The organism is Escherichia sp. WS1368 (assembly GCF_046487485.1).
GTDB classification, from domain to species: domain Bacteria; phylum Pseudomonadota; class Gammaproteobacteria; order Enterobacterales; family Enterobacteriaceae; genus Escherichia; species Escherichia coli.
The window spans coordinates 804307-919649 of record NZ_JBJQJI010000001.1; the positions used below are offsets into that span (position 1 = coordinate 804307).

115 protein-coding genes, 3 tRNA genes and 1 pseudogene (1 of these 119 running past the window's edge) are annotated in these 115343 nt (G+C 50.3%); 76 read left to right on the forward strand and 43 right to left on the reverse strand.

All coding sequences use genetic code 11. From position 1 onward, the window contains the following. From uvrC to ACJHYD_RS03895, 5 genes are all read left to right on the forward strand, one after another. Positions 1-1056: the 3' portion of an excinuclease ABC subunit UvrC gene (gene uvrC / locus ACJHYD_RS03875; RefSeq protein ID WP_001283421.1), read on the forward strand. Its footprint begins 777 nt before the window's first position; the window shows 1056 of its 1833 coding nt (coding positions 778-1833); its start codon lies off the left edge, out of view; its stop codon occupies positions 1054-1056. A gap of 56 nt (positions 1057-1112) precedes the next feature. After that, positions 1113-1661 (forward strand): CDP-diacylglycerol--glycerol-3-phosphate 3-phosphatidyltransferase, encoded by a 549-nt coding sequence (gene pgsA, locus ACJHYD_RS03880; protein ID WP_001160187.1) that lies wholly within the window; start codon positions 1113-1115, stop codon positions 1659-1661. Positions 1662-1812: 151 nt separating this feature from the next. After that, positions 1813-1888 (forward strand) — tRNA-Gly (locus tag ACJHYD_RS03885). Between the two features lie 54 nt (positions 1889-1942). After that, positions 1943-2016 (forward strand) — tRNA-Cys (locus ACJHYD_RS03890). A gap of 12 nt (positions 2017-2028) precedes the next feature. Further along, positions 2029-2115 (forward strand) — tRNA-Leu (locus ACJHYD_RS03895). A gap of 252 nt (positions 2116-2367) precedes the next feature. Here the strand turns inward: ACJHYD_RS03895 and ACJHYD_RS03900 are convergent. Then, positions 2368-3099, reverse strand: a complete 732-nt coding sequence (locus ACJHYD_RS03900) for a hypothetical protein (protein ID WP_001595862.1) — start codon at positions 3097-3099, stop codon at positions 2368-2370. An 80-nt stretch (positions 3100-3179) separates the two neighbouring features. Here ACJHYD_RS03900 and ACJHYD_RS03905 point away from each other — a divergent pair. The 4 genes and pseudogenes from ACJHYD_RS03905 to yecA all read left to right on the forward strand — a co-directional run. Beyond that, a pseudogene (locus ACJHYD_RS03905) lies at positions 3180-3863 on the forward strand (integrase arm-type DNA-binding domain-containing protein); the annotation flags it as partial. 218 nt (positions 3864-4081) lie between these two features. Next, positions 4082-5410: an AAA family ATPase gene (locus tag ACJHYD_RS03910; protein WP_001595859.1), complete on the forward strand. Its 1329-nt coding sequence runs from the start codon at positions 4082-4084 to the stop codon at positions 5408-5410. Beyond that, on the forward strand, positions 5407-6018 hold the full coding sequence (locus ACJHYD_RS03915) for an HNH endonuclease (RefSeq protein WP_001595858.1): 612 nt from the start codon (positions 5407-5409) through the stop codon (positions 6016-6018). The genes ACJHYD_RS03910 and ACJHYD_RS03915 overlap by 4 nt, the downstream gene beginning before the upstream one ends. Positions 6019-6443: 425 nt before the next feature. Further along, positions 6444-7109, forward strand: a complete 666-nt coding sequence (yecA, locus tag ACJHYD_RS03920) for a UPF0149 family protein YecA (protein ID WP_000847881.1) — start codon at positions 6444-6446, stop codon at positions 7107-7109. A 61-nt stretch (positions 7110-7170) separates the two neighbouring features. On the opposite strand, the gene tyrP is transcribed toward yecA, so the two are convergent. Then, positions 7171-8382: a tyrosine transporter TyrP gene (gene tyrP, locus ACJHYD_RS03925; protein WP_000797561.1), complete on the reverse strand. Its 1212-nt coding sequence runs from the start codon at positions 8380-8382 to the stop codon at positions 7171-7173. A gap of 189 nt (positions 8383-8571) precedes the next feature. Here tyrP and ACJHYD_RS03930 point away from each other — a divergent pair, with 189 nt between their 5' ends. Continuing rightward, positions 8572-8811: a YecH family metal-binding protein gene (locus ACJHYD_RS03930; RefSeq protein WP_001595857.1), complete on the forward strand. Its 240-nt coding sequence runs from the start codon at positions 8572-8574 to the stop codon at positions 8809-8811. Positions 8812-8848: 37 nt separating this feature from the next. Here ACJHYD_RS03930 and ftnA read toward each other — a convergent pair whose 3' ends face one another. Both ftnA and ACJHYD_RS03940 read right to left on the reverse strand, forming a co-directional pair. Then, complete coding sequence (gene ftnA, locus ACJHYD_RS03935; RefSeq protein WP_000917208.1) at positions 8849-9346, reverse strand: non-heme ferritin; 498 nt, start codon at positions 9344-9346, stop codon at positions 8849-8851. A gap of 170 nt (positions 9347-9516) precedes the next feature. Next, entirely contained in the window at positions 9517-9840 is a 324-nt protein-coding gene (locus tag ACJHYD_RS03940; protein WP_001595854.1) for a YecR-like lipofamily protein, read from the reverse strand. A 262-nt stretch (positions 9841-10102) separates the two neighbouring features. On the opposite strand from ACJHYD_RS03940, the gene azuC reads away from it, so the two are divergent. Both azuC and yecJ read left to right on the forward strand, forming a co-directional pair. Then, complete coding sequence (gene azuC, locus ACJHYD_RS03945; RefSeq protein WP_010723106.1) at positions 10103-10189, forward strand: stress response protein AzuC; 87 nt, start codon at positions 10103-10105, stop codon at positions 10187-10189. 114 nt (positions 10190-10303) lie between these two features. Continuing rightward, positions 10304-10555 (forward strand): DUF2766 family protein YecJ, encoded by a 252-nt coding sequence (gene yecJ, locus ACJHYD_RS03950; RefSeq protein WP_000082120.1) that lies wholly within the window; start codon positions 10304-10306, stop codon positions 10553-10555. 79 nt (positions 10556-10634) lie between these two features. On the opposite strand, the gene ACJHYD_RS03955 is transcribed toward yecJ, so the two are convergent. After that, a complete protein-coding gene (locus tag ACJHYD_RS03955; RefSeq protein WP_001595852.1) occupies positions 10635-11138 on the reverse strand; it encodes a non-heme ferritin-like protein in 504 nt (167 codons plus the stop codon). 795 nt (positions 11139-11933) lie between these two features. On the opposite strand from ACJHYD_RS03955, the gene araF reads away from it, so the two are divergent. From araF to otsA, 5 genes are all read left to right on the forward strand, one after another. Continuing rightward, on the forward strand, positions 11934-12923 hold the full coding sequence (araF, locus tag ACJHYD_RS03960; RefSeq protein WP_000548675.1) for an arabinose ABC transporter substrate-binding protein AraF: 990 nt from the start codon (positions 11934-11936) through the stop codon (positions 12921-12923). Positions 12924-12992: 69 nt separating this feature from the next. Further along, the gene (gene araG / locus ACJHYD_RS03965; RefSeq protein WP_001187822.1) at positions 12993-14507 is read left to right on the forward strand and encodes an arabinose ABC transporter ATP-binding protein AraG; all 1515 of its coding nucleotides are present in this window, start codon (positions 12993-12995) and stop codon (positions 14505-14507) included. A gap of 14 nt (positions 14508-14521) precedes the next feature. Beyond that, complete coding sequence (gene araH, locus ACJHYD_RS03970) at positions 14522-15508, forward strand: arabinose ABC transporter permease AraH (RefSeq protein ID WP_001314829.1); 987 nt, start codon at positions 14522-14524, stop codon at positions 15506-15508. A gap of 166 nt (positions 15509-15674) precedes the next feature. Then, on the forward strand, positions 15675-16475 hold the full coding sequence (gene otsB / locus ACJHYD_RS03975) for a trehalose-phosphatase (RefSeq protein ID WP_001309561.1): 801 nt from the start codon (positions 15675-15677) through the stop codon (positions 16473-16475). Next, the gene (gene otsA / locus ACJHYD_RS03980; protein ID WP_001295646.1) at positions 16450-17874 is read left to right on the forward strand and encodes an alpha,alpha-trehalose-phosphate synthase; all 1425 of its coding nucleotides are present in this window, start codon (positions 16450-16452) and stop codon (positions 17872-17874) included. Before otsB ends, otsA begins: the two co-directional genes overlap by 26 nt. Positions 17875-17880: 6 nt before the next feature. Here otsA and uspC read toward each other — a convergent pair whose 3' ends face one another. Next, the gene (uspC, locus tag ACJHYD_RS03985; protein ID WP_000122432.1) at positions 17881-18309 is read right to left on the reverse strand and encodes a universal stress protein UspC; all 429 of its coding nucleotides are present in this window, start codon (positions 18307-18309) and stop codon (positions 17881-17883) included. A gap of 780 nt (positions 18310-19089) precedes the next feature. Here uspC and flhD point away from each other — a divergent pair. The 15 genes from flhD to flhe all read left to right on the forward strand — a co-directional run bounded on the left by flhD (position 19090) and on the right by flhe (position 34707). Continuing rightward, entirely contained in the window at positions 19090-19440 is a 351-nt protein-coding gene (gene flhD / locus ACJHYD_RS03990) for a flagellar transcriptional regulator FlhD (RefSeq protein ID WP_001295647.1), read from the forward strand. Between the two features lie 2 nt (positions 19441-19442). Further along, entirely contained in the window at positions 19443-20021 is a 579-nt protein-coding gene (flhC, locus tag ACJHYD_RS03995) for a flagellar transcriptional regulator FlhC (protein ID WP_001291591.1), read from the forward strand. Between the two features lie 126 nt (positions 20022-20147). Then, positions 20148-21035 (forward strand): flagellar motor stator protein MotA, encoded by an 888-nt coding sequence (gene motA, locus ACJHYD_RS04000; RefSeq protein WP_000906336.1) that lies wholly within the window; start codon positions 20148-20150, stop codon positions 21033-21035. Next, positions 21032-21958 (forward strand): flagellar motor protein MotB, encoded by a 927-nt coding sequence (gene motB / locus ACJHYD_RS04005; RefSeq protein ID WP_001551271.1) that lies wholly within the window; start codon positions 21032-21034, stop codon positions 21956-21958. Before motA ends, motB begins: the two co-directional genes overlap by 4 nt. Before the next feature lie 4 nt (positions 21959-21962). Further along, positions 21963-23927, forward strand: a complete 1965-nt coding sequence (gene cheA, locus ACJHYD_RS04010) for a chemotaxis protein CheA (RefSeq protein WP_001551270.1) — start codon at positions 21963-21965, stop codon at positions 23925-23927. 20 nt (positions 23928-23947) lie between these two features. After that, positions 23948-24451 (forward strand): chemotaxis protein CheW, encoded by a 504-nt coding sequence (cheW, locus tag ACJHYD_RS04015; protein ID WP_000147302.1) that lies wholly within the window; start codon positions 23948-23950, stop codon positions 24449-24451. Between the two features lie 144 nt (positions 24452-24595). Beyond that, a complete protein-coding gene (gene tar / locus ACJHYD_RS04020; protein WP_001551269.1) occupies positions 24596-26257 on the forward strand; it encodes a methyl-accepting chemotaxis protein II in 1662 nt (553 codons plus the stop codon). A gap of 45 nt (positions 26258-26302) precedes the next feature. Then, positions 26303-27904 (forward strand): methyl-accepting chemotaxis protein IV, encoded by a 1602-nt coding sequence (gene tap / locus ACJHYD_RS04025; RefSeq protein ID WP_001551268.1) that lies wholly within the window; start codon positions 26303-26305, stop codon positions 27902-27904. A gap of 18 nt (positions 27905-27922) precedes the next feature. Continuing rightward, positions 27923-28783: a protein-glutamate O-methyltransferase CheR gene (gene cheR / locus ACJHYD_RS04030; protein ID WP_000204341.1), complete on the forward strand. Its 861-nt coding sequence runs from the start codon at positions 27923-27925 to the stop codon at positions 28781-28783. Positions 28784-28785: 2 nt separating this feature from the next. Continuing rightward, complete coding sequence (gene cheB / locus ACJHYD_RS04035) at positions 28786-29835, forward strand: protein-glutamate methylesterase/protein glutamine deamidase (protein WP_000036371.1); 1050 nt, start codon at positions 28786-28788, stop codon at positions 29833-29835. 14 nt (positions 29836-29849) lie between these two features. Continuing rightward, the gene (cheY, locus tag ACJHYD_RS04040; RefSeq protein WP_000763867.1) at positions 29850-30239 is read left to right on the forward strand and encodes a chemotaxis response regulator CheY; all 390 of its coding nucleotides are present in this window, start codon (positions 29850-29852) and stop codon (positions 30237-30239) included. A gap of 10 nt (positions 30240-30249) precedes the next feature. After that, complete coding sequence (cheZ, locus tag ACJHYD_RS04045; RefSeq protein ID WP_000983609.1) at positions 30250-30894, forward strand: protein phosphatase CheZ; 645 nt, start codon at positions 30250-30252, stop codon at positions 30892-30894. Between the two features lie 201 nt (positions 30895-31095). Continuing rightward, on the forward strand, positions 31096-32244 hold the full coding sequence (gene flhB, locus ACJHYD_RS04050) for a flagellar biosynthesis protein FlhB (protein WP_001551267.1): 1149 nt from the start codon (positions 31096-31098) through the stop codon (positions 32242-32244). Then, positions 32237-34315, forward strand: a complete 2079-nt coding sequence (gene flhA / locus ACJHYD_RS04055; RefSeq protein WP_001551266.1) for a flagellar biosynthesis protein FlhA — start codon at positions 32237-32239, stop codon at positions 34313-34315. Before flhB ends, flhA begins: the two co-directional genes overlap by 8 nt. Further along, positions 34315-34707: a flagellar protein FlhE gene (flhe, locus tag ACJHYD_RS04060; RefSeq protein WP_001259590.1), complete on the forward strand. Its 393-nt coding sequence runs from the start codon at positions 34315-34317 to the stop codon at positions 34705-34707. The genes flhA and flhe overlap by 1 nt, the downstream gene beginning before the upstream one ends. 52 nt (positions 34708-34759) lie before the next feature. Here the strand turns inward: flhe and argS are convergent, their stop codons facing one another. After that, positions 34760-36493, reverse strand: a complete 1734-nt coding sequence (argS, locus tag ACJHYD_RS04065; protein WP_001025308.1) for an arginine--tRNA ligase — start codon at positions 36491-36493, stop codon at positions 34760-34762. 215 nt (positions 36494-36708) lie between these two features. On the opposite strand from argS, the gene ACJHYD_RS04070 reads away from it, so the two are divergent. From ACJHYD_RS04070 to torZ, 4 genes are all read left to right on the forward strand, one after another. Then, positions 36709-37275 (forward strand): VOC family protein, encoded by a 567-nt coding sequence (locus ACJHYD_RS04070; protein ID WP_001551265.1) that lies wholly within the window; start codon positions 36709-36711, stop codon positions 37273-37275. Positions 37276-37288: 13 nt separating this feature from the next. After that, positions 37289-38035: a copper homeostasis protein CutC gene (cutC, locus tag ACJHYD_RS04075; protein WP_001185732.1), complete on the forward strand. Its 747-nt coding sequence runs from the start codon at positions 37289-37291 to the stop codon at positions 38033-38035. Positions 38036-38420: 385 nt separating this feature from the next. After that, positions 38421-39521: a NapC/NirT family cytochrome c gene (locus ACJHYD_RS04080; protein ID WP_001551264.1), complete on the forward strand. Its 1101-nt coding sequence runs from the start codon at positions 38421-38423 to the stop codon at positions 39519-39521. A gap of 24 nt (positions 39522-39545) precedes the next feature. Then, positions 39546-41975, forward strand: coding sequence for a trimethylamine N-oxide reductase TorZ (torZ, locus tag ACJHYD_RS04085; RefSeq protein ID WP_001551263.1), 2430 nt, complete (start codon positions 39546-39548; stop codon positions 41973-41975). A gap of 34 nt (positions 41976-42009) precedes the next feature. On the opposite strand, the gene cmoB is transcribed toward torZ, so the two are convergent. From cmoB to ACJHYD_RS04110, 5 genes are read right to left on the reverse strand one after another with little or no spacing between them, the layout of a single operon-like run. After that, positions 42010-42981 (reverse strand): tRNA 5-methoxyuridine(34)/uridine 5-oxyacetic acid(34) synthase CmoB, encoded by a 972-nt coding sequence (gene cmoB / locus ACJHYD_RS04090; RefSeq protein ID WP_000564730.1) that lies wholly within the window; start codon positions 42979-42981, stop codon positions 42010-42012. Continuing rightward, positions 42978-43721 (reverse strand): carboxy-S-adenosyl-L-methionine synthase CmoA, encoded by a 744-nt coding sequence (cmoA, locus tag ACJHYD_RS04095; protein WP_000019591.1) that lies wholly within the window; start codon positions 43719-43721, stop codon positions 42978-42980. The genes cmoB and cmoA overlap by 4 nt, the downstream gene beginning before the upstream one ends. Positions 43722-43761: 40 nt before the next feature. Beyond that, positions 43762-44157 carry an MAPEG family protein gene (locus ACJHYD_RS04100; RefSeq protein WP_000252980.1) on the reverse strand — a complete coding sequence of 132 codons (396 nt, stop codon included), beginning with the start codon at positions 44155-44157 and terminating at the stop codon, positions 43762-43764. Positions 44158-44209: 52 nt separating this feature from the next. Further along, complete coding sequence (locus ACJHYD_RS04105; protein ID WP_001563891.1) at positions 44210-45028, reverse strand: DUF72 domain-containing protein; 819 nt, start codon at positions 45026-45028, stop codon at positions 44210-44212. Further along, positions 45025-45591, reverse strand: a complete 567-nt coding sequence (locus tag ACJHYD_RS04110) for a hydrolase (protein WP_001551241.1) — start codon at positions 45589-45591, stop codon at positions 45025-45027. Before ACJHYD_RS04110 ends, ACJHYD_RS04105 begins: the two co-directional genes overlap by 4 nt. Before the next feature lie 309 nt (positions 45592-45900). On the opposite strand from ACJHYD_RS04110, the gene aspS reads away from it, so the two are divergent. The 4 genes from aspS to ruvC all read left to right on the forward strand — a co-directional run bounded on the left by aspS (position 45901) and on the right by ruvC (position 49568). After that, positions 45901-47673, forward strand: a complete 1773-nt coding sequence (gene aspS / locus ACJHYD_RS04115) for an aspartate--tRNA ligase (RefSeq protein ID WP_001551240.1) — start codon at positions 45901-45903, stop codon at positions 47671-47673. A 117-nt stretch (positions 47674-47790) separates the two neighbouring features. Beyond that, positions 47791-48243, forward strand: coding sequence for a dihydroneopterin triphosphate diphosphatase (gene nudB, locus ACJHYD_RS04120; RefSeq protein WP_001308712.1), 453 nt, complete (start codon positions 47791-47793; stop codon positions 48241-48243). 28 nt (positions 48244-48271) lie between these two features. Beyond that, positions 48272-49012, forward strand: coding sequence for a YebC/PmpR family DNA-binding transcriptional regulator (locus ACJHYD_RS04125; protein WP_000907234.1), 741 nt, complete (start codon positions 48272-48274; stop codon positions 49010-49012). 34 nt (positions 49013-49046) lie between these two features. Beyond that, positions 49047-49568 carry a crossover junction endodeoxyribonuclease RuvC gene (gene ruvC, locus ACJHYD_RS04130; RefSeq protein ID WP_001551239.1) on the forward strand — a complete coding sequence of 174 codons (522 nt, stop codon included), beginning with the start codon at positions 49047-49049 and terminating at the stop codon, positions 49566-49568. Between the two features lies 1 nt (position 49569). On the opposite strand, the gene ACJHYD_RS04135 is transcribed toward ruvC, so the two are convergent. Further along, positions 49570-50172, reverse strand: a complete 603-nt coding sequence (locus ACJHYD_RS04135; protein ID WP_001024929.1) for a YebB family permuted papain-like enzyme — start codon at positions 50170-50172, stop codon at positions 49570-49572. 70 nt (positions 50173-50242) lie between these two features. Here ACJHYD_RS04135 and yobI point away from each other — a divergent pair, with 70 nt between their 5' ends. The 3 genes from yobI to ruvB all read left to right on the forward strand — a co-directional run bounded on the left by yobI (position 50243) and on the right by ruvB (position 52077). Beyond that, a complete protein-coding gene (gene yobI, locus ACJHYD_RS04140; RefSeq protein WP_010723105.1) occupies positions 50243-50308 on the forward strand; it encodes a stress response small protein YobI in 66 nt (21 codons plus the stop codon). Positions 50309-50446: 138 nt separating this feature from the next. Continuing rightward, positions 50447-51058 carry a Holliday junction branch migration protein RuvA gene (ruvA, locus tag ACJHYD_RS04145; RefSeq protein WP_000580323.1) on the forward strand — a complete coding sequence of 204 codons (612 nt, stop codon included), beginning with the start codon at positions 50447-50449 and terminating at the stop codon, positions 51056-51058. 8 nt (positions 51059-51066) lie between these two features. After that, positions 51067-52077 (forward strand): Holliday junction branch migration DNA helicase RuvB, encoded by a 1011-nt coding sequence (gene ruvB, locus ACJHYD_RS04150; RefSeq protein ID WP_000568522.1) that lies wholly within the window; start codon positions 51067-51069, stop codon positions 52075-52077. 149 nt (positions 52078-52226) lie between these two features. Here the strand turns inward: ruvB and znuB are convergent, their stop codons facing one another. After that, entirely contained in the window at positions 52227-53012 is a 786-nt protein-coding gene (gene znuB / locus ACJHYD_RS04155) for a zinc ABC transporter permease subunit ZnuB (protein WP_000571479.1), read from the reverse strand. Beyond that, positions 53009-53764, reverse strand: coding sequence for a zinc ABC transporter ATP-binding protein ZnuC (znuC, locus tag ACJHYD_RS04160; RefSeq protein ID WP_000202996.1), 756 nt, complete (start codon positions 53762-53764; stop codon positions 53009-53011). Before znuC ends, znuB begins: the two co-directional genes overlap by 4 nt. 78 nt (positions 53765-53842) lie before the next feature. On the opposite strand from znuC, the gene znuA reads away from it, so the two are divergent. The 3 genes from znuA to lpxM all read left to right on the forward strand — a co-directional run bounded on the left by znuA (position 53843) and on the right by lpxM (position 57204). After that, positions 53843-54775, forward strand: coding sequence for a zinc ABC transporter substrate-binding protein ZnuA (znuA, locus tag ACJHYD_RS04165; RefSeq protein ID WP_011076428.1), 933 nt, complete (start codon positions 53843-53845; stop codon positions 54773-54775). Positions 54776-54790: 15 nt separating this feature from the next. Then, complete coding sequence (gene mepM, locus ACJHYD_RS04170) at positions 54791-56113, forward strand: murein DD-endopeptidase MepM (RefSeq protein WP_001184045.1); 1323 nt, start codon at positions 54791-54793, stop codon at positions 56111-56113. A 119-nt stretch (positions 56114-56232) separates the two neighbouring features. Continuing rightward, positions 56233-57204 (forward strand): lauroyl-Kdo(2)-lipid IV(A) myristoyltransferase, encoded by a 972-nt coding sequence (gene lpxM / locus ACJHYD_RS04175; RefSeq protein WP_000448381.1) that lies wholly within the window; start codon positions 56233-56235, stop codon positions 57202-57204. Between the two features lie 131 nt (positions 57205-57335). On the opposite strand, the gene pyk is transcribed toward lpxM, so the two are convergent. Further along, entirely contained in the window at positions 57336-58778 is a 1443-nt protein-coding gene (gene pyk / locus ACJHYD_RS04180) for a pyruvate kinase (RefSeq protein ID WP_000091148.1), read from the reverse strand. A gap of 127 nt (positions 58779-58905) precedes the next feature. Then, a complete protein-coding gene (gene hexR / locus ACJHYD_RS04185) occupies positions 58906-59775 on the reverse strand; it encodes a DNA-binding transcriptional regulator HexR (RefSeq protein WP_001056694.1) in 870 nt (289 codons plus the stop codon). A 337-nt stretch (positions 59776-60112) separates the two neighbouring features. On the opposite strand from hexR, the gene zwf reads away from it, so the two are divergent. The 3 genes from zwf to kdgA all read left to right on the forward strand — a co-directional run bounded on the left by zwf (position 60113) and on the right by kdgA (position 64312). Beyond that, positions 60113-61588 carry a glucose-6-phosphate dehydrogenase gene (gene zwf, locus ACJHYD_RS04190; protein ID WP_000301727.1) on the forward strand — a complete coding sequence of 492 codons (1476 nt, stop codon included), beginning with the start codon at positions 60113-60115 and terminating at the stop codon, positions 61586-61588. A gap of 234 nt (positions 61589-61822) precedes the next feature. After that, complete coding sequence (edd, locus tag ACJHYD_RS04195) at positions 61823-63634, forward strand: phosphogluconate dehydratase (RefSeq protein WP_001069467.1); 1812 nt, start codon at positions 61823-61825, stop codon at positions 63632-63634. 36 nt (positions 63635-63670) lie between these two features. Beyond that, complete coding sequence (gene kdgA / locus ACJHYD_RS04200) at positions 63671-64312, forward strand: bifunctional 4-hydroxy-2-oxoglutarate aldolase/2-dehydro-3-deoxy-phosphogluconate aldolase (protein WP_000800512.1); 642 nt, start codon at positions 63671-63673, stop codon at positions 64310-64312. 54 nt (positions 64313-64366) lie between these two features. Here the strand turns inward: kdgA and purT are convergent, their stop codons facing one another. Further along, positions 64367-65545, reverse strand: coding sequence for a formate-dependent phosphoribosylglycinamide formyltransferase (gene purT, locus ACJHYD_RS04205; protein WP_001551236.1), 1179 nt, complete (start codon positions 65543-65545; stop codon positions 64367-64369). A gap of 133 nt (positions 65546-65678) precedes the next feature. Here purT and yebG point away from each other — a divergent pair, with 133 nt between their 5' ends. The 3 genes from yebG (at position 65679) to ACJHYD_RS04220 (ending at position 67378) form a co-directional block, all read left to right on the forward strand. Continuing rightward, positions 65679-65969 carry a DNA damage-inducible protein YebG gene (gene yebG, locus ACJHYD_RS04210; RefSeq protein ID WP_000257738.1) on the forward strand — a complete coding sequence of 97 codons (291 nt, stop codon included), beginning with the start codon at positions 65679-65681 and terminating at the stop codon, positions 65967-65969. Between the two features lie 66 nt (positions 65970-66035). Further along, on the forward strand, positions 66036-66392 hold the full coding sequence (gene yebF, locus ACJHYD_RS04215; RefSeq protein ID WP_001295500.1) for a protein YebF: 357 nt from the start codon (positions 66036-66038) through the stop codon (positions 66390-66392). A gap of 326 nt (positions 66393-66718) precedes the next feature. Continuing rightward, positions 66719-67378, forward strand: coding sequence for a tellurite resistance TerB family protein (locus tag ACJHYD_RS04220; protein ID WP_000024733.1), 660 nt, complete (start codon positions 66719-66721; stop codon positions 67376-67378). A 163-nt stretch (positions 67379-67541) separates the two neighbouring features. On the opposite strand, the gene ACJHYD_RS04225 is transcribed toward ACJHYD_RS04220, so the two are convergent. Beyond that, positions 67542-68711, reverse strand: a complete 1170-nt coding sequence (locus ACJHYD_RS04225; RefSeq protein WP_001551234.1) for an RNA-guided endonuclease InsQ/TnpB family protein — start codon at positions 68709-68711, stop codon at positions 67542-67544. Between the two features lie 56 nt (positions 68712-68767). On the opposite strand from ACJHYD_RS04225, the gene tnpA reads away from it, so the two are divergent. Then, positions 68768-69193, forward strand: a complete 426-nt coding sequence (gene tnpA / locus ACJHYD_RS04230) for an IS200/IS605-like element ISEc46 family transposase (protein ID WP_000064873.1) — start codon at positions 68768-68770, stop codon at positions 69191-69193. A gap of 156 nt (positions 69194-69349) precedes the next feature. Beyond that, complete coding sequence (gene ptrB, locus ACJHYD_RS04235; protein WP_001551233.1) at positions 69350-71410, forward strand: oligopeptidase B; 2061 nt, start codon at positions 69350-69352, stop codon at positions 71408-71410. Here ptrB and exoX read toward each other — a convergent pair. The 3 genes from exoX to holE all read right to left on the reverse strand — a co-directional run bounded on the left by exoX (position 71407) and on the right by holE (position 73081). Beyond that, a complete protein-coding gene (gene exoX, locus ACJHYD_RS04240) occupies positions 71407-72069 on the reverse strand; it encodes an exodeoxyribonuclease X (RefSeq protein ID WP_000944256.1) in 663 nt (220 codons plus the stop codon). The genes ptrB and exoX overlap by 4 nt on opposite strands. 23 nt (positions 72070-72092) lie before the next feature. Then, positions 72093-72749, reverse strand: a complete 657-nt coding sequence (gene yobB, locus ACJHYD_RS04245) for a carbon-nitrogen hydrolase family protein YobB (protein WP_000011653.1) — start codon at positions 72747-72749, stop codon at positions 72093-72095. A 101-nt stretch (positions 72750-72850) separates the two neighbouring features. After that, positions 72851-73081 (reverse strand): DNA polymerase III subunit theta, encoded by a 231-nt coding sequence (gene holE, locus ACJHYD_RS04250; protein WP_000916763.1) that lies wholly within the window; start codon positions 73079-73081, stop codon positions 72851-72853. Positions 73082-73219: 138 nt separating this feature from the next. Here holE and yobA point away from each other — a divergent pair, with 138 nt between their 5' ends. The 4 genes from yobA to pphA all read left to right on the forward strand — a co-directional run bounded on the left by yobA (position 73220) and on the right by pphA (position 75876). Next, entirely contained in the window at positions 73220-73594 is a 375-nt protein-coding gene (gene yobA / locus ACJHYD_RS04255; protein WP_000168747.1) for a CopC domain-containing protein YobA, read from the forward strand. A gap of 3 nt (positions 73595-73597) precedes the next feature. After that, on the forward strand, positions 73598-74470 hold the full coding sequence (gene copD / locus ACJHYD_RS04260; RefSeq protein WP_001551232.1) for a copper homeostasis membrane protein CopD: 873 nt from the start codon (positions 73598-73600) through the stop codon (positions 74468-74470). 12 nt (positions 74471-74482) lie between these two features. After that, a complete protein-coding gene (locus ACJHYD_RS04265; protein ID WP_000976472.1) occupies positions 74483-74824 on the forward strand; it encodes a YebY family protein in 342 nt (113 codons plus the stop codon). Between the two features lie 395 nt (positions 74825-75219). Next, complete coding sequence (gene pphA, locus ACJHYD_RS04270; protein WP_001551231.1) at positions 75220-75876, forward strand: protein-serine/threonine phosphatase; 657 nt, start codon at positions 75220-75222, stop codon at positions 75874-75876. Here the strand turns inward: pphA and ACJHYD_RS04275 are convergent, their stop codons facing one another. The 5 genes from ACJHYD_RS04275 to yebS all read right to left on the reverse strand — a co-directional run bounded on the left by ACJHYD_RS04275 (position 75877) and on the right by yebS (position 81931). Then, entirely contained in the window at positions 75877-76068 is a 192-nt protein-coding gene (locus tag ACJHYD_RS04275; protein WP_001296140.1) for a YebW family protein, read from the reverse strand. It lies immediately after the preceding gene. A gap of 104 nt (positions 76069-76172) precedes the next feature. Next, positions 76173-76409: a YebV family protein gene (locus ACJHYD_RS04280; protein ID WP_001295499.1), complete on the reverse strand. Its 237-nt coding sequence runs from the start codon at positions 76407-76409 to the stop codon at positions 76173-76175. A gap of 117 nt (positions 76410-76526) precedes the next feature. Further along, a complete protein-coding gene (gene rsmF, locus ACJHYD_RS04285; protein WP_024186439.1) occupies positions 76527-77966 on the reverse strand; it encodes a 16S rRNA (cytosine(1407)-C(5))-methyltransferase RsmF in 1440 nt (479 codons plus the stop codon). A 79-nt stretch (positions 77967-78045) separates the two neighbouring features. Then, complete coding sequence (gene yebT / locus ACJHYD_RS04290) at positions 78046-80679, reverse strand: lipid-binding membrane homeostasis protein YebT (RefSeq protein ID WP_001306757.1); 2634 nt, start codon at positions 80677-80679, stop codon at positions 78046-78048. Further along, on the reverse strand, positions 80648-81931 hold the full coding sequence (gene yebS, locus ACJHYD_RS04295) for a membrane integrity lipid transport subunit YebS (protein ID WP_001316436.1): 1284 nt from the start codon (positions 81929-81931) through the stop codon (positions 80648-80650). Before yebS ends, yebT begins: the two co-directional genes overlap by 32 nt. Before the next feature lie 129 nt (positions 81932-82060). On the opposite strand from yebS, the gene msrC reads away from it, so the two are divergent. The 4 genes from msrC to htpX all read left to right on the forward strand — a co-directional run bounded on the left by msrC (position 82061) and on the right by htpX (position 86494). Further along, complete coding sequence (msrC, locus tag ACJHYD_RS04300; RefSeq protein WP_001043876.1) at positions 82061-82558, forward strand: L-methionine (R)-S-oxide reductase; 498 nt, start codon at positions 82061-82063, stop codon at positions 82556-82558. A gap of 96 nt (positions 82559-82654) precedes the next feature. Beyond that, complete coding sequence (gene proQ, locus ACJHYD_RS04305) at positions 82655-83353, forward strand: RNA chaperone ProQ (protein ID WP_000431370.1); 699 nt, start codon at positions 82655-82657, stop codon at positions 83351-83353. A 19-nt stretch (positions 83354-83372) separates the two neighbouring features. Continuing rightward, positions 83373-85421: a carboxy terminal-processing peptidase gene (prc, locus tag ACJHYD_RS04310; protein WP_001055785.1), complete on the forward strand. Its 2049-nt coding sequence runs from the start codon at positions 83373-83375 to the stop codon at positions 85419-85421. A gap of 191 nt (positions 85422-85612) precedes the next feature. Beyond that, positions 85613-86494 carry a protease HtpX gene (gene htpX / locus ACJHYD_RS04315; RefSeq protein WP_000984517.1) on the forward strand — a complete coding sequence of 294 codons (882 nt, stop codon included), beginning with the start codon at positions 85613-85615 and terminating at the stop codon, positions 86492-86494. A 45-nt stretch (positions 86495-86539) separates the two neighbouring features. Here the strand turns inward: htpX and ACJHYD_RS04320 are convergent, their stop codons facing one another. Beyond that, positions 86540-87913, reverse strand: coding sequence for an MFS transporter (locus ACJHYD_RS04320; protein ID WP_001551227.1), 1374 nt, complete (start codon positions 87911-87913; stop codon positions 86540-86542). Between the two features lie 176 nt (positions 87914-88089). Between ACJHYD_RS04320 and kdgR the strand changes: the two genes are divergently transcribed. Continuing rightward, complete coding sequence (gene kdgR, locus ACJHYD_RS04325; RefSeq protein WP_001262179.1) at positions 88090-88881, forward strand: DNA-binding transcriptional regulator KdgR; 792 nt, start codon at positions 88090-88092, stop codon at positions 88879-88881. A 143-nt stretch (positions 88882-89024) separates the two neighbouring features. Here kdgR and ACJHYD_RS04330 read toward each other — a convergent pair whose 3' ends face one another. After that, the gene (locus ACJHYD_RS04330) at positions 89025-89264 is read right to left on the reverse strand and encodes a YobH family protein (protein ID WP_001211011.1); all 240 of its coding nucleotides are present in this window, start codon (positions 89262-89264) and stop codon (positions 89025-89027) included. Between the two features lie 158 nt (positions 89265-89422). Between ACJHYD_RS04330 and mgrB the strand changes: the two genes are divergently transcribed. The 5 genes from mgrB to rlmA all read left to right on the forward strand — a co-directional run bounded on the left by mgrB (position 89423) and on the right by rlmA (position 91938). Further along, entirely contained in the window at positions 89423-89566 is a 144-nt protein-coding gene (mgrB, locus tag ACJHYD_RS04335; protein WP_000714550.1) for a PhoP/PhoQ regulator MgrB, read from the forward strand. Between the two features lie 74 nt (positions 89567-89640). After that, complete coding sequence (locus tag ACJHYD_RS04340; RefSeq protein ID WP_001006855.1) at positions 89641-89928, forward strand: YebO family protein; 288 nt, start codon at positions 89641-89643, stop codon at positions 89926-89928. Between the two features lie 669 nt (positions 89929-90597). Next, complete coding sequence (locus ACJHYD_RS04345; RefSeq protein WP_001295496.1) at positions 90598-90741, forward strand: DUF2627 domain-containing protein; 144 nt, start codon at positions 90598-90600, stop codon at positions 90739-90741. Positions 90742-90753: 12 nt separating this feature from the next. After that, positions 90754-90963 carry a transcription antiterminator/RNA stability regulator CspE gene (cspE, locus tag ACJHYD_RS04350; RefSeq protein WP_001062678.1) on the forward strand — a complete coding sequence of 70 codons (210 nt, stop codon included), beginning with the start codon at positions 90754-90756 and terminating at the stop codon, positions 90961-90963. 165 nt (positions 90964-91128) lie between these two features. Further along, entirely contained in the window at positions 91129-91938 is an 810-nt protein-coding gene (rlmA, locus tag ACJHYD_RS04355) for a 23S rRNA (guanine(745)-N(1))-methyltransferase (protein WP_000010109.1), read from the forward strand. On the opposite strand, the gene mntP is transcribed toward rlmA, so the two are convergent. The 5 genes from mntP to manX form a co-directional block, all read right to left on the reverse strand. Further along, positions 91935-92501, reverse strand: a complete 567-nt coding sequence (mntP, locus tag ACJHYD_RS04360) for a manganese efflux pump MntP (RefSeq protein WP_001296134.1) — start codon at positions 92499-92501, stop codon at positions 91935-91937. The two genes, rlmA and mntP, sit on opposite strands and share 4 nt — an antisense overlap. Positions 92502-92929: 428 nt before the next feature. Further along, on the reverse strand, positions 92930-93388 hold the full coding sequence (locus ACJHYD_RS04365) for a DUF986 family protein (RefSeq protein WP_000156255.1): 459 nt from the start codon (positions 93386-93388) through the stop codon (positions 92930-92932). Positions 93389-93442: 54 nt separating this feature from the next. Continuing rightward, the gene (gene manZ, locus ACJHYD_RS04370) at positions 93443-94294 is read right to left on the reverse strand and encodes a PTS mannose transporter subunit IID (RefSeq protein WP_000228655.1); all 852 of its coding nucleotides are present in this window, start codon (positions 94292-94294) and stop codon (positions 93443-93445) included. A 12-nt stretch (positions 94295-94306) separates the two neighbouring features. Continuing rightward, the gene (gene manY / locus ACJHYD_RS04375) at positions 94307-95107 is read right to left on the reverse strand and encodes a PTS mannose transporter subunit IIC (RefSeq protein WP_000406928.1); all 801 of its coding nucleotides are present in this window, start codon (positions 95105-95107) and stop codon (positions 94307-94309) included. A 62-nt stretch (positions 95108-95169) separates the two neighbouring features. After that, the gene (gene manX, locus ACJHYD_RS04380; RefSeq protein ID WP_000150543.1) at positions 95170-96141 is read right to left on the reverse strand and encodes a PTS mannose transporter subunit IIAB; all 972 of its coding nucleotides are present in this window, start codon (positions 96139-96141) and stop codon (positions 95170-95172) included. 316 nt (positions 96142-96457) lie between these two features. Between manX and ACJHYD_RS04385 the strand changes: the two genes are divergently transcribed. Continuing rightward, entirely contained in the window at positions 96458-96616 is a 159-nt protein-coding gene (locus ACJHYD_RS04385; RefSeq protein ID WP_269447291.1) for a protein YoaL, read from the forward strand. Beyond that, a complete protein-coding gene (gene yoaE, locus ACJHYD_RS04390) occupies positions 96604-98160 on the forward strand; it encodes a CNNM family cation transport protein YoaE (RefSeq protein WP_000394985.1) in 1557 nt (518 codons plus the stop codon). The genes ACJHYD_RS04385 and yoaE overlap by 13 nt, the downstream gene beginning before the upstream one ends. Positions 98161-98163: 3 nt before the next feature. Here yoaE and ACJHYD_RS04395 read toward each other — a convergent pair whose 3' ends face one another. The 4 genes from ACJHYD_RS04395 to pabB form a co-directional block, all read right to left on the reverse strand. After that, entirely contained in the window at positions 98164-99762 is a 1599-nt protein-coding gene (locus ACJHYD_RS04395; protein ID WP_001306764.1) for an EAL domain-containing protein, read from the reverse strand. A 130-nt stretch (positions 99763-99892) separates the two neighbouring features. Next, complete coding sequence (sdaA, locus tag ACJHYD_RS04400; RefSeq protein WP_000624298.1) at positions 99893-101257, reverse strand: L-serine ammonia-lyase; 1365 nt, start codon at positions 101255-101257, stop codon at positions 99893-99895. A 183-nt stretch (positions 101258-101440) separates the two neighbouring features. Continuing rightward, positions 101441-102019, reverse strand: coding sequence for a CoA pyrophosphatase (locus ACJHYD_RS04405; RefSeq protein WP_000456725.1), 579 nt, complete (start codon positions 102017-102019; stop codon positions 101441-101443). Between the two features lie 3 nt (positions 102020-102022). Further along, entirely contained in the window at positions 102023-103384 is a 1362-nt protein-coding gene (pabB, locus tag ACJHYD_RS04410; protein WP_001551226.1) for an aminodeoxychorismate synthase component 1, read from the reverse strand. Positions 103385-103457: 73 nt separating this feature from the next. Between pabB and ACJHYD_RS04415 the strand changes: the two genes are divergently transcribed. Further along, positions 103458-103637, forward strand: a complete 180-nt coding sequence (locus tag ACJHYD_RS04415; RefSeq protein ID WP_000457334.1) for a YoaH family protein — start codon at positions 103458-103460, stop codon at positions 103635-103637. Between the two features lie 119 nt (positions 103638-103756). Here ACJHYD_RS04415 and ACJHYD_RS04420 read toward each other — a convergent pair whose 3' ends face one another. Beyond that, on the reverse strand, positions 103757-104056 hold the full coding sequence (locus ACJHYD_RS04420) for a DUF1889 family protein (protein ID WP_001111989.1): 300 nt from the start codon (positions 104054-104056) through the stop codon (positions 103757-103759). 421 nt (positions 104057-104477) lie between these two features. Continuing rightward, positions 104478-104822: a RidA family protein gene (locus ACJHYD_RS04425; RefSeq protein ID WP_001295493.1), complete on the reverse strand. Its 345-nt coding sequence runs from the start codon at positions 104820-104822 to the stop codon at positions 104478-104480. Positions 104823-104953: 131 nt separating this feature from the next. Here ACJHYD_RS04425 and ACJHYD_RS04430 point away from each other — a divergent pair, with 131 nt between their 5' ends. The 5 genes from ACJHYD_RS04430 (at position 104954) to rnd (ending at position 111324) form a co-directional block, all read left to right on the forward strand. Then, positions 104954-106864: an ATP-dependent DNA helicase gene (locus ACJHYD_RS04430; protein ID WP_000128845.1), complete on the forward strand. Its 1911-nt coding sequence runs from the start codon at positions 104954-104956 to the stop codon at positions 106862-106864. A gap of 57 nt (positions 106865-106921) precedes the next feature. After that, positions 106922-107617, forward strand: a complete 696-nt coding sequence (gene tsaB / locus ACJHYD_RS04435; RefSeq protein ID WP_001220981.1) for a tRNA (adenosine(37)-N6)-threonylcarbamoyltransferase complex dimerization subunit type 1 TsaB — start codon at positions 106922-106924, stop codon at positions 107615-107617. 38 nt (positions 107618-107655) lie between these two features. Next, the gene (yeaY, locus tag ACJHYD_RS04440) at positions 107656-108237 is read left to right on the forward strand and encodes a Slp family lipoprotein YeaY (protein WP_000290576.1); all 582 of its coding nucleotides are present in this window, start codon (positions 107656-107658) and stop codon (positions 108235-108237) included. 204 nt (positions 108238-108441) lie between these two features. Further along, entirely contained in the window at positions 108442-110127 is a 1686-nt protein-coding gene (gene fadD / locus ACJHYD_RS04445) for a long-chain-fatty-acid--CoA ligase FadD (RefSeq protein WP_000758422.1), read from the forward strand. 81 nt (positions 110128-110208) lie between these two features. Beyond that, positions 110209-111324 carry a ribonuclease D gene (gene rnd / locus ACJHYD_RS04450; protein ID WP_001328839.1) on the forward strand — a complete coding sequence of 372 codons (1116 nt, stop codon included), beginning with the start codon at positions 110209-110211 and terminating at the stop codon, positions 111322-111324. A gap of 53 nt (positions 111325-111377) precedes the next feature. Here the strand turns inward: rnd and yeaX are convergent, their stop codons facing one another. The 3 genes from yeaX to yeaV form a co-directional block, all read right to left on the reverse strand. Continuing rightward, the gene (gene yeaX, locus ACJHYD_RS04455) at positions 111378-112343 is read right to left on the reverse strand and encodes a carnitine monooxygenase reductase subunit YeaX (protein ID WP_001286993.1); all 966 of its coding nucleotides are present in this window, start codon (positions 112341-112343) and stop codon (positions 111378-111380) included. Between the two features lie 55 nt (positions 112344-112398). Further along, positions 112399-113523 carry a carnitine monooxygenase, oxygenase subunit YeaW gene (gene yeaW, locus ACJHYD_RS04460; protein WP_000067822.1) on the reverse strand — a complete coding sequence of 375 codons (1125 nt, stop codon included), beginning with the start codon at positions 113521-113523 and terminating at the stop codon, positions 112399-112401. 88 nt (positions 113524-113611) lie between these two features. Next, positions 113612-115165, reverse strand: coding sequence for a BCCT family transporter YeaV (yeaV, locus tag ACJHYD_RS04465; protein WP_410228810.1), 1554 nt, complete (start codon positions 115163-115165; stop codon positions 113612-113614). Between the last annotated feature and the right edge of the window lie 178 nt (positions 115166-115343).

Below are 115343 nucleotides of genomic sequence, written 5' to 3' on the forward strand. Positions count from 1 at the left end.
GATGCGGGCATGGCTTGTGTCCACGTATTGTTCATTCGTCAGGGTAAAGTGCTCGGCAGCCGCAGCTATTTCCCGAAAGTGCCTGGCGGTACGGAACTGAGCGAGGTGGTGGAAACCTTCGTAGGTCAGTTCTATTTACAAGGCAGCCAGATGCGCACCTTACCGGGTGAGATCCTGCTCGATTTTAATCTTAGCGATAAAACGCTGCTCGCCGATTCCCTTTCAGAACTGGCGGGACGCAAGATTAATGTTCAAACCAAACCTCGCGGCGATCGGGCGCGTTATCTGAAACTCGCGCGCACCAATGCGGCGACGGCCTTAACCAGCAAACTTTCGCAGCAATCTACCGTTCACCAGCGACTGACCGCGCTTGCCAGCGTGTTGAAATTACCGGAAGTGAAGCGGATGGAGTGCTTTGACATCAGCCATACCATGGGTGAACAAACCGTCGCTTCCTGTGTGGTGTTTGATGCTAACGGCCCGCTGCGTGCGGAGTATCGGCGCTATAACATTACTGGCATCACGCCGGGCGATGATTATGCGGCGATGAATCAGGTGCTGCGTCGGCGTTATGGTAAAGCCATTGACGACAGTAAGATCCCGGATGTGATCCTTATCGACGGCGGCAAAGGCCAGCTTGCGCAGGCGAAAAATGTCTTCGCCGAACTGGATGTCTCATGGGATAAAAATCATCCGCTGCTACTTGGCGTTGCCAAAGGTGCAGATAGGAAGGCTGGGCTGGAAACGCTGTTCTTTGAGCCGGAAGGTGAGGGATTCAGTTTGCCGCCAGATTCTCCCGCGCTGCATGTTATCCAGCATATTCGCGATGAATCACACGATCACGCGATTGGCGGGCACCGTAAAAAACGGGCGAAGGTCAAAAATACCAGTTCCCTGGAAACCATTGAAGGCGTCGGGCCAAAACGTCGGCAAATGTTGTTAAAATATATGGGCGGTTTGCAAGGTTTACGTAACGCCAGCGTCGAGGAAATTGCAAAAGTGCCGGGTATTTCGCAAGGTCTGGCAGAAAAGATCTTCTGGTCGTTGAAACATTGATGTCTCTGTAGCAACATAGGGGTAATCTTACTGACAACAGATAGTTACCCGTCATTATGCAATTTAATATCCCTACGTTGCTTACACTGTTCCGTGTCATCCTTATCCCATTCTTTGTATTGGTCTTTTATTTGCCTGTCACCTGGTCGCCGTTTGCCGCCGCGCTCATTTTCTGCGTCGCGGCGGTGACTGACTGGTTCGATGGTTTTCTGGCACGCCGCTGGAACCAGAGTACCCGGTTTGGTGCTTTCCTTGACCCAGTAGCAGATAAAGTTCTCGTGGCTATCGCCATGGTGCTGGTAACCGAGCATTACCACAGCTGGTGGGTGACCTTACCGGCAGCAACGATGATCGCCCGTGAAATTATTATTTCTGCGCTACGCGAATGGATGGCGGAGTTGGGTAAACGCAGTAGCGTGGCTGTCTCCTGGATTGGGAAAGTGAAAACCACTGCCCAGATGGTAGCGCTGGCCTGGCTGCTGTGGCGTCCGAACATTTGGGTTGAGTACGCCGGTATTGCACTTTTCTTTGTGGCTGCGGTACTGACTCTGTGGTCAATGTTGCAATATTTGAGCGCTGCGCGTGCAGATTTGCTTGATCAGTGATCGTTTCGGCGTAATTTTCAGCAAACGATCAAAAGTGGTGAAAAATATCGTTGACTCATCGCGCCAGGTAAGTAGAATGCAACGCATCGAACGGCGGCACTGATTGCCAGACGATAATAAAATCAAGTGATTAACTGATTGCTTGATGAATGCGGGAATAGCTCAGTTGGTAGAGCACGACCTTGCCAAGGTCGGGGTCGCGAGTTCGAGTCTCGTTTCCCGCTCCAGTTTAAAAGACATCGGCGTCAAGCGGATGTCTGGCTGAAAGGCCTGAAGAATTTGGCGCGTTAACAAAGCGGTTATGTAGCGGATTGCAAATCCGTCTAGTCCGGTTCGACTCCGGAACGCGCCTCCACTTTCTTCCCGAGCCCGGATGGTGGAATCGGTAGACACAAGGGATTTAAAATCCCTCGGCGTTCGCGCTGTGCGGGTTCAAGTCCCGCTCCGGGTACCATGGGAAAGATAAGAATAAAATCAAAGCAATAAGCAGTGTCGTGAAACCACCTTCGGGTGGTTTTTTTGTGCCTGAAATTCACGCCCTGTGCATATCCTGTGCTCACGGGGGGCAATGAGCTGCAATCTCAAGCCCGGCAATGCCGAATCGAACGTGTCGCCTCCAGCATAGAGAACCAGGCCGCTTTGCCTGTTTTCCGGTACTCTTCCGGGAAGGGGGGCCAGCTGAGCAAGCTATAATGCTCTGGCCACCCTAAGCACAAAGTTGCTTAATTCGTGCAATCACCTCATCTCTGTATTTCTGGTGTCCGCGCATAGCCCTTGGATGGGCTATCCTGAAACAGATTGTATGACCTGTTTTGAACTCCCATAGCTTCCCCGGAATGACTGAAGAAGTCTCATAGCCGCCTAGCTCAGTAAGCACCTGTTTTATGATGTAGTCTGTTCTCCGGGCTCCGGATGCAAAGATGGTGAAATCAGGCTCAAGGTGTTTAATTTGTACCGCCAGCAGTTTCAGCGAGGCTAATATGACTTCCTGCACTTCATTTTGAGGGCGATTGAGAGGGGGCAGTCCGTCGTAATCCCACGCCAGTAGATTGGCATACACGATAGCCTGAGGAGGAATATTAAGCTCCCGGGCCAGCCGGAAGTGATACTGCGTGAAGCGGCTACGTGATTTGTGGTTCGTGGTGCCATCATTTTGTGCCGGAAGATGTTTCCTGTAACGATCTACAGCCTCTTCAACCACCTGCCCGATGGTGACGTCAGGTATAAGTCCCAGAACCCGTGATATCGTATTCTTACCATTCAGCGTATTCCAGCCAGCGGTTTCACGCCCAACCAGCATGATTTTTACCGGTGAGTGCCAGTATTCTTCAAAGGGCACGGGTAAAAAGACGCCTGAGTATTTATCCTCATTCAGGTTAAATGACTGGGCGTCAACTTCCTGTAATATCCGTTTGTATGCGTCTAATAGTCTTTCCATTCTTCAATCCTGCCCCGTAATAAAAATACCTTCAGATATATATTATTTTCATGATATCAATCAGATACATGAGGATAAATATGCAAAAATCCTTCCGATTCACCAATTCATCCATCAAAGCCCTTCCGGCAAACACAGATACCCGATCTACAGAGCTTGAGGTATCTGATACCGAAGTCATTGGCCTCAAATGCCTCTCAGGTCGAACGGGCAACAAACGTTTCCTCCTGCGCTACACATTCCACGGTACCAAAAAAAGTATCAGTATTGGCAGATTCCCTGAAATCGATGTGGGAACAGCCCGTCAGATAGCTCGTCGTCACAAGGAGGCGATTGCACTGGGAAATGACCCTAAGGCAGAGCGCGATAATTATCGGGCGATGCCAACGCTTAGTGAGTTTTTTCACCAGACCTATGTTCCGTTCATCAAGCGCCATAAAAAGTCCTGGGATAAGGATGTTCAGCGTTTCACGCAATACATTGAACCTCGTCTGGGGAAGATACGTTACTGCGACCTTCAGGCCCGGGAAATCCAGCAGGTGCTTTTTGACATGCTTGAGGGCCGTATTCACGGCCAGCAGTATGCACCGTCTACCTGTAACAGGGCACTGGCTATTCTGAAAACCATGGGCCGTTATGCGCTACGACAGGATGTCCTGGAGAAGAATGAAGCCGATAAGATCCCTTTGCTGAAGGAGAATAATCACCGGACGCGCTTTTTTGACGCTGATGAGATCAGGAGAATCCTTGATGCTGCGTCTCGATAACCCAATAAAGCTGCCGGAGGGCTGACGCCGGAAGAGTCAGAGAACAGATACCATTTTTACTGTAAAACCGTGGCCAGTATTACTTGACCACTACATTCTAAGGCTTGCTTTAATGCTAAGGCTAAATGATTTTGATATAGTAAGTTCATACTTAGCGGGCAGATGCCCACAGACATAGTACCGAAAATAAATCAGGTATTCTGCGAGATTTCAGTATGAAAATAGCCAATATTAGACTTACGAATTTTAGATGTTTTGACGAGTTTAGTGTTGATTTTGACCCAAGACTTACAGTTCTCATTGCTCGTAATGGTAGAGGGAAATCTACTCTGCTTGACGCGGTAGCATTAGCTTTAGGACCATTTTTAACTCGTTTGCCAGGGATCAAAGGGCTAAGTTTCAAGAAAACCGATTTCCGGATCGACGAAAATGGAGACCAGCCGTCCTATATGCGAGTAAGTTGTACTAGTACAACGGGTATAACTTGGGATAGAACTGAGCGAAGAGATCTGACAAAAAAAACGTTAGGTAGCATCCCCCAAGGGGCAGCCCTTAAAGCCTTGAATGATTACGTCGATACGTTCATTGATTCTCACAATGAGAATAAACACTATACATTGCCAATTTTTGTTTATTACGGAACTGGGCGTGGAGTGTTTGATATACCACTCAGAAAACGTGCATTTAACAAGCATTTTTCTCGATTTGAGGCCCTTGACGGTGCTCTTGAAAGCAAAACAAATTTCAAAAGATTTGTGCAATATTTTTATTTTCTTGAAGAAAAAGAAAATAGATTACAGAAAGAGCAACGATCATTTGAAGTAGAAATCCCTGAATTAAGGGCAATACGCTTGGCTGTGGAAAAATTACTGCCAGAGTTTAGCAATATTCGCTCGGCAGTACCTGCTGGAATTATGGTCGATTGGTGTAAGCCTATTGGAAATGGTGAAACAACCATACAAAAGCTAAGGATTGAACAACTTAGTGATGGCTATAGAACAACTTTAGCTATGGTTATGGATATTGCAGCAAGAATGGCAGAAGCTAACCCCTATTCGAGTGATCCTCTAAGTTCTGAGGGGATAATTCTCATTGATGAGGTAGATCTGCATCTGCATCCGGAATGGCAACGTGAGTTTCTCCCTAGATTAATCAACGTTTTCCCTCATCTTCAGTTCATAGTATCGACGCATTCACCATTTATCATCCAGTCTGTCAAAGAGGGGATGTTGGTCGATCTTGATAAAGATGACATTTCGGATAGCCCCTCTTTGAATAAAGAACTCAGCATCGAAGATATTGCTGAGGGTGTAATGGGAATGGAAAAAGTTCAACGAAGTGAATTGTTTAACAAACAAGTCGCAGTTTCAGATAGATATTATCAGTTACTGAATGAAGGAAGAAGTGAAAGCGACCCAGAGGTAAGGAAGCTCTCCGCTGAGCTTGATAAATTGGAAGAGTTTTTTGGAGATAACCCAGCTTATGTAGCCTTACTTCGTGCTGAGCGCCGAAAAATAATGGGGACACAAGGAAGTAAACAATGAGACCTGTAAATCGACCTCCATATAATGGAACTGTTTATGCAGATTATAAATCATTTTTACCTTCGCTATTAACTGCATATGGCGGATATTGTTCTTATTGTGAGCGGCCGGATAAGGTTGATGTGGAGCATGTTGTCCCAAAAACGCATGCACCACTTTTGATTACTGATTGGAACAATTTTTTACTGGGTTGCCCTCGCTGTAACCGAGATTTTAAAAAAAGTAAGAATACTCAACGTATAGGCTATGTTTGGCCAGATGTTGAGAATACATTTAATTTATTGACATACCATCCAGATGGTAGAGTAGAGCCTAAGCAGGGGCTGTCTGCCGGACTAACTGCGCAGGTACAGGCTACTATTGATTTGGTATGTCTTGATGATGGTAACCAAGTACAAAAAACTTTAAATCTTGGTAGAAGGAGATATTTTGGACTCGCGAATAAGGCCAAGACTCTTTATCTGAGTAATTTATTGAGTATTGATGAGGTCATGGATATGGCTCAGTTAGGATATTGGTCGATCTGGTATAATGTGTTTCAAGGTGTACCTGCTGTCCTTTCAGCTTTGGAGAATTCCTATCCTAATACCGCTATAAACCGCCCATGACATAGGTGAAATGAATTGGCTCAGGTGCGTACAAGGGGAAGACTTACCTGTGCAGCTTCTGTGTTCAACGTTATCCATGTCTATCTATTTACTGCCAATTACAGTAAAGTTGGTGGATAATTACAGCAAAGTGTTGCAATGGGTTGCTATGTAAATCATTGATCCTGCGTAGAATTTAAAATCCCTCGGCGTTCGCGCTGTGCGGGTTCAAGTACCCGCTCCGGGTACCATGGGAAAGATAAGAATAAAATCAAAGCAATAAGCAGTGTCGTGAAACCACCTTCGGGTGGTTTTTTTGTGCCTGCAACTTGTCGTTACACCCTCCTTAATTTTTAATCACCGGCAAAGCCACTCAAAAAGTATCTCTGTTACGGACCGACATGTAAGATAGGTGCTGGCGAGTTGAGATCCACAAGGAAAAGCGTATGAAAACGGGACCGTTAAACGAAAGTGAGTTGGAATGGCTGGACGATATTCTGACCAAATACAACACTGACCACGCCATTCTTGATGTGGCGGAGCTGGACGGTTTATTGACGGCGGTGTTGAGTTCTCCGCAAGAGATTGAACCGGCACAGTGGCTGGTTGCCGTGTGGGGTGGGGCTGACTATGTGCCACGCTGGGCGTCAGAGAAAGAGATGACGCGCTTTATGAACCTGGCTTTTCAGCATATGGCTGATACCGCAGAGCGTCTGAACGAATTCCCGGAGCAGTTTGAGCCGTTATTCGGCTTGCGAGAAGTCGATGGCAGCGAGCTGACGATTGTTGAGGAGTGGTGCTTTGGCTATATGCGGGGCGTGGCACTTTCTGACTGGTCAACGTTGCCCGATTCGTTAAAACCAGCGCTGGAGGCGATTGCGCTGCACGGTACTGAGGAAAACTTCGAGCGGTTAGAGAAGATGTCGCCAGAAGCGTTTGAAGAGAGCGTAGATGCCATTCGACTGGCGGCGCTTGATCTACATGCGTACTGGATGGCGCATCCGCAGGAAAAAGCTGTTCAGCAACCGATCAAAGCAGAAGAGAAACCGGGGCGTAATGATCCTTGCCCGTGCGGTAGTGGTAAGAAATTTAAGCAGTGCTGCCTGCATTAAGAGATCAAATTGGGTGTCAGCGTTAATTCTGGCACCCAATAAGGAATTTGAGGCTATCTGATCACCCCACTTCTGGTAACAAGCCTGCTGCAATCAAAAATTGCACGCTAATCACAGCAATACCACAGAGAAACACCACCACCAGCGCCGGACGACCACCTTTCACCCGGTAACCCGCCTGAGGATTGTGCTTTCTGCTTTGCCAGGTCAACAGCGAAGGGATAATCAATGCCAGTACCGCCAGCGCCACACCGGCGTAACCCAGCGCCATCACAAATCCTCGTGGATAAAACAGTGCAAACGCCAACGGCGGCAGAAAGGTAATTGCACCAGTTTGCAATCGTCCACCAACGGTATTTGAACGCTGAAACAAATCTGCCAGATAATCAAATAAACCTAACGCAACGCCGAGAAATGACGTGGCGAGGGCTAAATCAGCAAATAAATGCACCGCCAGCTCAACATGCGGAGAGGCCACCATTTCGCGTAATGCCTGTAACAGCCCGTTTAATCCGGCATGATTAGCCAGCAATCCCATAAAGGTTGTTGAATCAATGCTGCCAAGCGTCGCCACCTGCCAGAAAATATATGCCACCAGGGGGATCGCACTACCGATTATAAACACCCAGCGTAGCTTACGAATGTTGCCATCCATATAGCTGACAATACTCGGCACGCTACCGTGAAAACCAAACGACGTAAAAATCACCGGGATTGCAGATAGTGCGAGCCCCTGTTGCAACGGCAGGGTTAAAAGATTCACCTTATGAATATGCGGAAGTAGCAGTACCAGCATCACCACCAGAAAAATAATTTTGGCGCTGAACAGAAAACGGTTAAATAAATCGACCAGCGAAGTTCCGACACAAACCACGCCACCGGCAACAAAAGTGAACAACAGCACGCCAGCGGTTGCCGACATTGAAATACCTGTCCAGTCGCTGATGCTGGAAGCCAACAATTCACCAGCACCGCTGATGTATGCCGCAGTCAGAGCATACATTAAGAACATCATACTGAAGCCCGTCAGCCACTGACCGTAGCGTCCCAGATAGCGTTTTGCCAGCGTGCCAAGACCGGTATCTGCCGGAACATGCTGGTACACCTCCAGCAGTAATAGCGCCGTGTAGCACATCAACGCCCAAAGCCCAATTAACAAGATTAACGTGACGCTAAAACCAACACCTGCCGCAGCCAGCGGCATTGCCAGCATGCCTGCGCCAATTGTGGTTCCCGCCACGATAAAAACACTTCCCAGAGTTCTGTTTTTCACGCTTTCTTCTGTCCTGACAATCTTTATGAGTGATATCTGCGGCGCAGGTTAAGGCATAACGGCTGCTTCGTCAAACCGACGTTACATATAGTGTAAATATAAATGTACAATAAAAGCGTTTAGTTCTGCGCTGGCGCAAAGTCTTCATAAGCGGCAATCGCTACGCTAGCCTTTTTTTGAGGAGGAACGATGGACTCTATTCACGGTCATGAAGTGTTAAATATGATGATTGAATCAGGTGAGCAATATACGCATGCCAGTCTGGAAGCTGCGATTAAAGCGCGTTTTGGTGAACAGGCACGTTTTCACACTTGCTCGGCAGACGGGATGACAGCGGGAGAGCTGGTAGCGTTTCTGGCAGCAAAAGGCAAATTTATACCTTCGGAAGACGGTTTTTCGACCGATCAGAGTAAGATTTGCCGTCACTGATTTGAAACGGCGGCAGAAAACCTGCCGCCTGAGAGCATTAGTTTTGTGTGTCGAGGGTAGAGAGTTCTTTGTCGATAAAATACAGACCTTCGCCGCTTTTGCCTGCCAGGCTTAATTTATCAATAATCGATTTGAACAGTTTCTCTTCTTCATGCTGCTCAGAAACATACCATTGCAGGAAATTAAATGTTGGGTAGTCCTGATTGGTCATTGCAGCATGAGCCAGTTCGTTAATTTTCTGCGTGATTAATTGTTCGTGTTTATAGGTTTCCTGGAATAATTCATCAAGTGAGGAATATTCAGCAAACGGAGATTCAACGGTATTAATACGCGGTAAGTTGCCGGTATCAGTCAGATAATCAAACAGACGCTGCATATGCGTCATCTCTTCCTGGGCGTGGCGGCGCAGGAACGCGGCAGCACCTTCGAAGGTATGATAGCTGCACCAGGCGCTCATTTGCTGATAAAGCAGTGAAGAGTACAGTTCCAGGTTCATCTGCTCATTAAGTTTTTCAATCATTTCTGGTTTCAGCATGATAGTGCTCCACAAAGGTTATATTTGTTGCTGTGGCGTCACTATAATTTGTTATTTTATTATTTGCAAAAGGTAAAATATAAACTTCATTTATTAAAAATACGAATGGGAATGAAACGCATTACCGCTATTTATTTAATCAGCGAAGATCCCCTCGCTGATTAAAACATTTAGAGAAAGACAGGGAAGGCGGAATGATGGCACTGATATGACAAAGTGAATTCCATATTCAAACATAAGGAACCCGCAAAAAGGCTACAGTTTCCTACTGGCTGACCAAAGGGGATCGCGTGGGTATAGCCTTCCTGCTGGCATGCGCGATCGGCGATCCCGCGACTGACATAACGATCGGTATGGGCATGCTGCAAAAAAGCCTGATCATAAACCAACCGAACAATACCTGTTGCCGCGTCAACTTCGCCCACATGAGCCTGGCGAGTAACTGTGCACCCCGCCAGCGTTATTAATGAAAGAGTCAGAATCAGAAGTCTCATGGTCCAGCCAGAAGAGTAAAAGAAAGCACTATTTTACGCGTTACAGCGCTGCGACAATGGCCGGAAAAGACGCCTGGCAGGCGCTATTTCTCGCCATCTGTATGTGTCAGAAATGGGGGGGCTGCTTTTTGATTATCATTTTTATAACATTAAAGGGGTATTTATGTGATTTGCATCACATAAAGATTGATTTTTGTGATGGTTGTCATATTATAAGTGCAAAGACAATAACACCTGCATAACAAATAATCGGAGTGCCGCGATGAAACTGCGCAAGATCCTGAAAAGTATGTTCAATAACTATTGCAAAACGTTCAAAGACGTACCACCAGGCAATATGTTCCGATAGCAAAAAACCTGCTCCGGCAGGTTTTTTTGTGTCCTGATGACGGTGGATGTGACTATCGCTGAAGATGTGAAGCCGCTACTATAACGGCTTTCAAAATGCTATCAGGAGTTTACGATGTCCCAGCCGCTGAATGCCGATCAGGAACTGGTTTCTGATGTGGTTGCTTGCCAGTTGGTTATCAAACAAATTCTGGATGTTCTCGATGTAATCGCGCCCGTTGAAGTTCGTGAAAAAATGTCCAGCCAGCTGAAGAATATCGACTTTACGCACCATCCCGCCGCCGCAGACCCGGTCACCATGCGGGCAATCCAAAAAGCCATCGCGCTGATTGAACTCAAGTTTACCCCACAGGGCGAATCCCATTAAAAAAACCGCTGCTTCAAAAAGATGAGGCAGCGGTTTCTCAAAAACTTCATCGGCGCAATGCATTAGCGCCGATGTATGATCAATGCAGCTGATGCGACACGACATTCAGAACATGTTGATCGGTCTGCACAGGGCACATACCCGCAAGTTTCGCACTGCGCACTTCATCAAGAATGGTTTGCAGCAACAGGCCATCATGCTGCTGTTCTTTTTCCAGATCGCGCAGGAAATTGGCGGTTGAATCATCATTCAGTTCTTTCGCTTCATCGGCTAACTGTGCCAACGTACTAGAACGTTGCTCGTATTCTTCCATCGTTTTTTGGAAAAGTTCTTCCAGTGAGTTCAGTTTTTCACCGGGAACATCAATGGCTTTAACGATGGGGGTAGCGCCGACACTCTTCATAAAGTTAAACATGCGCATCATTTGGGTCACATTACTCTGTGCCTGGGCGCGAAGGAAAGTGGCGGTGCCGTTCAGACTCTGTTCAGAACACCAGTTACTCAGGTGAAGGTAGAGATTGGATGCGTAAAACTCGCGGTTCATTTGAGAGTTGAGTTTGAGAAGCATTCCAGCGGTTGCCATACCTAATATCCTTATATCCAGAAGTGGAGAGGTGCAAGATAAATCAAAACACCATAATTACTGTTTGCAGAATAATTCCTTTCTGCCGGTCCGAAATGTGATCGTGGAGTCAATTCTGACGATGATCTGAAATAAGAATAACGTCTGAATGGGTATAAGAAAATGCTTAAATCATCAAGTTTATATATTTTTACATTTCATTGATGAAATCAATGTAACTGCAATGAATTTTAATGATAGTGCTTTTTGTATCTTGTTGATATTAATCGGTGAATTTGAATTCATGATGAAGCAATGATTTTTTAAAACGTTTTTTCATTTTTGCGATATGGCTCTCGGTATACGTGTTCTGTTAATTAATGAGCACGGTGATAATTAATGGCGAAATGAATGACGCGCTTTTTCCACATCTTTGAGTTGCGGTTATTACACCCTTTCAAAAACTCAACGCCAGGTAATGTGGCCTATTGACTGGTTAAAAAAAAGACATCCCGCTGGGTACCAAAGACAACAAGGATTTCCAGGCTAATCTTATGGATTAATCTGCTGTGCACTAGACAATTTGTCAGACAAATTGGCTTTTCCTTATGTCTTTTCCCGCTAAATTTATGCACGTTCTCACTGTAATTCTGCGATGTGATATTGCTCTCCTATGGAGAATTAATTTCTCGCTAAAACTATGTCAACACAGTCACTTATCTTTTAGTTAAAAGGTAATGCTTTGTTTTCCGATTAATTTAACGAATGTCATTCGTTTTTGCCCTACACAAAACGACACTAAAGCTGGAGAGAACCATGCACAAATTTACTAAAGCCCTGGCAGCCATTGGTCTGGCAGCCGTTATGTCACAATCCGCTATGGCGGAGAACCTGAAGCTCGGTTTCCTGGTGAAGCAACCGGAAGAGCCGTGGTTCCAGACCGAATGGAAGTTTGCCGATAAAGCTGGGAAGGATTTAGGGTTTGAAGTTATTAAGATTGCCGTGCCGGATGGCGAAAAAACATTGAACGCGATCGACAGCCTGGCTGCCAGTGGCGCAAAAGGTTTCGTTATTTGTACTCCGGACCCGAAACTCGGCTCTGCCATCGTGGCGAAAGCGCGTGGCTACGATATGAAAGTCATTGCCGTGGATGACCAGTTTGTTAACGCCAAAGGCAAGCCAATGGATACCGTTCCGCTGGTGATGATGGCAGCGACCAAAATTGGCGAACGTCAGGGCCAGGAACTGTATAAAGAGATGCAGAAACGTGGCTGGGATGTCAAAGAAAGCGCGGTGATGGCGATTACCGCCAACGAACTGGATACGGCTCGTCGCCGTACTACGGGGTCTATGGATGCGCTGAAAGCTGCAGGATTCCCGGAAAAACAAATTTATCAGGTACCTACCAAATCTAACGACATCCCGGGGGCATTTGACGCTGCCAACTCAATGCTGGTTCAACATCCGGAAGTTAAACATTGGCTGATCGTCGGTATGAACGACAGCACCGTACTTGGCGGCGTACGCGCGACGGAAGGTCAGGGCTTTAAAGCGGCCGATATCATCGGTATCGGTATTAACGGTGTGGATGCGGTGAGCGAACTGTCTAAGGCACAGGCAACCGGCTTCTACGGTTCCCTGCTGCCAAGCCCGGACGTACATGGCTATAAATCCAGCGAAATGCTTTACAACTGGGTAGCAAAAGACGTTGAACCGCCAAAATTTACCGAAGTTACCGACGTGGTATTGATCACGCGTGACAACTTTAAAGAAGAACTGGAGAAAAAAGGTTTAGGCGGTAAGTAATTTGCCAGAAAAATTCCCCTCTGCATGATGCAGAGGGGGTGTGAACGACCAGTGATTCACGGAGACGTTATGCAACAGTCTACCCCGTATCTCTCATTTCGCGGCATCGGTAAAACGTTTCCCGGCGTTAAGGCGCTGACGGATATTAGTTTTGATTGCTATGCCGGTCAGGTTCATGCGTTGATGGGTGAAAATGGCGCAGGAAAATCAACTCTCTTAAAAATCCTCAGCGGCAACTATGCGCCAACCACGGGTTCTGTAGTGATTAATGGGCAGGAAATGTCCTTTTCCGACACGACCGCAGCACTTAACGCGGGTGTGGCGATTATTTACCAGGAACTGCATCTCGTGCCGGAAATGACCGTCGCGGAAAACATCTATCTCGGCCAGCTGCCGCATAAAGGCGGCATTGTGAATCGCTCATTGCTGAATTATGAGGCGGGTTTACAACTTAAACATCTTGGTATGGATATTGACCCGGACACGCCGCTGAAATATCTCTCCATTGGTCAGTGGCAGATGGTTGAAATCGCCAAAGCGCTGGCGCGTAACGCCAAAATTATCGCCTTTGATGAGCCAACCAGCTCCCTCTCTGCCCGTGAAATCGACAATCTTTTCCGCGTTATTCGTGAACTGCGAAAAGAGGGGCGGGTGATCTTATACGTTTCTCACCGTATGGAAGAAATATTTGCCCTCAGCGATGCCATCACCGTCTTTAAAGATGGGCGTTATGTCAAAACCTTTACTGATATGCAGCAGGTTGACCACGACGCCCTGGTGCAGGCGATGGTCGGGCGCGACATCGGTGATATCTACGGCTGGCAACCGCGTAGTTATGGCGAGGAGCGCCTGCGTCTTGATGCTGTGAAAGCACCAGGCGTGCGTACGCCAATAAGTCTGGCGGTTCGCAGTGGAGAAATTGTCGGTCTGTTTGGTCTGGTCGGGGCAGGGCGTAGCGAATTAATGAAAGGCATGTTTGGCGGTACGCAAATCACCGCCGGTCAGGTTTATATCGACCAACAGCCGATCGATATTCGTAAACCGAGCCACGCTATTACCGCAGGCATGATGCTCTGCCCGGAAGATCGCAAAGCGGAAGGCATTATTCCTGTGCACTCCGTTCGCGACAATATCAACATCAGTGCCAGACGCAAACATGTGCTCGGCGGTTGTGTAATCAACAACGGTTGGGAAGAAAACAATGCCGATCACCACATTCGTTCGCTCAACATCAAAACGCCGGGCGCTGAGCAACTGATTATGAATCTCTCAGGCGGAAATCAGCAAAAAGCCATTCTGGGCCGCTGGTTATCGGAAGAGATGAAGGTCATTTTGCTGGATGAACCTACGCGCGGCATTGATGTTGGCGCTAAGCACGAAATATATAACGTAATTTATGCGCTGGCGGCGCAGGGTGTGGCGGTGCTGTTTGCCTCCAGCGACTTACCTGAAGTCCTCGGCGTTGCCGACCGGATTGTGGTGATGCGGGAAGGTGAAATCGCCGGTGAATTGTTACACGAGCAGGCAGATGAGCGTCAGGCACTGAGCCTTGCGATGCCTAAAGTCAGCCAGGCTGTTGCCTGAGTAAGGAGAGTATGATGTCTTCTGTTTCTACATCGGGGTCTGGCGCACCTAAGTCGTCATTCAGCTTCGGGCGTATCTGGGATCAGTACGGCATGCTGGTGGTGTTTGCGGTGCTCTTTATCGCCTGTGCCATTTTTGTCCCAAATTTTGCCACCTTCATTAATATGAAAGGGTTGGGCCTGGCAATTTCCATGTCGGGGATGGTGGCTTGTGGCATGTTGTTCTGCCTTGCTTCCGGTGACTTTGACCTTTCTGTCGCCTCCGTAATTGCCTGTGCGGGTGTCACCACGGCGGTGGTTATCAACCTGACTGAAAGCCTGTGGATTGGCGTGGCAGCGGGTTTGTTGCTGGGTGTTCTCTGTGGCCTGGTCAATGGCTTTGTTATCGCCAAACTGAAAATAAATGCTCTGATCACGACACTGGCAACGATGCAGATTGTTCGAGGTCTGGCGTACATCATTTCAGACGGTAAAGCGGTCGGTATCGAAGATGAAAGCTTCTTTGCCCTTGGTTACGCCAACTGGTTCGGTCTGCCTGCGCCAATCTGGCTCACCGTCGCGTGTCTGGTTATCTTTGGTTTGCTGCTGAATAAAACCACCTTTGGGCGTAACACCCTGGCGATTGGCGGGAACGAAGAGGCTGCGCGTCTGGCGGGTGTACCGGTTGTTCGCACCAAAATTATTATCTTTGTTCTCTCTGGTCTGGTATCAGCGATAGCCGGAATTATTCTGGCTTCACGTATGACCAGTGGGCAGCCAATGACGTCGATTGGTTATGAGCTGATTGTTATCTCCGCCTGCGTTTTAGGTGGCGTTTCTCTGAAAGGTGGCATCGGAAAAATCTCATATGTGGTGGCGGGTATCTTAATTTTAGGCACCGTGGAAAACGCCATGAACCTGCTTAATATTTCTCCTTTCGCGCAATACGTGGTTCGCGGCTTAATCCTGCTGGCAGCGGTGATCTTCGACCGTTACAAGCAAAAAGCGAAACGCACTGTCTGATGCTTTTTTCCACAACAATTTAACGTTTTTTCCCACCACAGCCAGCCGCCACAACGGTTGGCTGTTCTTCGTTACAAATGGCGACCCCCGTCACACTGTCTATACTTACATGTCTGTAAAGCGCGTTCTGCGCAACACAATAAGAAAAGAGAAGGAGGAGAACCGGGTGACAGAACCGTTAACCGAAACCCCTGAACTATCCGCGAAATATGCCTGGTTTTTTGATCTCGATGGAACGCTGGCGGAAATCAAACCGCATCCCGATCAGGTCGTCGTGCCTGACAATATTCTGCAAGGACTTCAGCTACTGGCAACCGCAAGTGATGGTGCATTGGCATTGATATCAGGGCGCTCAATGGTGGAGCTTGACGCACTGGCAAAACCTTATCGCTTCCCATTAGCGGGCGTGCATGGGGCGGAGCGCCGTGACATCAATGGTAAAACGCATATCGTTCATCTGCCGGATGCGATTGCGCGTGATATTAGCGTGCAACTGCATACGGCTATCGCCCAGTTTCCCGGTGCGGAGCTGGAGACGAAAGGGATGGCCTTTGCGCTGCATTATCGTCAGGCTCCGCAGCATGAAGACGCATTAATGACATTAGCGCAACGTATTACTCAGATCTGGCCACAAATGGCGTTACAGCAGGGAAAGTGTGTTGTCGAGATCAAACCGCGAGGCACCAGTAAAGGTGAGGCGATTGCTGCCTTTATGCAGGAAGCTCCCTTTATCGGGCGAACGCCTGTATTTCTGGGCGATGATTTAACCGATGAATCTGGCTTCGCAGTCGTTAACAGGCTGGGCGGAATGTCAGTAAAAATTGGCACAGGCGCAACTCAGGCATCATGGCGACTGGCGGGCGTACCGGATGTCTGGAGCTGGCTTGAAATGATAACCACCGCATTACAACAAAAAAGAGAAAATAACAGGAGTGATGACTATGAGTCGTTTAGTCGTAGTATCTAACCGGATTGCACCACCAGATGAGCACGCCGCCAGTGCCGGTGGCCTTGCCGTTGGCATTCTGGGGGCACTGAAAGCCGCTGGTGGACTGTGGTTTGGCTGGAGTGGCGAAACAGGGAATGAGGATCAGCCGCTAAAAAAGGTGAAAAAGGGTAACATTACGTGGGCCTCTTTTAACCTCAGCGAACAGGACCTTGACGAATACTACAACCAATTCTCCAATGCCGTTCTCTGGCCTGCTTTTCATTATCGCCTCGATCTGGTGCAATTTCAGCGTCCTGCCTGGGACGGCTATCTACGCGTAAATGCGTTGCTGGCAGATAAATTATTGCCGCTGTTGCAAGATGATGACATTATCTGGATCCACGATTATCACCTGTTGCCATTTGCGCATGAATTACGCAAACGGGGAGTGAATAATCGCATTGGTTTCTTTCTGCATATTCCTTTCCCGACACCGGAAATCTTCAACGCGCTGCCGACATATGACACCTTGCTTGAACAGCTTTGTGATTATGATTTGCTGGGTTTCCAGACAGAAAACGATCGTCTGGCGTTCCTGGATTGCCTTTCTAACCTGACCCGCGTCACGACGCGTAGCGCAAAAAGCCATACGGCGTGGGGCAAAGCGTTTCGAACGGAAGTTTACCCGATCGGCATTGAGCCGAAAGAAATAGCCAAACAGGCTGCCGGGCCACTGCCGCCAAAACTGGCGCAACTCAAAGCGGAACTGAAAAACGTACAAAATATCTTTTCTGTCGAACGGCTGGATTATTCCAAAGGTTTGCCGGAGCGTTTTCTCGCCTATGAAGCGTTACTGGAAAAATATCCGCAACATCACGGTAAAATTCGTTATACCCAGATCGCGCCAACGTCGCGTGGTGATGTGCAAGCCTATCAGGATATTCGTCATCAGCTCGAAAATGAAGCCGGACGAATTAATGGTAAATATGGGCAATTAGGCTGGACGCCGCTTTATTATTTGAATCAGCATTTTGACCGTAAATTACTGATGAAAATATTCCGCTACTCTGACGTGGGCTTAGTGACGCCACTGCGTGACGGGATGAACCTGGTAGCAAAAGAGTATGTTGCCGCTCAGGACCCAGCCAACCCGGGCGTTCTTGTTCTTTCGCAATTTGCGGGAGCAGCAAACGAGTTAACGTCGGCGTTAATTGTTAATCCCTACGATCGTGACGAAGTTGCAGCTGCGCTGGATCGTGCCTTGACTATGTCGCTGGCGGAACGTATTTCCCGTCATGCAGAGATGCTGGACGTTATCGTGAAAAACGATATTAACCACTGGCAGGAGTGCTTCATTAGCGACCTAAAGCAGATAGTTCCGCGCAGCGCGGAAAGCCAGCAGCGCGATAAAGTTGCTACCTTTCCTAAGCTTGCGTAAGTGCGGTTAATCTCCCGTAAGTGGAACTAACAGCACATCGACCTCACTTGAGGCAATCACTCTTTTCGCCGAGCAGGATGCTCGCGAAAAGAAACTGTGATTGTGATTACCGCAAATCACCAAATCGAAATGATATTTGCGACAAACTTCCAGAATATGTTCGCTTAACTCACCGTAGGCAATAAACGTCTTGTCAACGGGATACCCCGCATCCTGAATTAACTTATCAAGAAAGCTTTGCGTTTCTTCCTGCATCACGCTGCGTAAATCTTCAAGCATCGGCGCAGCTAATTGATTGTACATTTCCGGGTCGGAAGCGAGAGTAATTAAACTGATGTGTCCCTTTACTGGCCTGGCGATAGATACCGCTTTTGCCAGCAGTTGCTGACTTTCCGGTGTAACCGCAACGGCGACAAGAATATTGCTATAGCTCATAACCTGTTCCTTATTCTGTGAACTTCAGGTGACATTAAAGCTTTACTCCTAATGGAGAAACGACGCAATCCCAACTCAGTCAAACAGGTAAATATTAGTCTGATTATTAGTAAAGACAATTAATCAATCACTCTCGGTGATCATATGATTTCAACTGTAATTATAAGAAAATAATGTACTGATTCTCCATATTAAACAAGTGGTTAATATATGTAAAACATTTTATTAACATTAAGTTGATTGTTGCCTTTCTTTGTATTTAATTAGTTTGTTGTGCGGTAAGTGTCTGTTTAAAAATAGCTTATCTGGTATTGCATTAAAGCAATTATTTATAGCAGATGATTATTTACGGTGAGTTATTTTAACTGTGCGCAACATCCCATTTCGATTATTCCTGTTTCATTTTTGCTTGCTAGCGTCGCGAAAAACTTTTTAACAGATTGAAATACACCCAAAACAAAAGTATGACTTATACATTTATGTTAAGTAATTGAGCGTTTTGTGTGATCTGCATCACACATTATTGAAAATCGCAGCCCCCCTCCGTTGTATGTGAGTGTAGTGACGAGTAAAGTTGCGTCGATTTAGGAAAAATCTTAGATAAGTGTAAAGAACCCCTTCTATTTGTAAGGACTTATTAAATCCCAAAAAGGGGCTCTGCCTATTGCAGCTTATCGCAACTATTCTAATGCTAATTATTTTTTACCGGGGCTTCCCGGCGACATCACGGGGTGCGGTGAGACCGCATAAAAATAAAGTTGGTTATTCTGGGTGGGAATAATGCATACCTCCGAGTTGCTGAAACACATTTATGACATCAACTTGTCATATTTACTACTTGCACAGCGTCTGATTGTTCAGGACAAAGCGTCCGCAATGTTTCGTCTCGGCATAAATGAAGAAATGGCGACAACGTTAGCGGCACTGACTCTTCCGCAAATGGTTAAGCTGGCAGAAACCAATCAACTGGTTTGTCACTTTCGTTTTGACAGCCACCAGACGATTACTCAGTTGACGCAAGATTCCCGCGTTGACGATCTCCAGCAAATTCATACCGGCATCATGCTCTCAACACGCTTGCTGAATGATGTTAATCAGCCTGAAGAAGCGCTGCGCAAGAAAAGGGCCTGATCATGAGTGAAAAAAGCATTGTTCAGGAAGCGCGGGATATTCAGCTGGCAATGGAATTGATCACCCTTGGCGCTCGTTTGCAGATGCTGGAAAGCGAAACACAGTTAAGTCGCGGACGCCTGATAAAACTCTATAAAGAACTGCGCGGAAGCCCACCGCCGAAAGGCATGCTGCCATTCTCAACCGACTGGTTTATGACCTGGGAACAAAACGTTCATGCTTCGATGTTCTGTAACGCATGGCAGTTTTTACTGAAAACCGGTTTGTGTAATGGCGTCGATGCGGTGATCAAAGCCTACCGTTTATACCTTGAACAGTGCCCGCAAGCAGAAGACGGACCGCTGCTGGCATTAACCCGTGCCTGGACATTGGTGCGGTTTGTTGAAAGTGGATTACTGCAACTTTCCAGCTGCAACTGCTGCGGCGGCAATTTTATTACCCACGCTCACCAGCCTGTTGGCAGCTTTGCCTGCAGCTTATGTCAGCCGCCATCCCGGGCAGTAAAAAGACGTAAACTTTCCCAGAATCCTGCCGATATTATCCCACAACTGCTGGATGAACAGAGAGTACAGGCTGTTTAACTTATACGGTGTGGCGCAACATTCCAGCAGCGGTAACGACGTACCGCTGCTTTTTTTTGCCCCAATCGCGCGTTAACGCCTGACGACTGAACATCCTGTCATGGTCAACAGTGGAAGGATGATGTCGTGCTTATCTTATTAGGTTACCTGGTTGTTCTCGGTACAGTTTTCGGCGGTTATTTGATGACCGGTGGAAGCCTTGGAGCACTCTATCAACCCGCTGAACTGGTGATTATTGCCGGTGCAGGGATTGGGTCGTTTATCGTCGGCAATAATGGCAAAGCGATTAAAGGCACGCTGAAGGCGCTGCCGTTGCTGTTTCGTCGCTCCAAATACACCAAAGCAATGTATATGGATCTGCTGGCTCTGCTTTATCGGTTGATGGCGAAATCGCGGCAGATGGGGATGTTTTCGCTGGAACGTGATATTGAAAATCCCCGTGAGAGCGAGATCTTCGCCAGCTACCCACGCATCCTTGCGGATAGCGTCATGCTTGATTTTATCGTCGATTATCTGCGTCTGATTATCAGCGGTCACATGAACACCTTCGAAATCGAAGCCCTGATGGATGAAGAGATTGAGACGCACGAAAGCGAGGCAGAAGTCCCGGCGAACAGTCTGGCGCTGGTCGGGGACTCACTTCCGGCGTTTGGTATTGTCGCTGCTGTGATGGGGGTCGTTCACGCGTTAGGTTCAGCCGATCGTCCTGCCGCCGAGCTGGGGGCGCTTATCGCACATGCGATGGTGGGGACTTTCCTCGGTATTTTATTGGCTTACGGATTTATTTCCCCATTAGCGAGTGTTTTACGTCAGAAAAGCGCCGAAACCAGCAAAATGATGCAGTGCGTCAAAGTCACACTGCTTTCTAATCTGAACGGTTACGCACCGCCTATCGCCGTTGAGTTTGGTCGCAAAACGCTCTATTCCAGCGAACGTCCGTCGTTTATTGAACTGGAAGAGCATGTGCGTGCGGTGAAAAATCCGCAACAACAGACGACAACCGAGGAAGCATGAAGAATCAAGCGCATCCGATTATTGTCGTCAAACGACGCAAAGCCAAAGGCCACGGGGCAGCACATGGATCGTGGAAGATTGCTTATGCCGACTTTATGACCGCGATGATGGCTTTTTTTCTGGTGATGTGGCTGATCTCCATCTCCAGCCCAAAAGAGTTGATTCAGATTGCGGAGTACTTCCGGACTCCACTGGCGACTGCGGTTACGGGCGGCGATCGCATTTCTAATAGTGAAAGCCCAATTCCCGGTGGGGGTGATGATTACACCCAAAGCCAGGGGGAAGTGAATAAGCAGCCGAACATCGAAGAGCTGAAAAAACGCATGGAGCAAAGTCGATTGCGGAAATTGCGGGGTGATCTCGACCAGTTGATTGAATCCGATCCGAAACTGCGGGCGTTACGCCCACATCTCAAAATCGATCTGGTTCAGGAAGGTCTACGTATTCAGATCATCGATAGCCAGAATCGCCCGATGTTCAGAACCGGCAGTGCCGATGTGGAACCCTATATGCGCGACATTCTGCGCGCCATCGCGCCCGTTCTGAATGGTATTCCCAACCGTATTAGCCTTTCGGGTCATACCGATGATTTCCCTTACGCCAGTGGTGAGAAAGGATATAGCAACTGGGAGCTTTCTGCCGATCGGGCCAATGCATCCCGCCGCGAACTGATGGTTGGCGGGTTGAATGGCGGCAAAGTGTTACGTGTCGTCGGCATGGCGGCAACGATGCGCTTAAGCGATCGCGGTCCTGATGATGCTGTCAACCGTCGCATCAGCCTGCTGGTACTGAACAAACAAGCCGAACAGGCCATTTTGCATGAAAACGCCGAAAGCCAGAATGAGCCAGTAAGCGCCCTGGAAGAACCTGAGGTTGCACCACAGGTCAGTGTTCCCACAATGCCATCAGCCGAACCGAGGTGACAGCGTGAGCATGGATATAAGCGATTTTTATCAGACATTTTTTGATGAAGCGGACGAACTGTTGGCTGACATGGAGCAGCATCTGCTGGTTTTGCAGCCGGAAGCGCCAGATGCCGAACAATTGAATGCCATCTTTCGGGCTGCCCACTCGATCAAAGGAGGGGCAGGAACCTTTGGCTTCAGCGTTTTGCAGGAAACCACGCATCTGATGGAAAACCTGCTCGACGAAGCCAGACGAGGTGAGATGCAACTCAACACCGACATTATCAATCTGTTTTTGGAAACGAAGGACATCATGCAAGAACAGCTCGACGCTTATAAACAGTCGCAAGAGCCGGATGCTGCCAGCTTCGATTATATCTGCCAGGCCTTGCGTCAACTGGCATTAGAAGCGAAAGGCGAAACGCCATCCGCAGTGACCCGATTAAGTGTGGTTGCCAAAAGTGAACCGCAAGATGAGCAGAGCCGCAATCAGTTGCCGCGACGAATTATCCTTTCGCGCCTGAAGGCCGGGGAAGTCGACCTGCTGGAAGAAGAGCTGGGGCATCTGACAACGTTAACTGACGTGGTGAAAGGGACGGATTCTCTCTCGGCAATATTACCGGGCGACATCGCCGAAGATGACATCACAGCGGTACTCTGTTTTGTGATTGAAGCCGATCAGATTACCTTTGAAACAGTAGAAGTCTCGCCCAAAATATCCCCCCCACCAGTGCTTAAACTGGCAGCCGAACAAGCGCCAACCGGTCGCGTGGAGCGGGAAAAAACGACGCGCAGTAGTGAATCCACCAGCATCCGTGTAGCGGTAGAAAAGGTTGATCAATTAATTAACCTCGTCGGCGAGCTGGTCATCACCCAGTCCATGCTTGCCCAGCGCTCCAGTGAACTGGACCCGGTTAATCATGGTGATTTGATTACCAGCATGGGGCAGTTACAACGTAACGCTCGTGATTTGCAGGAATCAGTGATGTCGATTCGCATGATGCCGATGGAATATGTCTTTAGTCGCTATCCCCGGCTGGTGCGTGATCTGGCGGGAAAACTCGGCAAGCAGGTAGAACTGACGCTGGTGGGCAGTTCCACTGAACTCGACAAGAGCCTGATAGAACGCATTATCGACCCGCTGACCCACCTGGTACGCAATAGCCTCGATCACGGTATTGAACTGCCAGAAAAACGGCTCGCCGCAGGTAAAAATAGCGTCGGAAATTTAATTCTTTCTGCCGAACATCAGGGCGGCAACATTTGCATTGAAGTGACCGACGATGGCGCGGGGCTAAACCGTGAGCGAATTCTGGCAAAAGCGGCCTCGCAAGGTCTGACCGTCAGCGAAAACATGAGCGACGACGAAGTCGCAATGCTGATATTTGCACCTGGCTTCTCCACGGCAGAGCAGGTCACCGACGTCTCCGGGCGCGGCGTCGGCATGGACGTCGTTAAACGTAATATCCAGGAGATGGGCGGTCATGTCGAAATCCAGTCGAAGCAGGGTACTGGCACTACGATCCGCATTTTACTGCCGCTGACGCTGGCCATCCTCGACGGCATGTCCGTACGCGTTGCGGATGAAGTTTTCATTCTGCCGCTGAATGCTGTCATGGAATCACTGCAACCCTGTGAAGCCGATCTGCATCCACTGGCTGGCGGCGAGCGGGTGCTGGAAGTGCGGGGTGAATATCTGCCTATCGTCGAACTGTGGAAAGTGTTCAACGTCGCGGGCGCGAAAACCGAAGCCACCCAGGGAATTGTGGTGATCTTACAAAGTGGCGGTCGCCGCTACGCCTTGCTGGTGGATCAATTAATTGGTCAACACCAGGTTGTGGTTAAAAACCTGGAAAGTAACTATCGCAAAGTCCCCGGCATTTCTGCTGCGACCATTCTTGGCGACGGCAGCGTGGCACTGATTGTTGATGTCTCCGCCTTGCAGGCGATAAACCGCGAACAACGTATGGCGAACACCGCCGCCTGAATGAGTAAAAAGGTAACAATATGACCGGTATGACGAATGTAACAAAGCTGGCCAGCGAGCCGTCAGGCCAGGAATTTCTGGTATTTACCCTTGGTGATGAAGAGTACGGTATTGATATCCTGAAAGTGCAGGAGATCCGTGGCTATGATCAGGTAACACGGATTGCGAACACGCCAGCGTTTATCAAAGGCGTCACGAATCTGCGCGGTGTTATTGTGCCGATTGTGGACTTACGAATTAAGTTCAGCCAGGTGGATGTGGACTATAACGACAACACGGTAGTTATCGTCCTGAATCTCGGACAGCGGGTGGTCGGCATCGTGGTTGACGGCGTTTCAGACGTGCTTTCATTGACGGCGGAGCAAATTCGTCCGGCACCGGAATTTGCCGTGACGCTTTCAACAGAATATCTCACTGGACTGGGCGCACTGGGCGACCGGATGTTGATTCTGGTGAACATCGAAAAACTGCTGAACAGCGAAGAGATGGCGCTGTTAGATAGCGCGGCGTCAGAAGTGGCGTAATTCTCCCGATTTCCTCAATTGCAATGAACCCGATGACCTGCGCATCGGGTTTTTTATTTCAGTTTCGCGGCGGGTGGCATCAGCAATAAAGTTTCCCCCTTCCTTGCCGATAACGAGATCAACTTGTTTTCAGGAAGGTGCCTTATGATTAACCGTATCCGCGTAGTCACGCTGTTGGTAATGGTGCTGGGGGTATTCGCACTGTTACAGCTTATTTCCGGCAGTCTGTTTTTTTCTTCCCTTCACCATAGCCAGAAGAGCTTTGTGGTTTCCAATCAATTACGGGAACAGCAGGGCGAGCTGACGTCAACCTGGGATTTAATGCTGCAAACGCGCATTAACCTGAGTCGTTCAGCGGTGCGGATGATGATGGATTCCTCCAATCAACAAAGTAACGCCAAAGTTGAATTGCTCGATAGCGCCAGGAAAACATTGGCCCAGGCAGCGACGCATTATAAAAAATTCAAAAGCATGGCACCGTTACCTGAAATGGTCGCTACCAGTCGTAATATTGATGAAAAATATAAAAACTATCACACAGCGTTAACTGAACTGATTGATTATCTTGATTATGGCAATACTGGAGCTTATTTCGCTCAGCCAACCCAGGGAATGCAAAATGCAATGGGCGAAGCGTTTGCTCAGTACGCCCTCAGCAGTGAAAAAATGTATCGCGATATCATCACTGACAACGCAGATGATTACCGATTTGCCCAATGGCAACTGGCGGTTATTGCGCTGGTGGTGGTATTGATTCTGCTGGTGGCGTGGTACGGCATTCGCCGTATGTTGCTTACACCGCTGGCAAAAATTATTGCTCACATTCGCGAAATCGCCAGTGGTAACCTGGCGAATACCCTGACCATTGACGGGCGCAGTGAAATGGGCGACCTGGCGCAGAGCGTTTCACATATGCAACGCTCTTTGACTGACACCGTCACTCATGTGCGTGAAGGTTCAGATGCCATCTATGCCGGTACCCGTGAAATTGCGGCAGGCAACACCGATCTTTCCTCCCGTACTGAACAGCAGGCATCTGCGCTGGAAGAAACTGCCGCCAGCATGGAGCAGCTCACCGCGACAGTGAAGCAAAACGCCGATAACGCCCGCCAGGCCTCACAACTGGCGCAAAGTGCCTCTGACACTGCCCAGCACGGCGGCAAAGTAGTGGATGGCGTAGTGAAAACGATGCATGAGATCGCCGATAGTTCGAAGAAAATTGCCGACATTATCAGCGTTATCGATGGTATTGCCTTCCAGACTAATATCCTCGCGCTGAATGCCGCTGTTGAAGCAGCACGAGCGGGTGAACAAGGCCGTGGTTTTGCCGTGGTGGCGGGCGAAGTGCGTAATCTTGCCAGCCGCAGCGCCCAGGCGGCAAAAGAGATCAAAGCCCTCATTGAAGACTCCGTCTCGCGCGTTGATACCGGTTCGGTGCTGGTCGAAAGCGCCGGGGAAACAATGAACAATATCGTCAATGCTGTCACTCGCGTGACTGACATTATGGGCGAGATTGCATCGGCATCGGATGAACAGAGCCGTGGCATCGATCAAGTCGCATTGGCGGTTTCGGAAATGGATCGCGTCACGCAACAGAACGCATCGCTGGTGCAGGAATCAGCTGCCGCCGCAGCTGCGCTGGAAGAACAGGCCAGTCGTTTAACGCAAGCGGTTTCCGCGTTTCGTCTGGCAGCCAGCCCACTCACCAATAAACCGCAAACACCATCCCGTCCTGCCAGTGAGCAACCACCGGCACAGCCACGACTGCGAATTGCTGAACAAGATCCAAACTGGGAAACATTTTGACGAGTATTTACTAACGCGGTCATTGCCGCCTGATGGGGAGCGTTGATGTTTAATCGTATTCGAATTTCGACCACGCTGTTTTTAATTTTGATTCTCTGCGGGATCTTGCAGATTGGCAGTAACGGCATGTCTTTTTGGGCATTTCGCGACGATTTGCAACGACTGAATCAGGTCGAACAGAGCAATCAGCAACGTGCGGCTTTAGCGCAAACTCGGGCGGTAATGTTACAGGCCAGTACCGCGCTGAACAAAGCGGGCACTCTGACGGCGCTTAGCTATCCGGCGGATGACATTAAAACGTTGATGACGACGGCGCGCGCCAGTCTGACGCAATCCACCACGCTGTTTAAAAGTTTTATGGCGATGACTGCGGGCAACGAGCACGTCAGGGCGTTGCAAAAAGAGACGGAGAAAAGTTTTGCCCGCTGGCACAACGATCTCGAACATCAGGCGACCTGGCTTGAAAGTAATCAACTTTCGGATTTCCTCACTGCGCCGGTGCAGGAATCACAGAATGCGTTTGACGTTAACTTTGAGGCCTGGCAGCTGGAGATCAACCATGTGCTGGAAGCTGCCAGTGCGCAAAGCCAGCGTAACTATCACATTTCGGCGCTGGTGTTTATCAGCATGATTATTGTTGCAGCGCTCTACATCAGCAGTGCGCTGTGGTGGACGCGCAAGATGATTGTTCAACCACTGGCCATCATCGGTAGCCATTTTGACAGCATTGCTGCGGGTAATCTGGCGCGTCCGATTGCAGTGTATGGTCGCAATGAGATCACCGCCATTTTTGCCAGTCTGAAGACCATGCAGCAGGCTTTGCGTGGGACGGTAAGTGATGTGCGTAAGGGAAGCCAGGAGATGCACATTGGTATCGCGGAGATTGTCGCAGGCAATAACGATCTCTCAAGTCGTACCGAACAGCAGGCGGCATCGCTGGCACAAACGGCCGCCAGTATGGAGCAATTAACCGCCACGGTAGGGCAAAACGCCGATAACGCACGACAGGCGTCGGAACTGGCAAAAAATGCCGCGACAACGGCGCAGGCGGGCGGTGTTCAGGTCAGTACCATGACTCACACCATGCAGGAGATCGCCACCAGCTCGCAAAAAATTGGCGACATTATCAGCGTTATCGACGGCATTGCTTTCCAGACCAATATTCTGGCCCTGAATGCGGCAGTGGAAGCGGCTCGCGCCGGAGAGCAGGGTCGTGGTTTTGCGGTAGTGGCAGGTGAAGTGCGCAATCTTGCCAGCCGTAGCGCCCAGGCAGCAAAAGAGATCAAAGGGCTGATCGAAGAGTCAGTCAATCGTGTCCAGCAGGGTTCGAAACTGGTGAATAACGCCGCCGCGACCATGACTGATATTGTCAGTTCGGTGACCCGCGTGAACGACATTATGGGAGAAATTGCTTCGGCCTCGGAAGAACAACGGCGGGGGATTGAGCAGGTTGCGCAGGCTGTCAGCCAGATGGATCAGGTGACACAGCAGAACGCCTCGCTGGTAGAAGAAGCGGCGGCGGCAACGGAACAACTGGCGAACCAGGCTGACCATCTTTCGTCGCGTGTGGCGGTATTTACCCTTGAAGAACATGAAGTAGCACGACATGAGTCGGCGCAGTTACATATTGCGCCAGTGGTATCCTGAAGTGATTGAGAAGGCGCTATGACTTCATCTCTGCCCTGTGGGCAAACGTCTTTATTGTTACAGATGACCGAGCGCCTGGCGCTTTCCGACGCGCATTTTCGGCGGATAAGTCAATTGATCTATCAACGAGCCGGGATCGTCCTGGCCGACCATAAACGCGACATGGTTTACAACCGACTGGTTCGTCGTTTGCGTTCGCTGGGACTGACGGATTTCGGCCATTACCTGAACTTGCTGGAATCTAATCAGCACAGCGGTGAGTGGCAGGCGTTTATCAATTCGCTGACCACGAATCTGACGGCATTTTTCCGTGAGGCGCATCATTTTCCTCTGCTCGCGGATCACGCCCGGCGTCGTTCTGGCGAGTATCGCGTATGGAGCGCGGCGGCTTCGACCGGCGAAGAGCCGTACAGCATTGCGATGACACTGGCTGACACATTGGGCACCGCGCCCGGACGCTGGAAAGTGTTTGCCAGCGACATTGACACCGAAGTGCTGGAAAAAGCCAGAAGCGGTATTTATCGCCATGAAGAGTTGAAAAATCTGACGCCGCAGCAACTGCAGCGGTACTTCATGCGAGGGACGGGACCGCATCAAGGGCTGGTACGCGTGCGTCAGGAATTGGCGAATTATGTTGATTTTGCCCCGCTGAATTTACTGGCGAAACAGTACACCGTGCCGGGGCCGTTTGATGCGATCTTCTGTCGTAACGTCATGATCTACTTCGATCAAACTACCCAGCAGGAGATTTTGCGCCGCTTTGTTCCGCTCCTTAAACCCGACGGATTGCTGTTTGCGGGTCACTCTGAAAACTTTAGCCACCTTGAGCGCCGCTTCACGCTGCGTGGTCAGACGGTGTATGCGCTAAGTAAGGATTAACGATGAGCAAAATCAGGGTGTTATCTGTCGATGATTCGGCACTGATGCGCCAGATCATGACAGAAATCATCAACAGCCATAGCGACATGGAAATGGTGGCGACCGCCCCTGATCCGCTGGTTGCGCGTGATTTGATTAAGAAATTCAATCCCGATGTATTGACGCTGGATGTTGAAATGCCGCGGATGGACGGACTGGATTTCCTCGAAAAATTAATGCGTTTGCGTCCAATGCCCGTAGTGATGGTTTCTTCCCTGACCGGCAAAGGGTCAGAAGTCACGCTGCGCGCGCTGGAGCTGGGGGCGATAGATTTTGTCACCAAACCGCAACTGGGTATTCGCGAAGGAATGCTGGCGTATAGCGAAATGATTGCTGAAAAGGTGCGTACAGCAGCAAAGGCGAGCCTTGCAGCACATAAGCCATTGTCGGCACCGACAACGCTGAAGGCAGGGCCGTTGTTGAGTTCTGAAAAACTGATTGCGATTGGTGCTTCAACGGGTGGAACTGAGGCAATTCGTCACGTACTGCAACCGTTGCCGCTTTCCAGCCCGGCACTGTTAATTACCCAGCATATGCCGCCCGGTTTCACCCGCTCTTTTGCCGACAGACTTAATAAGCTTTGCCAGATCGGGGTTAAAGAAGCCGAAGACGGAGAACGTGTTTTGCCGGGGCATGCCTATATTGCGCCGGGCGATCGGCATATGGAGCTGGCGCGTAGTGGCGCAAATTATCAAATCAAAATTCACGACGGCCCGGCGGTTAACCGTCATCGGCCTTCGGTAGATGTGTTGTTCCATTCTGTCGCCAAACAGGCGGGGCGTAATGCGGTTGGGGTGATCCTGACCGGTATGGGCAACGACGGCGCGGCGGGAATGTTGGCGATGCGTCAGGCGGGGGCATGGACCCTTGCGCAAAACGAAGCAAGTTGCGTGGTGTTCGGCATGCCGCGCGAGGCCATCAATATGGGTGGTGTCTGCGAAGTGGTCGATCTTAGCCAGGTAAGCCAGCAAATGTTGGCAAAAATTAGTGCCGGACAGGCGATACGTATTTAAATCAGGAGTGTGAAATGGCGGATAAAGAACTTAAATTTTTGGTTGTGGATGACTTTTCCACCATGCGACGCATAGTGCGTAACCTGCTGAAAGAGCTAGGATTCAATAATGTTGAGGAAGCGGAAGATGGTGTCGACGCTCTCAATAAGTTGCAGGCAGGCGGTTATGGATTTGTTATCTCCGACTGGAACATGCCCAACATGGATGGCCTGGAATTGCTGAAAACGATTCGTGCGGATGGTGCGATGTCAGCATTGCCAGTGTTAATGGTGACTGCAGAAGCGAAGAAAGAGAACATTATTGCTGCGGCGCAAGCGGGGGCCAGTGGCTATGTGGTGAAGCCATTTACCGCCGCGACGCTGGAGGAAAAACTCAACAAAATCTTTGAGAAACTGGGCATGTGAGGATGCGACTATGATGCAACCATCAATCAAACCTGCTGACGAGCATTCAGCTGGCGATATCATTGCGCGCATCGGCAGCCTGACGCGTATGCTGCGCGACAGTTTGCGGGAGCTGGGGCTGGATCAGGCCATTGCCGAAGCGGCGGAAGCCATCCCCGATGCGCGCGATCGTTTGTACTATGTTGTGCAGATGACCGCCCAGGCTGCGGAGCGGGCGCTGAACAGTGTTGAGGCGTCACAACCGCATCAGGATCAAATGGAGAAATCAGCAAAAGCGTTAACCCAACGTTGGGATGACTGGTTTGCCGATCCGATTGACCTTGCCGACGCCCGAGAACTGGTAACAGATACGCGGCAATTTCTGGCAGATGTCCCCGCGCATACCAGCTTTACTAACGCGCAGCTGCTGGAAATCATGATGGCGCAGGATTTTCAGGATCTCACCGGACAGGTCATTAAGCGGATGATGGATGTCATTCAGGAGATCGAACGTCAGTTGCTGATGGTGCTGTTGGAAAACATCCCCGAACAGGAGTCGCGTCCAAAACGTGAAAACCAGAGTTTGCTTAATGGACCTCAGGTCGATACCAGCAAAGCCGGTGTGGTAGCCAGTCAGGATCAGGTGGACGATTTGTTGGATAGTCTTGGATTTTGATTTGTATTGCCTGATGTGGCGTGACTACGTCATATCAGGCGGTCGTATAACGCGATGACGCCGCATCCGACAAACGCATACTATGCTTGATGTGTGGCAGTAAAAGCCCTAAATCCCGCCTGTTTTGCCCCTTACTCAAACCATTGAACGCTTTGCGCTCTGGCATCATTTACGCTTAATACTCTTTCCAGGATTGGCGACGTGTCTGACGAGAGCGACGACAAAACAGAAGCCCCCACACCTCACCGACTAGAAAAAGCGCGGGAAGAGGGGCAAATCCCGCGTTCCCGTGAACTGACTTCACTGCTGATTTTGTTAGTGGGCGTTAGTGTTATCTGGTTTGGCGGTGTGTCGCTGGCCCGTCGATTGTCGGGCATGCTCTCCGCTGGGCTGCATTTTGATCACAGTATTATCAATGACCCGAATCTGATCCTCGGGCAAATTATTCTGCTGATCAGAGAAGCCATGCTGGCGCTGCTGCCGCTGATTAGCGGCGTGGTGCTGGTGGCGCTCATTTCTCCGGTCATGCTGGGAGGGCTGGTATTTAGCGGAAAATCCTTGCAGCCGAAGTTTTCCAAACTCAACCCGCTACCGGGCATTAAACGGATATTCTCGGCTCAGACTGGCGCGGAGTTGCTTAAGGCAATTTTGAAAACCATCCTGGTTGGCAGCGTGACGGGATTTTTTCTCTGGCATCACTGGCCGCAGATGATGCGCTTAATGGCCGAGTCTCCGATTACCGCCATGGGTAATGCGATGGATCTGGTAGGGCTATGCGCGCTGCTGGTGGTACTTGGTGTTATTCCGATGGTGGGATTTGACGTCTTTTTCCAAATCTTCAGCCACCTGAAAAAGCTGCGAATGTCGCGGCAGGATATTCGTGATGAGTTCAAACAAAGCGAAGGCGACCCCCAAGTTAAAGGGCGGATCCGTCAGATGCAGCGAGCGGCCGCACGGCGTCGGATGATGGCCGATGTGCCGAAAGCGGACGTTATCGTCAATAACCCAACTCACTACTCAGTGGCTTTGCAGTACGACGAAAACAAAATGAGTGCGCCAAAAGTCGTTGCCAAGGGCGCGGGGCTGGTGGCATTACGCATTCGTGAAATTGGCGCTGAAAATAACGTCCCTACGCTTGAAGCGCCGCCGCTGGCGCGAGCGCTGTATCGACATGCGGAGATCGGTCAACAAATCCCGGGTCAACTGTACGCCGCGGTGGCGGAAGTGCTGGCCTGGGTCTGGCAACTGAAACGCTGGCGTCTGGCTGGTGGACAGCGCCCTGTACAACCTACTCATCTTCCGGTGCCGGAAGCCCTGGATTTTATTAACGAGAAACCGACCCATGAGTAATCTGGCCGCGATGCTGCGCCTGCCTGCAAACCTGAAATCGACACAATGGCAGATCCTTGCCGGACCGATTTTGATCCTGTTGATCTTGTCGATGATGGTGCTGCCACTGCCCGCATTCATACTCGACCTGTTGTTTACCTTCAATATTGCCTTGTCGATCATGGTGTTGCTGGTGGCGATGTTTACCCAGCGCACGCTTGAGTTTGCTGCGTTTCCGACCATTCTATTGTTTACTACGTTGTTGCGTCTGGCACTTAACGTAGCTTCAACCCGCATCATTTTGATGGAAGGGCATACCGGCGCGGCGGCGGCTGGGAAGGTGGTCGAAGCGTTCGGTCACTTCCTCGTTGGTGGCAATTTCGCTATCGGTATCGTGGTGTTCGTCATTCTCGTGATCATCAACTTTATGGTCATTACCAAAGGTGCCGGGCGTATCGCAGAAGTGGGGGCGCGCTTTGTTCTCGATGGTATGCCGGGTAAGCAGATGGCGATTGACGCCGACCTTAACGCCGGATTGATTGGTGAAGATGAGGCGAAAAAACGCCGCTCCGAAGTGACTCAGGAAGCCGATTTTTACGGCTCAATGGACGGGGCAAGTAAGTTTGTTCGCGGCGATGCCATCGCCGGGATCCTCATCATGGTCATTAACGTTGTCGGCGGGTTGCTGGTCGGCGTGCTGCAACATGGCATGAGCATGGGACACGCCGCGGAAAGTTATACGCTATTGACCATTGGCGACGGTCTGGTGGCACAAATCCCGGCGCTGGTGATTTCTACCGCCGCGGGGGTCATCGTTACGCGTGTCAGCACCGATCAGGATGTTGGCGAGCAGATGGTGAATCAGCTTTTCAGTAACCCGAGCGTTATGTTGTTAAGCGCCGCCGTGCTCGGTTTACTCGGCCTGGTGCCTGGAATGCCGAACCTGGTATTTTTGCTGTTCACTGCCGGATTGCTTGGGCTGGCCTGGTGGATCCGCGGACGTGAACAAAAAGCGCCTGCCGAACCAAAACCGGTAAAAATGGCAGAGAATAATACCGTTGTCGAAGCGACGTGGAACGATGTACAACTGGAAGATTCCTTGGGAATGGAAGTGGGTTATCGACTGATCCCGATGGTTGATTTCCAACAAGATGGCGAGTTGCTGGGCCGTATTCGTAGTATTCGTAAGAAATTTGCTCAGGAGATGGGGTTTCTGCCGCCGGTGGTGCACATTCGCGACAATATGGATCTGCAACCTGCACGTTATCGCATTTTGATGAAAGGCGTAGAGATTGGCACTGGCGATGCCTATCCGGGGCGCTGGCTGGCAATTAACCCAGGTACCGCTGCCGGGACGTTACCTGGTGAGGCGACCGTCGATCCGGCATTTGGCCTGAATGCTATCTGGATTGAAAGTGCGCTTAAAGAACAGGCGCAGATTCAGGGGTACACCGTGGTTGAGGCCAGCACGGTGGTGGCAACGCATCTTAACCACCTCATTAGCCAGCATGCCGCAGAGCTGTTTGGTCGTCAGGAGGCGCAACAGCTGTTGGATCGCGTCGCCCAGGAGATGCCAAAGCTGACGGAAGATCTCGTTCCTGGCGTCGTCACGCTCACCACACTGCATAAAGTGCTGCAAAATCTGCTCGATGAAAAAGTGCCGATTCGCGATATGCGCACTATTCTCGAAACGCTGGCGGAACATGCGCCCATCCAAAGCGATCCACATGAATTAACCGCCGTCGTGCGCGTGGCGTTGGGACGGGCGATTACCCAGCAGTGGTTTCCTGGCAAAGATGAAGTTCATGTTATTGGCCTCGATACACCGCTGGAACGTTTGTTGCTACAGGCGTTGCAGGGCGGGGGCGGACTGGAGCCAGGGCTGGCGGATCGTTTACTGGCGCAAACTCAGGAAGCTCTATCCCGTCAGGAGATGTTGGGTGCGCCGCCAGTTTTATTGGTGAACCACGCGCTGCGACCATTATTGTCTCGCTTCCTGCGCCGCAGCTTGCCGCAGTTAGTGGTGCTGTCGAATCTGGAACTATCTGATAACCGACATATCCGCATGACGGCGACAATTGGCGGTAAATGATGAGAACCTTATTAGCAATATTATTGTTTCCGCTGCTGGTGCAAGCCGCCGGGGAGGGGATGTGGCAGGCGAGTAGTGTGGGCGTTACGCTGAATCACCGTGGTGAGTCGATGTCGTCAGCGCCTCTTTCTACTCGACAACCTGCTGCAGGATTGATGACGCTGGTGGCGTGGCGTTATCAGCTTATCGGCCCGACACCTGCAGGACTGCGGGTTCGCTTGTGTTCACAATCTCGTTGTGTCGAATTAGAAGGGCAGAGTGGAACCACCGTGGCCTTTTCCGGTATACCGGCGATAGAACCGTTGCGATTTATCTGGGAAGTGCCTGGCGGTGGGCGGTTAATTCCGCCGCTAAAGGTACAACGGAATGAAGTGATTGTGAATTATCGTTAATGATAAAAAAGCCGATGTCTGCCATGACATCGGCTTTTGCCGTATAACGCGATTACATACGCTCTACTGTCTCAATACCCAGCGTATCCAGACCCAGTTTCAGCGTCTTCGCCGTCAGTTGTGCCAGTTTCAGACGGCTGTTACGCACTTCTTCGTTTTCTGCGCTGAGGATCGGGCAGTGCTCGTAGAAGCCAGAGAACAGACCAGCCAGATCGTACAGGTAAGCACACATCACATGCGGCGTGCCTTCACGGGCAACCACGGTGAGGGTTTCTTCAAACTGCAGCAGGCGAGCTGCCAGTTGCGCTTCACGATCTTCACGGATGATAACCGGAGCTGCAGCCAGTTGCTCTTCGTCAATTTCTGCTTTACGGAACACGGACAATACACGCGTGTATGCATACTGCATGTATGGCGCGGTATTACCCTCAAACGCCAGCATGTTGTCCCAGTCGAAGATGTAGTCCGTGGTGCGGTTTTTGGAGAGATCCGCATATTTCACCGCACCAATACCAACTGCGTTAGCCAGTTTTTCCAGCTCGTCGGCTGGCATATCCGGGTTCTTTTCTGCCACCAGACGACGTGCACGCTCCAGGGCTTCATCCAGCAGATCCGCCAGTTTCACTGTACCACCCGCGCGGGTTTTGAACGGTTTGCCGTCTTTGCCCAGCATCATGCCGAACATGTGGTGTTCCAGCGGTACGGATTCCGGTACATAGCCTGCTTTACGGACGATAGCCCACGCCTGCATCAGGTGTTGATGCTGACGGGAGTCGATGTAATACAGCACGCGATCGGCATGCAGTGTTTCATAACGATATTTCGCACAGGCGATATCAGTGGTGGTGTAGAGATAGCCACCATCTTTCTTCTGAATGATCACGCCCATCGGTTCGCCTTCCTTGTTTTTGAACTCATCAAGGAATACGACGGTCGCGCCTTCACTTTCTACTGCCAGACCTTTGGCTTTCAGGTCCGCCACGATACCCGGCAGCATTGGGTTGTAGAGACTTTCACCCATGACGTCATCGCGGGTCAACGTCACGTTCAGACGATCGTAGGTGATCTGGTTCTGCGTCATGGTGATGTCGACCAGTTTGCGCCACATCTCGCGGAAATATTCGTCACCGCTTTGCAGTTTGACTACGTAGTTACGTGCACGCTCGGCAAACTCTTCATCTTCGTCGTAATGCTTTTTCGCATCGCGGTAGAAACCTTCAAGGTCAGCCAGCTCCATTTCACCGGCGTTTTCTTGCTGCTGCTTTTCCAACCACGCAATCAGCATACCGAACTGAGTACCCCAGTCGCCGACGTGGTTCGCGCGAATCACTTTGTGACCGAGGAACTCCAGAGTACGCACTGCCGCGTCACCAATAATGGTAGAGCGCAGGTGACCGACGTGCATCTCTTTCGCCACGTTCGGAGCGGAGTAGTCAACCACAATGGTCTGTTTTTCTGGCGTAGCAACACCGAGACGATCGGACGCCAGCGCCTGCTGAACATGATCAGCCAGGAAGGCTGGATCAAGAAAAATGTTGATAAAGCCTGGACCGGCGATCTCAACTTTGCTGGCGATACCGTTAAGATCCAGATGAGTCAGCACCTGCTCTGCTAATTGTCGCGGTGCCATACCCAGTTTTTTAGCAACTGCCATCATGCCGTTAGCCTGATAGTCGCCGAACTGAACTTTTGCTGACTGACGAACCTGCGGTTCGCAATCCGCAGGCGCGCCTGCCGCAATCATGGCCTGACGGACTTTTTCTGAGAGAAGAGCCTGAATATTCACCGGAATACCTTACATTGATGAAGCGAGCAAAAATTGCCCGCACCAGTTAAAGAAATTAGGGCGGGAGTATACTGCAAATGGCTGTTTTCGTCAGCAACGTGCGCGTGGCGTATTGCCGTTTTCACTATTGCATCAGAAGCGGCGTGAAATCAGCGGTTGGTTGGCGCAGGGCAACAGGGTAAATTAACGCTTTTACTGAAAGACGAAGAGTGATTATGGCGAACTGGCAATCTATCGACGAGCTGCAGGATATTGCATCGGATTTACCGCGATTTACCCACGCATTAGATGAACTTTCCCGCCGTTTGGGGTTGGATATCACTCCGCTGACTGCCGATCACATTTCTTTGCGTTGCCATCAAAACGCCACCGCTGAGCGCTGGCGTCGCGGGTTTGAACAGTGCGGCGAGCTTTTGTCAGAAAATATGATCAATGGCAGGCCGATTTGTCTGTTTAAATTGCATGAACCGGTACAGGTTGCGCACTGGCAGTTTTCCATTGTGGAGCTACCGTGGCCCGGGGAAAAACGTTACCCGCACGAAGGTTGGGAACATATTGAAATCGTTCTGCCGGGCGATCCAGAAACGCTGAATGCCCGTGCGCTGGCATTGCTTTCTGATGAAGGACTCAGCCTGCCGGGGATCTCAGTGAAAACCAGTTCGCCAAAAGGTGAGCATGAGCGATTACCGAATCCGACGCTGGCGGTCACCGATGGCAAAACAACTATTAAGTTTCATCCGTGGTCCATTGAAAAGATCGTTGCCAGCGAGCAGTCGGCGTAATTAAGGAGTAAAAATGGCATTACTGGAAATTTGCTGTTACAGCATGGAATGTGCACTAACGGCGCAGCAAAACGGCGCAGACAGAGTTGAATTATGCGCAGCCCCAAAAGAGGGGGGCTTAACGCCGTCGTTGGGGGTACTGAAATCCGTACGCCAGCGGGTGACGATCCCTGTGCATCCGATTATCCGCCCACGCGGTGGTGATTTTTGCTACAGCGACGGTGAATTTGCCGCCATTCTTGAGGATGTGCGCACAGTCCGCGAATTAGGTTTTCCTGGACTGGTGACGGGCGTTCTCGATGTTGACGGGAATGTCGATATGCCACGAATGGAAAAAATAATGGCTGCTGCCGGTCCGCTGGCAGTGACTTTTCATCGCGCCTTCGATATGTGCGCTAACCCTTTAAATACACTCAATAATCTTGCGGAATTGGGCGTTGCTCGGGTACTGACATCAGGGCAAAAATCAGACGCACTGCAAGGTTTATCAAAAATTATGGAACTTATTGCCCATGGTGATGCTCCAATCATTATGGCCGGAGCAGGAGTCCGTGCAGAAAACCTGCACCACTTCCTCGATGCCGGAGTGCTGGAAGTCCATAGCTCCGCGGGAGCGTGGCAAGCCTCACCAATGCGTTATCGTAATCAAGGATTGTCCATGTCATCAGATGCACACGCGGACGAGTATTCGCGTTATGTCGTAGACGGGGCGGCGGTTGCTGAAATGAAAGGAATCATTGAACGCCATCAGGCCAAATGATTTTTACCGTTGCATCATGTCGCCCAATATGATGCTTGCTCGTACCAGGCCCCTGCAATTTCAACAGGGGCCTTTTTTTATCCCTGAATAGTATAAAAAATGAACGATTACCGCGATCTGTTGAGCGGGTGACAGTGCACATAGCGTTGTGCTAAAAATTTTTATATATTCATATTAATTATGTAATTTAAATTACTAAAACTGACAAATATGTATTCTAAATAACAACTGGGTTATTCCTTAGCAATTAATGATTACATTGTAATAAATCATATTCTTTATCGATTATTTCAGGCAGTGTTGTGCCGAATTATGCAAGCGGTCAATTCGTTGTATATTTAATTATACAATGATTTCGGTGTTCTGGAATTAATTAGAGGAATCTATGCGAGGGAAAAAACGCATTGGGTTAATGTTTTTGCTGATAGCGGTTGTGGTTGGTGGCGGCGGGTTATTGCTGGCGCAAAAAGCCTTACATAAAACGTCGGATACAGCATTTTGCCTTTCCTGCCACTCGATGAGTAAACCTTTTGAGGAATATCAGGGAACTGTCCACTTTTCGAACCAGAAAGGGATACGTGCGGAATGTGCCGATTGCCATATTCCAAAGTCAGGGATGGATTATTTATTTGCTAAATTAAAAGCATCTAAAGATATTTATCATGAATTTGTTAGCGGCAAAATAGACAGTGACGATAAGTTCGAAGCGCATCGTCAGGAAATGGCCGAAACAGTATGGAAAGAATTAAAAGCCACTGACTCTGCAACGTGCCGTAGTTGCCATTCTTTTGATGCCATGGATATTGCCTCGCAAAGTGAATCTGCGCAGAAAATGCATAACAAAGCACAAAAGGGCGGCGAAACCTGTATCGATTGTCATAAAGGCATTGCTCATTTTCCGCCAGAAATAAAAATGGATGACAACGCGGCGCATGAGCTGGAAAGTCAGGCCGCTACTTCAGTGACTAATGGCGTACATATTTATCCTTTCAAAACTTCTCGCATAGGCGAGCTGGCTACCGTGAATCCTGGTACCGATCTCATCGTCGTTGATGCCAGTGGCAAACAGCCGATCGTTCTGTTGCAGGGTTATCAAATGCAGGGCAGTGAAAACACGCTCTACCTGGCGGCAGGTCAACGGCTGGCACTAGCCACATTAAGTGAAGAAGGTATCAAGGCGCTCACGGTAAACGGGGAATGGCAGGCTGACGAATACGGCAATCAATGGCGTCAGGCGTCTTTACAGGGTGCGCTTACCGATCCCGCATTAGCGGACCGTAAACCGCTATGGCAATACGCTGAAAAACTTGACGATACCTATTGCGCTGGTTGCCATGCCCCTATTGCCTCCGACCATTACACCGTCAATGCATGGCCGTCCATTGCCAAAGGAATGGGGGCGCGAACCAGCATGAGCGAAAACGAACTGGACATTTTGACGCGGTACTTCCAGTACAACGCCAAAGATATTACCGAGAAACAGTGATCCTCGTTGATCAGGGAGGAAGTTATGACATTAACAAGACGTGAATTTATTAAACACAGCGGTATTGCCGCTGGGGCGCTGGTGGTGACATCGGCTGCACCGCTACCCGCATGGGCAGAAGAGAAGGGTGGCAAAATCCTCACCGCGGGCCGTTGGGGAGCGATGAACGTAGAAGTGAAGGACGGCAAGATTGTTTCTTCAACAGGCGCGCTGGCGAAAACTATACCGAACTCCTTACAGTCTACGGCGGTGGATCAGGTACACACCACGGCGCGTATTCAGCATCCGATGGTGAGAAAAAGCTATCTCGATAATCCACTGCAACCGGCGAAAGGTCGTGGCGAAGATACCTATGTACAGGTGAGCTGGGAACAAGCATTAAAACTGATTCATGAGCAACACGATCGTATTCGTAAAGCTAACGGACCATCGGCCATTTTTGCCGGATCTTACGGCTGGCGATCTTCTGGCGTGTTGCATAAAGCGCAAACCTTACTGCAACGTTATATGAACCTTGCGGGCGGTTATTCCGGGCATAGCGGCGATTATTCAACCGGGGCAGCACAGGTGATCATGCCGCATGTGGTCGGTTCTGTAGAGGTGTATGAACAGCAGACCTCCTGGCCGCTGATTCTGGAAAACAGCCAGGTTGTGGTGCTGTGGGGGATGAACCCGCTGAATACCTTGAAAATTGCCTGGAGCAGTACCGATGAGCAAGGGCTGGAATACTTCCATCAGCTGAAAAAATCTGGCAAACCCGTGATTGCCATTGATCCTATTCGCTCCGAAACCATCGAATTCTTTGGCGATAATGCCACCTGGATCGCGCCGAATATGGGCACCGACGTGGCACTGATGTTAGGGATCGCGCATACCCTGATGACACAAGGCAAACACGATAAAGTGTTCCTTGAAAAATACACTACCGGATATCCGCAGTTTGAAGAGTATCTGGCAGGCAAGAGCGATAATACGCCGAAGAGCGCGGCCTGGGCGGCGGAAATTTCTGGCGTACCGGAAGCGCAGATAGTCAAACTCGCTGAACTGATGGCGGCAAATCGCACAATACTGATGGCAGGCTGGGGAATTCAGCGCCAGCAATATGGTGAACAGAAACACTGGATGCTGGTGACGCTGGCGGCGATGTTAGGGCAGATTGGTACACCGGGCGGCGGGTTTGGTTTCTCTTATCATTACTCCAATGGTGGCAACCCGACGCGTGTTGGCGGCGTGCTGCCGGAAATGTCTGCGGCGATTGCCGGACAGGCCAGCGAGGCCGCTGATGATGGCGGAATGACGGCGATTCCTGTTGCCCGTATCGTCGATGCGCTGGAAAATCCTGGCGGCAAATATCAGCATAACGGTAAAGAGCAAACGTACCCAAATATCAAAATGATCTGGTGGGCGGGTGGCGGTAACTTTACCCATCACCAGGATACTAATCGTCTGATTAAAGCATGGCAGAAACCGGAGATGATCGTCGTTTCTGAATGCTACTGGACCGCAGCTGCTAAACATGCAGATATCGTATTACCGATCACCACATCGTTTGAGCGCAATGACTTGACGATGACCGGTGATTACAGCAACCAGCATATTGTACCGATGAAGCAGGCTGTCGCTGCGCAATTTGAAGCGCGTAACGATTTTGACGTGTTTGCCGATCTTGCTGAATTACTCAAACCTGGCGGAAAAGAGATCTATACCGAAGGTAGAGATGAAATGGCGTGGCTGAAATTTTTCTATGATGCCGCTCAGAAAGGTGCGCGTGCGCAACGCGTGACTATGCCGATGTTTAATGCTTTCTGGCAGCAAAATAAACTGATCGAAATGCGCCGCAGCGAGAAGAACGAACAGTACGTTCGTTATGGTGATTTCCGCGCCGATCCGGTGAAAAATGCGCTGGGTACGCCAAGCGGCAAAATTGAGATTTACTCCAAAACGCTGGAAAAATTTGGCTATAAGGATTGCCCGGCACACCCAACCTGGCTTGCGCCTGATGAGTGGAAAGGTTCCGCCGACGAGAAGCAGTTGCAGCTTCTGACCGCACATCCGGCACACCGTTTACACAGTCAGCTTAACTATGCGGAACTGCGTAAAAAATATGCGGTTGCCGATCGTGAACCGATCACTATTCACACCGAAGATGCTGCTCGCTTTGGTATTGCGAATGGCGATCTGGTGCGTGTCTGGAACAGACGTGGTCAGATTCTGACAGGCGCGGTGGTGACTGACGGGATCAAAAAAGGCGTGGTATGCGTGCATGAAGGTGCATGGCCAGATCTGGAAAATGGCTTGTGTAAAAACGGCAGTGCGAACGTGTTAACGGCGGATATCCCCAGCTCTCAGCTGGCAAATGCCTGTGCCGGTAACTCTGCGCTGGTGTATATCGAAAAATATACGGGCAATGCACCGAAGTTAACGGCGTTTGATCAGCCAGCTGTTCAGGCATAAGACGTGAAAAGCGCCCGGAAACGGGCGCTAATCTTTACGGCTTGCGCGCAATCAGCACCGCGCGTTTAGGTGCCGGATAACCTTCAACTGTCTTACTCGGATCATGTGGGTCGAGGAAATCGGACAGAGACTCGGTAACCATCCATTCAGTGCGTCGCTGCTCTTCTGTAGTGGTAACGCTCACATCCGCAATGCGAATATCAACAAAACCACACTTCTTCAGCCAGTTTTTCAGCGCCAGCGCGGAAGGGATGAAATAGACATTACGCATTTGCGCGTAACGATCGCCCGGCACCAGCACCGTGTTCTCATCACCATCAATAACCAGCGTTTCAAGCACCAGTTCACCTTCATTGACCAGTTGATCTTTCAACTGCCAGAGATGCTCCAGCGGTGAACGACGATGATAAAGCACGCCCATCGAAAAGACGGTATCAAAGGCTTTCAGTGCCGGAAGCTGTTCAATGCCTAACGGTAACAAATGTGCGCGCTGATCGTTACCCAGTAGTTTACGCACCGCTTCAAACTGGCACAGAAACAGTTGCGTAGGGTCGATTCCCACCGCGAGGTGCGCGCCTGCGCCAATCATGCGCCACATGTGATAACCGCTGCCACAGCCGACATCAAGAATGGTGCGCCCGGTTAAATCAGAAAGATGGGGCAGAACGCGATCCCATTTCCAGTCGGAACGCCATTCGGTATCGATGTTGACGCCATACAGTGAGAACGGCCCTTTGCGCCACGGCATCAGGTTGCGCATCAGCGTTTCAATACGTTTAATTTGCCCGGCGCTCAGTGGCTCTTCGCTTTCTGCCGTCACGCTATGCAATAAATCCAGACGATACGGTTTAATTTCAGGCAGAAATTCCACCGCGTTGGACCACTGCTTAAACAGCCCGTGCTGCTGCTCGCGCTGCCAGTTAGCAATCTGCGCGGGCAGCGTTTCCAGCCAGTGTGAAAGATGATTTTTGGCAATCAGAGAATAAAAGTTACCAAAGTCGATCATGCAGCGTCCTCTGCTTTTAATGCCACCAGGGAACCAAAGTTAAAGCACTGGAACCACAGCTCGCTATGCTCAAAACCAGCTTGATGCAGGCGTGCTTTATGGGTTTCCACAGAATCGGTTAGCATCACGTTTTCCAGCATGCTGCGCTTCTGGCTGATCTCCAGTTCGCTGTAACCGTTGGCACGTTTAAAGTCGTGGTGCATGTTAAACAGCAATTCACCAACTTTGGCATCTTCGAAACTGAATTTTTCCGAAAGCACCAGCGCACCGCCCGGGTTCAGCCCTTGATAAATTTTATCCAGTAACGCCTGACGCTCGGAAGGTTCCAGGAATTGCAGGGTAAAATTCAGCACCACCATCGATGCGTTTTCAATGGCGATATCGCGAATATCACCTTCAATAACGTCTACTGGCGTAGGGGCTTTATAGGCGTCAATATGACGACGGCAGCGTTCAATCATCGCCGGAGAGTTGTCGATGGCAATAATTTTGCAATTATCATGATGAATGTTGCGACGCACCGAGAGCGTCGCCGCGCCCAGAGAACAACCCAGATCGTAAACCTGCGTACCAGGTTGAACGAAGCGCTCGGCTAACATACCAATCATGGAAATAATATTGGAATAGCCGGGAACGGAACGCTGGATCATATCCGGGAAGACTTCAGCTACCCGTTCATCAAAGGTCCAGTCGCCCAGTCTGGCGATAGGGGCAGAAAATAGCGTGTCGCGGTGAGACATAACGTAAAAATCCGGGAAAAAGAAAGTGGCGTATTGTGCGCTAACGCAGGGAGAAAACCAACTCCCAGGGCATATACCAAAGATTCGCCAGCACCATCAGCAACAGCGCACACCAGGTGGCGCTCATGCCGGAACGTCGCCAGCGGAACAGACGGTGATGAAAACCGTAATAATGCATCAGACGACCAGCAAGCAAAACGATGCCGCAAATATGCACCATCCAGGTTTCTGCGCCATTCATTTCCATAAACAGCATTAACACAATCGCGATGGGAATATATTCCACCGCGTTACCATGAATGCGAATAGCGCTTTGCAGTTCGCTAAAACCGCCGTCGCCATAGGCAACGCGGTACTGCATTCGCAGGCGAACGACATCAAAAGAGAACTTCATTAATAACAACGCACTTAAAACGGCATACAGCGCGCTTACCATACAAACTCCCTTTAAAATGGCCGATGGCACCTGTCTATGATAGGTGGCAAATTCAGAAAAGAGAAGATTGCTGTGGAATAGCCGGAACTGCTCCGATCTCTGGAAGCGTTTTACGTAAGTCTTCCCACAGGGTATGTACCAGTTCCGGGGCCTGGGCAATATCTGGCGTATGTAAAAAAAGATAAGGCGTAGTGGTCTGATGCCACTGCGCTAATTTTTGTAACCAGACCTGAAATAATTCCCGGTTTTGCGTCATATCATCACTACCGATAAAACGGATCAGCGGATTTGTCGCCGTCAGTACAGCATGTACCGGAACTTTAGGTTTTTTTCGTTGAGCGTCGCGAATAGCTTCACTGTGTGGACGTGCTGCATGAACCGGGCGGCTGTCTAAAATCACCCGATTAACGCCGCGCTGATGTAAACCGCGATTAAGCGTTTGTTCCTCTTCCCCTTTGGCGAAAAACTGTGGATGGCGGACTTCCACACCATAATTAAATTCGCCGGGAAGGGAATCGAGAAAATGCCAAAGCGCAGGCAGATCCCGTGGGCCAAATGTGGCAGGCAGTTGCAGCCAGTATTGCCCAATGCGCGGCGCTAACGGTGACATGCGGGTCAAAAATTCAGTCACTAAATCATCGCAATGCCGTAATGCTGCCTGATGCGAAATGGTCGCCGGAAACTTAAAACAGAAGCGAAAATTATCTGTGGTCTGCTCACGCCAGCGCAGGACAACCTCGGATTTCGGCAGGGCGTAAAGCGTGGTGTTGCCCTCCACACAGTTAAAGTGGCGGGCATACTCTTCAAGGCTGGTGATCCCCAACCGCACCCATTTAGGATGCGACCATTGCGGCAGACCGATGTAAATCATAATGCGTTGAGGATCTCTTCCACACTGCGCACACGGGCGATGCGTGGGTAGATATGGTTGATGCTGTTATTGTGCTGCTCGGCGCTGGCGGCGCTGCAGGCGTCTTCGGCAATCACCAGATTAAAACCGAGTTCCCAGGCATTGCGGGCGGTGGATTCAACACCGATATTGGTCGAGATCCCACATAATACTATTGTATCGATACCCCGGCGGCGTAATTGCAACTCCAGATCTGTACCGTAAAACGCCCCCCACTGACGTTTGATGATTTCGATATCACTGTCAGTTGCACCTAATGCAGCAGGATGTTGCCACCAGTTTTCGGGCAACACTTTAGCGGGGGAAGGGGCATCAACCGGCTGTTTTAATGCTTCGGCGTAATCGGCAGACCAGCCAACGCGCACCAGAAACACGGGCTGACCGCTGGCGCGAAATTTCACCGCCAGCTTCCCGGCGCGATTAACCACCTCATCGGCAGTATGTGGACCTCCGGCAAAAGGTAAGATGCCTTCTTGTAAATCAATCACCACCAGCGCGGTGGTTTTAGCATTAAGTTCAAGCATGATGACTCCTGACAAAACAAAATCGTGCCTCTCACCTTAATGCGATTAGCCGATGGCGGAACGACAAATTTTGTTAATTTTTATGAGTTCGGGCAACACCTTTATAGCAAACTGGCGTAGAGTCTGATTTCAGGCCCGATATAAAGTGGTAACGAGGCGTTCCAGCGCGGGCCAGACTCTTACGGTGCGGCAGAATTTCCAGTATAATAGCCGCCTTTTTTCATTCAGTTGTGACATACAGCTAACGCTGCGACTTGGTCACCTGCGCAGCAGGGGGCATCCGCCGGCAGCTAAGTTAAGGGATATCTCATGCGTACAGAATATTGTGGACAGCTCCGTTTGTCCCACGTGGGGCAGCAGGTGACTCTGTGTGGTTGGGTCAACCGTCGTCGTGATCTTGGTAGCCTGATCTTCATCGATATGCGCGACCGCGAAGGTATCGTGCAGGTATTTTTCGATCCGGATCGTGCGGACGCGTTAAAGCTGGCCTCTGAACTGCGTAATGAGTTCTGCATTCAGGTCACGGGCACCGTACGTGCGCGTGACGAAAAAAATATTAACCGCGATATGGCGACTGGCGAAATCGAAGTACTGGCGTCCTCGCTGACTATCATCAACCGTGCAGATGTTCTGCCGCTTGACTCTAACCACGTCAACACCGAAGAAGCGCGTCTGAAATACCGCTACCTCGACCTGCGTCGCCCGGAAATGGCTCAGCGCCTGAAAACCCGCGCTAAAATCACCAGCCTGGTGCGCCGTTTTATGGATGACCACGGCTTCCTCGACATCGAAACTCCGATGCTGACCAAAGCCACGCCGGAAGGCGCGCGTGACTACCTGGTGCCTTCTCGTGTGCACAAAGGTAAATTCTACGCACTGCCGCAATCCCCACAGTTGTTCAAACAGCTGCTGATGATGTCCGGCTTTGACCGTTACTATCAGATCGTTAAATGCTTCCGTGACGAAGACCTGCGCGCTGATCGTCAGCCTGAATTTACTCAGATCGATGTGGAAACTTCTTTCATGACCGCGCCGCAAGTGCGTGAAGTGATGGAAGCGCTGGTGCGTCATCTGTGGCTGGAAGTGAAGGGCGTGGATCTGGGCGATTTCCCGGTAATGACCTTTGCGGAAGCAGAACGCCGTTATGGTTCTGATAAACCGGATCTGCGTAACCCGATGGAACTGACTGACGTTGCCGATCTGCTGAAATCTGTTGAATTTGCAGTATTTGCAGGTCCGGCGAACAATCCGAAAGGGCGCGTTGCCGCTCTGCGTGTTCCGGGTGGCGCATCGCTGACCCGTAAGCAGATCGACGAATACGGTAACTTCGTTAAAATCTACGGCGCGAAAGGTCTGGCTTACATCAAAGTTAACGAACGCGCGAAAGGTCTGGAAGGTATCAACAGCCCGGTAGCGAAGTTCCTTAATGCAGAAATCATCGAAGCCATCCTGGATCGTACTGCCGCGCAAGATGGCGATATGATTTTCTTCGGTGCCGACAACAAGAAAATTGTTGCCGACGCGATGGGCGCACTGCGCCTGAAAGTGGGTAAAGACCTTGGTCTGACCGACGAAAGCAAATGGGCACCGCTGTGGGTTATCGATTTCCCGATGTTTGAAGACGACGGTGAAGGCGGCCTGACGGCAATGCACCATCCGTTCACCTCACCGAAAGACATGACTGCTGCAGAACTGAAAGCTGCACCAGAAAATGCGGTGGCGAACGCTTACGATATGGTCATCAATGGTTACGAAGTGGGCGGTGGTTCTGTGCGTATCCATAATGGTGATATGCAGCAGACGGTGTTTGGTATTCTGGGTATCAACGAAGAGGAACAGCGCGAGAAATTCGGCTTCCTGCTCGACGCCCTGAAATACGGTACTCCGCCGCACGCAGGTCTGGCATTCGGTCTTGACCGTCTGACGATGCTGCTGACCGGCACCGACAATATCCGTGACGTTATCGCCTTCCCGAAAACCACGGCGGCGGCGTGTCTGATGACTGAAGCACCGAGCTTTGCTAACCCGACTGCACTGGCTGAGCTGAGCATTCAGGTTGTGAAGAAGGCAGAGAATAACTGATATGACTCAAATACACGAAATCATTCGCGTTGCATCGAGGCGGCAACTGAGTGAACTCCCATGAGCATAGATAACTATGTGAATGGGATGAGCGAAGGCAGTCAACGAAGAGGCAGCGTGAAGGATAAAGTGTATAAGCGTCCCGTTTCGATCTTAGTGGTCATCTATGCGCAAGATACGAAACGGGTGCTGATGTTGCAGCGGCGTGACGATCCCGATTTCTGGCAGTCGGTAACCGGCAGCGTGGAAGAGGGTGAAACCGCGCCGCAAGCTGCCATGCGCGAAGTAAAGGAAGAGGTCACCATCGATGTTGTCGCTGAACAACTGACCTTAATTGACTGTCAGCGCACGGTAGAATTTGAAATTTTTTCACATTTACGTCATCGCTATGCGCCGGGCGTGACGCGTAATACGGAATCATGGTTCTGTCTTGCGCTCCCGCACGAACGCCAGGTCGTCTTCACTGAACATCTGGCCTACAAGTGGCTTGATGCGCCTGCTGCGGCGGCGCTCACTAAGTCCTGGAGCAACCGGCAGGCGATTGAACAGTTTGTAATTAACGCTGCCTGAACAGGCAGGGCTATCTGGAGATATTTTTATGGCAGGTCATAGTAAATGGGCCAACACCAGACATCGTAAAGCTGCGCAGGATGCTAAGCGCGGTAAAATCTTCACTAAAATCATTCGTGAGCTGGTAACCGCGGCTAAGCTGGGCGGTGGTGACCCGGACGCTAACCCGCGTCTGCGTGCAGCAATTGATAAAGCATTGTCTAACAACATGACCCGTGACACTCTGAACCGCGCAATTGCACGTGGTGTGGGCGGTGATGATGATGCAAACATGGAAACCATCATCTACGAAGGTTACGGTCCTGGCGGCACGGCAATCATGATTGAATGTCTGTCTGACAACCGCAACCGTACCGTTGCTGAAGTGCGTCATGCATTCAGCAAATGTGGTGGTAACCTCGGTACTGATGGTTCCGTAGCCTATCTGTTCAGCAAAAAAGGCGTGATCTCCTTCGAGAAAGGCGATGAAGACACCATCATGGAAGCAGCTCTGGAAGCGGGTGCTGAAGACGTTGTGACCTATGATGACGGCGCGATTGACGTCTACACTGCATGGGAAGAAATGGGTAAAGTACGCGACGCTCTGGAAGCGGCAGGTCTGAAAGCAGACAGCGCGGAAGTTTCCATGATCCCGTCCACCAAAGCTGATATGGATGCTGAAACCGCACCGAAACTGATGCGTCTGATCGATATGCTGGAAGATTGCGACGACGTGCAGGAAGTCTACCATAACGGTGAAATCTCCGATGAGGTTGCAGCGACTCTCTGATGGGGCCTGCTAAACAGCAAAACGGAGACGCGTGATGGCTATTATTCTCGGCATTGACCCGGGTTCGCGCGTGACCGGCTATGGCGTCATCCGCCAGGTAGGCAGGCAACTCTCCTACCTGGGTAGCGGATGCATACGCACCAAAGTGGATGATTTACCGTCTCGTCTGAAGCTCATCTATGCGGGCGTGACGGAAATCATCACCCAGTTCGAGCCTGATTATTTCGCCATTGAACAAGTCTTTATGGCGAAGAACGCTGACTCAGCCCTGAAACTGGGTCAGGCGCGCGGCGTGGCGATTGTGGCGGCGGTGAATCAGGAATTGCCGGTATTTGAATATGCGGCACGTCAGGTAAAGCAAACGGTGGTAGGTATTGGTAGTGCTGAAAAAAGCCAGGTGCAGCATATGGTCCGCACCTTGCTGAAACTGCCCGCTAATCCACAGGCGGATGCTGCCGATGCATTAGCTATCGCGATTACCCATTGTCACGTCAGTCAGAATGCGATGCAGATGAGCGAATCGCGGCTGAACCTGGCGAGAGGGCGACTGCGTTAAGTTATACCGCCTCGGTCAGTTCCGGCTGAGGCGTTTCCACTCCCTCCGCATGAATCAACACCAAACCCGGATGATGCCACAAACTGGCTGGCGTGACGGTTTTACGCTCCCACGGAATAGAACCCAGGAACCAGAATTTCCAGAAAGTGAGTTTTGCATTCGGATTGCTATTTAACAATTCTCCAAACGTCTCTATTTCACCCACCGGAATACATAGCGCCTCTTTATAAATATCAAAAACAAATTTTGAACAGAACTGGCGCGAAGATTCGTATTTAAAACCGGTGTGGTAAAGTTTGCGTAGCCGGGAGGGAACCTGTTCAACAATTCGTTGTTTTTGTTGTTCTGTCAGCCCAGCGTCTAATCGCTTTATAGCATAGCGTTGATTAGACGAACGTTTAATAAAACGAGATAGCGTGGTGATGGTTGAAAGGGGAACCCGGCTTTCTGCAACCAGGAAGTCTTCACCGTTATGACCGATAATGATCCCGACGTGATTACTCCAGCAATTTGATGCAGCTGATATTTGACCAAATAAGGCAGCACCTATACATGTAAAGACGATATCTCCAATTTCATATTCAGCAGGGTAATTAATATTCACGTTGTCATTCCATTGAAATAGATACGAATATACGTAATAGCATAAAAAATTTATTTTTTCAGGAGGCGCAATGTATATTTTTATTACGCATTTCTTCACTGAATATGTAATATTAAAATATTTGCTTCCAATATAACCTGTAGAACAAATTATACTGTGCCATTTTTCAGATCATCGGGACACCTCGCAAGTTTTCTTCATCCTTCGCTGGATATCTATCCAGCATTTTTTTATCATACAGCATTATCTTTGATTCATTACGCAGGAGCGTCATGTGATAGGCAGACTCAGAGGCATCATCATTGAAAAACAACCCCCGCTGGTGTTAATTGAAGTGGGCGGCGTAGGCTATGAAGTGCATATGCCGATGACCTGTTTTTATGAACTCCCTGAAGCGGGTCAGGAAGCGATCGTTTTCACCCACTTTGTGGTGCGTGAAGACGCGCAACTGCTGTACGGTTTTAACAATAAACAAGAGCGCACATTGTTCAAAGAGTTGATCAAAACCAACGGCGTCGGCCCGAAGTTAGCGCTGGCGATCCTCTCCGGAATGTCAGCGCAGCAGTTCGTTAATGCCGTTGAGCGTGAAGAAGTGGGGGCACTGGTGAAACTGCCGGGTATTGGCAAAAAAACCGCCGAACGCTTGATTGTTGAAATGAAAGACCGATTTAAAGGTTTGCATGGCGATCTCTTTACGCCAGCCGCCGACCTGGTACTCACGTCTCCTGCCAGCCCGGCGACCGACGATGCTGAACAAGAAGCGGTTGCCGCGCTGGTGGCGCTGGGCTATAAACCACAAGAAGCAAGCCGCATGGTGAGCAAAATCGCTCGCCCTGACGCCAGCAGTGAAACATTAATTCGCGAAGCCCTACGCGCCGCGTTATGAGGTAAAGGATGATTGAAGCAGACCGTCTGATTTCTGCCGGTACCACTTTGCCGGAAGATGTGGCAGATCGCGCCATTCGCCCTAAATTACTGGAAGAGTATGTTGGTCAGCCGCAGGTTCGTTCACAGATGGAGATTTTCATCAAAGCAGCGAAACTGCGCGGCGATGCCCTCGATCATCTGTTGATTTTTGGTCCTCCGGGGTTGGGTAAAACTACGCTTGCCAACATTGTCGCCAATGAAATGGGCGTTAATTTACGCACGACTTCTGGTCCGGTGCTGGAAAAGGCCGGCGATCTGGCAGCGATGCTCACTAACCTTGAACCGCATGACGTGCTGTTTATTGATGAGATCCACCGTCTATCGCCAGTTGTTGAAGAAGTGCTGTACCCGGCAATGGAAGACTACCAACTGGATATCATGATTGGTGAAGGTCCGGCGGCACGCTCCATTAAAATTGATTTGCCGCCGTTTACCCTGATTGGTGCAACCACGCGCGCAGGTTCGCTGACATCACCGTTGCGCGATCGTTTTGGTATTGTGCAGCGTCTGGAGTTTTATCAGGTGCCGGATCTGCAATATATCGTCAGTCGCAGCGCACGCTTTATGGGGCTTGAGATGAGTGATGACGGCGCGCTGGAAGTTGCTCGTCGCGCTCGCGGTACGCCACGTATTGCCAACCGTCTGCTGCGTCGAGTGCGTGACTTCGCCGAAGTGAAGCACGATGGCACCATCTCGGCTGATATCGCTGCTCAGGCGCTGGATATGCTGAATGTCGATGCCGAAGGTTTCGATTATATGGACCGCAAATTGTTGCTGGCGGTAATCGATAAGTTCTTTGGTGGGCCGGTAGGTCTGGATAACCTGGCGGCTGCCATTGGCGAAGAACGTGAAACCATTGAGGATGTGCTGGAACCTTATTTGATTCAGCAAGGCTTTTTGCAGCGTACACCGCGCGGGCGTATGGCGACAGTGCGGGCGTGGAACCACTTCGGCATCACGCCGCCAGAAATGCCGTAAGTCGGATCGGTCGCTCGCGGCGCATCCGACACTGGCAGTGTTGCCTGATGCGCCGCTATTCGCGTCTTATCAGGCATATACCAGAGATAGCGAACCACAGGTCGGATAAGGCGCTCGCGCCGCATCCGACAAATGTGTTCAGCGAAAGATTAGCTGGCCTGTTTTTTCATCATACTGAGAATAAATAACAGTGCCGCGCATAGCACCACCGACGGGCCTGCTGGTGTATCGTAAAATGCGGAAAAGGTTAAACCGCCAGTCACTGCCACCATCCCCACCAAAACAGCGACACCTGCCATCTGTTCCGGCGTGCGGGCAAAGCGACGTGCAGTAGCAGCAGGAATAATTAGCAACGAAGTAATAATCAACGCGCCGACAAATTTCATCGCTACACCAATCGTCAATGCCGTCACCAGCATCAACAACAATTTCACGCGCTGTAATTTCACACCATCAACAAACGCCAGATCCGGGCTAATCGTCATCGACAGCAAATTGCGCCATTGCCAGAACAAAATCGCCACCACGATGACCACGCCAATTGCAATAGAGATGAGATCTTCTGGCGTCACTGCCAGCAAATCACCGAACAGGTAAGCCATCAAATCAACACGAATATTAGACATCAGACTAACGACCACCAGGCCCAGCGACAGGGCACTGTGCGCCATTATCCCTAATAACGTGTCGATCGCCAGCTGTGGACGCTTCTCCAGCCATACCAGACCGCCCGCCAGCAGCAGCGTAACTGCAATCACCGCATAGAATGGATTCACGTCCAGCAACAAACCAAACGCGACACCAAGTAATGAGGCATGGGCCAGCGTATCACCGAAATAAGACATACGACGCCAGACCACAAACGAACCCAGCGGACCCGCGGCACAGGCGAGCATGATCCCGGCTAACCAACCGGGAAATAATAATTCAATCATGAGCGATCATTTCCCCGACGCAAAACAATTCGTCCCTGTAAATCGTGACGATGATTATGATGATGGCGATAGATACCCAGTTGTTCAGCACCACGAGGACCAAACATAGAAATAAACTCCGGATGCAGGGAAACAACTTCCGGTGTACCGGAACAACAAATGTGGTGATTCAGGCAAAGCACTTCATCGGTTTTTGCCATTACCAGATGCAGATCGTGAGAGACCATTAAAACGCCACAATCCAGTTCGCGACGCAACTGGTCAATAAGGTCATATAACGCCACCTGACCATTCACATCCACGCCCTGAGTGGGTTCATCCAGCACTAATAATTGCGGTCGATTTAACAATGCTCGCGCTAACAATACACGCTGTGTTTCGCCACCCGAGAGCTTTTGCATCGGTGCGTTAATCAGATGCCCGGCCTGGACACGTTTCAGTGCAGGCAAAATATCTTCTTTATGTGTGCCAGGGCGTAAGCGTAAAAAACGGTTTACGGTAAGTGGCAACGTGGTGTCGAGATACAGCTTCTGCGGTACATAGCCGATGCGCAGTTTTCCGTTGCGCTTGATAACCCCTTCATCGGGTGTTACCAGCCCGAGCACTACCCGTACCAGTGTCGACTTACCTGCGCCATTTGGCCCAAGTAAAGTCAAAATTTTTCCAGGTTTAAGTTCCAGCGACACATCAGAGAGGACGCGGCGTTGGCCAAAAGAAACCGAGACATTTTCCAGGGAAACCAGACTTGTCATGTTAATTTTAGTCTTGCAGTAGTCATGAAATGTTATAATATCACACTTCTCATATTCATTACGATGATTGGTCGCATTATGTTACATAAAAAAACGCTTCTTTTCGCAGCATTATCCGCCGCTCTCTGGGGCGGTGCAACACAGGCCGCAGATGCTGCCGTTGTCGCTTCGCTTAAACCCGTTGGGTTCATCGCTTCTGCCATTGCTGATGGGGTAACAGAAACGGAGGTTTTACTACCTGACGGCGCTTCAGAACATGATTATTCACTGCGTCCATCAGATGTAAAACGCTTACAGAACGCGGACTTAGTCGTTTGGGTTGGCCCGGAGATGGAAGCGTTCATGCAAAAACCGGTAAGTAAATTACCTGAAGCGAAACAGGTAACGATTGCGCAGCTAGAGAATGTGAAACCGCTGCTGATGAAAAGTATTCACGGCGATGATGATGATCACGACCACGCGGAAAAAAGTGACGAAGATCACCATCACGGCGATTTCAACATGCATCTTTGGCTTTCCCCAGAGATAGCGCGGGCTACAGCGGTTGCAATCCATGGAAAATTAGTGGAACTTATGCCGCAAAGTCGAGCCAAACTTGACGCCAACCTGAAGGATTTTGAGGCACAATTAGCCTCAACCGAAAAGCAGGTTGGTAACGAGCTCGCGCCGCTCAAGGGGAAAGGTTATTTCGTTTTTCACGATGCTTACGGCTATTTCGAAAAACAGTTCGGACTGACACCGCTTGGTCATTTTACCGTTAACCCTGAGATTCAACCTGGCGCGCAGCGTTTACATGAAATAAGAACACAGTTGGTTGAGCAAAAAGCAACCTGCGTTTTTGCTGAGCCACAGTTCAGGCCAGCGGTCGTTGAGAGCGTCGCACGAGGGACATCCGTTCGTATGGGAACGTTGGATCCCCTGGGGACGAATATCAAACTGGGTAAAACAAGCTATTCAGAATTCCTGAATCAATTAGCCAACCAGTATGCGAGCTGCCTGAAAGGAGATTAATGAGGAAGTGATTACGTGCAACAGATAGCCCGCTCTGTCGCCCTGGCGTTTAATAATTTACCGCGACCACACCGCGTTATGTTGGGGTCGCTCACCGTTCTTACTCTGGCCGTCGCTGTCTGGCGGCCCTATGTTTATCACCGCGATGCCACGCCAATTGTCAAAACCATTGAGCTGGAACAGAACGAAATTCGTTCGCTCTTACCTGAAGCCAGTGAGCCGATTGATCAAGCTGCACAAGAAGATGAAGCCATTCCCCAGGATGAACTGGATGACAAAATCGCCGGTGAAGCGGGCGTGCATGAATATGTTGTTTCCACTGGCGATACGCTAAGCAGCATTCTCAATCAGTATGGTATTGATATGGGTGATATCACCCAACTGGCTGCTGCCGACAAAGAATTGCGTAACCTGAAAATCGGTCAACAACTCTCCTGGACATTAACCGCGGACGGCGAACTGCAGCGCCTCACCTGGGAAGTGTCTCGTCGTGAAACCCGAACCTATGACCGTACTGCCGCTAACGGTTTTAAAATGACCAGCGAAATGCAGCAAGGAGAGTGGGTCAACAATCTGCTGAAAGGTACCGTCGGGGGAAGCTTTGTTGCCAGCGCCAGAAACGCCGGTTTAACCAGCGCCGAAGTGAGCGCAGTGATTAAAGCCATGCAGTGGCAAATGGATTTCCGCAAACTGAAAAAAGGCGATGAATTTGCGGTGTTAATGTCACGAGAAATGCTTGATGGTAAACGTGAGCAAAGCCAACTGCTGGGCGTACGTTTGCGTTCAGAAGGTAAAGATTATTACGCAATCCGCGCTGAAGATGGCAAATTCTATGATCGTAACGGTACTGGTCTGGCGAAAGGATTCTTGCGATTCCCGACGGCGAAACAGTTCCGTATCTCGTCTAACTTTAACCCGCGTCGTACTAATCCGGTGACTGGTCGTGTTGCGCCACACAGAGGTGTTGATTTCGCCATGCCACAGGGTACGCCGGTGCTTTCAGTGGGTGACGGTGAAGTGGTGGTTGCCAAACGCAGTGGCGCAGCAGGTTATTATGTGGCTATTCGTCATGGTCGCAGCTACACCACGCGTTATATGCACTTGCGCAAGATTCTGGTGAAACCGGGACAGAAGGTGAAACGTGGCGACCGTATCGCGCTTTCCGGTAATACCGGACGTTCAACCGGGCCGCATCTGCACTATGAAGTATGGATAAACCAGCAGGCCGTAAACCCGCTGACGGCAAAACTGCCGCGTACCGAAGGGCTGACCGGCTCCGATCGTCGCGAATTCCTGGCGCAGGCCAAAGAGATTGTGCCGCAGCTACGGTTTGATTAATTAACATCCATTCGCAGCCGGTACGCAGTCAGTACCGGCTTTTTTTATTTGGTGCGGGGCAAGTTGCGCCGCTACACTATCACCAGATTGATTTTTGCCTTATCCGAAACTGGAAAAGCATGGAAACGAAAAAAAATAATAGCGAATACATTCCTGAGTTTGATAAATCCTTTCGCCACCCGCGCTACTGGGGAGCATGGCTGGGCGTAGCAGCGATGGCGGGTATTGCTTTAACGCCGCCAAAGTTTCGCGACCCCATTCTGGCACGGCTGGGACGTTTTGCCGGACGCCTGGGAAAAAGCTCACGCCGTCGTGCGTTAATCAATTTGTCGCTCTGCTTTCCAGAACGTAGTGAAGCTGAACGCGAAGCGATTGTTGATGAGATGTTTGCCACCGCGCCGCAAGCGATGGCAATGATGGCTGAGTTGGCAATACGCGGGCCGGAGAAAATTCAGCCGCGCGTTGACTGGCAAGGGCTGGAGATTATCGAAGAGATGCGACGTAATAACGAGAAAGTGATCTTTCTGGTGCCGCACGGTTGGGCCGTCGATATTCCTGCCATGCTGATGGCCTCGCAAGGGCAGAAAATGGCAGCGATGTTCCATAATCAGGGCAACCCGGTTTTTGATTATGTCTGGAACACGGTGCGTCGTCGTTTTGGCGGTCGTCTGCATGCGAGAAATGATGGTATTAAACCATTCATCCAGTCGGTACGTCAGGGGTACTGGGGATATTATTTACCCGATCAGGATCATGGCCCAGAGCACAGCGAATTTGTTGATTTCTTTGCCACCTATAAAGCGACGTTGCCCGCGATTGGTCGTTTGATGAAAGTGTGCCGTGCGCGCGTTGTACCGCTGTTTCCGATTTATGATGGCAAGACGCATCGCCTGACGATTCAGGTGCGCCCACCGATGGATGATCTGTTAGAGGCAGATGACCATACGATTGCGCGGCGGATGAATGAAGAAGTCGAGATTTTTGTTGGTCCGCGACCAGAACAATACACCTGGATATTAAAATTGCTGAAAACTCGCAAGCCGGGCGAAATCCAACCGTATAAGCGCAAAGATCTTTATCCCATCAAATAAAAAAAGCCTCTCGCGAGGAGAGGCCTCCGCCTTGTGATAAGTTCAAGTTTGCTTCAGAAGATTCGAAATCTGTTGAACTATAATTGAACTGTAGGCCGGATGAGGCGTTTTCGCCGCATCCGGCAACGTACTTACTCTACCGTTAAAATACGCGTGGTATTAGTAGAACCCACGGTACTCATCACGTCGCCCTGGGTGACAATCACCAGGTCACCAGACATCAAGTAACCTTTATCGCGCAGCAGATTAACCGCTTCGCTGGCAGCTGCTACGCCGTCATTAGCGCTATCAAAGTGCACCGGCGTAACGCCGCGATAGAGAGCAGTCAGGTTCAGCGTACGTTCATGGCGTGACATGGCGAAAATTGGCAGACCAGAGCTGATACGGGAGGTCATCAGCGCCGTACGACCCGATTCGGTCATGGTGATGATCGCCGTAACGCCTTTCAGGTGGTTAGCCGCGTACATTGCTGACATGGCAATAGCTTCTTCCACATTGTCGAACTGCACGTCCAGACGGTGTTTAGAAACGTTGATGCTCGGGATTTTTTCCGCACCCAGGCAAACGCGCGCCATGGCTGCAACAGTTTCTGAAGGATACTGACCAGCAGCAGTTTCTGCAGAAAGCATCACAGCGTCAGTACCATCCAGAACGGCGTTTGCTACGTCCATGACTTCTGCACGCGTCGGCATCGGGTTAGTAATCATTGACTCCATCATCTGGGTCGCCGTGATTACTGCGCGGTTAAGCTGACGCGCACGACGGATCAACGCTTTCTGAATGCCGACCAGTTCCGGGTCGCCAATTTCCACACCGAGGTCGCCACGTGCAACCATTACCACGTCAGAGGCGAGGATGATGTCATCCATTGCATCCTGGCTGCAAACGGCTTCCGCACGTTCAACCTTGGCAACAATTTTCGCATCACAGCCTGCATCGCGTGCCAGGCGACGGGCATAGTTCAGATCTTCGCCGCAGCGTGGGAAGGAGACAGCCAGGTAATCTACGCCAATTAACGCCGCAGTCTTAATGTCTGCTTTGTCTTTTTCGGTCAGCGCTTCAGCCGACAAACCGCCGCCAAGTTTGTTGATACCTTTATTGTTGGAGAGGGGACCACCGACGGTGACTTCGGTGAACACTTTCATGCCCTGAACTTCCAGTACTTTTAACTGGACGCGACCATCGTCCAGCAGCAGGATGTCACCAGGCACGACGTCAGCAGGCAGGCCTTTGTAGTCGATACCGACTTTTTCTTTGTCGCCTTCACCTTTACCCAGGTTGGCGTCGAGCAGGAATTTATCCCCAATATTGAGGAAAACTTTGCCTTCTTTAAAGGTGGATACACGAATTTTGGGCCCCTGGAGGTCACCCAGAATAGCCACATGACGCCCCAGTTTTGCGGCAATTTCACGAACTTTATCCGCGCGCATTTTGTGATCTTCAGGCGAGCCGTGAGAAAAGTTCATACGTACAACGTTGGCACCCGCTGCGATAACTTTTTCAAGATTATTATCGCGATCTGTTGCTGGGCCTAACGTGGTAACGATTTTTGTTCTGCGAAGCCTTCTGGACATGTAATACTCCGTTGACTGAAACAACCAGGTGTTGCTTGAACATGAAATCCGAATGAAATAACGCCGCGATGGCTATAAATTAATCTCATTCGGATGTCGTATAAGATTAGGACAGTGACAGTCGTTTTTAGCGATCGTCACTTAAATTAAGTAACTGCTTATCAAAACGCGATTCCTTCAGCGCTTCCTTGACCCGCTTCAAGTTATCTCTGAATTTTGCACCGCGTCGCAAAGTAAATCCTGTCGCCAGCACATCTATCACGGTCAGCTGTGCAAGTCGAGAAACCATGGGCATATAAATGTCAGTATCTTCCGGTACGTCGAGGGTAATTGCTAGCGTGGCTTCCCGGGCGAGCGGGGTACCTGCAGAGGTGAGGGCAATCACCATGGCGTCGTTTTCGCGTGCCAGCTGCGCCAGCTCGACCAGATTTTTTGTTCTTCCCGTGTGAGAAATCAGCACCACCACGTCTCCGTCGCTACAATTCATACAACTCATGCGTTGCAGCACAATATCATCGGAGTACACCACCGGAACATTAAAACGAAAGAACTTATTCATCGCATCGTGGGCAACAGCGGCAGAAGAGCCTAATCCGAAAAAGGCGATTTTTTTTGCCTGAGTGAGTAAGTCGACGGCGCGGTTGATGGCAGATTTATCCAATGAATGACGGACATGATCGAGCGTTGCCATTGCGGACTCAAATATTTTCCCCGTGTATGATTCAACGCTGTCATCTTCATTGACGTTGCGATTAACATAGGGAGTGCCATTCGCCAGACTTTGTGCCAGATGAAGTTTAAAATCAGGAAAACCGCGCGTGTCCATGCTGCGACAGAAACGATTCACCGTCGGTTCGCTAACATTGGCTTCCAGCGCCAGAGCAGCAATACTCGAATGGATCGCGTTATCGGGCGAAGCCAGAATGACCTCGGCAACTTTGCGCTCTGATTTGCTCAAATGTTCCAGCTGAGACTGGATTTTTTCCAGCATATTCATGATGTAAAGAGACTCACGGGTAATGACGATTTCCGCACTGAAAGAAATCGAAATGCAGTTTTGTCAGATATTACGCCTGTGTGCTGTGTTAATGACAAAAGCAGATAAAAAAGTTGTTATTTTTTTTCATAACATGATCAGTGTCAGATTTTTACCCAATGGAAAACGATGATTTTTTTATCAGTTTTGCCGCACTTTGCGCGCTTTTACCGTAATCGCACGGGTGGATAAGCGTTTACAGTTTTCGCAAGCTCGTAAAAGCAGTACAGTGCACCGTAAGAAAATTACAAGTATACCCTGGCTTAAGTACCGGGATAGTTAACTTAAGGAGAATGACATGGCGGTAACGCAAACAGCCCAGGCCTGTGACCTGGTCATTTTCGGCGCGAAAGGCGACCTTGCGCGTCGTAAATTGCTGCCTTCCCTGTATCAACTGGAAAAAGCCGGTCAGCTCAACCCGGACACCCGGATTATCGGCGTAGGGCGTGCTGACTGGGATAAAGCGGCTTATACCAAAGTTGTCCGCGAGGCGCTCGAAACTTTCATGAAAGAAACCATTGATGAAGGTTTATGGGACACCCTGAGTGCACGTCTGGATTTTTGTAATCTCGATGTCAATGACACTGCTGCATTCAGCCGTCTCGGCGCGATGCTGGATCAAAAAAATCGTATCACCATTAACTACTTTGCCATGCCGCCCAGCACTTTTGGCGCAATTTGCAAAGGGCTTGGCGAGGCAAAACTGAATGCTAAACCGGCACGCGTAGTCATGGAGAAACCGCTGGGGACGTCGCTGGCGACCTCGCAGGAAATCAACGATCAGGTTGGCGAATACTTCGAGGAGTGCCAGGTTTACCGTATCGACCACTATCTTGGTAAAGAAACGGTGCTGAACCTGTTGGCGCTGCGTTTTGCTAACTCTCTGTTTGTGAACAACTGGGACAATCGCACCATCGATCATGTTGAGATTACCGTGGCAGAAGAAGTGGGGATCGAAGGGCGCTGGGGCTATTTTGATAAAGCCGGTCAGATGCGCGACATGATCCAGAACCACCTGCTGCAAATTCTTTGCATGATTGCGATGTCTCCGCCGTCTGACCTGAGTGCAGACAGCATCCGCGATGAAAAAGTGAAAGTACTGAAGTCTCTGCGCCGTATTGACCGCTCCAACGTACGCGAAAAAACCGTACGCGGGCAATATACTGCGGGCTTCGCCCAGGGCAAAAAAGTGCCGGGATATCTGGAAGAAGAGGGCGCGAACAAGAGCAGCAATACAGAAACCTTCGTGGCGATCCGCGTCGACATTGATAACTGGCGCTGGGCCGGTGTGCCATTCTACCTGCGTACTGGTAAACGTCTGCCGACCAAATGCTCTGAAGTCGTGGTCTATTTCAAAACACCTGAACTGAATCTGTTTAAAGAGTCGTGGCAGGATCTACCGCAAAATAAACTGACTATCCGTCTGCAACCTGATGAAGGCGTGGATATCCAGGTACTGAATAAAGTTCCTGGCCTTGACCACAAACATAACCTGCAAATCACCAAGCTGGACCTGAGCTATTCAGAAACCTTTAATCAGACGCATCTGGCGGATGCCTATGAACGTCTGCTGCTGGAAACCATGCGTGGTATTCAGGCACTGTTTGTTCGTCGTGATGAAGTGGAAGAAGCCTGGAAATGGGTAGACTCCATTACTGAGGCGTGGGCGATGGACAATGATGCGCCGAAACCGTATCAGGCCGGAACCTGGGGACCCGTTGCCTCGGTGGCAATGATTACCCGTGATGGTCGTTCCTGGAATGAGTTTGAGTAATATCTGCGCTTATCCTTTATGGTTATTTTACCGGTAACATGATCTTGCACAGATTGTAGAACAATTTTTACACTTTCAGGCCTCGTGCGGATTCACCCACGAGGCTTTTTTTATTACACTGACTGAAACGTTTTTGCCCTATGAGCTCCGGTTACAGGCGTTTCAGTCATAAATCCTCTGAATGAAGCGCGTTGTGAATCATCCTGCTCTGACAACTCAATTTCAGGAGCCTTTATGAATCCACAATTGTTACGCGTAACAAATCGAATCATTGAACGTTCGCGCGAGACTCGCTCTGCTTACCTCGCCCGGATAGAACAAGCGAAAACTTCGACCGTTCATCGTTCGCAGTTGGCATGTGGTAACCTGGCACACGGTTTCGCTGCCTGCCAGCCAGAAGACAAAGCCTCTTTGAAAAGCATGTTGCGTAACAATATCGCCATCATCACCTCCTATAACGACATGCTCTCCGCGCACCAGCCTTATGAACACTATCCAGAAATCATTCGTAAAGCCCTGCATGAAGCAAATGCGGTTGGTCAGGTTGCGGGCGGTGTTCCGGCGATGTGTGATGGTGTCACCCAGGGGCAGGATGGAATGGAATTGTCGCTGTTAAGCCGCGAAGTGATTGCGATGTCTGCGGCGGTGGGGTTGTCCCATAACATGTTTGATGGTGCGCTGTTCCTCGGAGTGTGCGACAAGATTGTTCCGGGTCTGACTATGGCAGCCCTGTCGTTTGGGCATTTGCCTGCGGTGTTTGTGCCGTCTGGACCGATGGCAAGCGGTTTGCCAAATAAAGAAAAAGTGCGTATTCGCCAGCTTTATGCCGAAGGTAAAGTGGACCGCATGGCATTACTGGAGTCAGAAGCCGCGTCTTATCATGCGCCGGGAACATGTACTTTCTACGGTACTGCCAACACCAACCAGATGGTGGTGGAGTTTATGGGGATGCAGTTGCCAGGCTCTTCTTTTGTTCATCCGGATTCTCCGCTGCGCGATGCTTTGACCGCAGCCGCTGCGCGCCAGGTTACACGCATGACCGGTAATGGTAATGAATGGATGCCGATCGGTAAGATGATCGATGAGAAAGTGGTGGTGAACGGTATCGTTGCACTGCTGGCGACCGGTGGTTCCACTAACCACACCATGCACCTGGTGGCGATGGCTCGCGCGGCCGGTATTCAGATTAACTGGGATGACTTCTCTGACCTTTCTGATGTTGTACCGCTGATGGCACGTCTCTACCCGAACGGTCCGGCCGATATTAACCACTTCCAGGCGGCAGGTGGCGTACCGGTTCTGGTGCGTGAACTGCTCAAAGCAGGCCTGCTGCATGAAGATGTCAATACGGTGGCTGGTTTTGGTCTGTCTCGTTATACCCTTGAACCATGGCTGAATAATGGTGAACTGGACTGGCGGGAAGGGGCGGAAAAATCACTCGACAGCAATGTGATCGCTTCCTTCGAACAACCTTTCTCTCATCATGGTGGGACAAAAGTGTTAAGCGGTAACCTGGGCCGTGCGGTTATGAAAACCTCTGCCGTGCCGGTTGAGAACCAGGTGATTGAAGCGCCTGCGGTTGTTTTTGAAAGCCAGCATGACGTTATGCCGGCTTTTGAAGCGGGTTTGCTGGACCGCGATTGTGTCGTTGTTGTCCGTCATCAGGGGCCAAAAGCGAACGGAATGCCAGAATTACATAAACTCATGCCGCCACTTGGTGTATTATTGGACCGGTGTTTCAAAATTGCGTTAGTTACTGATGGACGACTCTCCGGCGCTTCAGGTAAAGTGCCGTCAGCTATCCACGTAACACCAGAAGCCTACGATGGCGGGCTGCTGGCAAAAGTGCGCGACGGGGACATCATTCGTGTGAATGGACAGACAGGCGAACTGACGCTGCTGGTAGACGAAGCGGAACTGGCTGCTCGCGAACCACACATTCCTGACCTGAGCGCGTCACGCGTGGGAACAGGACGTGAATTATTCAGCGCCTTGCGTGAAAAACTGTCCGGTGCCGAACAGGGCGCAACCTGTATCACTTTTTAAGACGACAAATTTGTAATCAGGCGAGAGAAAACTCTGATGAAAAACTGGAAAACAAGTGCAGAATCAATCCTGACCACCGGCCCGGTTGTACCGGTTATCGTGGTAAAAAAACTGGAACACGCGGTGCCGATGGCAAAAGCGTTGGTTGCTGGTGGGGTGCGCGTTCTGGAAGTGACTCTGCGTACCGAGTGTGCAGTTGACGCTATCCGTGCTATCGCCAAAGAAGTGCCTGAAGCGATTGTGGGTGCCGGTACGGTGCTGAATCCACAGCAGCTGGCAGAAGTCACCGAAGCGGGTGCACAGTTCGCAATTAGCCCGGGTCTGACCGAGCCGCTGCTGAAGGCTGCTACCGAAGGGACTATTCCTCTGATTCCGGGGATCAGCACTGTTTCCGAACTGATGCTGGGTATGGACTACGGTTTGAAAGAGTTCAAATTCTTCCCGGCTGAAGCTAACGGCGGTGTGAAAGCCCTGCAGGCGATCGCGGGTCCGTTCTCCCAGGTCCGTTTCTGCCCGACGGGTGGTATTTCTCCGGCTAACTACCGTGACTACCTGGCGCTGAAAAGCGTGCTGTGCATCGGTGGTTCCTGGCTGGTTCCGGCAGATGCGCTGGAAGCGGGCGATTACGACCGCATTACTAAGCTGGCGCGTGAAGCTGTAGAAGGCGCTAAGCTGTAAAAGTCAAAATGCCCGATCCTCGATCGGGCATTTTGGTAGCGTTTTTCGCCGGGGTTAAGCTTGTACTTTTATCTGTGCTGCGGCGTGCTTTGCGCGCTCAATCGCTTCATCAACACTCTCAGCGGTCGCCAGCGCAACACCCAGACGACGGCTGCCATCAATTTCCGGCTTACCAAATAAACGAATCTGTAGGCCTGCGCCTACGGCATTCTGCACATTATCAAACGTGACATTCTCACTGGTCAGTTGTGGCAGGATAACGGCAGAAGCTGCAGGACCATACTGACGGATCCCGCCAACCGGAAGTCCGAGAAAGGCTCGCACATGCAGGGCAAACTCCGAGAGATCCTGAGAAATTAACGTCACCATCCCGGTATCATGTGGGCGAGGGGAGACCTCACTGAAAATCACCTCATCACCACAGACAAACAGCTCGACACCAAACAGCCCATAACCGCCCAGTGCCAGCACCACTTTACGGGCAATTTCTTGCGCACGTTCCAAAGCCAGCTGGCTCATTTGCTGTGGTTGCCAGGATTCACGATAGTCGCCATCTTCCTGGCGATGACCTACCGGTGCACAGAAATGGACGCCATCCACCGCGCTGACGGTTAGCAGGGTAATTTCGAAATCAAACTTAACGACGCCTTCAACAATTACGCGGCCCGCTCCGGCGCGACCGCCTTGCTGAGCGTACTCCCATGCATGAGCAAGTTGCTCTGCAGAACGAATAAACGTCTGCCCCTTGCCGGAGGAACTCATCACCGGTTTAACAATGCAGGGATAGCCGATTTCAGCAACCGCCTTGCGGAAAAGGTTTTCGTTATCGGCAAAACGATAAGTGGAAGTGGGCAGCTGCAGCTCTTCTGCCGCCAGGCGACGGATACCCTCGCGATTCATCGTTAATTTCGTTGCGCGCGCGCAGGGGACAACATTCAGTCCTTCCTCTTCAAGTTGGATCAGCATATCGGTGGCAATAGCTTCGATCTCCGGCACGATATAATGTGGTTTTTCCAGTTCAACCACACGGCGTAATGCATCACCATCAAGCATATTAATGACATGGGAGCGATGCGCGACATGCATAGCTGGCGCGTCGGCATAGCGATCGACGGCAATCACCTCTACGCCGAGACGCTGACACTCGATTGCCACTTCTTTACCCAGTTCACCGGAGCCTAATAACATCACGCGAGTTGCTGCCGGACGCAGCGCAGTGCCTAATAACGTCATAACGAATATCCCCTGATTAATTCCGCGCGCAGTATAAACGAAAACGTTTGCGCGTGTCTTTATTGCTGATATTGATTTTCCAACCGAAAAGAAATATACTGTATAAAATCACAGTTATTATGAGAGGCTGCAAATGGCGGTTGAAGTTAAATACGTAGTCATTCGTGAGGGCGAAGAGAAAATGTCGTTTACCAGCAAAAAGGAAGCCGATGCTTATGACAAAATGCTTGATACGGCGGATCTGCTTGACACCTGGCTGACAAATTCTCCAGTGCAAATGGAAGACGAGCAACGTGAAGCCCTTTCGCTATGGCTGGCAGAACAAAAAGATGTGCTGAGCACCATTCTGAAAACCGGCAAATTACCGTCCCCACAGGTCGTCGGTGCTGAATCCGAAGAGGAAGATGCCTCACACGCGGCCTGAAGCAACTTGCGCTCCTGACAATTTGTACCATGCTTTCTCCTGAATCATTGTGCTATGGAGAAAAACATGAAAAAAAGAGGGGCGTTTTTAGGGCTGTTGTTGGTTTCTGCCTGCGCATCAGTTTTCGCTGCCAATAATGAAACCAGCAAGTCGGTCACTTTCCCAAAGTGTGAAGGTCTGGATGCTGCCGGAATTGCCGCGAGCGTAAAACGTGATTATCAACAAAATCGCGTGGCGCGCTGGGCAGATGATCAAAAAATTGTCGGTCAGGCCGATCCCGTGGCTTGGGTCAGTTTGCAGGACATTCAGGGTAAAGATGATAAATGGTCAGTACCGCTAACCGTGCGTGGTAAAAGTGCCGATATTCATTATCAGGTCAGCGTGGACTGCAAAGCGGGAATGGCGGAATATCAGCGGCGTTAATGGCTTCTGATAATTCGATTGACCGTTGGCGGATGCGGCGCGAGTGCCTTATCCGCCCCACAACGCACCACAATCGTAGGCCTGAGAAGACGCAACAGCGTCGCATCGGGCAATCAGCATCAAACAGTGCTACTCAAAACGTCAAACTACTTTCACCTAAAATACCCTTATCATCTGATATACAGTGAACACCTTACCTGGCGGGAATTTCTTTGAATAACGGCCAACCGCCCCGCTTATTTGCGCATCTTTTGTCTCGATATACATTTTCTGACATCCTCATCCGCTATGCTACAGGCACTAAAAATGGTTATTGAGGAGCAAATATGGCTAACTGGTTAAATCAACTGCAATCCCTGCTTGGGCAAAGCAGTTCTTCTGCCTCCTCGTCTGCGGATCAGGGATTGGGCAAACTTTTAGTGCCGGGCGCATTAGGCGGACTGGCTGGGCTGCTGGTCGCAAATAAATCAGCACGTAAACTTCTTACGAAATATGGCACCAACGCGTTGCTGGTTGGCGGCGGAGCGGTAGCGGGTACGGTGCTGTGGAATAAATACAAAGATAAAATTCGCGCGGCGCATCAGGACGAACCGCAGTTTGGCGCGCAAAGTACGCCGCTGGATGAGCGTACTGAACGTTTGATCCTTGCGCTGGTCTTTGCCGCTAAAAGTGATGGTCATATTGATGCCAAAGAACGTGCGGCAATCGATCAGCAATTGCGTGAAGCCGGCGTGGAAGAGCAGGGGCGTGTACTCATTGAGCAGGCAATCGAACAACCGCTGGATCCACAACGCCTGGCTACCGGGGTCCGCAATGAAGAAGAGGCGCTGGAAATCTATTTCCTGAGCTGCGCGGCTATTGATATTGACCATTTTATGGAACGCAGTTACCTGAATGCACTGGGTGACGCGCTGAAAATCCCCCAGGACGTTCGTGAAGGCATTGAACGCGATCTCGAACAACAAAAACGCACTTTGGCGGAATAATTCCGCTCTCTGGATAGCCTGAAGTTGACTATTTCGGGCTATCCAGAACCGCACAGCCATTTGAGCAGGCTGATTTTCTCTGTCTGCATAACATTCGATATCCGCGCCATTACCTGTCATCATGTGACTGCTCCCCGCCCTGTCGGGCGAGGCTTCCCACTTCTTAAGCCGCAACCGTCTGTGTGACGGATTTACGCTGGCCTCCATGGGCAGAAACGACGAGTCCCGCCGCTTGTAATTCCAGTATGCCCTTGCGTTTGATGTTGAGCGCCGCGTTGATATCGCGGTCATGTTCAACTCCACACTCTGGACACTGCCAGATGCGCTTATGTAATGGCATCTCCGACATTTTGTGACCGCAGCAGTGGCAGGTCTTCGAACTGGCGAACCATTGATCCAGTTTCACCAGATGCACACCTTTCTCTGTTGCTTTGTATTCCAGTTTTGTGATGAATCCAGACCATCCAGCATCGCCTATCGCACGAGCCAGATGGTGATTTTTCATCATATTTGCCATTTTCAATGTCTCGACAATTACCGCTTGGTTTTCGTCAACAATTGCGCGAGATAACTTGTGCTGGAAATCGGCACGGGCACCGGCTACCCGTTCGTGAACGGCTGCAAGTTGTATTCTGGCTTTGCGCCTGTTTGCGCTCCCTTTTTTCTTACGGGACAGTGCTTTCTGCTTCCGGCGCAGGTTGCGACTTGCATTGATTAGGTGGCGGGGACTGGCAATTTTATTGCCGTCCGATTTGATGACAAAATGCGCCAGCCCCATATCCAGCCCTGTCACATTTGATATCAGTGCGGGCTTTGCCGGCGCTTCCATCCCGTCGTCACAGAGTAACGACGCGTAGTATTTCCCGGTTGCGCTGCGGCTCAACGTGATACTTTTCAGCATTCCCGTAATTTCACGATGTAAACGCGCTTCAATCGGCAAGATTTTCGGTATTTTTATCGCAGCATCAAGGACTTTTATGCCAACACAATGGTAGCTCGATTGTCTGCCGTGTTTACTTTTAAAGGTAGGTTTACCTGCTTTCAGTTTCGGATTGAAAAAGTTAGAAAAAGCCACGTCGAGGTTAATTACCGCCTGCTGCAACGCAATAGAATCATATTCTTTAAGCCATCCATACCGGCGGGATTTCTTCGCCACTGCAAGCAGTGGTTTGAGGTCTTTACGCGGGTTTAAATTTACGCGGTGCCGCTGGTAAGAATGTTTCTTGATATGCAGAGCTTTGTTGTACGCAAAACGCACTGCACCGAACTGGGCGTTGATAAATTCAGCCTGTTCTGGTGTCGGGTAGATGCGTACTTTTGTTGCTCTTAACATAATCAGCGCTCATTGATATAATGCTTTTATTTTAACACTTTAGGTAAATATATCAATTGAGTAATCATGATGATTTACTGGCGGGATTTCTCCGCAAACGACACAGTGTCAGTAAGCTGGTTGTGCACCTTATTTTTACGACAAAGTATCGACGCAAACTATTCGACAGTCAGATGATCGCTCAGTTGCGTGAGGCTTTTGGCTCCGCTGCGGCAAAGCTTGAATGCGAAATTATTGAGATGGACGGGGAGCCAGACCATGTACACCTGCTGGTTGCCTACCCGCCAAAACTGGCGGTCAGTGTGATGGTCAATAATTTAAAATCGGTATCATCACGTTTGCTACGCCAGCAGAACGCGCATTTACGCATGCAGAGTAAAACGGGGCTTTTGTGGTCGAGATCGTACTTTGTCTGTAGCACCGGAGAGGCAACGATTGAAACGCTCAGAGCCTACGTTCAGAGTCAGTCAACACCTGATTGATCTTTAAAGCCCTGCGGGCTTTTCGCCTTATATCCCCGCCCGCATTGGGCGAGGGTTTACGGCGTTTTTCGCTAAGCAATGACTACCCTGTTTCGCTTGCATCTCCGGTGAGTTTTGCCACCCTTATAAGATGTTTCAACCAGAAAGAACAATAACATGCTACCAAAAGCCGCCCGCATTCCCCACGCCATGACGCTTCATGGCGATACGCGCATCGATAATTACTACTGGCTGCGGGACGATACGCGTTCTCAGCCGGAAGTCCTGGACTACCTGCAACAAGAAAATAGTTACGGTCATCGGGTGATGGCCTCGCAACAAGCCTTGCAGGATCGCATCTTAAAGGAAATCATCGACCGCATTCCGCAAAGAGAAGTTTCTGCGCCCTACATAAAAAATGGCTACCGCTATCGGCATATTTATGAACCAGGCTGTGAATATGCTATCTACCAGCGTCAATCGGCATTCAGTGAAGAGTGGGATGAGTGGGAAATATTGCTCGATGCCAATAAGCGCGCAGCTCATAGTGAGTTTTATTCGATGGGCGGAATGGCGATTACGCCCGATAACACCATTATGGCGCTGGCAGAAGATTTTCTTTCCCGACGCCAGTACGGCATTCGTTTTCGTAATCTGGAAACAGGTAACTGGTATCCGGAACTGCTGGATAACGTTGAACCCAGCTTTGTCTGGGCAAATGATTCCTGGACTTTCTACTATGTTCGCAAGCATCCGGTGACGCTGCTTCCTTATCAGGTCTGGCGTCACGCCATCGGTACGCCAGCATCGCAAGATACACTGATCTACGAAGAAAAAGACGATACCTATTATGTCAGCCTGCATAAAACGACGTCGAAGCACTATGTAGTCATTCATCTGGCCAGCGCCACCACCAGTGAAGTTCGCCTGCTGGACGCGGAAATGGCCGATGCCGAGCCGTTTGTTTTTCTGCCGCGCCGCAAAGATCACGAATACAGCCTTGATCACTACCAGCATCGGTTTTATCTGCGTTCCAACCGCCACGGCAAAAACTTTGGCTTATACCGTACCCGTATGCGTGATGAGCAACAGTGGGAAGAGTTAATTCCGCCACGCGATAACATTATGCTGGAAGGGTTTACGCTGTTTACCGACTGGCTGGTGGTTGAAGAGCGTCAGCGCGGGTTAACCAGTTTGCGCCAAATCAACCGCAAGACCCGGGAAGTCATTGGCATTGCCTTTGATGATCCGGCCTATGTGACCTGGATTGCCTACAATCCAGAACCTGAAACCGCGCGATTGCGTTATGGTTATTCTTCCATGACCACACCAGACACTTTGTTTGAACTGGATATGGATACCGGTGAGCGTCGTGTATTAAAACAAACAGAAGTGCCCGGTTTTGATGCGGCGAATTACCGCAGTGAACACCTGTGGATAGTCGCCCGTGATGGCGTCGAAGTTCCGGTTTCGCTGGTCTATCATCGCAAACATTTTCGCAAAGGACACAACCCATTGCTGGTGTATGGCTATGGTTCTTACGGCGCAAGTATTGATGCCGATTTCAGTTTTAGCCGCTTGAGTTTGTTAGATCGTGGCTTTGTCTACGCCATTGTCCATGTTCGCGGCGGTGGTGAGCTGGGGCAACAATGGTACGAAGACGGAAAATTCCTGAAGAAGAAAAATACGTTTAATGATTATCTTGATGCCTGCGATGCATTGTTAAAACTGGGCTATGGCTCTCCTTCGCTCTGTTATGCGATGGGCGGGAGTGCGGGGGGCATGTTGATGGGCGTTGCAATTAATCAACGCCCGGAATTGTTCCACGGCGTTATCGCCCAGGTACCGTTTGTTGATGTTGTAACAACAATGCTTGATGAATCAATTCCTCTTACCACTGGTGAGTTTGAAGAGTGGGGGAATCCGCAGGATCCGCAATATTACGAGTACATGAAAAGCTACAGCCCGTATGACAACGTCACCGCACAGGCTTATCCGCATTTACTGGTAACGACCGGTTTACACGATTCTCAGGTGCAATATTGGGAACCGGCAAAATGGGTCGCTAAATTGCGCGAGCTGAAAACCGATAACCATCTTTTATTGCTCTGTACCGACATGGACTCAGGCCATGGCGGTAAATCTGGCCGCTTTAAATCGTACGAAGGCGTAGCGATGGAATATGCTTTTCTGGTCGCGCTGGCGCAGGGAACATTACCCGCTACGCCTGAGGATTAAGTATTTTCCAGATAATGTTTCAGTGTTAAACGCAGCTCCGGGCTCATGCTGTCCAGGTTATTAAACAACCAGCGCAGATAGCCCGGATCGCGTTCGGCAACGTCGGAAACCGCTTTGCCACGGTATTTGCCAAAGGTGAAGGTCGTCATCAACGACGGACGTCCGGTGATATCGGCCATCTGTTCTGCCGTCCAGCCGGAGGTGTTCATAATATCGATAAGCAACGCAGCGGTGATATAACAGTCATACAACGCGCGGTGATGATGCAGGCCCGGCGGCGTCTGTACATTGAGCTTCCGTGTTTTATATAACGCCATATTGCTGTACTTGATCCCTGGCCACAAACGACGGGCCAGTTTCATAGTGCAAATCCACTCACCGGGCATCTCAGGCAGTACGCGGCGGTCAAAGCTGGCGTTGTGCGCGACATACCATTCACTACCGTAATAGTGCGGGATCACATCTTCAATCCACGGTTTATCGGCGACCATGGCTTCGGTGATGCGATGAATCGCCATCGCCTGTGGACTAATAGGACGATCGGGGCGCACCAGGTGGCTCATGGGGTTGACGATTTTTCCGTCAATGACATCAACAGAGGCAATCTCAACGATCCCTCCCTGCAAACCGCAGGTTTCTGTATCGATAATGCGCAACATGGCATGCTCCAGGCCGAAAAAGCCTAGCGTAATGGAATGATATCGCCTTGCCAACCCTGTGATGAACGCTGACCGACTAACAATAATGAACCACGATCGGCGCGAACGATGAGACGACCATGTTCATCCCATAGTGCACTGTTACCACGGGCATTTGCCATCAGCACGGCAATTGAGTACTGATGTGAAAAAAATTGTAAGCGGCGGGTAGATGCCAGTAGGTCGGGTTCCCCCAGACATTGCCCTGTCGTAAACAGTGAACAGGTCGGATCCATATCCATACCTTCCGGTTGTTCATCGACCACCGTGATGGTTCTGGAACGACGGCCCAGACATGCACCATGACTCTGATGGTAGATCCCTGGTGTTTTTCGCCACGGTGCGAACACCGCAATTCCACGAATAAAGCGATCGTTATATTCAACGGGAAGGCCGGCAATGATGGTCATTCGCCAGGTCGTTGCAGCATAACAAAGCGGGTCTAACAGCGAGAGATCGGGTGGGGCAGGAAGGGCACGTCGCGAATAATCACACCCCAGTAAAGAAAGCGATGGAAAAACTAACAGCTGACATTGTTGCCTGGCGGCGGCCCTCACAAACTCCAGATGATGAGCTACCTGTTCGGTCAGTGAGGTTTTACGAGGCTCATATTGCGCTGCTGCAACTTTCCAGAACGACATAATGACTTCCTTTTCAAAATGACTGCAAATTATGGGTGCGGTTTAGAAAATACTCATAATTTAGCAGGCGTTATGTAAGAAAGTGTAACTCTGTATAAGTTTTATTTAAGTTTGGGCTCGTAAGGTAAACGTGACAGATTGACCGAAGCCAAACGGTGGGCGATAAGCCGCTCGCGAAACCAGCTGCGCAAATGTTCAGGCTGTTCACGTTCAACCGCTTCAGCGATCACCGGCATATTGTAGCGTTCTTTAAATGCCACCCCGGCCGCCGCCAAATCGACATTCACTTTATCCATTTCTGTTTGATCCAGTTTAGCCAGATTCTTCAGCATTCTTAATCTCCTCATCATTCGCGGGCAAAAGTTACTAAGAGTGAGCCTGGATGGCAAGCCGGAATTGATGATCCTCGACTCAGACATTAGACAAGGTTATGCTCTGTAAAAAAGTTATTACAAAAAGGAATAGATAATATGGCTTCAACTGCACGCTCCCTTCGCTACGCGCTGGCAATCCTGACCACTTCGTTGGTGACACCTTCCGTCTGGGCACATGCGCATTTAACGCATCAGTATCCTGCGGCAAATGCGCAAGTGACAGCTGCCCCGCAGGCAATCACTTTAAACTTCTCGGAAGGCGTTGAAACAGGATTCAGTGGTGCAAAAATCACGGGGCCAAAAAACGAAAATATTAAAACATTACCGGCGAAGCGGAATGAGCAGGACCAAAAGCAACTGATTGTTCCACTGGCCGATTCGCTGAAACCCGGAACCTACACCGTTGACTGGCATGTTGTTTCGGTGGACGGGCATAAAACGAAAGGACACTACACCTTTAGCGTGAAATAAATCATGCTGGCGTTTACCTGGATCGCGCTGCGATTTATCCATTTCACCTCGCTGATGCTGGTCTTTGGCTTCGCAATGTACGGTGCCTGGCTGGCCCCCTTAACGATTCGTCGCTTGCTGACGAAGCGTTTTCTGCGTTTACAACAGCACGCTGCCGTCTGGAGTTTGATCAGTGCCACTGCAATGCTCGCCGTTCAGGGCGGGTTGATGGGAACGGGATGGACAGATGTATTTTCGCCAAACATTTGGCAGGCTGTTTTGCAAACGCAGTTTGGTGGCGTCTGGTTATGGCAAATTGTTCTCGCCCTCGTAACGCTGATCGTCGCCCTTATGCAACCGCGGAATATGCCACGTTTGATGTTTATGCTCACTACCGCGCAATTTATTCTGCTGGCGGGAGTCGGGCATGCGACGCTGAATGAAGGGGTAACGGCGAAAATCCATCAGACTAATCACGCGATTCACCTGATCTGTGCGGCGGCGTGGTTTGGGGGATTACTGCCGGTGCTCTGGTGTATGCAACTCATCAAAGGTCGTTGGCGACACCAGGCTATTCAGGCGCTGATGCGTTTTTCCTGGTGCGGGCATTTTGCGGTGATCGGCGTACTGGCAAGCGGCGTGCTTAATGCATTGTTGATTACCGGATTTCCCCCCACGCTTACGACTTACTGGGGCCAACTCTTATTGCTCAAAGCCATCCTGGTGATGATTATGGTGGTCATCGCGCTGGCTAATCGTTATGTTCTTGTACCGCGCATGAGGCAGGATGAAGATCGTGCGGCACCCTGGTTTGTGTGGATGACTAAACTCGAATGGGCGATAGGTGCGGTAGTGCTGGTGATCATCAGCCTGCTTGCGACTCTCGAACCTTTTTGATGGATTACGAAAATGATGAAAAAAAGTATTCTGGCGTTTCTGTTACTCACCAGTTCTGCAGCGGCGCTGGCTGCACCGCAGGTGATTACCGTTAGCCGTTTTGAAGTGGGTAAAGACAAATGGGCGTTTAATCGCGAAGAGGTGATGCTGACTTGCCGACCGGGTAATGCTTTGTATGTCATCAACCCAAGTACCCTCGTGCAGTATCCTTTAAACGATATCGCACAAAAGGAAGTTGCCAGTGGGAAGACTAAAGCCCAACCCATTTCGGTGATTCAGATTGATGATCCTAACAATCCCGGCGAAAAAATGAGTCTGGCACCGTTTATAGAACGAGCTGAAAAACTCTGTTAATTACCTAAAATAGCCTTTTGATTTCCAATAAAAAAACCGCCTCAGTTCTTTCACCAGAACGGGCGGTTTTTAACATTTAAGCTGATGGCCACCGCGCTTTTTATTGACCATTTTGCACGCAAACTGGAAAACCTGGCGTCGTCATCTATTCTTAAAGGGCAAGGCAACTAAGCCTGCATTAATGCCAACTTTTAGCGCACGGCTCTCTCCCAAGAGCCATTTCCCTGGACCGAATACAGGAATCGTGTTCGGTCTCTTTTTATCTGTTAAAAGCCAGAAGCATTCCCTTCGCTGACTTTATAGTCAACCATAACACACACTCTACTGTCTGAGTCCAGCGTTTTTTAACATTCTTGTTAAGATTATGTGATCTTTAGCGCGGGAGGAAAATATTGATGAAACAGCCTGCGCCCGTTTATCAGAGAATTGCGGGTCATCAATGGCGACATATCTGGCTTTCAGGCGATATACACGGTTGTCTTGAGCAGTTGCGCCGCAAATTATGGCATTGTGGTTTTGATCCGTGGCGAGATTTACTTATCTCAGTGGGAGACGTTATCGATCGTGGGCCGCAAAGTTTACGTTGCCTGCAGTTACTGGAACAACATTGGGTTCGTGCGGTAAGAGGCAATCATGAACAGATGGCGATGGATGCGCTGGCATCCCAGCAGATGTCTTTATGGTTGATGAATGGCGGCGACTGGTTTATTGCGCTGGCAGATAATCAACAGAAACAAGCGAAAACGGCGCTGGAAAAATGTCAGCATTTGCCCTTTATTCTTGAAGTACACAGTCGCACCGGCAAGCATATTATTGCTCATGCCGATTATCCAGATGATGTTTATGAATGGCAAAAGGACGTCGATTTGCATCAGGTCTTGTGGAGCCGCTCGCGATTAAGTGAACGCCAAAAAGTGCAGGGAATTACAGGTGCTGATCATTTCTGGTTTGGTCATACACCGTTGCGCCATCGCGTGGATATTGGCAACCTGCATTATATTGATACAGGTGTTGTCTTTGGGGGCGAACTGACTGTTGTGCAATTGCAATAATTAAAAATCACCGTACTCCTGTGCAGGTCGCCAGAAACCATCTATAAAATCCTCAATCGGAAAACAACCGCCATGGCGGATCCGTTGATCGCTCATAGAATAAAGACACTGCTGTTCCGTGTTGTAGACATCCACAACAATATCTTCACAACCGCCATCCAGGTAGCAAACAAAAAGTACCAGCGCGAACATTTCATCCCCGAAGTGTGGTGCCGTACCGTTAAGTTTAGGAGAGATTTTACAACGGGGGAATAACCAGGACAAATAACCCGCCATGCCGACGGGTTCTTTTTGGATTAGGCAAGACGCATAATCCAGGCATCAGATTGTTGATCGTAACGGGTACGGTAAAGGACAGAGTGTTCGCCATTTAGCAGGGCAGGGATACTGGTTTCAGCATCCCAGGCATCCAGTTGCATACATAAATCGGGGTCAGATTTACAAGGAATGGTTAACGTTCGATCACCCGGCGATTCGCCGTGTAATTCGCCGTCGTCGATTTCAAAAGCGCCTATGCGCACACTGGTTTTCATCTTCGTGCTCTCCATTTAGCTGCCGATTGTGGTACGACCAGTCCGATCGCACCATTTTTCAGCCTAGTTGAGGCAGCCGAATGTGCCAGTCAAAAAGTGCGCTTTTTTTGTGCGCTGTCAGGCGTTACCGGTAAAAAGTTTCCCATCGCGCACCAGTTCACGCGGGTAGCTGTTTTTCAGTCGCGAACCAATTCGTTTGGCTAAACCAATCGGCTGATGCTGGAAAGTAACCAATACATCATCCGCTACTGGCGCGGCTTGCGGGTAAACATCGCGCCCGCGATACCACTCCTCCGCTTCCTGCGCCGTTAGTTCAAAAGCGTTCACATTGTCGGGTGAGGCAAGGGCAATAACCGCTTCATGCTGCCAGCGATAACCTTTGTTATGCGTTTCGGCAAGTTTAATCCCCAGGCGAGAAAATCGGACTTTACCGATCAGGGCTTCAATGCCCACCGGGAACAACCACAGTTCTTTGTCACGCTGCCAGAGGCGCAGGTTTTCATCCCAGTTTAAGCCAACACCTGCAGCCGCCTGACGAATTTGTCCAGCTTCGCGATCTTTCACCGGGCTAAACGGGAAATTGCCCACTTTGTATTTTGGGGCGGGTAAGACGGGGATCGCCTGAGTTTTACGCAGACGAGCAACGAAGAAGCCTTCGCAGTCGTAAATTTGTGGGAAAACATGCAAAAAGCCTTCTTCGGTCAGCGCCTTATTTGCACCAGGGAAGAGATCGCCAAGCGGTAAAAACTCTACTGCATCGGGGTAAGTCTCTTTAAGCCACCGGCAGACGGCTTCATTTTCTTCCTGGTTTAAGGTACAGGTCGAGTAAACCAGCGTACCGCCAGGGCGTAATGCATGAAAGGCGCTGTCGATCAGTTCCCGTTGGGTAGCTGCGATTTCCTGATTGCTTTCTGGTGACCAGTTTTTTAGCGCATCGGGATCTTTACGCACCACGCCTTCGCCGGAGCAGGGAGCGTCCAGCAAAATGGCATCGAACATTTCTGGCACTGCCGCACCAAATACACGGCCATCAAAATGCGTGAGCGCAACATTACGGATGCCACAGCGGCTGATATTGGCATGTAACACTTTTACCCGACTGGCGGAAAACTCATTGGCAAGGATAGCCCCTTCGTTATTCATCCGCGCGGCAATTTGCGTCGTTTTGGAGCCTGGCGCAGCAGCGACATCCATCACCCGCTGTGGTGCATTACCGTCAGCAAACAAGGCGGCAACGGGCAACATTGAACTGGCTTCCTGAATATAAAACAGGCCGCTTAAATGCTCGGCGGTACTACCCAATGGCAATGCATCTTCATCGTCGCGTTCAATCCAGAAACCTTCTTCACACCACGGAATTGGCGTAAGCGTCCAGCCATAAGAGGCGGTTAATTGCAGGAAATCAGCAACGGAGATTTTCAGCGTATTAACGCGAATGCTGCGGCGCAACGGGCGCTGACAGGCGGCAAGAAAATCATCAAAAGAGAGCGTCGAAGGCATCGCTTCGCGCATTTGCGTCAGAAAGGCGTCCGGGAAATAAACGGTGTGTTGGGCCACGAGCATATACCACTGGCAAAAAAACAGGCGCGCAGTTTAGCATAAACGCTCCGGCGCAGGCACGCCGGAGCAGTGGGCATTATTTGGGAAGCGCAGTACCCCATTCACGCCACTCTTTCGGTTCACTTTCCTGCAACAGGAAGTGCTTGCCTTCCTGGGCTTTCGGTGCCAGTGGCGTACCTGGAGGCGTGGCGAAGGCGATGCCGCCACGGATAAACTGGTTAAAGGTGCCGGTTTTCACTACGCCGCCCGTCAGACCAAAGTCCAGACTGTAACCCGATGCCAACCAGAAGACGGAATTGTTACGCACCAGGTGTTGATAGCGTTTACTGATGCGCATCGCAATCATCACGCGATCTGACAATGTCCCCAGCGTCATTCCGGTAACCGTACCGACTTCCAGACCACGGAACAGCACAGGCGTACCGATGCCTAACGAACCGGCTTCCGGCGCTTCAACAATAATGCTTAAGCCATCCAGGTAACGCGAATCAGTTATGGTGGCCTCTTGTAATTCAAAGTCGCGGCGAGGATTGCCCCGGCCTGGTTCGACGTTGATATACGGCTGGAGGATAGTATCAAGATGCTCAACGCCAGCTGCCGAAATTTGCGGTGTGACCACTGAGAAGCGTGTACCACCGCGAGCAAAGGTCTGAACATATTCCGGATAGAGCACCGCCTTTGCCTGTACTTCATTGCGCGCGGTAATCAGATCCAGCGTCTGGATTTGCCCGATATCAATACCGAGATAGCGAATTGGCATCCCGACCGCCAGTTTTCCGGCATCGAAAGCGTGAAGCGTAATCTGCCCGCCAACCGCACGGGCCGCTGTTTCGGAAGCATACAGAATACGCTTGTCGCCTTTACGCTGACTGGCGCTGGCACCGCTGAGGTTATCGAAGCTAATAGCCCCCTTTAATGCTCTGGAGAGCGGGGATGCCTGTACAGTCAGACCACTACCATTCAGCTGAACTTTCGCCCCACCTTCTGCCCAGAACACGCTGTTGCTGGTCAGAAGGTTGCGATACTCCGGCTTAATATGCAGATCGATATCAAACGCGTTAGCTCGCGGACGCACGGTAATAACTTCACCAACTTCAAATTTACGGTACAGCACTACCGATCCTGCCTGCACATCCGGCAGCGTCTCTGCACTCAAACTCACGGTTGTGGTGGGTAAATCGCTAAGGCTGTTCTCCAGCGCTTTTTCCAGATTGGCATACAGTGGATAGCTGGCTTTCATCTCGCCTTTATCGCCTGGCAGAATACGTATCCCGCCGTTAATCCATTCTGAGGCGCTGGCACCAAGAAACTCAACGCCATCCAGCCCCACCTTCACGTCGACACGGCTGTTGACGACAAATTTGCTATCGCCTTTTACCAGTTCGCGATGCTGAGGCTCGATGGCGACGGTAAAGGTGACGCCTTTGCTGGTGAGTTTACGATCAATAACCTGGCCTACCTGCACGCCGTGAAGAATGAGCGGCTGACCAGCATCAATGCCGTAACTTTCTGGTGCTGTCAGGGTCAGTGTCAGAACATCCGGCTCTTGTAGCAGGGCTTTTTCACCTGGCACAACAACGAACTCTTTGCGTGGCTCGCCATCGCCGGGCACCAACTCAAAGGTTTTTCCGGTCAGCAGGGCGCTGAGATTGGCATCGCTAAGGGATAATTTCGGATTACGTAATTCGATGCGGGTATTTTCACGAAGCAGGGTGACGACGCTGGGATCAACGGTCATTTCCCCAGTGACTTTACCACCAGGATTTAAATCCAGTTTAGTCAGCTGTCCGACTTCCAGCCCCTGATACATTAACGGCGTCGAGTCGGCGGTTAATCCGGCCCCACTCGGCAGTTCCAGTTTTATTATTACGCCACGCTGGCTGTGGGCGAGATCTTCATACAGACCAAAGGTATCTTCCGCCTCGGCAGGTTTCGACTCTTCAGGTGAATCGAAGGCAATCGCACCGTTAACCAGTGCCGCCAGACTTTCCAGTTTCACCTTCGCGCCACTGATACTGACGTTGGCATCAACGCCGGAAACGTTCCAGAAACGGCTACCTTTTTTCACCAGATCGGTAAAACGCCGCTCGATCAGGACATCAATCACCACGCCTTGCTTATTGGGATTGATGGCATAGTCGTAGACTTTACCCACCGGGATCTTGCGGAAATAGACCAATGAACCACTGTTCAGCGAACCGAGATCGGGGGCTTGCAGGTGGATCATCAGATCGCCATTATCCAGCCGATACTTCGGTTGGGTATCGAGTGCGACAAAGTGATCCTGCTCTTTACCTTTACCTGGCATCATGCCGATATAGTTACCACCGACGAGGGCATCCAGCCCGGAGACACCTGCCAGCGAGGCCTTTGGCGTCACCAGCCAGAACTGTGTCTCTTCGCGCAGCGCATCTTTCATATCAGACTTGATGCTGACCTTGACTTCAATCTTACGAAGATCGTCGCTCAGGCTGATATCCTGCACAGTTCCGACTTCAACGCCCTGATAACGAACAGGGGTGCGGCCCGGGACAATACCATCCGCCGACATAAAGTCGATGGTGACGGTATTACCCCGGTCCTGATAACTGTCCCAAATCAGCCAACCAGCAATCATTAGCGCGATGAACGGCAGCAGCCAGAAAGGTGAGATACGGCGTTTATTTTTAATCTGCGCTTCAGTCGTCGAAGCGGGCGTTTCCTGACTCATGTGCATCCCAAAGTAAGCGGCTGTCCAGCCATTCCACAGCAAGAATAGTCAAAATTACCGCTGCGCCGAAATAAAACGCAGCCGGTCCCATAGTAAAAGCGAGGATCTGATCGCGATTAATCAGCGACATGGTTAAAGATATGACAAACAGGTCGAGCATCGACCAGCGACCAATCCAGGTCACCATCCGCAGTAACAGAATGCGTGTGCGTAAACCTTGCTGGCATTTAAAATGAATACTCAACAGTAAAGTGAACATGACGATCACTTTAGTAAACGGTACCAGAATACTGGCGATAAACACGATTCCCGCAACGGCAATGTTGCTACTTGCCAGCGACATAATTCCGGAAAGAATTGTATCTTCCTGCCGTCCTCCGTTCAGATAAATGATAGAAATAGGCAACAGGTTGGCAGGTAACAACAAAACGATTGACGCTAACAGCGCCGCCCAGCATTTTTGCAGACTATGACGGCGACGCAGGCGTAGCGGGATATGGCAACGCGGGCAGCGACCACGCTGATCAGGATAGCCGGTAAAATGGCACCCAAGACAGACACGGAGTTTCTCGTCCCTACGCGTAGCGGGGCGCTGCGGATAAAATCGCTCCCACAGTTCTTCGACATTGAGATGTGACAACGTCACCGTCGTTAAAATCACCAACGCCACAAAAGAGAACAAGCCGACACCCGCCTGGATATGGGCATAATCCTGCACCTTTATAGAAGCAACGCCAATGCCGACCAGGTAGATATCGAGCATTACCCACTCTTTCAGTCGCTCAAGCATCAGCAGTACCGGACGTAGATTCATTCCCAGTCGGTTACCAAACCATAAATAAGCTATGGAGGTCACCAGAATGAGGGGGGCACCAATAACGCAAAAAAAGACCATTGATCCCGTTATCGCATCGCCCTGTTTGGTCATTTGCCAGATGCCTTGCATGACGTTGGCGTCAATACGAATGCCTAACAGCCAGATATGCAACAGCGGTTCGCCCCAGGCAAACGGCATCAGCAACAGCATGGTGAAGGCCATTGCCGCCAGGCGCGTTAGCGACCAGTCGCGCCCGTCACGAATTTTTGCCTGGCAGCGCGGACAATAGGCACTTTGATGAGAATTTATCTCAGGCAGGCTAAACAGCATGTCACATTGCGGGCAACGTTGGTAATCACCACGCGGCAGTTCCTCGCCCATTGCCCTCACTGTTATCTTTTTTGTCGGCGTAATTTGTGGTGTGTTAAGAGCCATGACGTGCCAAATGTAATAAGAATTAACATTAATCTTAACCCATGATGGGAATGATCTTGAGCATTAACGCATTTAATGCTTATTTTAATAGGCTGGCAGTTCCAGGTAAGACAACCAAGTGATTATATAATGAACAAAACAGAATTTTACGCGGATTTAAATCGCGACTTTAACGCGCTGATGGCAGGAGAAACCAGTTTTCTGGCAACGCTTGCTAACACCAGTGCGTTGTTATATGAGCGTCTCAGTGACGTAAACTGGGCAGGTTTTTATTTGCTTGAGGACGATACACTGGTGCTCGGACCATTTCAGGGCAAAATTGCCTGTGTCCGGATACCCGTCGGGCGCGGCGTGTGCGGTACTGCGGTTGCCCGCAATCAAGTGCAGCGTATCGAGGATGTTCATGCGTTTGACGGGCATATTGCCTGTGATGCGACGAGTAATTCTGAAATTGTTCTGCCGCTGGTGGTGAAAAATCAGATTATTGGTGTTCTCGACATCGATAGTACCGTCTTCGGTCGCTTTACAGACGAGGACGAGCAAGGCTTACGTCAGCTTGTGGCACAGCTTGAAAAGGTGCTTGCAACGACGGATTACAAAAAATTCTTTGCGAGCGTCGCAGGATAATCAACGGATAACGTAGCATTTACTGATAGCGTCATTATAATGACGCCTGTTCATGCCTGCGCTTGTTGGCTACGTCCGTTGTAATCAGGAAATTTCATGGAAAATCAACCTAAGTTGAATAGCAGTAAAGAAGTAATCGCGTTTCTGGCCGAACGTTTTCCCCACTGTTTCAGTGCGGAAGGTGAAGCGCGTCCGCTGAAAATCGGTATTTTTCAGGATTTGGTCGATCGTGTTGCCGGGGAAATGAACCTGAGCAAAACGCAATTGCGATCCGCTTTACGTCTCTACACTTCGAGCTGGCGTTACCTTTACGGTGTTAAACCCGGCGCAACGCGTGTCGATCTTGACGGCAACCCATGCGGTGAGCTGGACGAGCAACATGTAGAGCATGCTCGCAAGCAGCTTGAAGAAGCGAAAGCGCGTGTTCAGGCACAGCGTGCTGAACAGCAAGCGAAAAAACGCGAAGCTGCCGCAGCTGCTGGTGAGAAAGAAGACGCACCGCGCCGCGAACGCAAGCCACGTCCGACCACGCCACGCCGCAAAGAAGGCGCTGAACGTAAACCTCGTGCGCAAAAGCCGGTAGAGAAAGCGCCAAAAACAGTAAAAGCACCTCGCGAAGAACAGCACACCCCGGTTTCTGACATTTCAGCTCTGACTGTCGGACAAGCCCTGAAGGTGAAAGCGGGTCAAAACGCGATGGATGCCACCGTATTAGAAATCACCAAAGACGGCGTCCGCGTCCAGCTGAATTCGGGTATGTCTTTGATTGTGCGCGCAGAACACCTGGTGTTCTGAAACGGAGGCCGGGCCAGGCATGAACATGTTTTTTAGGCTTACCGCGTTAGCTGGCCTGCTTGCAATAGCAGGCCAGACCTTCGCTGTAGAAGATATCACGCGTGCTGATCAAATTCCGGTATTAAAGGAAGAGACGCAGCATGCGACGGTAAGTGAGCGCGTAACGTCGCGCTTCACCCGTTCTCATTATCGCCAGTTCGACCTCGATCAGGCATTTTCGGCCAAAATCTTTGACCGCTACCTGAATCTGCTCGATTACAGCCACAACGTGCTGCTGGCAAGCGATGTTGAACAGTTCGCGAAAAAGAAAACCGAGTTAGGTGATGAACTGCGTTCAGGAAAACTCGACGTTTTCTACGATCTCTACAATCTGGCGCAAAAGCGCCGTTTTGAGCGTTACCAGTACGCTTTGTCGGTACTGGAAAAGCCGATGGATTTTACCGGCAACGACACTTATAACCTTGACCGCAGCAAAGCGCCATGGCCGAAAAACGAGGCTGAGTTGAACGCGCTGTGGGACAGTAAAGTCAAATTCGACGAGTTAAGCCTGAAGCTGGCAGGAAAAACGGATAAAGAAATTCGTGAAACCCTGACTCGCCGCTACAAATTTGCCATTCGTCGTCTGGCGCAAACCAACAGCGAAGATGTTTTCTCGCTGGCAATGACGGCGTTTGCGCGTGAAATCGACCCGCATACCAACTATCTTTCCCCGCGTAATACCGAACAGTTCAACACTGAAATGAGTTTGTCGCTGGAAGGTATTGGCGCAGTTCTGCAAATGGATGATGACTACACCGTTATCAATTCGATGGTGGCAGGTGGTCCGGCAGCGAAGAGTAAAGCTATCAGCGTTGGTGACAAAATTGTCGGTGTTGGTCAAACAGGCAAGCCGATGGTTGACGTGATTGGCTGGCGTCTTGATGATGTGGTTGCCTTAATTAAAGGGCCGAAGGGCAGTAAAGTTCGTCTGGAAATTTTACCTGCTGGTAAAGGGACCAAGACCCGTACTGTAACGTTGACCCGTGAACGTATTCGCCTCGAAGACCGTGCGGTTAAAATGTCGGTGAAGACCGTCGGTAAAGAGAAAGTCGGCGTGCTGGATATTCCGGGCTTCTATGTGGGGTTGACAGACGATGTCAAAGTGCAACTGCAGAAACTGGAAAAACAGAATGTCAGCAGCGTCATCATCGACCTGCGTAGCAATGGTGGTGGGGCGCTGACCGAAGCGGTATCGCTCTCCGGTCTGTTTATTCCATCCGGCCCGATTGTTCAGGTCCGTGATAACAACGGTAAAGTTCGTGAAGACAGCGATACCGACGGACAGGTCTTCTATAAAGGCCCGCTGGTGGTACTGGTTGACCGTTTCAGTGCTTCGGCTTCAGAAATTTTTGCCGCGGCAATGCAGGATTACGGTCGTGCGCTGGTTGTGGGTGAACCGACGTTTGGTAAAGGCACCGTTCAGCAATACCGTTCATTGAACCGTATCTACGATCAGATGTTACGTCCTGAATGGCCAGCGCTGGGTTCTGTGCAGTACACGATCCAGAAATTCTATCGCGTTAACGGCGGCAGTACGCAACGTAAAGGCGTAACGCCAGACATCATCATGCCGACGGGTAATGAAGAAACGGAAACCGGTGAGAAATTCGAAGATAACGCGCTGCCGTGGGATAGCATCGATGCCGCGACCTATGTGAAATCAGGCGATTTAACGGCCTTTGGACCGGAGCTGCTGAAGGAACATAATGCGCGTATCGCGAAAGATCCAGAGTTCCAGAACATCATGAAGGATATCGCGCGCTTCAACGCTATGAAGGACAAGCGCAATATCGTTTCTCTGAATTACGCGGTGCGTGAGAAAGAGAATAATGAAGATGATGCGACGCGTCTGGCGCGTTTGAACGAACGCTTTAAGCGCGAAGGTAAACCGGAGTTGAAGAAACTGGATGATCTACCGAAAGATTACCAGGAGCCGGATCCTTATCTGGATGAGACGGTGAATATCGCACTCGATCTGGCGAAGCTTGAAAAAGCCAGACCCGCGGAACAACCCGCTCCCGTCAAGTAATATCAATCAGGCACAAGAAATTGTGCCTGATTTTTTAACAGCGGCAAGATGCCGTAAATCAGATGCTACAAAATGTAAAGTTGTGTCTTTCTGGTGACTTACGCACTATCCAGACTTGAAAATAGTCGCGTAACCCATACGATGTGGGTATCGCATATTGCGTTTTGTTAAACTGAGGTAAAAAGAAAATTATGATGCGAATCGCGCTCTTCCTGCTAACGAACCTGGCCGTAATGGTCGTTTTCGGGCTGGTACTGAGCCTGACAGGGATACAGTCGAGCAGCGTTCAGGGGCTGATGATCATGGCCTTGCTGTTCGGTTTTGGTGGTTCCTTCGTTTCGCTTCTGATGTCCAAATGGATGGCATTACGATCTGTTGGCGGGGAAGTGATCGAGCAACCGCGTAACGAAAGGGAACGTTGGCTGGTCAATACTGTAGCAACCCAGGCTCGTCAGGCGGGGATCGCTATGCCGCAAGTGGCTATCTACCATGCGCCGGACATCAACGCTTTTGCAACCGGTGCGCGCCGTGATGCCTCTCTGGTTGCTGTCAGCACCGGTTTGCTGCAGAACATGAGCCCGGATGAAGCCGAGGCGGTAATTGCTCACGAAATCAGCCACATCGCCAATGGTGATATGGTCACCATGACGCTGATTCAGGGCGTGGTGAACACCTTCGTTATCTTTATTTCCCGTATTCTGGCGCAGCTTGCCGCGGGTTTTATGGGCGGAAATCGTGATGAAGGTGAAGAGAGCAACGGCAACCCGCTGATCTACTTTGCGGTTGCAACGGTTCTGGAACTGGTGTTTGGTATTCTGGCGAGCATTATCACCATGTGGTTCTCGCGTCATCGTGAATTCCACGCTGATGCCGGTTCGGCAAAACTGGTTGGTCGCGAGAAAATGATTGCCGCGCTGCAGCGCCTGAAAACCAGCTATGAACCGCAAGAAGCAACCAGCATGATGGCTTTCTGTATTAACGGTAAGTCGAAATCGCTCAGTGAGTTGTTCATGACTCACCCGCCGCTGGATAAACGTATTGAAGCTCTGCGTACGGGTGAATACCTGAAGTAATATGAAGTAAATACTAAAAAGCGCGTCCTGCTCGACGCGCTTTTTTTATGCCCTGGATCTTGGCTGAGTGATACGTAACCCACTGATACAGGCAGCAATCACTGCCAGAATAGCCGCAGCCATCAGCGAGACGTGAGTACCATTATCACCAAACTGATTTAGCATCAGCGCCACCAGCGCCGCGCCGCTACTCTGACCCAGTAGACGAGCCGTTCCTAACATGCCACTGGCTCCACCGCTACGTTCGCGAGGAGCGGAGGTAATAATGGTGTGGTTATTGGGTGACTGGAACAAGCCAAATCCAGCGCCACATAAGATCATCGGCCAGATAATATTGATATCCGCAGGTGACGCGGGCAGCAGAACCAGGGAAAAAAGCCCCGCAGCCATGATGAACAATCCTAAAGCACCCAGCAATCCTGCATGTACGCGTTCAATCAAATAGCCTGCCAGCGGAGCCATCACCATCGTTGCTAACGGCCACGGTGTCAGAAGTAAACCTGTTTCGACTTCACTACGCCCGAGCACGGTTTGCAGGTAAAAGGGCAGGGAAACCATTGCCAGCATTTGTGCGCAGAAAGAGCAAACAGATGTGCAAATAGAAAGTGAAAACAGCGGGATACGCAGTAAATCCACCGGTAGCAGCGGTACGGGAAGAAAAAGCTGGCGGCGAATAAAGAAAATACCAACGACAACCATTACCACCAGTTCCGCACCAATCAATGTCAGCGATTGCCCCTGAGCGAAACCACTCAACGCAGTGATAAGCAGGCCGAAGGTTAACGCGTTCATCACGGCGCTGGGCAGGTCGAAACGGGGTTTACTGGCGCGAGAACCATTGGGTGGCAGAAAACGCATCGCCAGAAGCAGGGCGATAATACCCAACGGTACGTTGATTAAAAATAACCATTTCCAGGATGCGATGGAGAGGATTGCTGCAGCAATTGTCGGCCCGGCAGCAGAAGAAACGGCAACAATAAACGAGTTTATGCCCATCCCTCGACCCAGAAAACGTTGTGGATAGATCAGGCGGATAAGTGCGGTATTAACGCTCATCAACGCTGCACCGCCGAAACCTTGTATGACACGCGCAAGGGTGAGCATTTGCAGCGAATCAGAAAGGGCGCAGAACAGTGAAGACAACAGAAAAACGACCAGACCGCATTTATAAATACGTCGATAGCCAAACATATCGCCCAGAAACGAAAATGAGAGCAGGGAGATGACAATGGCGATTTGATAGGCGTTCACTACCCAGATGGAACTGGCCGGTGTGGCATGAAGGTCCGTGGCGATTGTTGGCAAGGCGACGTTGGCGATTGCGCCGTCAAGGACAGCCATCGAAATACCAATCACAATGGTTAATATCGCACCGTATCGCTGGGGCAACGGCAGGCCGTCGGCCTGAACTTTTGGCATAGGAATTTTATATCTTTGGTGAATAATCAACAGGGGTAAGATTCTAGCACTGATATTCACGGTGGATGTCGCAGAATTGTAACTAACCGGCAAAAGATGGATTGCGACCACCCAGGTGCGAAATTATAATAAAAAACAGTTCTGATTTTTATAAAACACTCGCAATGAGGTGATAAATGGCTAACGCAGATCTGGATAAACAGCCTGATTCTGTATCTTCCGTGCTAAAAGTTTTTGGCATTTTGCAGGCGCTGGGTGAAGAGCGCGAAATAGGGATAACCGAGCTGTCGCAGCGCGTCATGATGTCAAAAAGCACCGTTTATCGCTTTTTACAGACCATGAAAACCCTGGGTTATGTGGCGCAGGAAGGGGAGTCGGAGAAATATTCCCTGACCCTGAAATTGTTTGAACTGGGCGCTCGCGCGTTACAAAACGTCGATTTAATTCGTAGCGCAGATATCCAGATGCGTGAGATCTCCCGCCTGACCAAAGAAACTATCCACCTCGGCGCACTGGACGAAGACAGTATTGTTTACATTCACAAAATTGACTCTATGTACAATTTGCGCATGTATTCACGGATTGGGCGTCGTAATCCGCTGTACAGCACCGCGATTGGTAAGGTACTGCTGGCATGGCGCGATCGCGATGAAGTGAAGCAAATTCTTGAGGGCGTGGAGTATAAACGCAGTACCGAACGGACCATCATCAGTACAGAAGCGTTATTACCCGTTCTGGACCAGGTGCGCGAGCAGGGGTATGGCGAAGATAACGAAGAGCAGGAAGAAGGACTGCGTTGCATTGCGGTTCCGGTATTTGATCGCTTTGGCGTGGTCATTGCCGGTCTTAGCATCTCCTTCCCGACGTTGCGTTTCTCTGAAGAGCGTTTACAGGAATATGTCGCAATGTTGCATACCGCGGCGCGCAAAATTTCTGCCCAAATGGGTTATCACGACTATCCATTCTGATGAGAGTAAGAACCTGTCTGAATATCAAACAGACAGGTTCTTTATTTAGCATGAGAAAAATAAAGTTGAAGGTGGCGTTATATTAAACGCACTTGCGATAAGAATATTTTACTCATGAGTGAGAATCTGGTTATTTATTACCCTTAACCATTATCGACCACAATATTGCTTTTACGTAACAACGGGCAATCTGTTATCCCCAGAAAACCACTTTTAGTGTGCAGGTATTGTACCGTGCTGGTGCCTCTGGCGGTCAGATAGGTACATTGCAAACCTAATCCCGCGGCATTCTCTTTGCTTCCAATCAAAACGCCATATCCGCTGAGTAATAATCCTATCCATACCAGTGCTATCAGCATAACTGTGCGAATGATGAATCGCATTACAACCTCTTCTCTTTTTATGTTCGCTTAATCGTAGCGGCAATATGCGCTGAAGCAAGCGACTCATTCTGAAAAAGCACGAATATCGACATAGTTAGGCGCTGTTTAACTAACGCATGCTAGTTTAATGACATAAGGTAGGTGAAACGGAGATTGGAGTGAAAAAGTTTCGATGGGTCGTTCTGGTTGTCGTGGTGTTGGCTTGCTTGCTGCTTTGGGCGCAGGTATTCAACATGATGTGCGATCAGGATGTACAATTTTTCAGCGGAATTTGTGCCATTAACCAGTTTATCCCGTGGTGATATCATTTTTTCAGCACTAGATTTTCTTCCTCTCCAGCAGTGGTAGAATAGCGCCTCTACTCAGAGGTGGTGAAATGAACGAAGTTGTTAATTCAGGCGTGATGAACATTGCGTCTTTGGTTGTATCGGTGGTGGTTCTTTTTATCGGGCTTATCTTGTGGTTTTTTATCAATCGTGCCAGTTCACGGACTAACGAACAGATTGAACTGCTTGAGGCGTTGCTGGATCAGCAAAAACGTCAAAATGCTCTGTTACGTCGTTTGTGCGAAGCAAACGAACCTGAGAAAGCAGATAAAAAGACCGTTGAGAGTCAAAAATCGGTTGAAGACGAAGATATTATTCGTCTGGTCGCCGAACGATAATCCTTCCTCAATCTTGAGTAACCCCGTCGTTGAAGGGTTACTCAATTCATCCTGATTATACGCACTGCCATGGTGCAACTGCTTCAAATTAAAACTCTGGTCTGACTTCAAATAATTATCATATTATTTATTTGCGTAACGGGATATCAGAAAAAGATATTTAGCCCATTAATTTATTAGGATGTTTACATCGGATTTGTGATTAAGTGTGGTATTATTTATTAGCGAAACGTTTCTCTCTTGATTTTTTTGCGCATTCATCAATTTTTCTTATTTTAAATTTACAATACCTTTGGCGATTGACTTCTCTTTGGGGTGATTGATAGCCGTTAACTGACTGTTTTATGAGAAAAAGTGATATAACTTTTTATTCATTGCATAGCAGAAAATGTGATATTGCACGCACTATGTAATAACTTCTCCCATTGGCCTGGAACAACTGAACTTATTGAACTATGTTAGAAAATACGTCAGTTTAAGTATCTGCCTGAACTGGCAAGGTTAAGCACAATGATATATCGGCGCGTATTCCGTTGCATAAGTGTGCAAAAAAAGTGGAAGACGTATCGAGATTTGTGCGTCTGATCGAGACATGTTTAAAAATGGCTTGCCATAATTAACGTTGTATGTGATAACAGATTTCGGGTTAAACGAGGTACAGTTCTGTTTATGTGTGGCATTTTCAGTAAAGAAGTCCTGAGTAAACACGTTGACGTTGAATACCGCTTCTCTGCCGAGCCTTATATTGGTGCCTCATGCAGTAATGTGTCAGTTTTATCTATGTTATGCCTGCGGGCGAAGAAAACAATCTAAGGAATTTTTCAAATGGCAAAGATTAAAGGTCAGGTTAAGTGGTTCAACGAGTCTAAAGGTTTTGGCTTCATTACTCCGGCTGATGGCAGCAAAGACGTGTTCGTACACTTCTCTGCTATCCAGGGTAATGGTTTCAAAACTCTGGCTGAAGGTCAGAACGTTGAGTTCGAAATTCAGGACGGTCAGAAAGGTCCGGCAGCTGTTAACGTAACAGCTATCTGATCGAATCCACTGATCTGAAGTGTGAATACGCTTCAATCTCGCTATAAAGCCTCGTCGAATGCGAGGCTTTTTACTTTGCTTTATCTTCGCTCCAGTCGTTCGGATATTTGCCCGCCGCGTGATTCGCGTTACACTTGCGGCCTTTAGTATCCTGCCGGAGTTGTCATGTCGTTTTCCTGTCCACTTTGCCATCAGCCTCTTTCGCGTGAAAAAAACAGCTATATATGTCCCCAGCGACATCAGTTTGATATGGCGAAAGAAGGGTATGTCAATCTGCTGCCCGTTCAGCATAAACGGTCTCGTGATCCGGGCGACAGCGCGGAAATGATGCAAGCACGCCGCGCATTCTTAGATGCCGGACATTATCAGCCACTGCGTGATGCAATTGTCGCCCAACTGCAGGAACGGCTTGATGAAAAGGCCACGGCGGTGCTGGATATTGGCTGTGGTGAAGGGTATTACACACACGCATTTGCCGATGCGTTGCCCGAAATCACCACGTTTGGCCTGGATGTCTCGAAGGTAGCGATAAAAGCGGCGGCGAAACGCTATCCGCAGGTCACTTTTTGTGTTGCTTCCAGCCACCGTTTGCCGTTTTCCGATACCAGTATGGACGCCATAATACGTATTTACGCGCCGTGTAAAGCAGAAGAATTAGCGCGAGTAGTGAAGCCTGGCGGTTGGGTCATTACTGCCACGCCGGGACCGCGACATTTGATGGAGCTGAAGGGGCTGATTTACAATGAAGTACATCTTCATGCACCTCATGCAGAACAACTGGAAGGTTTTACATTACAGCAGAGTGCTGAGTTGTGTTATCCGATGCGTCTTCGCGGTGATGAAGCCGTCGCATTATTGCAGATGACGCCGTTTGCCTGGCGTGCGAAGCCAGAAGTCTGGCAAACACTGGCAGCAAAAGAAGTGTTCGACTGCCAGACGGACTTTAATATTCACCTCTGGCAGCGTTCTTATTAACCGTGGAAGTGCGTCCAGAGGATCTGGACGCCGATGCCGATCAGCACCAGCCCGCCGAGAATTTCCGCTTTTTTCCCAATAATTGAGCCGATAAAGCGACCAACCATCATCCCTAATGTCGACATAATCAAGGTTGCACAACCAATGGCCAATGCGGTCGCGATAATGTTGACCTGAAGGAAAGCAAGACCAACACCCACAGCCATGGCATCCAGGCTGGTGGCAATCGCGGTGGTTACCAGTAGCCAGAAACCGTGCCGACGGCGCGGCTCTTCATCTTCATCATCTGCGCCACGAAAACCCTCAATAATCATTCGCCCGCCGAGGAATATCAGCAGCACAAACGCAATCCAGTGATTCCATTCAAGGACAAACCGGCTGGCTAACATGCCCATTCCCCAGCCGATCAGCGGCGTCAGGGTTTCGACGGCACCAAAAATAAGGCCGGTTCGCAACGCTTCAGAAAATTTCGGTTTATGGAGGGTGGCACCTTTACCGATTGATGCAGCAAATGCATCCATCGACATACCAAACGCAAGAAGAACAGTAGCAGTGATATTCATGACAACGTCCTGACCGGGGTATCCATAAAACACATCATCGCCCCCAGCAAACATGCATACATGAACGACAAACCGCGATGGTTTTCGCGTTCATGCAGGCATAGCGATTGATGTGCATATGGTCTCGCCTGACTGAAAGTGTTCAGTCCGTACGTGCCACGTTTTGCAACGAGTATGTTGACACGTACATTTCCGGAATCTGGAAATCGGCTACTCCCCAAATGAGGGCGCAACCTTAACATATTTTGAGAATATAAAACAACTGTTGGAATATATTATTTCATTGCTTTATTGATAACGATTTTCATTTAGATTTATATATCAATGAAACGTTAAAATAAATAACAAATAAGGGAAGGGGTAATATAGCCTAAGCTATGTCTGATTATTAAAAATACACTAAACATAGCTTTGGCTAAATTGATAACTTATTGAGTTGAAACGAGAAGCTTATAAATTTTTTCCAGATCGTCGATATTTCGAACGCGGATTAACAGCCGACGCTGTTCTAATTGCATCACCAACACGCCATCTTCCGACAAGTTCATCGCTTTGATTCGGCTATATTCAATCCAGACATTGGCGAAGAAAAAACCTTTTTGTTTAAAAATGATCTTCGGAACGCGGATCCAGAATATATAAAAACCCATCAGAGCCAGTGCACTTAATAACCATGTTGTTATTAGCGCGCCATGATTCGTGACGTTGTTATAGATAAGAATGACAATCAATCCGACGAAGATAACGCTATCGATGCGACCACGCCGGAGCAAAGGAATTGCCAGCAGGGTGGGGCCGTTACGGCGGGGCATGATGAACTGATCGTAGATCGCGAAGGCCAGGAGTGCGGCGATGAAAAGAATCAGTACCAGGTCCGTGATTGTCATTAATCCTCCAGATAAAAAAACGGGGCCAAAAGGCCCCGGTAGTGTACAACAGTCTTACAGTCCCAGCAGGCCGCAAGCGTAACCAGCGATACCGATGACGAAGAAGCCAACGATGATCCACAGCGGGTTAACTTTTTTGCGCAGTAGCCACATACAAGCAAAGGTCAGCAGCAGTGGTACCAGGCCTGGCATTAACTGGTCCAGAATAGTCTGGACAGTGGTAACGTGTTCTTTGCCCGTCTGGTCAGTAATGCGAGAGACAACCAGCGGGATGTTGACATGCGTCCACTTGTTAACTAATGCCCCCATGACAAACAGGCCGAGGATAGACGCCCCTTCCGTCAGTTTTTGCAGGAAGCCACCACCCATATCTTTAACGATATCGATACCTTTGGAGTAACCATACGCTACGCCGTAGTAACGGGTTGCCAGACGCACCAGGTTAAACAAGATGAAGAACAGCAGCGGACCTAACAGGCTGCCGCTCATTGCGATACCGGCACCCAGCGCTGCAAATACCGGACGTACGGTTCCCCAGAAGATCGGGTCGCCTACACCAGCCAGCGGCCCCATCAAACCGACTTTGATACCGTTGATAGCACCGTCATCGATCTCTGCGCCATTAGCACGCTGTTCTTCCAGCGCCAGGGTTACGCCGAGAATCGGCGCAGCCACGAACGGCTGGGTGTTAAAGAACTCCAGGTGACGGCGAATAGCTTGTTTACGAGCTTCGTTGTTCTCAGGGTAGAGGCGACGAATTGCCGGTACCATAGAGAAGCAGAAACCCAGTGCCTGCATACGTTCGAAGTTCCATGAACCCTGGAAGAGGTTAGAACGCAGGAAGACGCCACGAATATCACTTTGAGTGAGTTTTTTCTCGGTGGTAGTTTGAGTTGTATCAACCATTTCGCTCACCTGTTAGTCCAGTTCGTTATCGAGATCGTTGTTACCAGGTGCCTGAGCAGGCGCACCGGCTACGCGGTTGTATTTCGGGCTAAGTTGGATGTAGAGCACTGCCATAACAGTACCAATCACACCCAGAGCAACCAGGTTAAAGTTGGTGAATGCTGCGGTTACGAAGCCGAGGTAGAAGAACGGCATCAGGTAGCCAGCACGCATCATGTTGATAACCATCGCATAACCAACCACCACGATCATGCCACCGGCGATATTCAGACCATTGGTCACCACTTCCGGAATCGCGTTCAGCATGTTCTGTACTTCGCTGGTACCAACAGACAGCGCAACGATGACGGCCGGAATAGCCACACGCATTGCTTGCAGGAACAGAGAAGAAACGTGGATCCAGGAAATCGCTGTCAGGTTGCCGTTATCAGCAGCCTTATCCGCAGCGTGCTGGAAAGCAACGGTAATAGTACGAACGATGATGGTCAGTACCTGGCCCGCAGCGGCCAGAGGGATTGCCAGTGCGATACCTGCACCAATGCTCTGATGACCTGCGATAACCAGAATAGTAGAAATGATGGAAGCCAGAGCGGCGTCAGGCGCAACTGCAGCACCGATGTTCATCCAGCCCAGCGCGATCATTTCCAGCGTACCACCGATAATAATACCGGTTTTCATATCGCCAAGAACGATACCCACCAGGGTACACGCGATTAGCGGACGGTGAAACTGAAATTCATCGAGGATTGATCCCATACCTGCGATACAGGCTACGATAAATACCAGCACAATTTGAAGAGTGGTAATCTCCATTGTACTTCTCCTGTTTACGTAAGACTTAAGTGTGAAAACTGAGTGATAATCAACACAATACGTTACTTATCGATTTTGCTGATCAGATCCATCATTTTCAGTTTCGGATCGGTGGAAACCTTACGGACTTCCAGCTCAATACCGCGCGCATTCAGTTTCTTGAACGCCTCGATATCTTTTTCATCAACCGAAACCGCGTTATTCACCTGGGTTTTACCCTGACGGAATGCCATACCACCGACGTTAACAGAGGTGATTTTCACGCCGCCTTCAACGAGACGCTCAACATCTGTTGGGTTGGTAAATAACAGCATTACGCGTTCGCCAGCATATTTCGGGTTGTTGTAGACGCGAATCATTTTGGCAACATCAACTACGTGTGCTGTTACGCCCGGAGGTGCAACCTGGGTGAGCAGTGTCTTACGAACGGTATCCGCAGCCACTTCATCACTAACAACAATAATACGGGAGACATTGGTTTCTTTGGTCCAGCGGGTGGCGACCTGACCGTGAATCAGACGGTCGTCGATACGCGCAAGGCCAATAACCATGTAGTCGTTTGGTCCCATTGGTTTTGCCGGAGTTGGAGCTGCTTTTGGTGCTGCGGCAGCGGGTGCTGGCGCGGCTTTTTCAACCGGTTTGGCTTTCAGTGCTTTCACGCCTTCACGGCCTGTTTCTACTGCCAGCGCCACCAGTTCATCAAAGCTTGGGTCATCATCACGGGCCATTAACGTTTCCACGAGCATTGGAATGTTAACGCCTGCAATGACTTCATAATGCTCTTTGTCGACGACAATGCGGCTGGCAGCATTGAACGGGCTGCCTCCCCATGTATCAACGAGAAACAGCACGCCTTTAGTGGTGTCGAGTTTTGCCAACTGAGCGTTGTACTTTTCAATCAGCGTTTCGGCATTTTCACCTGGAACGAAATCGATCCAGCCGACGTTTTCCTGCTCGCCTAACAGCATTTCTGCCGTTTTAAGCAACTGCTCTGCAGCCCAACCATGTGTGCCTATAACAATAGCAATGGTCACTTGCTACCTCCTTTATTATCGTTAACACCTCAACGTGCCAGATGTATTTTTGAATCGTCGTCCACAATCGAATCGATTCAGATAAGGGCTACAACCAAAAACCCCTGCGTTTCGCGATTTATTTTAGATATCGAAAAAATTATTTTATGTGATGAAGATCCGTAATTTAACTTTCGATTAGCAGAAATTTCGAAAGGTAAAATATCCTTGTCACATTCGTTTGCAAAGGAAGGTAAATCTTTGCCAAATCAGAGGCGTCTCTGATATGTTTAACTCCCGTTTAACAACCATGGAGTATAGGGCAGTAGCCCGCAGTATGGATCGTCACCGACGTCATTTCAGCATCAGGCCTTTTAACGCCTGCCTTTCTGGCACTCTATGCCGCACCTTTCGTTTGCATTTTGTCGTTACGCCTGCATTATTTCTGGCGTCGAATAGCTATTCCTTAAGCAGGAGCTTGTTATGGAATTCTTAATGGACCCCTCAATTTGGGCGGGGCTACTCACGCTTGTTGTTCTCGAAATTGTGCTGGGTATCGATAACCTGGTCTTCATCGCCATTCTTGCTGACAAACTGCCGCCAAAACAACGCGATAAAGCGCGTTTGCTGGGATTATCACTGGCGCTGATTATGCGTCTGGGGCTGCTGTCGCTGATTTCATGGATGGTCACGCTGACCAAACCGCTATTTACCGTTATGGATTTTTCCTTCTCCGGACGCGACCTGATTATGTTGTTCGGGGGGATATTCTTGCTGTTTAAAGCAACAACCGAACTGCATGAACGGCTGGAAAACCGCGATCATGATTCCGGCCACGGTAAAGGCTACGCCAGTTTCTGGGTGGTCGTCACACAGATCGTCATCCTTGACGCCGTCTTCTCGTTGGATGCGGTAATTACGGCAGTAGGGATGGTTAACCATCTGCCGGTGATGATGGCGGCGGTAGTGATTGCGATGGCGGTTATGTTGCTGGCATCGAAACCGCTGACGCGATTCGTTAACCAGCACCCCACGGTGGTGGTGCTCTGTCTGAGCTTCCTGTTAATGATTGGTCTGAGTCTGGTGGCAGAAGGTTTCGGTTTCCACATTCCGAAAGGTTACCTGTATGCCGCGATTGGCTTCTCGATCATCATCGAAGTGTTTAACCAAATTGCGCGTCGCAACTTTATTCGTCACCAGTCGACTTTGCCGCTGCGAGCGCGTACTGCCGATGCCATCCTGCGTTTGATGGGCGGGAAACGTCAGGCCAATGTTCAGCACGATGCCGATAACCCGATGCCGATGCCGATCCCGGAAGGTGCATTTGCCGAAGAAGAACGTTACATGATTAACGGCGTACTGACGCTGGCGTCGCGTTCTCTGCGCGGGATCATGACGCCGCGCGGTGAAATTAGCTGGGTTGACGCTAATCTCGGGGTCGATGAAATCCGCGAGCAGCTGCTCTCCTCACCGCACAGCCTGTTCCCGGTATGTCGCGGTGAGCTGGATGAAATCATCGGAATCGTACGTGCTAAAGAACTGCTGGTGGCGCTGGAAGAGGGCGTTGATGTGGCGGCGATTGCTTCGGCGTCTCCGGCGATTATCGTCCCTGAAACCCTCGATCCGATCAACCTGCTGGGCGTGCTGCGTCGTGCTCGCGGGAGCTTTGTTATCGTGACCAACGAGTTTGGTGTGGTACAAGGTCTGGTCACGCCGCTGGATGTGCTGGAAGCCATTGCGGGTGAATTCCCGGACGCAGACGAAACGCCGGAAATCATTACCGATGGTGACGGCTGGCTGGTAAAAGGCGGTACAGATTTGCATGCCTTGCAGCAGGCGCTTGATGTTGAGCACCTTGCCGATGACGATGATATCGCGACGGTCGCGGGCCTCGTGATCTCGGCAAATGGTCACATTCCCCGTGTGGGCGATGTGATTGATGTAGGGCCACTGCATATCACCATCATTGAAGCCAATGATTATCGTGTTGATCTGGTTCGCATTGTTAAAGAGCAACCGGTGCACGATGAAGATGAGTAAGCGTTAACGTAACGGCATAATGGGTGTGATATGTCCATTATGCCGGGCGGGCGGCGGTTGGCTGCCCGCCAGCCATTTGGGAAAATCACGTAGCGGCATTGGCTGTGCGTACAAATACCCTTGCAAAATATGCACGCCATGACGGCGCAAATATTTCGCCTGTTCTTGCGTTTCCACACCCTCCGCCACCAGTTCAATATTCAGTCTTTGCCCCAGTGCGATGATGATATCGGTCACCGTCGAGTTAACCGCGTCAGAACCTATAGCTGCGGTAAATGACTTATCAATTTTCAGCACGTCAGGACGTAATGTTTCAAGCCAGGAAAATGAACTGTTGCCGGTGCCGAAGTCATCAATCGCCAGTTTGACGTTTTTACGATGTAGCTCGCGGGCAATCCGATAATCAACATCCAGTAAGGCATCGCGTTCGGTGATTTCGAGGATCAGTTGCTGAATCGGGTGAGCGCTAAACCAGTACTGATTGAGATCTTTTATCAGCACACCACGGCGAAAATGGCTGGGTGCGACGTTAATGCCAACATGAAACTGACTACTCATCGGGAAAACATGGCGCTGACGAATGGTTTCTGCCATCACATAGCGGGTCAGTGGCACAATTAAATGATGTTCTTCCGCGATAGGAATAAACACATCCGGTGAAATCCAGCCCTGACGTGGATTGTTCCAGCGCAGCAAAATCTCTACGCCAATACATTGCTGGCTGCGCGCATTAAGCAAAGGCTGGCAGAACAATTCGAACTCATGTTGCGCCAGGCCCAGATTGATTTCACGGGAAAAACTCATCCGGTAAGCGGTCGCCAGCCAGGCGATATAGCCCACAAGTAAACTTAGCAGCACCGCCAGCGGTAATTGTGTTGGAAGATAGTGCCATGCCAGCGCCGTAGCCCCCGGACCATTAACGTTAATGGTAAAAGGAAAGCGTTGCGAAGAAACCTGATAGTTTTCATTGTTTTCAGGTTGCGGAAGGGAATCTACCAGCCCATTACCATAGAGCAAATGCCGATCGTCCACCGTCAGGCTGGCGCTACTGATTTGCGGCAGTTGTGGCTCAAGCAGCATTGCCGCCAGTAAGTCGATGTTAATCATCTCCATGACCCCAGCTTTGCTACTGCCCGCTGCTGGCGTCCATTGAATCAAAACCGGACTGCCTTTAATCAGGACACGGTCGGTCGTCAGGCGTAAAAGTGGTTGCGGTGCAGGAAGTTCAGCCAGAATGTCCACGACGGGCACATTGCGATAACCAAAAATGCTGGAGCAATAAAGTGTGCCGTCTTGCACCAGGCCAATGGATCGCACAGTTTGGAGTTTTGCCGCCTGTTTACGTAATGGCAAATGGGCGACAGAGCAGGGCAGACCAATCAGCGGAAGCAAGACTTCGCTACCTGCCTGTAGGGGAAGCAGTACTTTATCTAATTCCTCTACAGCGTGATTGGCGAATTGTACTACCCGTTGTTGATTTAAGTTACGCTGTGAAATAAATCGCACGCTCAGGGTCGAAGCGAGCGTAACGAGTGCGCAAATCGTACAAACAATCATTCGATTACGGCGATAGGTTTTAATGATCCGTTGTGCTTTTTGCATGCGGGCCACCCTGTAAGCGTATGGCGACAAACGCCTGACGCAACAGTGGAAGTGTAGTGGGGAAAATTACAGCAGACGAGAAAGCGGGGATAAATTCGCCCATCCGTTGCAGATGGGCGAGTAAGAAGTATTAGTCACACTGGACTTTGATTGCCAGACCACCGCGTGAGGTTTCGCGGTATTTAGCGTTCATGTCCTTACCGGTTTCGTACATCGTTTCGATGACCTTATCCAGCGAGACGCGCGGTGCACTGGTGCGGCGTAAGGCCATGCGTGCGGCGTTGATCGCTTTCACAGAGGCAATGGCATTACGCTCAATGCACGGCACCTGAACCTGCCCTGCAACCGGGTCGCAGGTTAAACCAAGGTTGTGTTCCATGCCAATTTCCGCCGCCACGCAAACCTGTTCCGGGCTACCGCCCAGCAGTTCTGCAAGACCCGCAGCAGCCATTGAACAGGCAACACCCACTTCGCCCTGGCAACCGACTTCCGCACCGGAAATAGAGGCGTTCATTTTATACAGTGCACCAATCGCACCCGCTGCCATAAAGTAGCGGGTATAGATGTCCGGGCTGACGGACTCAATAAAGTGGTCATAGTAAGCCAGCACTGCCGGAACAATGCCACAAGCACCGTTGGTTGGCGCAGTTACCACGCGACCACCGGCGGCGTTCTCTTCGTTAACTGCCAGCGCAAACATGTTTACCCAGTCAATGACATTCATCGGATCGTTAGACAGTTTATCGCTGGAAACCAGCATCCGGCGCAGGGCAGACGCACGACGCGGCACGCGCAGCGGGCCTGGCAGTACGCCTTCGGTGTTCATCCCGCGATCGATACATGCCTGCATGGTTTGCCAGACATGCGCGAAATACTCGTCGATCTCTTTCTTGCTGTGCAGCGCCAGTTCATTCTGCATAGCGAGACCAGACAGCGAATAGCCGGTTTCATTGCAGTACGCGAGCAGTTCGGTGGCAGATTTGAACGGATACGGCACGCTCACTTCGTTGGCGGCATCCTGACCAAAGTGTTCTTCATCGACGATAAAACCGCCGCCGATGGAATAATAAGTTTTGCTGTAGACGACTTCATCGCCGTTATAGGCGTGGATTTGCATACCGTTTTCATGCAGCGGCAGGTTGCCGTTATGAAAACGCATCCCGTTGTCGCGCGGGAAATCCACTTCATGCCGTCCCTGTGCCAGCAGCAGACGTTCGCGCTCTTCTACGTCGCGAATAAAACCGGGAATACTGTCGATATCCACGGTGGCAGGTTCGTTACCTGCAAGACCCATAATAATGGCGATATCGGTGTGGTGGCCTTTACCCGTCAGCGACAGTGAACCATAAACGTCCACGGCAACGCGAGTAACGCTATCCAGTAAGCCTTTTTCGACCAGATCATCGACGAACTGTTTACCCGCCTTCATAGGCCCTACGGTATGGGAAGATGAGGGACCAATCCCCACCTTAAACATGTCGAATAGACTAATCACGATAATACTCCTGACAAGGTGACTGGACTTCCAGTAACGAACTAATAACAGCGCATAGTGTAAGAGGGAACGCGGCGACTGGCTTAACTATTCACATGAATTAAACTAATCAAAAACCGCGATTTAACTAATATTGCGATGATTGTCTCAAGTAGTGTTTTGTAGATGTAAAGATAAGTATAGTCAGGGTTTCACACCAATTTGCAGCGCCAGCTCACGAATTATGCCTGCGGTCATTCCCCATACAAAATACTGTTCATACCAGGACAGCCATACCCGATGTGAATCGCCACGGCGGTAGATATCTAAAGGGTGATAACGACCCAGATGTAATGCCTGGGCGAGCGGCATTTCAAACACCGCCGAGACTTCATCTTCACTGGCGCGATACGGCAGATCGGGCGGGATAATGCCGACCACCGGGGTTACCTGGTAGCCAGTTACGCTATCGACGGGCGGCAGCACGCCAATAACTTCAACGGCAGAAGGCGGTATAGCGACCTCTTCTTCAGCTTCGCGCAGCGCGGCGGCGATAACTGATGCGTCCGTGTCATCGACTGCGCCTCCAGGGAATGCCACTTGTCCAGCGTGTTTACGCAGATGAATCGAACGCTGAGTCAGCAACAACCCCGGTTGCGGTCGACGGACGATGGGGATTAACACGGCAGCCTGACGATGATTTAGGGTTTCCCGGTTAATTTGCGGGCGCAAAAGTTGAAAGCGCGATAAAAAATCATCAAGCGTCAGGCTACGGTATTCCACGTCTTACTTCTCCAGTTGGCGTAATATCTTATTAACTTTATCAAAAGTTTCCTGATATTCCGCTTCTTCCTGGCTATCGGCGACAATTCCACCGCCCGCAGAGCAGTATATTTGCCCGTTAATGGCAGTCAGCGTGCGGATAGTAATGCTGGTATCCATGTTGCCGCAAAAGCTCAAATAGCCAATGCTGCCGCACCAGGCATTGCGTCGCTGCGGTTCCAGTTCGTCGATAATTTCCATAGCCCGTACTTTCGGAGCCCCGGTTATTGAGCCACCAGGAAAAGCTGCGCGCAGCAGATCGCTGGCGTGTAACTGTTCTGGTAGCCGCGCCGTTATGGTGCTGACCAGATGATGCACGGCAGGGAAGGGTTCGACCACGAACAGCTCTGGTACTTTTACCGAACCTGCTACGGCAACACGACCGATATCATTACGCATTAAATCGACAATCATCAGATTTTCGGCACGATCTTTCACTGAGTTCGCCAGTTTCTCTGCTTGTTTGCTATCTTCCTGAGGATCGGGCAGGCGTGGTAGCGTGCCTTTAATCGGGCGGGTCTGGATTTCACTATTATCACAAAGGATAAACCGCTCTGGTGAAAGGCTTAAAATCGCGCCCTGTTCAAGGCGTAAAAAAGCGCTAAACGGCGCGCGGTTGGCCTGATTAAGCTGAAGGAATGCCTGCCATTCATCGCCAGAATAGGTCGCATGAAAACGCTGGGCGAGATTCACCTGATAGCAATCACCGCTGTGCAGATATTCCTGTACCTGGCGAAATTTTTCGCCGTACTGCTCGCGGGTCATATTGGATTGCCAGTCGGAAGTGAGCGTGAAATCTTCCTGCGGCGAGAATTGCTGGCTTTCCAGCCAGGCCCGACGAGCATTGACATCATTATGACTCAGCAAAGAAACTGTTTGATGCTGGTGGTCAACAACCAGCGCCCAGTCGTAGATACCCACAGCCATATCCGGCAGAACGATATCTTGCTGCGCAATTTCTGGCAGTGACTCAAAACGGCGGCCCAGATCGTAGCCAAACAACCCCAGCGCGCCGCCCTGAAATGGCAAATCTTCGTTATGCGCTGGGCGAATGTCTGCGCGATCCAGCACCTGCTGGAGCACCTGTAGCGGGTCATCAGTGGTCGTTGTGCGTTTTTCGCTTTCACTAACAACGGTTTCTTTACCGAAAGTGGTTAAAGTGCAAATCGGCTCGGCGACCACAATATCAAAGCGGCTATACGGATGATCGGCATAGCCGGAGTGTAAAAGCATCGCCCACGGCAGGTGGCTTAAGCGTGAGAAATAAAATTCAGCGGCGTCCTGACGCCAGGGTAAAGTAATCACAGCGGGAGATAACGTCTTCATCAGTCCTGACTCTACTGGCTATGTGCCGGGTAGCATGAAATAATTAGCGCCAACAATTTAGCAGGAGTTAACAATGTTTGCAGGTTTACCTTCACTCACCCATGAACAGCAGCAAAAAGCCGTCGAGCGGATCCAGGAACTGATGGCACAAGGGATGAGCAGCGGCCAGGCAATCGCGTTGGTGGCAGAAGAGCTGCGTGCCAACCATTCCGGCGAGCGAATCGTGGCGCGTTTTGAGGATGAAGACGAGTAACACACTTATCCGTATCGCTTTCGTTATAGAAGTCAATGGTTATTTGGTTGTGAGAAAAAGGACGCTTTTCATATGTGATTAAAAGCGTCCTGATCCATTTATGCTGATGTAGATTTAACTTAGACCAGTGCTTTTAGTTCTTCCTGCATATATGTTGAAAAGTATTCAGGATTTTTAATCACAATGCGTTCACCAGACTCCATTTTTTTTGCCCATCCAACCATTTTTTCCGTGAACCCCGGGTTCCAGCCTTCCTGGTCAGCTCGCGCCGTAATATCGGCTGCGCTCGCGGGTACTCCCAGTTCTTTTAAATATTTAAAGATTCCCTTCGCCGTGCTTTCATTCATCGAACTTGGTGTTGGTGCTGATACATCCATGGCACCAATGAAATCCAGGGCTTTATCTATTACAGCAGGCATATTCTTATCCTTAAAATTAACCATGTTATCGATAAGGCTATATATGACCTTAATTTGCATCTAATATCAAAGGGATTATAACGATATGGCACGAGTTAACCTGTTGACATTCAGGTGTTTTAAAGGTAGCAGCTCATGGTGTGTTATCCAGTAAGAGGGAGAAAATTAACGGTCAGTCCGCACGCTATAACCAGATTGTTCAGCTAAGAAAGAAAACCAGAGTTGCTAATCAAAGGGCGAACACAACGGCATGGTTATGTTTATTTATATAGTTAGTTTTATAGATAAAATTGAAATTATAAAAATAAATAATGAATTAGCAGAAGCATCAACAGTAATATCTTATTCTCTGGTCGATTTATGTAAAACCGACCAGTATTATCGATAAATTATCGTCTGACTTATTTTGCTTCGATAAAGCTTACACCGCAGCCACAATCTTAATTTCAACTTTATACTTCGGGTTCATCAAACCCGCTTGTACCGTGCAGCGCACCGGCGCATGACCCGCGACAACCCAGGCATCCCACGCTTTATTCATCGCCGCGAAGTCGTTTTTATCGGCCAGGAAAATGGTGGCATCCAGAATGCTCGATTTATTGCTGCCCTGTTTTTCCAGCACGGCGTCAATCTGCGCCAGCGTGTTGGCGGTTTGCTCAAAGGCATCGGCGTCGAGGTTTTCCGGTACACCAGTGTAGTAGAGCGTGTTGTTGTGGATTACTACATCAGACCAGCGGGCTTCAGCATCGATACGAACGATAGTCATCATTTTGTCCTCATTATCCTTCCATTTTCGTGCTGCAAAGACTGCCACAATGTGAGGTCGCCGTCACCACTTCAACTGGCGAAAGCGCCCTCATCCTGACATAATCCCTGTTCAAATCAACAGGGGGTAGTGTGACGGACGATTTTGCACCAGACGGTCAGCTGGCGAAAGCGATACCAGGCTTTAAGCCGCGAGAACCACAGCGACAGATGGCGGTAGCCGTCACCCAGGCGATAGAAAAAGGCCAGCCGCTGGTGGTGGAAGCAGGAACCGGTACGGGCAAAACCTACGCTTACCTGGCTCCTGCGCTGCGGGCGAAAAAGAAAGTCATTATCTCGACCGGCTCAAAAGCGTTGCAGGATCAGCTCTACAGCCGCGATTTGCCAACAGTCTCAAAGGCGTTGAAATATACGGGCAACGTGGCGTTGCTGAAAGGGCGCTCAAACTACCTCTGCCTCGAACGTCTCGAACAGCAGGCGCTGGCGGGGGGCGATCTGCCGGTACAAATCTTAAGCGATGTGATCCTGCTGCGCTCCTGGTCTAATCAAACAGTCGATGGTGATATCAGCACCTGCGTCAGCGTGGCGGAAGATTCACAGGCGTGGCCGCTGGTCACCAGCACCAACGATAACTGCCTTGGCAGCGACTGCCCGATGTATAAAGATTGCTTTGTGGTCAAAGCACGCAAAAAAGCGATGGACGCCGATGTGGTGGTGGTAAACCATCATCTCTTTCTGGCGGATATGGTGGTGAAAGAGAGTGGATTTGGCGAACTGATCCCGGAAGCTGACGTCATGATCTTCGACGAGGCCCACCAACTGCCCGACATTGCCAGCCAGTATTTTGGTCAGTCACTCTCCAGTCGACAACTGCTCGACCTGGCAAAAGACATCACCATCGCCTATCGCACCGAATTAAAAGATACTCAGCAGTTACAAAAGTGCGCCGACCGCCTTGCCCAGAGCGCGCAGGATTTTCGTCTGCAACTCGGTGAGCCTGGTTATCGCGGTAACCTGCGTGAGCTGTTAGCTAATCCGCAAATTCAGCGGGCATTTTTACTGCTCGATGACACCCTGGAACTTTGTTATGACGTGGCGAAACTTTCGCTGGGGCGTTCCGCCTTGCTGGATGCGGCATTTGAACGCGCCACGTTATATCGCACGCGACTCAAACGGCTAAAAGAGATTAATCAGCCGGGTTACAGCTACTGGTACGAATGTACCTCGCGCCATTTCACTCTCGCGCTGACGCCGCTTAGCGTGGCGGATAAATTCAAAGAGTTAATGGCACAAAAGCCCGGTAGCTGGATCTTTACCTCAGCAACGCTGTCGGTGAACGACGATCTGCATCATTTCACCTCGCGGCTTGGCATTGAACAGGCAGAGTCGTTGCTGTTACCCAGCCCGTTTGATTACAGCCGCCAGGCGTTACTCTGTGTGCCGCGCAACCTGCCGCAAACCAATCAACCGGGTTGTGCACGGCAACTGGCGGCAATGCTGCGACCGATCATCGAGGCTAACAACGGTCGTTGTTTTATGCTTTGTACCTCGCACGCCATGATGCGCGATCTGGCCGAGCAGTTCCGCGCTACCATGACGCTTCCCGTTTTGTTGCAGGGGGAAACCAGCAAAGGGCAACTGTTGCAGCAATTTGTCAGCGCCGGTAACGCGCTTCTTGTGGCAACCAGCAGCTTCTGGGAAGGGGTGGATGTGCGTGGCGATACATTGTCATTGGTGATTATCGACAAGTTGCCGTTTACCTCGCCGGATGATCCACTGTTAAAAGCGCGCATGGAAGATTGCCGTTTGCGTGGTGGTGACCCGTTCGATGAAGTACAGCTGCCGGATGCGGTCATTACTCTCAAGCAGGGAGTAGGGCGATTGATTCGCGACGCCGACGATCGAGGAGTTTTGGTGATTTGCGATAATCGGCTGGTGATGCGCCCTTACGGCGCGACGTTTCTCGCCAGTCTGCCGCCAGCGCCGCGCACCCGTGACATTGCCCGTGCGGTTCGTTTCCTTGCGATACCATCCTCCAGGTAATTTGTGATGGAGTATGGTATGATGCGCGCCTTTTTATTGATCTAAGCACGAAGACCCATGCGAATTCTGGCTATCGATACCGCGACAGAGGCCTGCTCTGTCGCCCTGTGGAACGACGGTACTGTCAACGCTCATTTTGAGCTTTGCCCTCGTGAACATACTCAACGAATTTTACCGATGGTGCAGGATATCCTGACCACCAGCGGAACTTCCTTGACTGACATAAATGCTCTGGCATACGGGCGCGGCCCCGGTAGCTTTACCGGCGTGCGCATTGGTATTGGCATTGCGCAAGGGCTGGCACTTGGCGCGGAATTACCGATGATTGGCGTCTCCACGCTAATGACAATGGCGCAAGGGGCGTGGCGCAAAAACGGCGCAACCCGCGTGCTGGCTGCTATTGATGCGCGGATGGGCGAAGTTTACTGGGCCGAATATCAGCGTGATGAAAACGGTATCTGGCACGGTGAAGAAACCGAAGCCGTACTCAAACCCGAACTCGTTCATGAACGGATGCAACAGCTTTCCGGGGAATGGGTGACGGTAGGTACAGGCTGGCAAGCCTGGCCGGATCTCGGTAAAGAGAGCGGGCTGGTTTTGCGCGACGGAGAAGTTTTACTGCCAGCGGCGGAAGATATGCTTCCGATTGCGTGTCAGATGTTTGCCGAGGGTAAAACGGTGGCGGTGGAACATGCCGAACCGGTTTATTTACGTAACAACGTCGCATGGAAGAAACTTCCGGGCAAAGAATGAATCTTAAGAGTATGCCCTGAGAAAAAAGGAGTCGCATCATGGCGGTTCAAAAGAATGTTATCAAAGGCATACTGGCAGGTACGTTTGCGCTAATGCTGAGCGGTTGTGTTACTGTGCCGGACGCCATTAAAGGCAGCAGTCCCACGCCGCAACAAGATTTAGTTCGGGTGATGAGTGCGCCGCAGCTGTACGTTGGTCAGGAGGCTCGCTTTGGTGGCAAAGTGGTTGCGGTACAAAACCAGCAAGGGAAAACCCGCCTGGAAATTGCCACCGTACCACTGGACAGCGGAGCCAGACCGACGCTGGGAGAACCTTCACGCGGTCGCATTTATGCTGATGTGAACGGTTTTCTGGACCCGGTAGATTTCCGTGGACAACTGGTTACGGTAGTCGGGCCAATCACCGGTGCGGTTGACGGCAAAATCGGCAACACGCCCTATAAATTTATGGTGATGCAGGTAACGGGTTACAAACGTTGGCATTTAACCCAGCAGGTGATTATGCCGCCTCAGCCGATTGATCCATGGTTTTATGGCGGTCGTGGCTGGCCCTATGGCTACGGCGGATGGGGCTGGTATAATCCCGGCCCCGCGAGAGTACAAACAGTTGTAACTGAATAATTGCTTGTTTTTAAAGAAAAAGAAACAGCGGCTGGTCCGCTGTTTCTGCATTCTTACGGTAAAGATAAAAATAAATAGTGACGCGCTTCGCAACCTTTTCGTTGGGTAATTATCAAGCTGGTATGATGAGTTAATATTATGTTAACGGCATGTATATCATTTGGGGTTGCGATGACGACGAACACGCATTTTAGAGGTGAAGAATTGAAGAAGGTTTGGCTTAACCGTTATCCCGCGGACGTTCCGACGGAGATCAACCCTGACCGTTATCAATCTCTGGTAGATATGTTTGAGCAGTCGGTCGCGCGCTACGCCGATCAACCCGCGTTTGTGAATATGGGGGAGGTGATGACCTTCCGCAAACTGGAAGAACGCAGTCGCGCGTTTGCCGCTTATTTGCAACAAGGGTTGGGACTGAAGAAAGGCGATCGCGTTGCGTTGATGATGCCTAATTTATTGCAATATCCGGTGGCGCTGTTTGGCATTTTGCGTGCCGGGATGATCGTTGTAAACGTTAACCCGTTGTATACCCCGCGTGAGCTTGAGCATCAGCTTAACGATAGCGGCGCATCGGCGATTGTTATCGTGTCTAACTTTGCCCACACTCTGGAAAAAGTGGTTGATAAAACCGCCGTTCAGCACGTTATTTTGACCCGTATGGGCGATCAGCTATCTACGGCAAAAGGCACGGTAGTCAATTTCGTTGTTAAATACATCAAGCGTCTGGTGCCGAAATACCATCTGCCAGATGCCATTTCATTTCGTAGCGCCCTGCACAACGGCTACCGGATGCAGTACGTCAAACCCGAACTGGTGCCGGAAGATTTAGCTTTCCTGCAATACACCGGCGGTACCACTGGTGTGGCGAAAGGCGCGATGCTGACTCACCGCAATATGCTGGCGAACCTGGAACAGGTTAACGCGACCTATGGTCCGCTGTTGCATCCGGGCAAAGAGCTGGTGGTGACGGCGCTGCCGCTGTATCACATTTTTGCCCTGACCATTAACTGCCTGCTGTTTATCGAACTGGGTGGGCAGAACCTGCTTATCACTAATCCGCGCGATATTCCAGGGTTGGTAAAAGAGTTAGCGAAATATCCGTTTACCGCTATCACTGGCGTTAACACCTTGTTCAATGCGTTGCTGAACAATAAAGAGTTCCAGCAGCTGGATTTCTCCAGTCTGCATCTTTCCGCAGGCGGAGGGATGCCTGTTCAGCAAGTGGTGGCAGAACGTTGGGTGAAACTGACTGGACAGTATCTGCTGGAAGGTTATGGCCTGACCGAGTGTGCGCCGCTGGTCAGCGTTAACCCGTATGATATTGATTATCATAGTGGTAGCATCGGTTTGCCGGTACCGTCAACAGAAGCCAAACTGGTGGATGACGACGACAACGAAGTACCACCGGGTCAACCGGGTGAGCTTTGTGTCAAAGGACCGCAGGTGATGCTGGGTTACTGGCAGCGTCCGGATGCTACCGATGAGATCATCAAAAATGGCTGGTTACACACTGGCGACATCGCGGTGATGGATGAAGAAGGATTCCTGCGCATTGTCGATCGTAAAAAAGACATGATTCTGGTTTCCGGTTTTAACGTCTATCCCAACGAGATTGAAGATGTCGTCATGCAGCATCCTGGCGTACAGGAAGTCGCGGCTGTTGGCGTACCTTCCGGCTCCAGTGGTGAAGCGGTGAAAATCTTCGTAGTGAAAAAAGATCCATCGCTTACCGAAGAGTCACTGGTGACTTTTTGCCGCCGTCAGCTCACGGGCTACAAAGTACCGAAGTTGGTGGAGTTTCGTGATGAGTTACCGAAATCTAACGTCGGAAAAATTTTGCGACGAGAATTACGTGACGAAGCGCGCGGCAAAGTGGACAATAAAGCCTGAGCGTTAAGTCAGTCGTCAGACGCCGGTTAATCCGGCGTTTTTTTTGACGCCCACTAAAGAGAATACAATTTGAATTACCAAATGATTACCACGGACGATGCGCTGGCTTCTTTGTGTGAAGCCGTCCGTGCCTTTCCGGCGATAGCCCTGGATACTGAATTTGTTCGTACGCGCACCTATTACCCGCAACTGGGTCTAATTCAACTTTTCGATGGCGAGCATCTGGCGCTAATTGATCCTCTCGGGATCACCGACTGGTCACCGCTGAAAGCGATCCTGCGCGATCCGTCCATCACAAAATTTCTCCATGCAGGCAGTGAAGATCTGGAAGTGTTCCTCAATGTCTTTGGCGAATTACCACAACCCCTGATTGACACGCAAATCCTTGCTGCCTTCTGCGGACGCCCGATATCATGGGGTTTCGCTTCCATGGTGGAAGAGTATTCCGGCGTTACGCTGGACAAGAGTGAATCGCGCACCGACTGGCTGGCCAGACCGCTGACCGAACGTCAGTGTGAATACGCAGCGGCGGATGTCTGGTATCTGTTACCGATCACCGCAAAGCTTATGGTAGAAACGGAGGCCTCCGGCTGGCTACCTGCGGCGCTGGATGAATGCCGCCTGATGCAAATGCGTCGTCAGGAAGTCGTTGCACCGGAAGATGCCTGGCGTGATATCACCAATGCCTGGCAGTTACGCACACGCCAACTGGCCTGTCTGCAACTGTTAGCCGACTGGCGACTGCGCAAGGCGCGGGAGCGCGATCTGGCGGTGAACTTTGTCGTGCGCGAAGAGCATTTGTGGTCGGTAGCGCGTTATATGCCGGGAAGTTTAGGCGAACTGGACAGCCTGGGCTTATCCGGTAGCGAAATCCGCTTTCACGGTAAAACGCTGCTGGCGCTGGTGGAAAAAGCGCAGACATTGCCGGAAGAGGCCTTACCGCAGCCGATGCTTAACCTGATGGACATGCCGGGTTATCGTAAAGCGTTTAAAGCGATTAAGTCGCTGATTACTGACGTGAGCGAAACGCACAAGATCAGCGCCGAATTGCTGGCATCGCGTCGGCAAATCAACCAACTGCTGAACTGGCACTGGAAACTGAAACCGCAGAACAATTTGCCGGAGCTGATTTCCGGCTGGCGTGGTGAGCTGATGGCGGAAGCATTACACAATTTATTGCAGGAATATCCGCAGTAAAATCTTCCGAAGCCGGACTGGGCGCACTCAGCGCCACATCCGGCTTCGGCAAACTACAAATCCAACACCAGGCGTTTACCCTTCGCGCGCGAACAACAGATCAACATACTTTGCTGGCTGGCACGCTCTTCATCGCTAAAATACTGATCCCGATGGTCAGCTTCACCTTCCAGTATTGCCGTTTCGCAGGTTCCGCATACCCCTTCACGACATAAACATTCCACTTTCGCGGCTTTATTATTTTCAATAACCTGCAAAATAGTCATCTCTTCCGGCACCACAAACTCTTTACCGGAACGGGCAAGCACCAGGGTAAATGCATCGCCGGTTTTGTCTTCAATCGCAAATTGCTCAAAGTGCAGCGTATCGGCGGCGATGTCCAGATGCGCAGCTTCACTTCTTACAGCTTCAATTAGCGCCTCGGGGCCGCAGGTATAAACATGTGTGCCAGGTTCGATATCCGCCAATAATCGCGCTAATTCCAGTCGTGTTCCGGTTGATGAATGATGAAAATGAACTTTCTCAGCCTGCGGATGCTGGACTAGCTCATCACGAAATGCGCAACTTTCTGGATTTCGCGAGCAGTAATGTAACTGCCAGTCGACGTCGCTGTATTGCAACTCTGCCAGGTGTGACAGGAAAGGGGTGATACCAATACCGCCCGCGATAAACAGATGCTTTCTGGCCGAGGGAATTAGCGCAAACAGGTTATTAGGCGTTGAAATCGTTAACCGATCGCCCACTTTTACCTGCTGATGCAAAAAGCGGGAACCGCCGCGCGAGTTTTCCTCCAGTCGAACGGCAATCTGATAACAAGAGGTGTCATGCGGCGAACTCAGTAGTGAATACGCATTGCTGTACTCGTTATCACCATCGCTCATCTGCACAATGACGTGACTTCCTCCGGTAAACGCAGGTAATGGTTTGCCATCGGTTGCCACCAGCATGAAGCGTTTCACCTGTTCGGTAAGCGGTTCAACCTGGCTCACCTGTACTTCAAACATTTGATAGTCTGACATTGCTGTACTCCATCAAAAATCAGCCCAGCGGCGGAAAATACCGCCGCCGATGTCATTAGTCCTTAAACACCTGCGCCAGCAGATTATGGAAGTGGGCGATACCATGTTCGGAAATTCCGCTACCGCTACTGTCGGCCATGATGCGCCCCTGGCCACGATAGCCACGCGATTTCAGCCCTTTCTGTACGCTTTCAACCAGACGTAAATCTTCCGGACGGAACACATCGCGATACCACTCAATCAGCGATTTTTGCTCGTCGGTTAACTCTTCATTGGTGAAGTAAATATCGTAGTTTTGCAGGGTAGTTTCAGAATCCACCGGGAATTCATAAATGACCGTCATCATCCCTTTGATCGGGGTGACGTTCAGCATCGTGCACGGCCACAGCCAGAAACCGTGGAATGCCGCATCCGTGCCCTCTTCGAATTTGAAAGACTGTTCGGACGGTTTGGCGAAACCGTACTGCAGCGTCCAGTTACCGTGCATGGTGTGCCAGTAACGATCAACCTGTACGGAGTCGGAGAAACCTGGATGCGCCGGACCACAGTGATAGCACTCGAGATAGTTATCGACAATGTTCTTCCAGTTGGCAGGCGTGCGGGTGGTAAAGCGGGCCGCCAGTTTCAGATCGTGGACTTCCGGGCAGGCTTCCAGCACTTTCGCCCCCAGACCGGGTAACTGATCTTCTACGCTGGTGGCGTTGGGGTCCATGTTGATGAAGACGAATCCGGCATATTCTTCCAGACGCACCGGAACCAGTTGCGCTTTGTCGCTATCGAAATTGGCGACGTTTTCGCAGTTACGCGCATGGGCCAGATTACCATCGAGTTTGAATGCCCAGGCGTGATACGGGCAGGTAATCACATTTTTCGCTTTCCCTTCGCCGCTCAATAACTGATGACCACGGTGCGGGCAAACGTTATAGAACGCGCGCAAAACCTTATCACGACCACGTACCAGCACGATGCTTTCGCCAATGATCTCACGCGTCACATAATCATTGGCATTCGCCAGTTCGCTGCTGTGAGCGACGCAAATCCAGCTTTTGGCGAAGACGTTCTCTTTTTCGTGTTCAAAGGCGTTCTGATCGGTATAAAAACGGGCAGGAATGGTCCACGCCTCTTGCGGGTTAGCGCAAAAATTTTCGGGTAGTACAAAGTCAGGGCTCAGATTGCTCATAGGGTTACCTTTATCGTTAGGATGATGGCGCTCAGTTGTCGCCTTTGAATACGGTTCCCGCAGGGAGCACTGGCGTTTTTTCCGGGGCTTAAACCGGTGTCTGCGGGAGATAATGTTCAACTTGATGAGCCGGAATGTCGGCGTAATCCTGTTTCAGCCAGCGAATAAAGCCACCGACTTTCACCAGTAAAATAACGAGGAAGGGCAGGGCTGTAAGTACCACAGTGGTTTTCATGGTTTCCAGCGACGCGCCAGTAAATAAGATAGACAGTGGAATCAGGGTGATAACCACGCACCAGAACAGGCGAAGAGCACGGTCAGGGTCGTCACCTTCCTTAAGATTTCGCGTACTGGTCGCCGCCATGGTGTAGGCCACCGCATCCATATGCGAGGCAAGGAAAATAATCATCACGCCCAGGTATGCGGCGAGGAACAATTTACCGGCTGGCAACGACATCAGAACTTGCTGCACAGCTGTCTCGCCGCCCAGTGTTTCCAGCACCTGTGGGACGTTGATTACGCCATTGATAAACTGGTGAATGGCATAGCTTTCCATTACGCCGAAGAAGAACCAGCAACCGACGGTGCTGCCGAGGATCAGTCCCCAGATAACTTCTTTAATCTTACGACCGCGTGAAACGCGTGTGACAAACATTGCTACGCCAGGGGTGTATGAAATCCACCACAGCCAGTAGAAAACGGTCCAGTTGCGGGTAAATGAACCATCGCCAAGCGGATCGGTGAATAAGCTCATTTGCAGGAAGTTTTGCGTGGTCAGGCCGATGGCATTGATGATGCTGTTGGTAATAAATTCGGTTGGACCGACAATCAGCACCAGTAATGGCAGCAGGAACGCGCCCCAGCCAACCATTTTGCTCAGACGTTGCAAACCGTTGTTGATACCAATCCACGAGCTTAGGCAAAAAATGCCGCCGGAAAGCAGGATCACAAATGCCTGCACGGTGAAGTTATCGGGTAAACCGGTCAGCGCGGAAAGCCCACGAGTAAAGGTTGCTGCGGTAACAACAAGGGAAATGGTCAGCGCACCGACAGTGGCGATCAGGAACATCAAATCGACCAGTTTTCCCCACGGGCCTTGCGGGCGAACGCCGGTAATCGCGGCAATAATGCCGGAAAGGCTCAGACCTTTGTTTTTCCGCACATGAAAGTGATAAGCCATGATTAATGAGGCCAGCGTATAAGTTGCCCAGGCGCTGATGCCCCAGTGGAAGAAGGAGTAAGGGACGCTAAATTCGAGTGCCTGTTGTGAACGCGGTGCGATATTTAATCCAGGTGTTTGATAATAATAGGCCCATTCAGCAACCCCCCAATAAAGCGTAGAAGAACCTAAACCGGCACAAATAAACATAAACAGCCAGGAGAGCGTGCTGTATTCCGGTTTTCCTTCTCCAAGACGAATATTGCCGTATTTACTGGTGGCTAAATAAATCACCAGTCCCATTGCCAGCAAAACCAATACCTGTACGGCGGAACCTAACGTACGCGTAACAAAAGTGTATATTGCGTTGGCCGCGTCGGCCGATTGTTGTGGGAAAAGGCTTAATGCAGCTGCGATGAAAAGAATGGCCACCAGGCTGATGCTTATCAGCGGCACATCTTTTTTCTTAACATTGCTCATCATGAGTCATCTCCTGGGCATAAAAGCCCGTCTCTGGCTTTTGCCAGTTGTAATTATTTGCAGGGTAATGAGTTGCATGTTGTGTTTAACAAATTGATTATTTACATGTTACATAAATTAAACAATTAAGAATACGGAAAGCCATAAAACACGAAACGGAAACAATAAAAGGTGAAATGAC

Excerpts from the sequence above, each read along its gene's own strand:
- ACJHYD_RS04425 (WP_001295493.1), bottom strand. The coding sequence starts at position 104,822 with ATGACTATCGTTCGTATCGATGCTGAAGCCCGCTGGTCTGATGTAGTA.
- ACJHYD_RS04340 (WP_001006855.1), top strand. The coding sequence starts at position 89,641 with ATGAACGAAGTTGTTAATTCAGGCGTGATGAACATTGCGTCTTTGGTT.
- ACJHYD_RS04345 (WP_001295496.1), top strand. The coding sequence starts at position 90,598 with ATGTGTGGCATTTTCAGTAAAGAAGTCCTGAGTAAACACGTTGACGTT.
- cheR (WP_000204341.1), top strand. The coding sequence starts at position 27,923 with ATGACTTCATCTCTGCCCTGTGGGCAAACGTCTTTATTGTTACAGATG.
- cheB (WP_000036371.1), top strand. The coding sequence starts at position 28,786 with ATGAGCAAAATCAGGGTGTTATCTGTCGATGATTCGGCACTGATGCGC.
- yecJ (WP_000082120.1), top strand. The coding sequence starts at position 10,304 with ATGTCCCAGCCGCTGAATGCCGATCAGGAACTGGTTTCTGATGTGGTT.
- yeaX (WP_001286993.1), bottom strand. The coding sequence starts at position 112,343 with ATGTCAGACTATCAAATGTTTGAAGTACAGGTGAGCCAGGTTGAACCG.
- exoX (WP_000944256.1), bottom strand. The coding sequence starts at position 72,069 with ATGTTGCGCATTATCGATACAGAAACCTGCGGTTTGCAGGGAGGGATC.
- yecA (WP_000847881.1), top strand. The coding sequence starts at position 6,444 with ATGAAAACGGGACCGTTAAACGAAAGTGAGTTGGAATGGCTGGACGAT.
- aspS (WP_001551240.1), top strand. The coding sequence starts at position 45,901 with ATGCGTACAGAATATTGTGGACAGCTCCGTTTGTCCCACGTGGGGCAG.
- yebG (WP_000257738.1), top strand. The coding sequence starts at position 65,679 with ATGGCGGTTGAAGTTAAATACGTAGTCATTCGTGAGGGCGAAGAGAAA.
- mntP (WP_001296134.1), bottom strand. The coding sequence starts at position 92,501 with ATGAATATCACTGCTACTGTTCTTCTTGCGTTTGGTATGTCGATGGAT.
- yebS (WP_001316436.1), bottom strand. The coding sequence starts at position 81,931 with ATGGCTCTTAACACACCACAAATTACGCCGACAAAAAAGATAACAGTG.
- ACJHYD_RS04100 (WP_000252980.1), bottom strand. The coding sequence starts at position 44,157 with ATGGTAAGCGCGCTGTATGCCGTTTTAAGTGCGTTGTTATTAATGAAG.
- holE (WP_000916763.1), bottom strand. The coding sequence starts at position 73,081 with ATGCTGAAGAATCTGGCTAAACTGGATCAAACAGAAATGGATAAAGTG.
- yeaW (WP_000067822.1), bottom strand. The coding sequence starts at position 113,523 with ATGAGCAATCTGAGCCCTGACTTTGTACTACCCGAAAATTTTTGCGCT.
- torZ (WP_001551263.1), top strand. The coding sequence starts at position 39,546 with ATGACATTAACAAGACGTGAATTTATTAAACACAGCGGTATTGCCGCT.
- kdgR (WP_001262179.1), top strand. The coding sequence starts at position 88,090 with ATGGCTAACGCAGATCTGGATAAACAGCCTGATTCTGTATCTTCCGTG.
- cheZ (WP_000983609.1), top strand. The coding sequence starts at position 30,250 with ATGATGCAACCATCAATCAAACCTGCTGACGAGCATTCAGCTGGCGAT.
- rlmA (WP_000010109.1), top strand. The coding sequence starts at position 91,129 with ATGTCGTTTTCCTGTCCACTTTGCCATCAGCCTCTTTCGCGTGAAAAA.
- flhe (WP_001259590.1), top strand. The coding sequence starts at position 34,315 with ATGAGAACCTTATTAGCAATATTATTGTTTCCGCTGCTGGTGCAAGCC.
- ACJHYD_RS04110 (WP_001551241.1), bottom strand. The coding sequence starts at position 45,591 with ATGCTTGAACTTAATGCTAAAACCACCGCGCTGGTGGTGATTGATTTA.
- ACJHYD_RS04330 (WP_001211011.1), bottom strand. The coding sequence starts at position 89,264 with ATGCGATTCATCATTCGCACAGTTATGCTGATAGCACTGGTATGGATA.
- ACJHYD_RS03915 (WP_001595858.1), top strand. The coding sequence starts at position 5,407 with ATGAGACCTGTAAATCGACCTCCATATAATGGAACTGTTTATGCAGAT.
- manZ (WP_000228655.1), bottom strand. The coding sequence starts at position 94,294 with ATGGTTGATACAACTCAAACTACCACCGAGAAAAAACTCACTCAAAGT.
- flhC (WP_001291591.1), top strand. The coding sequence starts at position 19,443 with ATGAGTGAAAAAAGCATTGTTCAGGAAGCGCGGGATATTCAGCTGGCA.
- yeaV (WP_410228810.1), bottom strand. The coding sequence starts at position 115,165 with ATGATGAGCAATGTTAAGAAAAAAGATGTGCCGCTGATAAGCATCAGC.
- ACJHYD_RS04420 (WP_001111989.1), bottom strand. The coding sequence starts at position 104,056 with ATGCCTGCTGTAATAGATAAAGCCCTGGATTTCATTGGTGCCATGGAT.
- ACJHYD_RS03930 (WP_001595857.1), top strand. The coding sequence starts at position 8,572 with ATGGACTCTATTCACGGTCATGAAGTGTTAAATATGATGATTGAATCA.
- ACJHYD_RS04070 (WP_001551265.1), top strand. The coding sequence starts at position 36,709 with ATGGCGAACTGGCAATCTATCGACGAGCTGCAGGATATTGCATCGGAT.
- cmoB (WP_000564730.1), bottom strand. The coding sequence starts at position 42,981 with ATGATCGACTTTGGTAACTTTTATTCTCTGATTGCCAAAAATCATCTT.
- prc (WP_001055785.1), top strand. The coding sequence starts at position 83,373 with ATGAACATGTTTTTTAGGCTTACCGCGTTAGCTGGCCTGCTTGCAATA.
- tsaB (WP_001220981.1), top strand. The coding sequence starts at position 106,922 with ATGCGAATTCTGGCTATCGATACCGCGACAGAGGCCTGCTCTGTCGCC.
- ACJHYD_RS03940 (WP_001595854.1), bottom strand. The coding sequence starts at position 9,840 with ATGAGACTTCTGATTCTGACTCTTTCATTAATAACGCTGGCGGGGTGC.
- ACJHYD_RS03955 (WP_001595852.1), bottom strand. The coding sequence starts at position 11,138 with ATGGCAACCGCTGGAATGCTTCTCAAACTCAACTCTCAAATGAACCGC.
- copD (WP_001551232.1), top strand. The coding sequence starts at position 73,598 with ATGCTGGCGTTTACCTGGATCGCGCTGCGATTTATCCATTTCACCTCG.
- flhA (WP_001551266.1), top strand. The coding sequence starts at position 32,237 with ATGAGTAATCTGGCCGCGATGCTGCGCCTGCCTGCAAACCTGAAATCG.
- ACJHYD_RS04395 (WP_001306764.1), bottom strand. The coding sequence starts at position 99,762 with ATGCAAAAAGCACAACGGATCATTAAAACCTATCGCCGTAATCGAATG.
- pabB (WP_001551226.1), bottom strand. The coding sequence starts at position 103,384 with ATGAAGACGTTATCTCCCGCTGTGATTACTTTACCCTGGCGTCAGGAC.
- yeaY (WP_000290576.1), top strand. The coding sequence starts at position 107,656 with ATGGCGGTTCAAAAGAATGTTATCAAAGGCATACTGGCAGGTACGTTT.
- ACJHYD_RS04080 (WP_001551264.1), top strand. The coding sequence starts at position 38,421 with ATGCGAGGGAAAAAACGCATTGGGTTAATGTTTTTGCTGATAGCGGTT.
- znuA (WP_011076428.1), top strand. The coding sequence starts at position 53,843 with ATGTTACATAAAAAAACGCTTCTTTTCGCAGCATTATCCGCCGCTCTC.
- purT (WP_001551236.1), bottom strand. The coding sequence starts at position 65,545 with ATGACGTTATTAGGCACTGCGCTGCGTCCGGCAGCAACTCGCGTGATG.
- cheY (WP_000763867.1), top strand. The coding sequence starts at position 29,850 with ATGGCGGATAAAGAACTTAAATTTTTGGTTGTGGATGACTTTTCCACC.
- ACJHYD_RS04275 (WP_001296140.1), bottom strand. The coding sequence starts at position 76,068 with ATGTTCGCGCTGGTACTTTTTGTTTGCTACCTGGATGGCGGTTGTGAA.
- ACJHYD_RS04265 (WP_000976472.1), top strand. The coding sequence starts at position 74,483 with ATGATGAAAAAAAGTATTCTGGCGTTTCTGTTACTCACCAGTTCTGCA.
- yobB (WP_000011653.1), bottom strand. The coding sequence starts at position 72,749 with ATGTCGTTCTGGAAAGTTGCAGCAGCGCAATATGAGCCTCGTAAAACC.
- otsA (WP_001295646.1), top strand. The coding sequence starts at position 16,450 with ATGAGTCGTTTAGTCGTAGTATCTAACCGGATTGCACCACCAGATGAG.
- znuC (WP_000202996.1), bottom strand. The coding sequence starts at position 53,764 with ATGACAAGTCTGGTTTCCCTGGAAAATGTCTCGGTTTCTTTTGGCCAA.
- cutC (WP_001185732.1), top strand. The coding sequence starts at position 37,289 with ATGGCATTACTGGAAATTTGCTGTTACAGCATGGAATGTGCACTAACG.
- ACJHYD_RS03910 (WP_001595859.1), top strand. The coding sequence starts at position 4,082 with ATGAAAATAGCCAATATTAGACTTACGAATTTTAGATGTTTTGACGAG.
- proQ (WP_000431370.1), top strand. The coding sequence starts at position 82,655 with ATGGAAAATCAACCTAAGTTGAATAGCAGTAAAGAAGTAATCGCGTTT.
- tap (WP_001551268.1), top strand. The coding sequence starts at position 26,303 with ATGTTTAATCGTATTCGAATTTCGACCACGCTGTTTTTAATTTTGATT.
- pgsA (WP_001160187.1), top strand. The coding sequence starts at position 1,113 with ATGCAATTTAATATCCCTACGTTGCTTACACTGTTCCGTGTCATCCTT.
- zwf (WP_000301727.1), top strand. The coding sequence starts at position 60,113 with ATGGCGGTAACGCAAACAGCCCAGGCCTGTGACCTGGTCATTTTCGGC.
- ruvB (WP_000568522.1), top strand. The coding sequence starts at position 51,067 with ATGATTGAAGCAGACCGTCTGATTTCTGCCGGTACCACTTTGCCGGAA.
- azuC (WP_010723106.1), top strand. The coding sequence starts at position 10,103 with ATGAAACTGCGCAAGATCCTGAAAAGTATGTTCAATAACTATTGCAAA.
- msrC (WP_001043876.1), top strand. The coding sequence starts at position 82,061 with ATGAACAAAACAGAATTTTACGCGGATTTAAATCGCGACTTTAACGCG.
- rnd (WP_001328839.1), top strand. The coding sequence starts at position 110,209 with ATGATTACCACGGACGATGCGCTGGCTTCTTTGTGTGAAGCCGTCCGT.
- ACJHYD_RS04125 (WP_000907234.1), top strand. The coding sequence starts at position 48,272 with ATGGCAGGTCATAGTAAATGGGCCAACACCAGACATCGTAAAGCTGCG.
- flhD (WP_001295647.1), top strand. The coding sequence starts at position 19,090 with ATGCATACCTCCGAGTTGCTGAAACACATTTATGACATCAACTTGTCA.
- kdgA (WP_000800512.1), top strand. The coding sequence starts at position 63,671 with ATGAAAAACTGGAAAACAAGTGCAGAATCAATCCTGACCACCGGCCCG.
- ACJHYD_RS04415 (WP_000457334.1), top strand. The coding sequence starts at position 103,458 with ATGTTTGCAGGTTTACCTTCACTCACCCATGAACAGCAGCAAAAAGCC.
- ftnA (WP_000917208.1), bottom strand. The coding sequence starts at position 9,346 with ATGCTGAAACCAGAAATGATTGAAAAACTTAATGAGCAGATGAACCTG.
- cspE (WP_001062678.1), top strand. The coding sequence starts at position 90,754 with ATGGCAAAGATTAAAGGTCAGGTTAAGTGGTTCAACGAGTCTAAAGGT.
- cmoA (WP_000019591.1), bottom strand. The coding sequence starts at position 43,721 with ATGTCTCACCGCGACACGCTATTTTCTGCCCCTATCGCCAGACTGGGC.
- lpxM (WP_000448381.1), top strand. The coding sequence starts at position 56,233 with ATGGAAACGAAAAAAAATAATAGCGAATACATTCCTGAGTTTGATAAA.
- uspC (WP_000122432.1), bottom strand. The coding sequence starts at position 18,309 with ATGAGCTATAGCAATATTCTTGTCGCCGTTGCGGTTACACCGGAAAGT.
- araH (WP_001314829.1), top strand. The coding sequence starts at position 14,522 with ATGTCTTCTGTTTCTACATCGGGGTCTGGCGCACCTAAGTCGTCATTC.
- yobA (WP_000168747.1), top strand. The coding sequence starts at position 73,220 with ATGGCTTCAACTGCACGCTCCCTTCGCTACGCGCTGGCAATCCTGACC.
- araG (WP_001187822.1), top strand. The coding sequence starts at position 12,993 with ATGCAACAGTCTACCCCGTATCTCTCATTTCGCGGCATCGGTAAAACG.
- ruvC (WP_001551239.1), top strand. The coding sequence starts at position 49,047 with ATGGCTATTATTCTCGGCATTGACCCGGGTTCGCGCGTGACCGGCTAT.
- htpX (WP_000984517.1), top strand. The coding sequence starts at position 85,613 with ATGATGCGAATCGCGCTCTTCCTGCTAACGAACCTGGCCGTAATGGTC.
- yebT (WP_001306757.1), bottom strand. The coding sequence starts at position 80,679 with ATGAGTCAGGAAACGCCCGCTTCGACGACTGAAGCGCAGATTAAAAAT.
- pphA (WP_001551231.1), top strand. The coding sequence starts at position 75,220 with ATGAAACAGCCTGCGCCCGTTTATCAGAGAATTGCGGGTCATCAATGG.
- ACJHYD_RS04385 (WP_269447291.1), top strand. The coding sequence starts at position 96,458 with ATGGATCGTCACCGACGTCATTTCAGCATCAGGCCTTTTAACGCCTGC.
- tar (WP_001551269.1), top strand. The coding sequence starts at position 24,596 with ATGATTAACCGTATCCGCGTAGTCACGCTGTTGGTAATGGTGCTGGGG.
- ACJHYD_RS04105 (WP_001563891.1), bottom strand. The coding sequence starts at position 45,028 with ATGATTTACATCGGTCTGCCGCAATGGTCGCATCCTAAATGGGTGCGG.
- hexR (WP_001056694.1), bottom strand. The coding sequence starts at position 59,775 with ATGAATATGCTGGAAAAAATCCAGTCTCAGCTGGAACATTTGAGCAAA.
- znuB (WP_000571479.1), bottom strand. The coding sequence starts at position 53,012 with ATGATTGAATTATTATTTCCCGGTTGGTTAGCCGGGATCATGCTCGCC.
- yebF (WP_001295500.1), top strand. The coding sequence starts at position 66,036 with ATGAAAAAAAGAGGGGCGTTTTTAGGGCTGTTGTTGGTTTCTGCCTGC.
- edd (WP_001069467.1), top strand. The coding sequence starts at position 61,823 with ATGAATCCACAATTGTTACGCGTAACAAATCGAATCATTGAACGTTCG.
- ACJHYD_RS04365 (WP_000156255.1), bottom strand. The coding sequence starts at position 93,388 with ATGACAATCACGGACCTGGTACTGATTCTTTTCATCGCCGCACTCCTG.
- manY (WP_000406928.1), bottom strand. The coding sequence starts at position 95,107 with ATGGAGATTACCACTCTTCAAATTGTGCTGGTATTTATCGTAGCCTGT.
- motB (WP_001551271.1), top strand. The coding sequence starts at position 21,032 with ATGAAGAATCAAGCGCATCCGATTATTGTCGTCAAACGACGCAAAGCC.
- yoaE (WP_000394985.1), top strand. The coding sequence starts at position 96,604 with ATGGAATTCTTAATGGACCCCTCAATTTGGGCGGGGCTACTCACGCTT.
- ACJHYD_RS03900 (WP_001595862.1), bottom strand. The coding sequence starts at position 3,099 with ATGGAAAGACTATTAGACGCATACAAACGGATATTACAGGAAGTTGAC.
- ACJHYD_RS04220 (WP_000024733.1), top strand. The coding sequence starts at position 66,719 with ATGGCTAACTGGTTAAATCAACTGCAATCCCTGCTTGGGCAAAGCAGT.
- ACJHYD_RS04280 (WP_001295499.1), bottom strand. The coding sequence starts at position 76,409 with ATGAAAACCAGTGTGCGCATAGGCGCTTTTGAAATCGACGACGGCGAA.
- ACJHYD_RS04225 (WP_001551234.1), bottom strand. The coding sequence starts at position 68,711 with ATGTTAAGAGCAACAAAAGTACGCATCTACCCGACACCAGAACAGGCT.
- araF (WP_000548675.1), top strand. The coding sequence starts at position 11,934 with ATGCACAAATTTACTAAAGCCCTGGCAGCCATTGGTCTGGCAGCCGTT.
- pyk (WP_000091148.1), bottom strand. The coding sequence starts at position 58,778 with ATGTCCAGAAGGCTTCGCAGAACAAAAATCGTTACCACGTTAGGCCCA.
- ptrB (WP_001551233.1), top strand. The coding sequence starts at position 69,350 with ATGCTACCAAAAGCCGCCCGCATTCCCCACGCCATGACGCTTCATGGC.
- cheW (WP_000147302.1), top strand. The coding sequence starts at position 23,948 with ATGACCGGTATGACGAATGTAACAAAGCTGGCCAGCGAGCCGTCAGGC.
- ACJHYD_RS04320 (WP_001551227.1), bottom strand. The coding sequence starts at position 87,913 with ATGCCAAAAGTTCAGGCCGACGGCCTGCCGTTGCCCCAGCGATACGGT.